Origin of the sequence: Microbacterium sp. NPDC059771 (assembly GCF_042732495.1) — a bacterium.
Taxonomy (GTDB): Bacteria; Actinomycetota; Actinomycetes; order Actinomycetales; family Microbacteriaceae; genus Microbacterium; species Microbacterium sufflavum.
The window spans coordinates 1183126-1293578 of sequence record NZ_JBHWHK010000001.1; the positions used below are offsets into that span (position 1 = coordinate 1183126).

At 72.3% G+C, this 110453-nt stretch carries 118 protein-coding genes (1 of these 118 running past the window's edge); 62 read left to right on the forward strand and 56 right to left on the reverse strand.

All coding sequences use genetic code 11. The annotated features are described in order from the left end of the window. Together ACFV3I_RS05655 and ACFV3I_RS05660 are read right to left on the reverse strand one after the other, a co-directional pair. Positions 1 to 1680 (reverse strand): MDR family MFS transporter (locus ACFV3I_RS05655; RefSeq protein ID WP_378822519.1); only part of this gene is annotated, 1680 nt, incomplete at its 3' end. Next, positions 1681 to 2292 carry a TetR/AcrR family transcriptional regulator gene (locus ACFV3I_RS05660; protein WP_247638399.1) on the reverse strand — a complete coding sequence of 204 codons (612 nt, stop codon included), beginning with the start codon at positions 2290 to 2292 and terminating at the stop codon, positions 1681 to 1683. A 175-nt stretch (positions 2293 to 2467) separates the two neighbouring features. Between ACFV3I_RS05660 and ACFV3I_RS05665 the strand changes: the two genes are divergently transcribed. From ACFV3I_RS05665 to ACFV3I_RS05705, 9 genes are all read left to right on the forward strand, one after another. Next, complete coding sequence (locus tag ACFV3I_RS05665; protein WP_240744574.1) at positions 2468 to 2908, forward strand: Asp23/Gls24 family envelope stress response protein; 441 nt, start codon at positions 2468 to 2470, stop codon at positions 2906 to 2908. After that, positions 2905 to 3096 carry a DUF2273 domain-containing protein gene (locus ACFV3I_RS05670; RefSeq protein ID WP_136031662.1) on the forward strand — a complete coding sequence of 64 codons (192 nt, stop codon included), beginning with the start codon at positions 2905 to 2907 and terminating at the stop codon, positions 3094 to 3096. The genes ACFV3I_RS05665 and ACFV3I_RS05670 overlap by 4 nt, the downstream gene beginning before the upstream one ends. Next, positions 3093 to 3434: a hypothetical protein gene (locus ACFV3I_RS05675; protein ID WP_378822520.1), complete on the forward strand. Its 342-nt coding sequence runs from the start codon at positions 3093 to 3095 to the stop codon at positions 3432 to 3434. The genes ACFV3I_RS05670 and ACFV3I_RS05675 overlap by 4 nt, the downstream gene beginning before the upstream one ends. Further along, the gene (locus ACFV3I_RS05680) at positions 3431 to 3994 is read left to right on the forward strand and encodes a hypothetical protein (protein ID WP_378822521.1); all 564 of its coding nucleotides are present in this window, start codon (positions 3431 to 3433) and stop codon (positions 3992 to 3994) included. The genes ACFV3I_RS05675 and ACFV3I_RS05680 overlap by 4 nt, the downstream gene beginning before the upstream one ends. Further along, on the forward strand, positions 3991 to 4689 hold the full coding sequence (locus ACFV3I_RS05685) for a hypothetical protein (RefSeq protein ID WP_378822522.1): 699 nt from the start codon (positions 3991 to 3993) through the stop codon (positions 4687 to 4689). The genes ACFV3I_RS05680 and ACFV3I_RS05685 overlap by 4 nt, the downstream gene beginning before the upstream one ends. 14 nt (positions 4690 to 4703) lie before the next feature. Beyond that, the gene (locus tag ACFV3I_RS05690; RefSeq protein WP_136031698.1) at positions 4704 to 4877 is read left to right on the forward strand and encodes a CsbD family protein; all 174 of its coding nucleotides are present in this window, start codon (positions 4704 to 4706) and stop codon (positions 4875 to 4877) included. Positions 4878 to 5000: 123 nt separating this feature from the next. After that, on the forward strand, positions 5001 to 5567 hold the full coding sequence (locus tag ACFV3I_RS05695) for an RNA polymerase sigma factor (RefSeq protein ID WP_136035291.1): 567 nt from the start codon (positions 5001 to 5003) through the stop codon (positions 5565 to 5567). Then, positions 5564 to 6166: a hypothetical protein gene (locus ACFV3I_RS05700; RefSeq protein ID WP_378822523.1), complete on the forward strand. Its 603-nt coding sequence runs from the start codon at positions 5564 to 5566 to the stop codon at positions 6164 to 6166. Before ACFV3I_RS05695 ends, ACFV3I_RS05700 begins: the two co-directional genes overlap by 4 nt. Further along, a complete protein-coding gene (locus tag ACFV3I_RS05705) occupies positions 6166 to 6558 on the forward strand; it encodes a hypothetical protein (RefSeq protein ID WP_378822524.1) in 393 nt (130 codons plus the stop codon). The genes ACFV3I_RS05700 and ACFV3I_RS05705 overlap by 1 nt, the downstream gene beginning before the upstream one ends. 28 nt (positions 6559 to 6586) lie before the next feature. On the opposite strand, the gene ACFV3I_RS05710 is transcribed toward ACFV3I_RS05705, so the two are convergent. Next, entirely contained in the window at positions 6587 to 7432 is an 846-nt protein-coding gene (locus ACFV3I_RS05710) for an SDR family oxidoreductase (RefSeq protein ID WP_378822525.1), read from the reverse strand. 97 nt (positions 7433 to 7529) lie between these two features. Here ACFV3I_RS05710 and ACFV3I_RS05715 point away from each other — a divergent pair, with 97 nt between their 5' ends. From ACFV3I_RS05715 to glmM, 7 genes are all read left to right on the forward strand, one after another. Next, positions 7530 to 7895, forward strand: coding sequence for a helix-turn-helix domain-containing protein (locus ACFV3I_RS05715; RefSeq protein WP_136031678.1), 366 nt, complete (start codon positions 7530 to 7532; stop codon positions 7893 to 7895). A 98-nt stretch (positions 7896 to 7993) separates the two neighbouring features. Beyond that, a complete protein-coding gene (locus tag ACFV3I_RS05720; protein ID WP_136036437.1) occupies positions 7994 to 9532 on the forward strand; it encodes an APC family permease in 1539 nt (512 codons plus the stop codon). A 38-nt stretch (positions 9533 to 9570) separates the two neighbouring features. Further along, positions 9571 to 10419 (forward strand): tRNA pseudouridine(38-40) synthase TruA, encoded by an 849-nt coding sequence (gene truA / locus ACFV3I_RS05725; protein WP_136036436.1) that lies wholly within the window; start codon positions 9571 to 9573, stop codon positions 10417 to 10419. A 52-nt stretch (positions 10420 to 10471) separates the two neighbouring features. Then, a complete protein-coding gene (locus tag ACFV3I_RS05730) occupies positions 10472 to 11140 on the forward strand; it encodes an endonuclease/exonuclease/phosphatase family protein (protein ID WP_378822526.1) in 669 nt (222 codons plus the stop codon). A 196-nt stretch (positions 11141 to 11336) separates the two neighbouring features. Next, positions 11337 to 11783 (forward strand): 50S ribosomal protein L13, encoded by a 447-nt coding sequence (rplM, locus tag ACFV3I_RS05735; protein WP_136031685.1) that lies wholly within the window; start codon positions 11337 to 11339, stop codon positions 11781 to 11783. 26 nt (positions 11784 to 11809) lie between these two features. After that, a complete protein-coding gene (gene rpsI / locus ACFV3I_RS05740; RefSeq protein WP_136031687.1) occupies positions 11810 to 12295 on the forward strand; it encodes a 30S ribosomal protein S9 in 486 nt (161 codons plus the stop codon). 14 nt (positions 12296 to 12309) lie between these two features. Further along, positions 12310 to 13668, forward strand: coding sequence for a phosphoglucosamine mutase (glmM, locus tag ACFV3I_RS05745; RefSeq protein ID WP_136031689.1), 1359 nt, complete (start codon positions 12310 to 12312; stop codon positions 13666 to 13668). A gap of 64 nt (positions 13669 to 13732) precedes the next feature. Here glmM and ACFV3I_RS05750 read toward each other — a convergent pair whose 3' ends face one another. Both ACFV3I_RS05750 and ACFV3I_RS05755 read right to left on the reverse strand, forming a co-directional pair. Then, complete coding sequence (locus ACFV3I_RS05750) at positions 13733 to 15184, reverse strand: hypothetical protein (protein WP_378822527.1); 1452 nt, start codon at positions 15182 to 15184, stop codon at positions 13733 to 13735. Beyond that, positions 15181 to 15966: a glycosyltransferase family 2 protein gene (locus tag ACFV3I_RS05755; protein ID WP_136028761.1), complete on the reverse strand. Its 786-nt coding sequence runs from the start codon at positions 15964 to 15966 to the stop codon at positions 15181 to 15183. The genes ACFV3I_RS05750 and ACFV3I_RS05755 overlap by 4 nt, the downstream gene beginning before the upstream one ends. A 60-nt stretch (positions 15967 to 16026) precedes the next feature. Here ACFV3I_RS05755 and ACFV3I_RS05760 point away from each other — a divergent pair, with 60 nt between their 5' ends. Next, positions 16027 to 16470 carry a GtrA family protein gene (locus ACFV3I_RS05760; protein WP_136028760.1) on the forward strand — a complete coding sequence of 148 codons (444 nt, stop codon included), beginning with the start codon at positions 16027 to 16029 and terminating at the stop codon, positions 16468 to 16470. A 17-nt stretch (positions 16471 to 16487) separates the two neighbouring features. On the opposite strand, the gene ACFV3I_RS05765 is transcribed toward ACFV3I_RS05760, so the two are convergent. Continuing rightward, complete coding sequence (locus ACFV3I_RS05765; protein WP_136028759.1) at positions 16488 to 17951, reverse strand: polysaccharide biosynthesis tyrosine autokinase; 1464 nt, start codon at positions 17949 to 17951, stop codon at positions 16488 to 16490. Between the two features lie 103 nt (positions 17952 to 18054). Then, on the reverse strand, positions 18055 to 19419 hold the full coding sequence (locus ACFV3I_RS05770) for a polysaccharide biosynthesis tyrosine autokinase (protein ID WP_378822529.1): 1365 nt from the start codon (positions 19417 to 19419) through the stop codon (positions 18055 to 18057). Positions 19420 to 19490: 71 nt separating this feature from the next. Between ACFV3I_RS05770 and ACFV3I_RS05775 the strand changes: the two genes are divergently transcribed. The 9 genes from ACFV3I_RS05775 (at position 19491) to wecB (ending at position 29511) form a co-directional block, all read left to right on the forward strand. Beyond that, a complete protein-coding gene (locus tag ACFV3I_RS05775) occupies positions 19491 to 20657 on the forward strand; it encodes a hypothetical protein (RefSeq protein ID WP_378822530.1) in 1167 nt (388 codons plus the stop codon). A gap of 88 nt (positions 20658 to 20745) precedes the next feature. Next, on the forward strand, positions 20746 to 22620 hold the full coding sequence (locus tag ACFV3I_RS05780; protein ID WP_206251697.1) for a nucleoside-diphosphate sugar epimerase/dehydratase: 1875 nt from the start codon (positions 20746 to 20748) through the stop codon (positions 22618 to 22620). Further along, positions 22617 to 23747 carry a DegT/DnrJ/EryC1/StrS aminotransferase family protein gene (locus ACFV3I_RS05785; protein WP_205814426.1) on the forward strand — a complete coding sequence of 377 codons (1131 nt, stop codon included), beginning with the start codon at positions 22617 to 22619 and terminating at the stop codon, positions 23745 to 23747. The genes ACFV3I_RS05780 and ACFV3I_RS05785 overlap by 4 nt, the downstream gene beginning before the upstream one ends. Then, positions 23744 to 24364, forward strand: a complete 621-nt coding sequence (locus ACFV3I_RS05790) for a sugar transferase (protein WP_378822531.1) — start codon at positions 23744 to 23746, stop codon at positions 24362 to 24364. The genes ACFV3I_RS05785 and ACFV3I_RS05790 overlap by 4 nt, the downstream gene beginning before the upstream one ends. Further along, entirely contained in the window at positions 24357 to 25022 is a 666-nt protein-coding gene (locus tag ACFV3I_RS05795) for a NeuD/PglB/VioB family sugar acetyltransferase (protein WP_378803430.1), read from the forward strand. The genes ACFV3I_RS05790 and ACFV3I_RS05795 overlap by 8 nt, the downstream gene beginning before the upstream one ends. Continuing rightward, positions 25019 to 26239 carry a glycosyltransferase family 4 protein gene (locus ACFV3I_RS05800; protein WP_378822532.1) on the forward strand — a complete coding sequence of 407 codons (1221 nt, stop codon included), beginning with the start codon at positions 25019 to 25021 and terminating at the stop codon, positions 26237 to 26239. Before ACFV3I_RS05795 ends, ACFV3I_RS05800 begins: the two co-directional genes overlap by 4 nt. Beyond that, the gene (locus ACFV3I_RS05805) at positions 26236 to 27288 is read left to right on the forward strand and encodes an SDR family NAD(P)-dependent oxidoreductase (RefSeq protein WP_136028753.1); all 1053 of its coding nucleotides are present in this window, start codon (positions 26236 to 26238) and stop codon (positions 27286 to 27288) included. The genes ACFV3I_RS05800 and ACFV3I_RS05805 overlap by 4 nt, the downstream gene beginning before the upstream one ends. Further along, positions 27285 to 28379 (forward strand): NAD-dependent epimerase/dehydratase family protein, encoded by a 1095-nt coding sequence (locus ACFV3I_RS05810; protein ID WP_378803433.1) that lies wholly within the window; start codon positions 27285 to 27287, stop codon positions 28377 to 28379. The genes ACFV3I_RS05805 and ACFV3I_RS05810 overlap by 4 nt, the downstream gene beginning before the upstream one ends. Before the next feature lies 1 nt (position 28380). After that, positions 28381 to 29511, forward strand: coding sequence for a non-hydrolyzing UDP-N-acetylglucosamine 2-epimerase (gene wecB / locus ACFV3I_RS05815; protein ID WP_136028751.1), 1131 nt, complete (start codon positions 28381 to 28383; stop codon positions 29509 to 29511). An 11-nt stretch (positions 29512 to 29522) separates the two neighbouring features. Here the strand turns inward: wecB and ACFV3I_RS05820 are convergent, their stop codons facing one another. Genes ACFV3I_RS05820 through gmd form a run of 4 tightly spaced genes read right to left on the reverse strand, consistent with a single transcriptional unit; the run spans position 29523 to position 34062 of the window. Then, the gene (locus ACFV3I_RS05820) at positions 29523 to 30746 is read right to left on the reverse strand and encodes a hypothetical protein (protein ID WP_378822533.1); all 1224 of its coding nucleotides are present in this window, start codon (positions 30744 to 30746) and stop codon (positions 29523 to 29525) included. Between the two features lie 6 nt (positions 30747 to 30752). Continuing rightward, positions 30753 to 31868, reverse strand: coding sequence for a DegT/DnrJ/EryC1/StrS family aminotransferase (locus ACFV3I_RS05825; protein ID WP_378822534.1), 1116 nt, complete (start codon positions 31866 to 31868; stop codon positions 30753 to 30755). Continuing rightward, positions 31865 to 33049 carry a glycosyltransferase gene (locus ACFV3I_RS05830; RefSeq protein ID WP_378822535.1) on the reverse strand — a complete coding sequence of 395 codons (1185 nt, stop codon included), beginning with the start codon at positions 33047 to 33049 and terminating at the stop codon, positions 31865 to 31867. Before ACFV3I_RS05830 ends, ACFV3I_RS05825 begins: the two co-directional genes overlap by 4 nt. 2 nt (positions 33050 to 33051) lie before the next feature. Further along, positions 33052 to 34062, reverse strand: coding sequence for a GDP-mannose 4,6-dehydratase (gene gmd / locus ACFV3I_RS05835; protein ID WP_136028747.1), 1011 nt, complete (start codon positions 34060 to 34062; stop codon positions 33052 to 33054). Between the two features lie 174 nt (positions 34063 to 34236). Between gmd and ACFV3I_RS05840 the strand changes: the two genes are divergently transcribed. Both ACFV3I_RS05840 and ACFV3I_RS05845 read left to right on the forward strand, forming a co-directional pair. Continuing rightward, complete coding sequence (locus ACFV3I_RS05840) at positions 34237 to 35565, forward strand: hypothetical protein (protein WP_378822536.1); 1329 nt, start codon at positions 34237 to 34239, stop codon at positions 35563 to 35565. Next, entirely contained in the window at positions 35562 to 36713 is a 1152-nt protein-coding gene (locus ACFV3I_RS05845; protein WP_136028745.1) for a glycosyltransferase family 4 protein, read from the forward strand. The genes ACFV3I_RS05840 and ACFV3I_RS05845 overlap by 4 nt, the downstream gene beginning before the upstream one ends. 22 nt (positions 36714 to 36735) lie before the next feature. Here ACFV3I_RS05845 and ACFV3I_RS05850 read toward each other — a convergent pair whose 3' ends face one another. Beyond that, entirely contained in the window at positions 36736 to 38016 is a 1281-nt protein-coding gene (locus tag ACFV3I_RS05850; protein ID WP_136028744.1) for a nucleotide sugar dehydrogenase, read from the reverse strand. A 152-nt stretch (positions 38017 to 38168) separates the two neighbouring features. Here ACFV3I_RS05850 and ACFV3I_RS05855 point away from each other — a divergent pair, with 152 nt between their 5' ends. The 3 genes from ACFV3I_RS05855 (at position 38169) to ACFV3I_RS05865 (ending at position 42382) form a co-directional block, all read left to right on the forward strand. Continuing rightward, a complete protein-coding gene (locus ACFV3I_RS05855; RefSeq protein WP_378822537.1) occupies positions 38169 to 39485 on the forward strand; it encodes a PqqD family peptide modification chaperone in 1317 nt (438 codons plus the stop codon). A gap of 49 nt (positions 39486 to 39534) precedes the next feature. Next, positions 39535 to 40464 carry a nucleotidyltransferase family protein gene (locus ACFV3I_RS05860; protein ID WP_378822538.1) on the forward strand — a complete coding sequence of 310 codons (930 nt, stop codon included), beginning with the start codon at positions 39535 to 39537 and terminating at the stop codon, positions 40462 to 40464. A 61-nt stretch (positions 40465 to 40525) separates the two neighbouring features. After that, positions 40526 to 42382 (forward strand): DUF4012 domain-containing protein, encoded by a 1857-nt coding sequence (locus ACFV3I_RS05865; RefSeq protein ID WP_136028741.1) that lies wholly within the window; start codon positions 40526 to 40528, stop codon positions 42380 to 42382. A 15-nt stretch (positions 42383 to 42397) separates the two neighbouring features. On the opposite strand, the gene lepB is transcribed toward ACFV3I_RS05865, so the two are convergent. Continuing rightward, positions 42398 to 43075, reverse strand: a complete 678-nt coding sequence (gene lepB / locus ACFV3I_RS05870; RefSeq protein WP_378822540.1) for a signal peptidase I — start codon at positions 43073 to 43075, stop codon at positions 42398 to 42400. 47 nt (positions 43076 to 43122) lie between these two features. On the opposite strand from lepB, the gene ACFV3I_RS05875 reads away from it, so the two are divergent. After that, complete coding sequence (locus ACFV3I_RS05875) at positions 43123 to 44187, forward strand: acyltransferase family protein (protein WP_136028739.1); 1065 nt, start codon at positions 43123 to 43125, stop codon at positions 44185 to 44187. A 56-nt stretch (positions 44188 to 44243) separates the two neighbouring features. Here ACFV3I_RS05875 and ACFV3I_RS05880 read toward each other — a convergent pair whose 3' ends face one another. The 3 genes from ACFV3I_RS05880 to ACFV3I_RS05890 form a co-directional block, all read right to left on the reverse strand. Then, positions 44244 to 44792: a hypothetical protein gene (locus ACFV3I_RS05880; protein WP_378803442.1), complete on the reverse strand. Its 549-nt coding sequence runs from the start codon at positions 44790 to 44792 to the stop codon at positions 44244 to 44246. Positions 44793 to 44989: 197 nt separating this feature from the next. Beyond that, a complete protein-coding gene (locus ACFV3I_RS05885) occupies positions 44990 to 45886 on the reverse strand; it encodes a helix-turn-helix domain-containing protein (protein ID WP_136028737.1) in 897 nt (298 codons plus the stop codon). Positions 45887 to 46037: 151 nt separating this feature from the next. Continuing rightward, positions 46038 to 46682 carry a hypothetical protein gene (locus tag ACFV3I_RS05890; protein WP_378822541.1) on the reverse strand — a complete coding sequence of 215 codons (645 nt, stop codon included), beginning with the start codon at positions 46680 to 46682 and terminating at the stop codon, positions 46038 to 46040. Between the two features lie 255 nt (positions 46683 to 46937). Between ACFV3I_RS05890 and ACFV3I_RS05895 the strand changes: the two genes are divergently transcribed. After that, on the forward strand, positions 46938 to 48077 hold the full coding sequence (locus ACFV3I_RS05895; protein WP_378822542.1) for a hypothetical protein: 1140 nt from the start codon (positions 46938 to 46940) through the stop codon (positions 48075 to 48077). Here ACFV3I_RS05895 and ACFV3I_RS05900 read toward each other — a convergent pair. From ACFV3I_RS05900 to ACFV3I_RS05915, 4 genes are all read right to left on the reverse strand, one after another. After that, the gene (locus tag ACFV3I_RS05900) at positions 48068 to 49537 is read right to left on the reverse strand and encodes a polysaccharide biosynthesis tyrosine autokinase (RefSeq protein WP_168442791.1); all 1470 of its coding nucleotides are present in this window, start codon (positions 49535 to 49537) and stop codon (positions 48068 to 48070) included. The genes ACFV3I_RS05895 and ACFV3I_RS05900 overlap by 10 nt on opposite strands. Before the next feature lie 89 nt (positions 49538 to 49626). Beyond that, entirely contained in the window at positions 49627 to 50424 is a 798-nt protein-coding gene (locus ACFV3I_RS05905) for a low molecular weight phosphatase family protein (protein WP_378822543.1), read from the reverse strand. Then, entirely contained in the window at positions 50421 to 50897 is a 477-nt protein-coding gene (locus ACFV3I_RS05910) for a VanZ family protein (RefSeq protein ID WP_136036910.1), read from the reverse strand. Before ACFV3I_RS05910 ends, ACFV3I_RS05905 begins: the two co-directional genes overlap by 4 nt. Positions 50898 to 50932: 35 nt before the next feature. Next, positions 50933 to 51871 carry a Ppx/GppA phosphatase family protein gene (locus ACFV3I_RS05915; RefSeq protein WP_378822544.1) on the reverse strand — a complete coding sequence of 313 codons (939 nt, stop codon included), beginning with the start codon at positions 51869 to 51871 and terminating at the stop codon, positions 50933 to 50935. A 28-nt stretch (positions 51872 to 51899) separates the two neighbouring features. On the opposite strand from ACFV3I_RS05915, the gene coaA reads away from it, so the two are divergent. The 8 genes from coaA to ACFV3I_RS05955 all read left to right on the forward strand — a co-directional run bounded on the left by coaA (position 51900) and on the right by ACFV3I_RS05955 (position 60519). Then, the gene (gene coaA, locus ACFV3I_RS05920) at positions 51900 to 52850 is read left to right on the forward strand and encodes a type I pantothenate kinase (RefSeq protein WP_136029683.1); all 951 of its coding nucleotides are present in this window, start codon (positions 51900 to 51902) and stop codon (positions 52848 to 52850) included. A gap of 64 nt (positions 52851 to 52914) precedes the next feature. Continuing rightward, positions 52915 to 54762 carry a glutamine--fructose-6-phosphate transaminase (isomerizing) gene (gene glmS, locus ACFV3I_RS05925; RefSeq protein ID WP_136029681.1) on the forward strand — a complete coding sequence of 616 codons (1848 nt, stop codon included), beginning with the start codon at positions 52915 to 52917 and terminating at the stop codon, positions 54760 to 54762. A 72-nt stretch (positions 54763 to 54834) separates the two neighbouring features. Continuing rightward, positions 54835 to 55194 carry a holo-ACP synthase gene (locus ACFV3I_RS05930; RefSeq protein ID WP_378822545.1) on the forward strand — a complete coding sequence of 120 codons (360 nt, stop codon included), beginning with the start codon at positions 54835 to 54837 and terminating at the stop codon, positions 55192 to 55194. Further along, complete coding sequence (gene alr / locus ACFV3I_RS05935) at positions 55191 to 56297, forward strand: alanine racemase (protein WP_378822546.1); 1107 nt, start codon at positions 55191 to 55193, stop codon at positions 56295 to 56297. Before ACFV3I_RS05930 ends, alr begins: the two co-directional genes overlap by 4 nt. Then, positions 56294 to 56788: a tRNA (adenosine(37)-N6)-threonylcarbamoyltransferase complex ATPase subunit type 1 TsaE gene (gene tsaE, locus ACFV3I_RS05940; protein ID WP_372490575.1), complete on the forward strand. Its 495-nt coding sequence runs from the start codon at positions 56294 to 56296 to the stop codon at positions 56786 to 56788. The genes alr and tsaE overlap by 4 nt, the downstream gene beginning before the upstream one ends. Next, positions 56785 to 57585, forward strand: coding sequence for a response regulator transcription factor (locus ACFV3I_RS05945; protein WP_136029675.1), 801 nt, complete (start codon positions 56785 to 56787; stop codon positions 57583 to 57585). Before tsaE ends, ACFV3I_RS05945 begins: the two co-directional genes overlap by 4 nt. Before the next feature lie 208 nt (positions 57586 to 57793). Further along, a complete protein-coding gene (locus ACFV3I_RS05950; protein WP_378822547.1) occupies positions 57794 to 59386 on the forward strand; it encodes a sensor histidine kinase in 1593 nt (530 codons plus the stop codon). Continuing rightward, positions 59383 to 60519: a hypothetical protein gene (locus tag ACFV3I_RS05955; RefSeq protein ID WP_136029660.1), complete on the forward strand. Its 1137-nt coding sequence runs from the start codon at positions 59383 to 59385 to the stop codon at positions 60517 to 60519. The genes ACFV3I_RS05950 and ACFV3I_RS05955 overlap by 4 nt, the downstream gene beginning before the upstream one ends. 4 nt (positions 60520 to 60523) lie before the next feature. Here ACFV3I_RS05955 and csrA read toward each other — a convergent pair whose 3' ends face one another. The 12 genes from csrA to ACFV3I_RS06015 are packed head-to-tail and all read right to left on the reverse strand — an operon-like array spanning position 60524 to position 69842. Continuing rightward, the gene (gene csrA / locus ACFV3I_RS05960) at positions 60524 to 60775 is read right to left on the reverse strand and encodes a carbon storage regulator CsrA (protein ID WP_136029658.1); all 252 of its coding nucleotides are present in this window, start codon (positions 60773 to 60775) and stop codon (positions 60524 to 60526) included. Positions 60776 to 60779: 4 nt separating this feature from the next. Then, entirely contained in the window at positions 60780 to 62843 is a 2064-nt protein-coding gene (locus ACFV3I_RS05965; RefSeq protein ID WP_136029655.1) for a flagellar biosynthesis protein FlhA, read from the reverse strand. Next, on the reverse strand, positions 62840 to 63931 hold the full coding sequence (locus ACFV3I_RS05970; RefSeq protein WP_136029653.1) for an EscU/YscU/HrcU family type III secretion system export apparatus switch protein: 1092 nt from the start codon (positions 63929 to 63931) through the stop codon (positions 62840 to 62842). Before ACFV3I_RS05970 ends, ACFV3I_RS05965 begins: the two co-directional genes overlap by 4 nt. Next, positions 63928 to 64689 (reverse strand): flagellar biosynthetic protein FliR, encoded by a 762-nt coding sequence (locus tag ACFV3I_RS05975; protein WP_136046146.1) that lies wholly within the window; start codon positions 64687 to 64689, stop codon positions 63928 to 63930. The genes ACFV3I_RS05970 and ACFV3I_RS05975 overlap by 4 nt, the downstream gene beginning before the upstream one ends. Before the next feature lie 4 nt (positions 64690 to 64693). Next, positions 64694 to 64966 carry a flagellar biosynthesis protein FliQ gene (gene fliQ, locus ACFV3I_RS05980; RefSeq protein ID WP_136029649.1) on the reverse strand — a complete coding sequence of 91 codons (273 nt, stop codon included), beginning with the start codon at positions 64964 to 64966 and terminating at the stop codon, positions 64694 to 64696. After that, entirely contained in the window at positions 64963 to 65778 is an 816-nt protein-coding gene (fliP, locus tag ACFV3I_RS05985) for a flagellar type III secretion system pore protein FliP (RefSeq protein ID WP_206251678.1), read from the reverse strand. Before fliP ends, fliQ begins: the two co-directional genes overlap by 4 nt. Then, entirely contained in the window at positions 65775 to 66272 is a 498-nt protein-coding gene (locus tag ACFV3I_RS05990) for a flagellar biosynthetic protein FliO (RefSeq protein ID WP_378822548.1), read from the reverse strand. The genes fliP and ACFV3I_RS05990 overlap by 4 nt, the downstream gene beginning before the upstream one ends. Before the next feature lie 50 nt (positions 66273 to 66322). Continuing rightward, positions 66323 to 66982, reverse strand: coding sequence for a flagellar motor switch protein FliN (gene fliN, locus ACFV3I_RS05995; RefSeq protein ID WP_378822549.1), 660 nt, complete (start codon positions 66980 to 66982; stop codon positions 66323 to 66325). Next, entirely contained in the window at positions 66979 to 67914 is a 936-nt protein-coding gene (locus tag ACFV3I_RS06000; protein ID WP_205814364.1) for a flagellar motor switch protein FliM, read from the reverse strand. Before ACFV3I_RS06000 ends, fliN begins: the two co-directional genes overlap by 4 nt. Before the next feature lie 43 nt (positions 67915 to 67957). Continuing rightward, positions 67958 to 68767 carry a flagellar motor protein MotB gene (locus tag ACFV3I_RS06005; protein WP_136031172.1) on the reverse strand — a complete coding sequence of 270 codons (810 nt, stop codon included), beginning with the start codon at positions 68765 to 68767 and terminating at the stop codon, positions 67958 to 67960. Next, entirely contained in the window at positions 68764 to 69576 is an 813-nt protein-coding gene (locus ACFV3I_RS06010; RefSeq protein WP_136031174.1) for a motility protein A, read from the reverse strand. Before ACFV3I_RS06010 ends, ACFV3I_RS06005 begins: the two co-directional genes overlap by 4 nt. Beyond that, positions 69576 to 69842, reverse strand: a complete 267-nt coding sequence (locus ACFV3I_RS06015; protein ID WP_378822551.1) for a flagellar FlbD family protein — start codon at positions 69840 to 69842, stop codon at positions 69576 to 69578. Before ACFV3I_RS06015 ends, ACFV3I_RS06010 begins: the two co-directional genes overlap by 1 nt. A 262-nt stretch (positions 69843 to 70104) precedes the next feature. Here ACFV3I_RS06015 and ACFV3I_RS06020 point away from each other — a divergent pair, with 262 nt between their 5' ends. Then, positions 70105 to 71463 carry a M23 family metallopeptidase gene (locus ACFV3I_RS06020; RefSeq protein ID WP_378803452.1) on the forward strand — a complete coding sequence of 453 codons (1359 nt, stop codon included), beginning with the start codon at positions 70105 to 70107 and terminating at the stop codon, positions 71461 to 71463. Positions 71464 to 71649: 186 nt separating this feature from the next. Here ACFV3I_RS06020 and ACFV3I_RS06025 read toward each other — a convergent pair whose 3' ends face one another. Further along, positions 71650 to 72954, reverse strand: a complete 1305-nt coding sequence (locus tag ACFV3I_RS06025; RefSeq protein ID WP_378822552.1) for an FAD-dependent oxidoreductase — start codon at positions 72952 to 72954, stop codon at positions 71650 to 71652. A gap of 84 nt (positions 72955 to 73038) precedes the next feature. Between ACFV3I_RS06025 and ACFV3I_RS06030 the strand changes: the two genes are divergently transcribed. Beyond that, a complete protein-coding gene (locus ACFV3I_RS06030) occupies positions 73039 to 73380 on the forward strand; it encodes a helix-turn-helix transcriptional regulator (protein ID WP_136037091.1) in 342 nt (113 codons plus the stop codon). Positions 73381 to 73460: 80 nt separating this feature from the next. On the opposite strand, the gene ACFV3I_RS06035 is transcribed toward ACFV3I_RS06030, so the two are convergent. From ACFV3I_RS06035 to ACFV3I_RS06110, 16 genes are all read right to left on the reverse strand, one after another. After that, positions 73461 to 74621, reverse strand: coding sequence for a flagellar hook protein FlgE (locus ACFV3I_RS06035; protein WP_136034174.1), 1161 nt, complete (start codon positions 74619 to 74621; stop codon positions 73461 to 73463). A 25-nt stretch (positions 74622 to 74646) separates the two neighbouring features. Beyond that, positions 74647 to 75105 (reverse strand): flagellar hook capping FlgD N-terminal domain-containing protein, encoded by a 459-nt coding sequence (locus ACFV3I_RS06040; RefSeq protein WP_136037090.1) that lies wholly within the window; start codon positions 75103 to 75105, stop codon positions 74647 to 74649. A gap of 14 nt (positions 75106 to 75119) precedes the next feature. Beyond that, positions 75120 to 76622, reverse strand: a complete 1503-nt coding sequence (locus ACFV3I_RS06045) for a flagellar hook-length control protein FliK (RefSeq protein ID WP_378822553.1) — start codon at positions 76620 to 76622, stop codon at positions 75120 to 75122. Continuing rightward, positions 76619 to 77041: a hypothetical protein gene (locus ACFV3I_RS06050; protein ID WP_206251671.1), complete on the reverse strand. Its 423-nt coding sequence runs from the start codon at positions 77039 to 77041 to the stop codon at positions 76619 to 76621. Before ACFV3I_RS06050 ends, ACFV3I_RS06045 begins: the two co-directional genes overlap by 4 nt. Further along, positions 77038 to 78330: a FliI/YscN family ATPase gene (locus tag ACFV3I_RS06055; RefSeq protein ID WP_136031071.1), complete on the reverse strand. Its 1293-nt coding sequence runs from the start codon at positions 78328 to 78330 to the stop codon at positions 77038 to 77040. The genes ACFV3I_RS06050 and ACFV3I_RS06055 overlap by 4 nt, the downstream gene beginning before the upstream one ends. Beyond that, on the reverse strand, positions 78327 to 78935 hold the full coding sequence (locus tag ACFV3I_RS06060; protein WP_378803457.1) for a FliH/SctL family protein: 609 nt from the start codon (positions 78933 to 78935) through the stop codon (positions 78327 to 78329). Before ACFV3I_RS06060 ends, ACFV3I_RS06055 begins: the two co-directional genes overlap by 4 nt. After that, entirely contained in the window at positions 78925 to 79929 is a 1005-nt protein-coding gene (gene fliG, locus ACFV3I_RS06065; RefSeq protein WP_136031068.1) for a flagellar motor switch protein FliG, read from the reverse strand. Before fliG ends, ACFV3I_RS06060 begins: the two co-directional genes overlap by 11 nt. Further along, a complete protein-coding gene (gene fliF, locus ACFV3I_RS06070) occupies positions 79926 to 81551 on the reverse strand; it encodes a flagellar basal-body MS-ring/collar protein FliF (RefSeq protein ID WP_206251669.1) in 1626 nt (541 codons plus the stop codon). The genes fliG and fliF overlap by 4 nt, the downstream gene beginning before the upstream one ends. Beyond that, positions 81551 to 81856 carry a flagellar hook-basal body complex protein FliE gene (gene fliE, locus ACFV3I_RS06075; RefSeq protein ID WP_136031064.1) on the reverse strand — a complete coding sequence of 102 codons (306 nt, stop codon included), beginning with the start codon at positions 81854 to 81856 and terminating at the stop codon, positions 81551 to 81553. The genes fliF and fliE overlap by 1 nt, the downstream gene beginning before the upstream one ends. Then, positions 81853 to 82248 carry a flagellar basal body rod protein FlgC gene (locus ACFV3I_RS06080; RefSeq protein ID WP_136031062.1) on the reverse strand — a complete coding sequence of 132 codons (396 nt, stop codon included), beginning with the start codon at positions 82246 to 82248 and terminating at the stop codon, positions 81853 to 81855. Before ACFV3I_RS06080 ends, fliE begins: the two co-directional genes overlap by 4 nt. Further along, positions 82245 to 82586 carry a flagellar basal body protein gene (locus ACFV3I_RS06085; protein WP_136031061.1) on the reverse strand — a complete coding sequence of 114 codons (342 nt, stop codon included), beginning with the start codon at positions 82584 to 82586 and terminating at the stop codon, positions 82245 to 82247. The genes ACFV3I_RS06080 and ACFV3I_RS06085 overlap by 4 nt, the downstream gene beginning before the upstream one ends. 110 nt (positions 82587 to 82696) lie before the next feature. Beyond that, on the reverse strand, positions 82697 to 82993 hold the full coding sequence (locus ACFV3I_RS06090; protein WP_136031059.1) for a hypothetical protein: 297 nt from the start codon (positions 82991 to 82993) through the stop codon (positions 82697 to 82699). After that, the gene (gene fliS, locus ACFV3I_RS06095) at positions 82990 to 83376 is read right to left on the reverse strand and encodes a flagellar export chaperone FliS (RefSeq protein WP_136031073.1); all 387 of its coding nucleotides are present in this window, start codon (positions 83374 to 83376) and stop codon (positions 82990 to 82992) included. The genes ACFV3I_RS06090 and fliS overlap by 4 nt, the downstream gene beginning before the upstream one ends. Positions 83377 to 83378: 2 nt before the next feature. Next, positions 83379 to 84767, reverse strand: a complete 1389-nt coding sequence (fliD, locus tag ACFV3I_RS06100; RefSeq protein WP_136035470.1) for a flagellar filament capping protein FliD — start codon at positions 84765 to 84767, stop codon at positions 83379 to 83381. A gap of 88 nt (positions 84768 to 84855) precedes the next feature. After that, positions 84856 to 85686: a flagellin gene (locus ACFV3I_RS06105; RefSeq protein ID WP_136031054.1), complete on the reverse strand. Its 831-nt coding sequence runs from the start codon at positions 85684 to 85686 to the stop codon at positions 84856 to 84858. A 98-nt stretch (positions 85687 to 85784) separates the two neighbouring features. Beyond that, the gene (locus tag ACFV3I_RS06110) at positions 85785 to 86588 is read right to left on the reverse strand and encodes a sigma-70 family RNA polymerase sigma factor (RefSeq protein WP_136031052.1); all 804 of its coding nucleotides are present in this window, start codon (positions 86586 to 86588) and stop codon (positions 85785 to 85787) included. Between the two features lie 220 nt (positions 86589 to 86808). On the opposite strand from ACFV3I_RS06110, the gene flgN reads away from it, so the two are divergent. From flgN to ACFV3I_RS06160, 10 genes are read left to right on the forward strand one after another with little or no spacing between them, the layout of a single operon-like run. Further along, positions 86809 to 87291: a flagellar export chaperone FlgN gene (flgN, locus tag ACFV3I_RS06115; RefSeq protein ID WP_136031050.1), complete on the forward strand. Its 483-nt coding sequence runs from the start codon at positions 86809 to 86811 to the stop codon at positions 87289 to 87291. 13 nt (positions 87292 to 87304) lie between these two features. Beyond that, on the forward strand, positions 87305 to 88714 hold the full coding sequence (gene flgK, locus ACFV3I_RS06120) for a flagellar hook-associated protein FlgK (RefSeq protein ID WP_378803458.1): 1410 nt from the start codon (positions 87305 to 87307) through the stop codon (positions 88712 to 88714). A gap of 13 nt (positions 88715 to 88727) precedes the next feature. Further along, on the forward strand, positions 88728 to 89609 hold the full coding sequence (gene flgL / locus ACFV3I_RS06125; RefSeq protein ID WP_378803459.1) for a flagellar hook-associated protein FlgL: 882 nt from the start codon (positions 88728 to 88730) through the stop codon (positions 89607 to 89609). Continuing rightward, positions 89606 to 89977: a flagellar assembly protein FliW gene (locus tag ACFV3I_RS06130; RefSeq protein ID WP_136035474.1), complete on the forward strand. Its 372-nt coding sequence runs from the start codon at positions 89606 to 89608 to the stop codon at positions 89975 to 89977. Before flgL ends, ACFV3I_RS06130 begins: the two co-directional genes overlap by 4 nt. Before the next feature lie 55 nt (positions 89978 to 90032). Beyond that, positions 90033 to 90650, forward strand: a complete 618-nt coding sequence (gene tsaB / locus ACFV3I_RS06135; RefSeq protein WP_247638451.1) for a tRNA (adenosine(37)-N6)-threonylcarbamoyltransferase complex dimerization subunit type 1 TsaB — start codon at positions 90033 to 90035, stop codon at positions 90648 to 90650. Then, complete coding sequence (gene rimI, locus ACFV3I_RS06140) at positions 90647 to 91135, forward strand: ribosomal protein S18-alanine N-acetyltransferase (protein WP_378803460.1); 489 nt, start codon at positions 90647 to 90649, stop codon at positions 91133 to 91135. Before tsaB ends, rimI begins: the two co-directional genes overlap by 4 nt. Further along, a complete protein-coding gene (gene tsaD, locus ACFV3I_RS06145) occupies positions 91132 to 92220 on the forward strand; it encodes a tRNA (adenosine(37)-N6)-threonylcarbamoyltransferase complex transferase subunit TsaD (protein WP_136031037.1) in 1089 nt (362 codons plus the stop codon). Before rimI ends, tsaD begins: the two co-directional genes overlap by 4 nt. Next, entirely contained in the window at positions 92217 to 92702 is a 486-nt protein-coding gene (locus tag ACFV3I_RS06150) for a hypothetical protein (protein ID WP_136031035.1), read from the forward strand. Before tsaD ends, ACFV3I_RS06150 begins: the two co-directional genes overlap by 4 nt. 2 nt (positions 92703 to 92704) lie before the next feature. After that, positions 92705 to 93844, forward strand: coding sequence for a hypothetical protein (locus ACFV3I_RS06155; RefSeq protein ID WP_378822554.1), 1140 nt, complete (start codon positions 92705 to 92707; stop codon positions 93842 to 93844). Beyond that, a complete protein-coding gene (locus tag ACFV3I_RS06160; RefSeq protein ID WP_378803462.1) occupies positions 93828 to 95096 on the forward strand; it encodes a hypothetical protein in 1269 nt (422 codons plus the stop codon). Before ACFV3I_RS06155 ends, ACFV3I_RS06160 begins: the two co-directional genes overlap by 17 nt. A 4-nt stretch (positions 95097 to 95100) precedes the next feature. Here ACFV3I_RS06160 and ACFV3I_RS06165 read toward each other — a convergent pair whose 3' ends face one another. Next, positions 95101 to 96306, reverse strand: coding sequence for an SAM-dependent methyltransferase (locus tag ACFV3I_RS06165; protein WP_378803463.1), 1206 nt, complete (start codon positions 96304 to 96306; stop codon positions 95101 to 95103). Between the two features lie 151 nt (positions 96307 to 96457). Here ACFV3I_RS06165 and groES point away from each other — a divergent pair, with 151 nt between their 5' ends. The 3 genes from groES (at position 96458) to ACFV3I_RS06180 (ending at position 99260) form a co-directional block, all read left to right on the forward strand. Then, entirely contained in the window at positions 96458 to 96754 is a 297-nt protein-coding gene (groES, locus tag ACFV3I_RS06170) for a co-chaperone GroES (RefSeq protein ID WP_017203655.1), read from the forward strand. A gap of 174 nt (positions 96755 to 96928) precedes the next feature. Then, positions 96929 to 97858 carry an EamA family transporter RarD gene (gene rarD, locus ACFV3I_RS06175; RefSeq protein ID WP_136035192.1) on the forward strand — a complete coding sequence of 310 codons (930 nt, stop codon included), beginning with the start codon at positions 96929 to 96931 and terminating at the stop codon, positions 97856 to 97858. A 145-nt stretch (positions 97859 to 98003) separates the two neighbouring features. Next, entirely contained in the window at positions 98004 to 99260 is a 1257-nt protein-coding gene (locus ACFV3I_RS06180; RefSeq protein WP_136035191.1) for an ABC transporter substrate-binding protein, read from the forward strand. 128 nt (positions 99261 to 99388) lie between these two features. On the opposite strand, the gene ACFV3I_RS06185 is transcribed toward ACFV3I_RS06180, so the two are convergent. From ACFV3I_RS06185 to ACFV3I_RS06200, 4 genes are read right to left on the reverse strand one after another with little or no spacing between them, the layout of a single operon-like run. Next, positions 99389 to 100156, reverse strand: coding sequence for an ABC transporter ATP-binding protein (locus ACFV3I_RS06185; protein WP_136035190.1), 768 nt, complete (start codon positions 100154 to 100156; stop codon positions 99389 to 99391). Then, positions 100153 to 101148: an ABC transporter ATP-binding protein gene (locus ACFV3I_RS06190; protein WP_168387197.1), complete on the reverse strand. Its 996-nt coding sequence runs from the start codon at positions 101146 to 101148 to the stop codon at positions 100153 to 100155. Before ACFV3I_RS06190 ends, ACFV3I_RS06185 begins: the two co-directional genes overlap by 4 nt. After that, on the reverse strand, positions 101138 to 102115 hold the full coding sequence (locus tag ACFV3I_RS06195) for a branched-chain amino acid ABC transporter permease (RefSeq protein WP_136035189.1): 978 nt from the start codon (positions 102113 to 102115) through the stop codon (positions 101138 to 101140). Before ACFV3I_RS06195 ends, ACFV3I_RS06190 begins: the two co-directional genes overlap by 11 nt. 3 nt (positions 102116 to 102118) lie before the next feature. Further along, positions 102119 to 103405: a branched-chain amino acid ABC transporter permease gene (locus ACFV3I_RS06200; protein WP_378803465.1), complete on the reverse strand. Its 1287-nt coding sequence runs from the start codon at positions 103403 to 103405 to the stop codon at positions 102119 to 102121. Positions 103406 to 103720: 315 nt separating this feature from the next. Here ACFV3I_RS06200 and guaB point away from each other — a divergent pair, with 315 nt between their 5' ends. Next, positions 103721 to 105223: an IMP dehydrogenase gene (gene guaB / locus ACFV3I_RS06205; RefSeq protein ID WP_136035187.1), complete on the forward strand. Its 1503-nt coding sequence runs from the start codon at positions 103721 to 103723 to the stop codon at positions 105221 to 105223. Between the two features lie 78 nt (positions 105224 to 105301). Here the strand turns inward: guaB and ACFV3I_RS06210 are convergent, their stop codons facing one another. Then, entirely contained in the window at positions 105302 to 105730 is a 429-nt protein-coding gene (locus tag ACFV3I_RS06210; protein ID WP_136035186.1) for a DUF4190 domain-containing protein, read from the reverse strand. A gap of 72 nt (positions 105731 to 105802) precedes the next feature. Beyond that, on the reverse strand, positions 105803 to 106249 hold the full coding sequence (locus ACFV3I_RS06215; protein ID WP_378803466.1) for an HTH domain-containing protein: 447 nt from the start codon (positions 106247 to 106249) through the stop codon (positions 105803 to 105805). A gap of 167 nt (positions 106250 to 106416) precedes the next feature. Between ACFV3I_RS06215 and ACFV3I_RS06220 the strand changes: the two genes are divergently transcribed. From ACFV3I_RS06220 to ACFV3I_RS06240, 5 genes are all read left to right on the forward strand, one after another. Next, on the forward strand, positions 106417 to 106731 hold the full coding sequence (locus ACFV3I_RS06220; RefSeq protein ID WP_136035184.1) for a DUF2277 domain-containing protein: 315 nt from the start codon (positions 106417 to 106419) through the stop codon (positions 106729 to 106731). 141 nt (positions 106732 to 106872) lie between these two features. Next, positions 106873 to 107919: a response regulator gene (locus tag ACFV3I_RS06225; RefSeq protein ID WP_378822555.1), complete on the forward strand. Its 1047-nt coding sequence runs from the start codon at positions 106873 to 106875 to the stop codon at positions 107917 to 107919. Further along, positions 107920 to 108909 (forward strand): ATP-grasp domain-containing protein, encoded by a 990-nt coding sequence (locus ACFV3I_RS06230; RefSeq protein WP_136035182.1) that lies wholly within the window; start codon positions 107920 to 107922, stop codon positions 108907 to 108909. It begins immediately after the preceding gene. Next, the gene (locus ACFV3I_RS06235; RefSeq protein ID WP_378822556.1) at positions 108906 to 109622 is read left to right on the forward strand and encodes a PHP domain-containing protein; all 717 of its coding nucleotides are present in this window, start codon (positions 108906 to 108908) and stop codon (positions 109620 to 109622) included. Before ACFV3I_RS06230 ends, ACFV3I_RS06235 begins: the two co-directional genes overlap by 4 nt. Then, positions 109622 to 110453: the 5' portion of a glycosyltransferase family 2 protein gene (locus ACFV3I_RS06240; RefSeq protein WP_378822558.1), read on the forward strand. It continues 656 nt past the right edge of the window; only the first 832 of its 1488 coding nucleotides appear in the window; its start codon is at positions 109622 to 109624; its stop codon lies off the right edge, out of view. The genes ACFV3I_RS06235 and ACFV3I_RS06240 overlap by 1 nt, the downstream gene beginning before the upstream one ends.

Here is a 110453-nt window from a genome sequence, read left to right on the forward strand (position 1 = left end):
CTGTCCTCCCTGGCTGTTCCTTTGTCCCGTGGTAGGGGGTGGCGCCCCCTCTGTCCTGTCACCCGCGGTGGTCGTCCGTCCGCCGGCGCGCTGAGCGGCCTCCAGCCGCTCCGCCTCCTCGCCGCTGATGGCTTCGCCGCGTGCCACGAGTCCCGCCTGGTCGGACAGGGGGATCTGCTTGAGGAACAGCGACAGCAGCAGCGCGAGCGCCACGAACGGCACCAGATACCAGAACACCGGGGCGAGCGCATCGGCGTACGCGGTCACGATCCCGTCGCGCACCTCGTCGGGCAGCGCGCTGAGCGTTGCGGGGTCGATGGTCGACGCGGCCTGCGACGCCTGATCCGGCGAGGCACCGGCTCCGGCGAACACGCCGAGCAGGTTCTCCGTCAGCCGCGTCGTGAAGATCGTGCCGAAGACGGCCACTCCGAGGGATGCCCCCACCTCCCGGAAGTAGTTGTTGGTGCTCGTCGCGGTGCCGATCTCGCCCGCGGGCACGGCGTTCTGGACCACCAGCACCACGACCTGCATGATGAGCCCGAGGCCCGCGCCGAACACGAACAGGAAGACGCAGATCAGCCAGATGGGCGTCTCGGCCGACAGCGTGGTCATCGCGACCATCGAGAGGCCCGTCACGATCGTGCCGACGATCGGGTAGACCTTGTACTTCCCGGTCTTCGAGATCGCGATGCCCGAGAAGATGGACGTGCCCATCAGGCCCACCATCATCGGGATCATCAGCAGCCCGGAGGCCGCGGCCGACGTGCCGGACGACATCTGCAGGAACGTGGGCACGAAGCCGATCGCCGCGAACATGCCGATCCCGAGCACCAGTCCGATGGCCGTCGCGTTCACGAAGATCGGGTTGCGGAACAGGCTCAGCGGGATGATCGGGTCCTGCGCCCTGGACTCGGTGATGACGAACGCGGTCGCGGCGACCACGAGGCCGGCGCCCCACGCCCAGGTCGCCAGCGAATCCCACCCGAACTCCTTGTCGCCGCCGAAGTCGGTGAAGAAGATCAGGCACGTCGTCGCGAGGGAGAGGAAGATCACGCCGAGCACGTCGATGCGCTTCTCGGCCTTCTTGCTGGGCAGCTGCAGCGCGACCAGCGCGATCACGAACGCCGCGATCCCGACCGGGATGTTGATGTAGAAGGCCCACTGCCATGTCATGTGGTCGACAAAGAACCCGCCGAGCAGCGGACCGGCCACGGCGGAGAGCCCGAACACGGCACCGAGCGGACCCATGTACTTGCCGCGCTCGTTGGCGGGCACGATGTCGGCGATGATCGCCTGCGACAGGATCATCAGTCCGCCGCCGCCGAGGCCCTGCAGCGCCCGGAACACGACGAACATCCAGAAGTCGGTCGCCAGGGCGCAGCCCACCGACGCGAGCGTGAAGAGCGCGATCGCGACGAGGAACAGGCTGCGACGACCGAGCACGTCGCCGAACTTGCCGTAGATCGGCATCACGATGGTGGTGGCCAGCAGGTACGCGGTCGTGATCCACACCTGGTGGTCGACGCCGCCGAGCTGGCCCACGATGGTCGGCATCGCGGTCGACACGATGGTCTGATCGAGGCTCGCGAGCAGCATGCCGGCGATCAGGGCGCTGAAGATGATCCAGATGCGACGCTTCGTGAGCAGGAAGGGCGCGTCGGCGGTGGCGGTGGCGGACATTCAGTGGGCTTTCTGTGCGGGGGAGTACAGGTCGCGCGCGAGCCGGAGACGGCGTCGGATCAGCTCGGCGAACGGCTCGGTGGAGTGGTGGTGCAGGAGCTGTTCCATGCACAGGCGCACGAGGGCACCGACGGACTGCACGAGCACCTGCGCGCGCAGCTCGGCGTCCTCGACACCCTCGAGCCGGCGGGTGATCAGGGCGACGTCGCGCCGCTCGTGCTTCTCCTGCTGCTCGAACGCGGCCTTGAGCAGTCGCGGTTCGTGCTCGATCACGGCGAACAGCTCGGCGGCATGCTCGACGGGGTCGAACAGGGAGAAGCGGGCGACGGTGAGCTCGACGAAGTCGTCGAGCAGGTCGCCGTCGGCGGTCGCGAAAGCGTCCTCCAGCTCCTCCTGGCGGGAGTCGATCACGGTGATGCCGAAGACCGCGTTCTCCTTGCTCTCGAAGTAGTTGAAGAACGTGCGGCGAGACACCCCGGCCTCGGTGCACAGCTCCTCGATCGTGAAGCCGGCGAAGCCCCGTTCGACCGTCCAGCGCCGCGCCACCGAGGTGAGCGCGCGAGACGTCTCGCGCTTGCGCTGCTCCCTCGTCGATTCTGCACTCGCATCCATAGAGTGCAACTTTGCACCCTCAACCTTGGAGTGCACTGTGAGAGTGCGTTTCGCTACCCGTCCGGAAAAACCGTCGGCGAATTCGTGACATCCGAGGTGCCTCATGCGTCTTAGTGGTGTCGTAAGAACACGGCCCGCGCCCCACGGTGCGGACACACGGATGAAGGAGCTCGAGATGGCGAACGTGACGGGGGGCAGCCAGCCCAAGGCTCAGGTCGTACCGACGGCGCAGGCCGCAGCGGTGGGGAAGACCACGATCGAGGACGCGGTCGTCGCGAAGATCGCGGGCATCGCGGCCCGTGAGGTCAGCGGCGTCTATGCGCTCGGCGGCGGGGCGGCCCGCATGATGGGCGCGATCCGAGACGTGCTGAACACGACCGACCTCTCGCAGGGCGTGAGCGTGGAGGTCGGCGAGACGCAGGTGGCCGTCGACGTCACGATCGTCGCGGAGTACCCGGTGTCGCTGCAGAAGGTGGCCGACGACGTGCGCACGGCCATCCACCGGGCCATGGTCGACCTGGTCGGCATGGACGTCGCCGAGATCAACGTGAGCGTCAACGACGTGCACATCCCCTCGGACGACGACGCCGACGCCGAGGAGGCGCGAGTCCAGTGAACGCCTCGGTGATCGGCGGAGCTGCGGCCGCGGTCCTCGCACTGACCTGGATCGTGCTGGGCTTCTGGGCGTTCCTGCTCGTGCTCCTCGCGATGCTCGTCGGCGCGGCGGCCGGGCGCATCGCCGACGGTCGCCTGGACGTCCGGGCGCTCGCCGAGGTGGTCCGCGGACGGCGGTCGTCCTCGTGAGCGTCGAGCGGGCAGGGGCGTCGTCGGGTGTGGCGGGGGCCACGTCCGTCGAGGCCCGCGCCCTGCACCGGATCGCCCTCGGCATCGCCAGGGATGCCGCGGGCGTGGGGCTCGACGACATCGCGGTGGAGCTGGGCGACCAGCGCGGCGACCTGCGCGTCACGGTGGTCGTGCCCGTCGTGCTGGCGCGCTCCGACGGCACGACCCTCGCCGACCGCGGCGAGGTGCTGCGCGAGACCCTCGTGCGTCGGCTCGGGGAGCTGGCGTCGCGACGGGTGGGCGCGGTCGACGTGCGGTTCACCGGCGTGCGGCGTGCGCTCGAGCGGAGGGTCGCATGAGCGCGCCCGCCGCCACGCGCCGACTGCTGCGCCGGGAGACACGGGCATCGCGGACCGCTCCGGCGACCGTGCTCGCCGCTCTCCTGGCGATCGTGCTGCTCGGGCTCCTGGGGTGCGGGGTCGCCGCGGCCCTCGACCCCGGGTTCCGCGCGGATGCGGCGGCGCTGCTGGCGGGCGTCGCCCAGGCGCTGTCCGCCCCTGGTGTCGCGATCGGTGCGGGCATCGCGCTGGTCGCGCTCGCCCTGGTGCTGCTGGCGCTGGCGGTCGTCCCGGGGCGTCGCGCCCGACGCGCCCGTCTGACCGGGCGCACCGCGCTCGTGGTGGACGACGGCGTGCTCGCGGACGCGATCGCCGACGGGGTGGCCAGGAGCACGGGCGTTCCGCGACCGCGCGTCGTGGTCACGGTGGGGCGCAGAGCCGCCACGGTCCGCCTGACCCCGACCAGCGGGGTGCCCGTGGACCGTGACGCGGCGCGGACCGCTGTGGTGCGCGTGCTGGACGAGGTGGGCTTCGCCCTGACGCCGCGTGTGCTCGTGGCGACGGAAGGAGTGGTCGGATGAGGCTCTCGGGATCCGTGGGGAACCGGGTGGTGCTGCTCGGCGGCGGCCTCGTGCTGCTCGCGGCGGGCGCGGCACTCGTGGCGACCGGGCTGGAGTCGGCGCGGCTGCTGCCCGCGGAGGCGGCGGGGGCCGTCTCGGCGGTCGAGCGGGCGTCCGCCGATGCATCGGCCGCGACGGTCGACCTCGGGAGCATCGGGGAGTTCCCGCTCGCGGCCGTGTCAGCCGCGGCCGCGGCCCTGGTCGTGGTCGTCCTGCTGATCGCGTTCCTGCTCACGCGGGGCCGCGGTCGCGTGCGCGAGGTGCTCGCGGTGCCGGGTCCTCGGGGGACGACCCGGGTGGACCGCGGTGTGGCCGACGGCGTGCTGGCGGAGACGCTCGCGGCTCGGGCCGACGTGGTGTCGGCGCGGACGGTCGCGCGTCGGGCGGGCCGTCGCACCGCCCTCGGGCTCGTCGTGACGCCGCGGAAGGGGGCGGCTCTGGGGGCCGTCGTCGCCGCGGCCGAGGCGGCCGTCGCGGAGTGGGACCGGTTGCTGGGCGTGGAGGTGCCGGTGGTCGTGCACGTCGCGGACCGCGGGTGGCGCGAGCTGTTCCGGTCGAGGCAGAGGATGCGCCGGTCGCTGGCCGGCGCGGGCGAGGCGGGGCACCGGTCCCGCACCGCCCGGACGTCGTCGACCCCGAGAGCCGGGGTCGCGTGAGGAAAGGAGCCGCCATGAGCGGAGAGAACAAGATCAAGGCCGCCGCCGAGAAGATCGCCGGCAAGGCGAAGGAGGTCGTCGGCGAGGTCACCGACAACGACCGGCTCGTCGCCGAGGGCAAGGCCGAGCAGGCGAAGGGCGATGTGCGGAACGCCGCCGAGGATGTCAAGGACGCGTTCAAGAAGTGATCCCGCTCGCGCAGGGGGCGCCCCCGGTCGGGGCGCTCCCTGCGGCCGAGCCGTGCGCACGGATCCGATCCGTCGCCGCACGCGCTCCGAACCTGCAGGGGAAGCGGAACGAAGGGTGGGGGAATGGCAGCGGATGGCTCTCGCGGCCCGCTGGAACAGGCCGGGGATCACATCGTCGCGGGTCGCGCCATGGACGGCGACGTCGAGGCGTTCGCGGTGCTGGTGCGGAGGTACACGCCGATGATGCGCGCGTACACGCAGCGCATGCTGAACGGCTCGGCCGAAGTGGACGACACCGTGCAGGAGGCGTTCGTGACCGCGTGGCAGCGGTTCGGCGAGCTCGACGACCCCGGCAAGGTCAAGAGCTGGCTGATGCGCATCGTGAGTCGCAAGGCCGTGGACCGGCTCCGGCGCCACCGCCCGGCGGTCGATGTGACCGAGATCGACCGGCCGGCACCCCTGCATGCCTCGCCGTCGGCGGTGGTGGAGGTGCGCGAGGGCGTCGCGGCACTGGGAGCCGCGCTGCGGGAGCTCCCGGAGGCGCAGCGCGAATGCTGGGTGCTGCGCGAGATGGGCGGGTACAGCTACGACGAGATCGCCGCGGAGCTCGGCGTCCCCGTCAGCACGGTGCGCGGGCTGCTGGCCCGTGCGCGCGGATTCCTGATCACCCGGATGGAGGCGTGGCGATGAACGACGACCACGAGAACCCGGACCTGCGCGGTCTCGGACTGGAGCCCGACGACCTCGACGGGCACACGATCGAGGAGCTCGGCGACTACCTCGAGGCGGGGCGTCAGCCGCGCGTGGCCTCGATCGAGGAATCGCCGGGGTGCCAGCTCGCCCTCGACGCGCTCGAGCGGCTGCACGGACTGGGCGACGCGCTGATGGCGGCCGACACCGCGGCGGAGCCCGCGGTCGAGGAGGGGTGGATCGACCGGATCCTGAGCGGGATCGCGATGGACGCCAGGGCGGGACGCCGCATCCCGTTCGCCTCGGACGACCCTGCGGTGGAGCTGGCGATCACCGAGGGTGCGGTGCGCGGTCTCGTGCGGGCGGCCGAGGAGGCGGTCCCCGGCGTGCTCGTCGGGCGATGCCGCCTGGAGGGCGACGTCACGACGCCGGGTGCTCCGGTGCGCGTGGCGATCGACGCGAGCGTGCTGCACGGCGAGCCGATCCGCGGGCTGGCCGACCGGCTCCGTACCGAGGTGGACGCGCGGCTGCGTCGGCACACCGAGCTCACCATCGCCGCGATCGACGTGACCGTCAAGGACATCAGGGAGGTGTCGTGATGACGCAGGACCCGACGATCGACGGCGAGGGTCGTCGTGAGCTGGCCGCCCGGATCGAACAGGTCCTGCGCGCGCAGGACGGGGTCCGCGGCGTCTACCGCTCCGGCTCGCTCATCTCGAATCTGCTCAGGGCGGGGGCCGCGGCGCTGGGCGCGACGCGCGACGCCGAGCCGATCGTGTCGGTGGCCGCGGGGGCGCGCGGGGCCGCGGTCGAGGCGTCGATCGGGGTGGACGCGGGCGCGGCGTCCGGAGAGGTCCTCCGGGAGGCGCGGGCCGCGGTGGAGGCCGTGCTCGCGGAGCAGGGGTACCAGCGCGAGAGCATCACGCTCGTGGTGGCCTACGTGCAGGTCGCCCGTGCCGCGGGGGAGCCCGTCGAGGCGGAGCCCCGCTGACCGTGGGGTCGGCGGGGCTCCGGCCGGCTCACGCGATCGCGCGCAGTCCCTCGACGAGCGGCGTGGTCGGACGGCCGATCAGCTGCGCGAGCGTGCCGTCGGTCTCGGCCAGTGCGCCCCCGCGGATGCCGGCGTCGAGGGCGACGACGAAGCCCGCGGTGCCCTCGTCGAGTCCGGCCTCGCGCAGCGCCGCGAGCTGCTGGTCGGCCGTGAGCGACACGAAGGTCACCTCGCGTCCGGTGACCTCGGCGATCGCGGCGGCCAGCTCCGTGTAGTCCCACGCGACGTCGCCGCCGAGCTCGTACACGGCGCCCGTGTGACCGTCGTCGAGCGCGACCACGGCGGCGGCCTCGGCGTAGTCGGCGCGGCTGGCGGAGGCGACGCGACCCTCGCCGGTGCCGGAGGCGAGCACGCCCGTCTCGGCTGCGCGCGCGAGGTCGGCGGCGTAGTTCTCCGTGTACCAGTTGTTGCGCAGGATCACGGCCGGGACGCCGGAGGCCGCGATCAGCTCCTCCGTGGCCTTGTGCTCCGGCGCGAGCACCAGGTCGCTCGTGGTGGCCTTCGGGGCGCTGGTGTAGACGAGCTTCGAGACGCCGGCGGCTGCGGCCGCGTCGATCACCGCCCGGTGCTGCTCGACGCGGCGGCCGACCTCGGAGCCGGACACGAGCACGACCGTGTCGATGCCGTCGAGGGCCGCGGCGACGGAGGCCGGGTCGTCGTAGTCGAGCGGCACGACGCGCACGCCGAGGTCGGCCGCCCTGGCCACGTCGCGCGCTCCGGCGACGATCGACTGGGGGTCGGCGCCGCGGGCGAGGAGGGCGGCGATGATGAGGCGGCCGAGGTGTCCGGTGGCTCCGGTGACGAGGATGGTCATGAGGGCGGTCCTTCCGTTGGTGAACACCTGCCCCAACCGGCGCGAGGCACCCGCGCATTCCATCCGACCGGTACCCACTTTGACGTAAGGTACCTACATGTCGGTGAGTTTTGCGGAAATCCGGGAGTCTTCGCCCACGGTGTTCGACCAGGGCTGCGGCACGCGCGTGGTGCTGGACCACATCATGAGCAAGTGGGGCGTGCTGGTGCTGTCGTGCCTGTCGGACGGCACGCGGCGCTGGGGCGAGCTGCGGCGGGAGGTCGACGGCATCAGCGAGAAGATGCTCGCGACCACGCTGCGCACGCTGTCGGCGGATGGGCTGGTGCACCGGGAATCCCTGCCCACGGTGCCCCCGCACGTGGAGTACAGCCTCACCCCGCTGGGGCGTGACCTGATGGAGCGGATGCTGCCGCTGATGGAGTGGGTCGCCACGCACGCCGACGGGATGCTCGGTCGCGAATGAATCCACGGATTCCGTCGTGAGATGAAGTTGTGTGAGTGGAATCCGTTGCTCGAAGAAAAGGATTGACGGTATACCGCAGCTCGTCGTACTGTCTGAGCATGGCAACGACGCCCATCCACCTGGAACGACCCGACGGCAAGGGGCTGGCCGCTGGCACCCTCGGCCTGTGGGGATCCACCGTCATCGGTCTCGCCTCCACGGCGCCGGTCTACTCCCTCGTCGCGACGCTCGGCTTCGTCGTGCTCGCGGTCGGGGCGCAGGCACCGATCGCGTTCGTGATCGCCTTCGTCCCGATGCTCCTGATCGCCTTCGCCTACCGCGAGCTCAACAACGCCGTGCCCGACTGCGGCACCACCTTCACCTGGGGCACGAAAGCGTTCGGCCCCTGGGTGGGCTGGATGGGCGGCTGGGGTGTCGCGGTGGCCGGGATGGTCGTGCTCGCGAACCTCGCCCAGATCGCCTCGGTGTACTTCTGGTCCCTGATCGGGTTCGACCTGGAGAACAACGACTGGCGGATCATCCTCGTCGCGGTGCTCTTCATCGCCGCGATGACCTGGGTCAGCTGGCGCGGCGTCGAGATCGGCGAGCGCATCCAGAACATCCTGCTGGCCGTGCAGTACCTGGCCCTTGCGATCTTCGTGGTGGCCGCGCTGTGGCAGTTCTTCACCGGCGACGCCCCCGACGCCACGCCGTTCTCGTGGGAGTGGCTGAACCCCTTCGGCTTCACGGACTGGTCGGGCTTCACCGAGGCCATCCTGCTCGCCCTCTTCATCTACTGGGGCTGGGACACGTGCCTCGCGCTGAACGAGGAGACCAAGGACCCCAAGCGCATTCCCGGGCGGGCGGCCGTGCTGACCTGCGTGATCCTGCTGGTGACCTACGTCGCCGTCACGATCGCGGCGATGATGTACGCGGGTCTCGGCGAGGACGGCACGGGGCTCGGCAACGAGGCCAACGCCGACGACTTCTTCCTCGCGATCAAGGACGGCCTGCTGGGCCCGTTCGGCTGGGTGCTGGTGGTCTCCGTCATCATCTCGGCGATCTCGTCGACGCAGACGACGATCCTGCCCACCGCGCGCGGCACGCTCGCGATGGGCGTGTACCGCGCGCTCCCCGCGAAGTTCAAGGAGGTGCACCCGGTCTACAAGACCCCGTCGTTCTCGACCATCGTGATGGGCGTGGTCGCCTCCGCGTACTACGTGGGCATGACGCTCATCAGCGACAACATCCTGCAGGACTCGATCCTGTCGCTGGGCCTCGCCATCGCGTTCTACTACGCCATCACCGGGTTCGCCTGCGTCTGGTACTTCCGCGCCGACCTGCGCACCTCGGCACGCGACCTCTTCTTCAAGGGGATCTTCCCGCTCGTCGGGGCGCTGCTGCTCACCGGCGCGTTCGTGCAGTCCGCGATCGACATGTGGGACGTGGACTACGGCTACACGGTGCTGTTCGGCATCGGCGGCACGTTCGTGATCGGCATCGGCTCGCTCGCGATCGGCCTGGTGCTGATGCTCCTGTGGTACCTGTTCCCGCGGTCGAAGCGCTTCTTCCGCGGCGAGAGCCTGAACCGCGACACCGAGGTGATGGTGCCGGACGAGCCCGGCGTCTCCATCCGCTCGGTCGACGGCGGCATCTGAGGCGGCGGGTGCGCGCGGGGCTGTCCTAGGCTGGCCTCGTGCGCATCCGGCTCGACATCGCCTACGACGGCACCCACTTCCGCGGCTGGGCGACACAGCCCACGCTCCGCACCGTTCAGGGCACGCTGGAGGCGGCGCTCGCCCGCATCGTGGGCTCCGACGTGCGGTTCGTGGTCGCCGGCCGCACTGACGCCGGCGTGCACGCGAGCGGACAGGTCGCACACGTCGATCTCGACGAGCGGCAGTGGTCGCGCATCGAGGCCAGGCACGGACGGGCGGCGCAGGATCCGGCGGGCTCGATCGCGGGACGCATGCGGGGCGTGCTCGGCGCCTACTCCGACGTCACCGTCACCCGGTCGACCGCGGCGCCCGAGGGTTTCGACGCGCGCTTCTCGGCCGTGTGGCGCCGCTACCGGTACCGTCTCGCCGACGGTCTGGCCGGCTACGACCCGCTGCGTCGCGCCGACACCACGAGCATCCGCGGACGCCTGGACGAGCGCGCGATGGACGAGGCTGCGCGCACGCTGATCGGCCTGCACGACTTCGCGGCGTACTGCAAGCCCCGCGAGGAGGCCACCACCATCCGCACCCTGCTCGACTACCGGTGGGAGCGCGACGCGGACGGCGTGCTGGTGGCCGAGGTGAAGGCGGACGCGTTCTGCCACAGCATGGTGCGCGCACTCGTCGGCGCATGCGCGGCCGTGGGGGAGGGTCGCCTGGACGTGTCCGACCTGGTGGTGCTGCGCGACGCCCTCACCAGGACCAGCGAGTTCAAGGTGCTCGCGGCCCGGGGACTGACGCTGACCGAGGTCGGGTATCCGGCGGACGAGCTGCTCGCCGCACGGGCCGAACAGACCAGGGCCCGCCGCGACCGCGAGTCGGACTGATCGCCGGATACGGATCCCGGGCACAGCAGGGGCGGGTAGCGTGGGCACGGTCATGAAGGTCATCTCGTACAACCTGCGCAAACACCGGGCGGCCGGGGAGCTCGCGACACTCGTCGCCGAACACGACCCCGACATCCTCTGCCTGCAGGAGTGCGACGTGCCGGCGCTGCCCGACCGGATCGGGGGCCTCGTGCTCGCCGACGCCACCCAGGGCAACCGCCTCGGACTCGCGCTGTTCTACCGCGCGAGCACCTACCACCTGCAGGGCATCCGCACCCTCGGGCTGAAGAAGTCGCTGCACGACCGCATCGCGAAGCCCGCGCACGAGCGGGTGCTCGGCGCACGGCTGCGCGACATCGACGACGGCGACGAGTTCATCGTCGCGTCGTTCCACGCCGCACCGCTGACGGCGCTGAACTCGCTGCGGCGCCACCAGATCCGCGCGGCCCTGACCGAGCTCGCGAGCCTCGGAGACGGCCTTCCGCAGCTCATGGTCGGCGACTACAACTACCCCGTGTTCAAGGAGAACCTGGGGCAGGCCGTGCGCGACCACGGCTATGCGCTGTCGCTCAGCGACGACCACACCTACACGCGCTACCGCGTCTTCCGCGGTCACTACGACTTCGCCACCTCGACCGGATTCGAGATCGAGCGCATCACGACCCTGCCGCAGCGGTCGAGCGACCACCGTCCGATCCTGGTGACGGTGAAGACCGACTGACCGGGCGCGGGCCCGCGGCTGGTTTGGTCGGAGGGGGTCGGGTGGCGTATGCTGACTCTTTGGTGCCCTTCCCGTACTGCGAGGAAGACGCACATCCGAACGTGAGCCCTCCACTGGCGTGTTCGTCCCTGTCGGGAGGAACCACCCCGGAGTGGGATTCACGAACACCTCCGTTCGACAAGAAAGCAGCACTATCGTGACGCGCACTTACACCCCCAAGGCTGGCGAAGTCCAGCGCGACTGGGTCGTCATCGACGCCACCGACGTCGTTCTCGGCCGCCTGGCCTCGCACGCGGCGACGCTCCTGCGTGGCAAGCACAAGCCGACCTTCGCCAACCACATCGACTCGGGTGACTTCGTCATCATCGTGAACGCCGACAAGGTCGCGCTCACCGGTCAGAAGCTCCAGAAGAAGATCGCCTACCGTCACTCGGGCTACCCGGGTGGTCTGAAGGCCGTCAGCTACTCCGAGCTGCTCGAGAAGAACCCGGTCCGCGCCGTGGAGAAGGCCATCCGCGGCATGCTCCCGAAGAACAGCCTGGGCCGCCAGCAGCTGTCGAAGCTGAAGGTGTACGTCGGTGCCGAGCACCCGCACGCCGCGCAGCAGCCCCAGCCGTACACCCTCGACCAGGTCGCCCAGTAAGCGCCGTAACGACTAAGGACATACTCGTGGCTGACATCCAGGACACCACCGAAAACCTCCAGAACTTCTCGACGTCGACCCCCGAGACCGAGGCAGTCGAGGCGGCTCCCCGCCCCGTGCTCAGCGTCCCGGGCGCCGCTGTCGGCCGTCGCAAGCAGGCCATCGCCCGCGTGCGTCTGGTCCCCGGCTCGGGCACCATCACGGTCAACGGCCGCACGCTCGAGGACTACTTCCCGAACAAGCTGCACCAGCAGCTGATCAACGACCCGTTCACCGCGCTGAACCTCGCCGGTGCCTACGACGTGATCGCCCGCATCTCGGGTGGTGGCGACTCCGGCCAGGCCGGCGCGCTGCGTCTCGGCATCGCTCGTGCCCTCAACGGCATCGACGCGGAGAACAACCGTCCGACCCTGAAGAAGGCCGGCTTCCTCTCGCGCGACGCTCGCGTCAAGGAGCGCAAGAAGGCCGGACTCAAGAAGGCCCGTAAGGCGCCTCAGTACTCGAAGCGTTAAGGTCCACTGCTCCGATGCCGATCTTTGGCACGGACGGCGTGCGAGGACTCGCCAATGGCATCCTCACCGCCGACCTGGCGCTCACCCTGGCCCAGGCGACTGCTGTCGTCCTGGGCCAGGGCCGTACGGCGGAGGCTCGCAAGGCCGAAGGCAAGCGACTCACCGCCGTGGTCGCCCGTGACCCCCGGGTCTCGGGGCACTTCCTCACCGCCGCCGTCTCCGCGGGCCTCGCGTCCTCCGGCGTCGACGTGCTCGAGGCCGGGGTCATCCCGACCCCCGCACTCGCGTTCCTCGTGGCCGACCGCGACGCCGACTTCGGCGTGATGATCTCGGCGTCGCACAACGCGGCGCCCGACAACGGCATCAAGATCTTCGCCCGCGGCGGCCGCAAGCTCCCCGACATCGTCGAGCAGCGCATCGAAGAGGCCATGCACGGCGAGAAGCTGCGCCCCACCGGCGCAGGCGTCGGTCGCATCGACCGCTTCTCCGACGCCGAAGACCGCTACGTCGTGCACCTGCTCGGCTCGCTGCCGCACCGCCTGGAGGGCATCCACGTGGTGCTCGACTGCGCGCACGGCGCCGCCTCCGGCGTGTCGCCCGAGACGTTCCGCGACGCGGGGGCCGAGGTGACCGTCATCGGCGCCGACCCCGACGGCTGGAACATCAATGACGGCGTCGGCTCGACGCACCTCGAGAACCTCGCTGAGGCCGTGGTGCGGCTCGGCGCCGACGTGGGCATCGCGCACGACGGGGACGCCGACCGGTGCCTCGCGGTCGACGCGAACGGCACCATCGTCGACGGCGACCAGATCATGGCGATCCTCGCGCTGTCGATGAAGGAGCGCGGCGTCCTCACCGACGACACGCTCGTCGCCACGGTCATGAGCAACCTCGGCCTGCACGTCGCGATGCGCGAGCACGGCGTGACCGTGCGCCAGACCGCGGTCGGCGACCGCTACGTGCTCGAGGACATGAACGAGGGCGGCTACGCGCTCGGCGGCGAGCAGTCCGGCCACGTGATCATGAGCGAGTTCGCCACCACCGGCGACGGCCTGCTCACGGGTCTGCACCTGGTGTCCGAGATGGCGCGACAGGGGAAGTCCCTCGCCGAGCTCGCCTCCGTGATGACGGTCTACCCGCAGGTGCTGATCAACGTGCGCGACGTCGACAAGGATCGTGTCGCCGACGACGAGGTCGTGCAGCAGGCGGTGCGCGACGTCGAAGCCGAGCTGGGCGACACCGGGCGCGTGCTGCTGCGCAAGTCCGGGACGGAGCCGCTCGTGCGGGTCATGGTCGAGGCGGCCGACTCGGAGTCGGCCCGCGCCTACGCGGAGCGCCTCGCCGCCGTGGTGCAGGAGCGCCTCGCGCTCTGACGCTCTCCCGTGAGACGGCCGGTCGCTTCTGCGGCCGGCCGTTCGCGTCTCCGCCCCGGCGGGGTCAGGGCGCGGCGCAGATGCGGAAGTAGCCGCTGTCGGCGAGCGTCTCCGTGGCGCAGGCTCCGCCCGTGAGGCGCAGCTCGTGCGCCATCGCCGGAGCGTCGGCGAGCCCGAGGTGCGCGCCCGTGAGCACGATCGGCGCGACCGCCGCCCCCCACGGGTCGGCGGCGAGCCACCGCACGTCGTTGTCGGACACCCAGGTGGCGAGCGGGGCGACCGCGGCCCGCTGGCCCTCCAGGGTCACATCGCGGGGCGTGAAGCACGACACCACGTGCACGACCGCTCCCGCCGCGACGACCGCGGCGAGTACCGCCGCGCCCACGGGGCCGCCCGCGCGGACGAGCCCGCGGCGCGGCAGCCGCGGCACCGCCCACAGTGCGACAGCCGCGAGCACCGGGAAGAACGCGAACACGCCCGGCGCGGGGTGACGCACCCACAGCGGCAGCCGCGACGCGGTCGCCCACCAGCCCACGAAGGCGAGCGCCCCCACCAGAGCCGCGAGGGCGTAGGCGATCACGATCCGCTCCTCCGCGGTGGCCGAGCGCCAGCGCCGCACCACCCCCGCCACCACGAGCACGAGGGCGAGCACGGCGGCGACCACGGCCAGCACCCCGGGCAGCGACCACGAGTCGGCCAGCGTGCCGAGCTTCTGCAGGACGGAGGTCGCCGCGTCGCCCTGTCCGCCGCTGCGCACGAACCGCACGAGCGCCCGCAGGTGCTCGACGAACCCGGCCGGCCCGAGCGACAGCAGTGCCGCGAGCTCCACGAGCGCGGTCGGCACCGCGACCAGCAGCAGCGGAAGCCACGCGCGGCGCAGCGTGTCGCGCAGCCGCGCCCAGCCCGTGCCGTCCGACAGCACCCACAGCGCGACCGCGAACGCCGGCAGCACCAGCAGCGCGATGAGCTTCGCCTGCACCGCGAGCCCCACCAGGAGCCCGGCCAGCCAGGCGCGGCGGGGAAGCACGACCAGGGCCCACACGATCAGGGCGGCCGCGGGGATCTCGCCCAGCAGATCGGCCGGCCCCTGGATGGGGGAGACACCGGCGCTCGCGGTGAACGCCAGCGGCACGGTCATGGCGACCAGAGCCGCCCACCGTCCGGCGATCCGCCAGCCCAGCACGCCCAGCCCCGCCAGCAGCAGGACCCAGAACGCGAGCGGCACGAGTCGCGCGGCCAGCACCGGGTCCATCCCGGTCGCGAGGGTCGCGGCGACCGGGAGCAGCACGACGGGGCCGGTGGAGATCCGCGGGTCGAACGGCGTGATCGTCGAGCCGGACAGCGCGCCGTCGCTGGCGTAGCCGAGCCCGGCGAGCAGATTGCGCGGCACGGTCAGGTTGAACGCCTCGTCCTCCCAGAACCGCCACACCGTGAGACTGTGCCAGGCGAGGATCGCATGTCCCGCCAGCAGGGCGACCGCGGCCGCCCAGAACAGGATCGTGCGCGCCCGCGTCATCGGGCGACGGGCTCCGGGCGTCGCACGGCACGCAGCGGGGCGGACGGCCGCAGCGACAGCTCCCACGCTTCACCGAGCGCGGCGCGCACGAACAGGCGCAGGCGCTTGGGCGGCAGGGTCACGCCGGCGCCGCGACCCCACATGGTGCCCGAGGCGGACTCGCCGCGGCGCGGGATGCTGGCGACGCGGAGGTAGCGCACGCGGAAGCCCGCCCTGGCCTCGGCCAGCGAGAAGTGCACGTGCGGCACGGTCGCCTCGGCCGGGACCGCGTCGAGCAGCACGCGCAGGGCATCGGGGCGGTAGGCGCGCAGCGGTGTGTTCACGTCGGGGATGCGGCGTCCGGCGGCGAGGGCGATCAGCAGGCCGACCGCGCCGGTGAGGCTCTTGCGGTACCAGGGGTCGGTGCGGCCGTCGCGCACGCCGTGCACGACGTCGGCCTGCTCGGCCAGGAGCGCGCCGATCAGCCGCGGGAAGTCGCTGCCGAGGAACTGCCCGTCCCCGTCGACGTGCACCAGCACCTCGGGGTCGGCGGCGAGGCCGGCGCGGTAGGCGGCCAGGGCGGTCGGGCCGTGGCCGCGGTTCGCCGCCTGCACCTCGACCGTGGTGTCGGCGACACCGTCGAACACGGCCGCCGTGGTGTCGGTCGACCGGTCGTCGGCGATGTGGAACGAGACGGTGTCGGCGAGCGGGGCCACGGACGCGCGGATCTCGTCGACGAAGCCCTCGATGCCCTCCGCCTCGTTGTAGGCGGGCATGACGATGGCGAGATGGCGGAGAGTCACGGGGTCCTCGGATGGGGGTGGCGGGGCGCGGAGGCGTTCAGGAAGTAGCCTAGTTGAGCCATGAATCCTCCCTCACGACTGCGCCGCCTCGCCGGCGTCGGCAGCCGGTTCCTCGTCGTCGGTGCCGTCAGCACCCTGATCGAGGTCGGCGTCTTCAATCTTCTCGTCTACGTGTGGGGGTGGGACGTCGTCGCGGCCAAGATCGTCGCGTCCCTCGTCGCGCTGATCAACGCCTACATCGGCAACCGCGAATGGACGTTCCGGCACCGGGACCGCCGCGGCCGGGTCTCCGAGGTGATCCTGTTCCTGGCGGTGAACGCCGCGTGCACCGCCCTGGGCGCCGCCCTGGTATGGGTGGGGGTGGAGGCCGTGGCCGGCATCCTCGGTCGTACCCCCGGCGCCATCGCCGTCAACGCCGTGAACCTCACGAGCATCGTGATCGTCGTGGTGCTGCGCTTCCTGCTCTACCACGGCGTGGTGTTCCGGGTCGCTCCGAAGAACTGACCCGCCGGCGCCTGCGCTCAGGCCCGCACCCTCGCGGGCTTCCCGGTGCGCGAGGTGCGGGTGCGGCCGCGCTTGGACGCATGCCGTCCGGCATGCACCGGGGTGCCGTCGGACTCGTGCGTCGCACCGTACGTGTAGGCGCCGTAGCCGTAGCTGTCCGGACCCTTGGTCGGGAGCATGGTCACCACGATGCCGAGCAGGGCGACACCGGCGGTCTCCAGCGCGCGGACCGCGCCGGACAGCTCCTGCTTCCTGGTTTTGCCCGACGCGGCGGCGAGGATGACCCCGCGCGTCTTGGCGCCGACCACCGCGGCATCGGTCACGAGCAGCAGCGGGGGCGCGTCGATCAGCACGTAGTCGAAGTACTCGCCCAGAGACGCGAGCACCTGGTCCATGGCGGCCGATCCGAGCAGCTCGCTCGGGTTCGGCGGCACCTGGCCGCTGGGCAGCAGGTAGAGGTCGCTGGTGCCCCACTTCTGCAGCGCATCGGCCACATCCATGCGACCGATCAGCACGTCGGTCAGGCCCGCACCGCCCTCGATGCCCATGTAGTCCGCGACGCGGGGGAGGCGCAGGTCGCCGTCGACGAGCGCGACCCTGGCTCCGGTCTCCGCGAGCGCGATGGCCAGGTTGGCGGTGGTGGTGGACTTGCCCTCGCCGGGCCCGGCGCTGGAGACCACGAAGATGCGCGGACCGGCGTCGAGGTTCAGGAACTGGAGGTTCGTGCGGAGGCTGCGGAAGGACTCGGCGCGCGGGCTGCGCGGGTCGGCGTGCACGATCAGCGGACGCTTGGTCGCCTCCGGGTCGTACGCGATGCCGCCGAGCACGGGCCGCTCGGTGAGGGCCTCGATGTCGTGGAGCGTGTGGATGCGGTTGTCGAGCACGGTGCGCAGCATGGCCACCGCCACACCCAGGGCCAGTCCGATGATGCCGCCGAGGATGACCAGCAGCCGCACGTTCGGGCTGGTGGGGGCCGTCGGCACCTCGGCCGGCTCGGTCACGGTGATGCGCACGGGGCTCACGGCGTCTTCCACCGCCGGCTGCTCGAGCGTGTTCTGCACCGCGTCTTGGAAGCTCACGGCGACCGCGTTGGCGATCTCGGCCGCGCGCTCCGGGTCGCCGTCGGTCGCGCTCACGTCGATCAGCACCGTGTTCAGCGGGGTCGTGGCGGTGATGCGGCCGCTCAGCTCGGCGACGCTGTCGTCCAGGCCCAGCTCCTCGATCACGGGCTCGAGCACGAGCGCGGTGCCCACCACGTCGACGTAGCTGGTCACCATCTGGCGCGCGAACGTCGTCCCCTGCACGAGGTCACCGGTCGCAGCGCCCTCGGTGCGCACCGACACGTACAGCTGCGTCGAAGCGACGTACTTGGGCTGCTGGAGAGCCGCGTACCCGGCACCGCCCGCGAGGCCGAGGAGGAGCAGGACCAGGATGAGGATCCAGTTCCGGTGCAGGATGCGCACATAGTCGCGAAGTTCCACGCGGCAGATTCCTTCTGTTGCTGGGCGGCTCCCGGACGACGGTGAACCGCAGAGTCAAATCCCGTCATTCTCCCACAGCGCGGGCGCCGTGCCGGACGGAGCGTCAGCGTGGCGCCGCGGCGGCGTACGAGGTCTGGGCGTTGTGCTCCCTGCGACCGAGCGGGGCCTTGGTGAGCACGGTGCCGAGCACCCGGGCGTCGACGGCCTCGATGCTCTTCGCGGCGGCGGCGAGTCGTCCGGCCTGCGTCGCCCCGGCCGCCGCGATCAGGATCGCCCCGGTGGTCACCCGGGCGATCACGGCGGCGTCGGTCACGAGCAGCAGCGGAGGGGCGTCGATCACGACCACGTCGAACGCCTCGCCCGCCGCGTCGACGAGCTGCTGCATGGCGGGGGAGCCGAGCAGCTCCGCGGGGTTCGGCGGCAGGGAGCCGGCGGGCAGCAGGAACAGCGAGCTGCGGCCCCAGCGCTGCACCACGTCGTTCAGGCGCACGCGACCGGCGAGCACGTCGCTCAGTCCGATGCCGCCCTCGATCCCGAAGTAGTCGGCGACGCGCGGCAGCCGCAGGTCGGCGTCGATCAGGGCGACGCGGTGCCCGGCGTCGGCGAACGCGAGCGCAAGGTTGGCGGCGGTGGTCGACTTGCCCTCGCCCGGCCCGGAGCTGGTGACCACGAACACGCCCCTGCCGTCCTCGAACAGGAAGCGCACGTTGGTGCGGAGGCTGCGGTACGCCTCGGCGCGTGCGCTCTGCGGAACTGAGCTGACGGCCAGCGGGCGGTCGGCGGTGTCGGGGTCGAGCGGGATCCGCCCGAGGAGCGGGACGGGGAGGGCCGCCTGCACGTCGGCATCGGTGCGCACCCGCTGATCGAGCAGCGAGCGCAGCAGGGCGACCGCCAGGCCCGCCGCGAGACCGACGAGCCCGCCGACCACGAGCATCAGCTGCGTGTTGGGCGCGACCGGTGTGGTGGGCACCTGGGCGGCCTGCAGCGTCACGATGTGGATGGTGTAGGAGGTCTCCTGCTCCCGCAGTTCGAGCGTGTCGGAGACCACGGCGGAGAAGCTCTCGGCGATGCCGTTCGCGATCCGTGCGGCCTGACCGGGGTTGGTGTCGCTGACCCGGATCGAGAGGATCGCGCTGTTGAGCTGGGCGGAGGCGTCGGCGGCGGCCGCGAGCTCGGCCCGGTCCACGTCGAGGCCGAGGTCGTCGATCACACGGTCGAGCACGATCGAGCTCGTCACGACGTCGCGGTAGGTCTGCACGACCTGGTTGGCGTAGCTCGTGGCGAGCGCGCGCTCGGTGGGGCTCGCGGTCTCGCCCAGCTGCACGGTGACCATGACCTCGGTGGTGGCCTGGTAGCGCTGCGGCGTGAGCATGGCGATCAGGGCGCCGACCGACACTCCGATCACGGCACCGGCCAGGATGATGACGAGCTGGCGGCGCAGGATCCGGAGATAGTCCTGGAACTGCATGGTTCTCCCGTGCTCGGTCGTGCGGATCGGGGGTATCGTCTCCTGAGACTACCCACTCCCCGAAGGGCAGCATGACGGCACTCCGCGATCTCTTCCCCGATGGTCCGCGCTCGGATCACCGCGCGGACGTCGTGCTCGACGACACCCACACCCGGTGGCGTCTGCGCGAGATGATCGGCGAACCGCGCCGCTCCGAGCCCGCACGGGCGCCGCTCGCGGACACCAGGGAGCTCGCGCGTATGGCGGAGGCCGCCGCGCGCACGGCGGTGCCGTTCACGGCGGAGTCGCCCCGATCGGCGCGCGAACCCCGGCGGCAGCGCCGTCGCCCTGATCTGCTGACCACGGCCGCCGCCGCCCTCGCCGTGCTCGCGGTCGCCGCGGCCGCGACCGTCGGCGGGATCCAGGCAGCGACCGCGAGCCCGGCGGCGAGCGCCCTCGAATCCCTCCAGGCGGACGAGGCCTCCATCCAGAACGCGCACCAGGCGTTGACGTCGGCCCGCGACACCCTCGTCGCCGACATCGGGACCCAGACGGCGGAGGCGACCGCGCTGCGCACCGCCATCGTCGACACCGCCACGGTGCCCGATCCCGCGTCGTCGTCGGACGACGACGTCATCGCGATGGCCGATCCGGCCCTGGAGGAGGCGGCCGTCGCGGCCCTCGACGGGTACCTCGCCGCGCTCGCCGCGGTGACCGTGCCCGAGCTGCCCGCCGAGTATCGCCGCGCCGAGATCGACGAGAACTCGCTCGTCGACGTGGGGCAGGCGATCGACGACGCGCAGGGCGACCTCGACGCGCTCGACCAGGCGACCGCGGAGATGCGCACGATCCGCACGGCGTTCGACGCGCTCCGCCCCGCCGCCACCCCGGCCGTGACCGCGTACCTCGCGTCGTCCGTGCCGGCGGCGGCCGAGGCGACGGCGGATCGGCAGCGGGCGGAGGAGTCGTTCCGCACCGCCGTGACCGACGCCGCCGCGCAGGTCGCCGCGTCCGACCCGTGGACGCCCGGCGGGCAGGCCGCGCTCGTGGCGTACCGCGACGCGTTCGCCGCGCTGCTCGACGACCAGTTCCGCGCGGAGGTCGAGCAGGAGCGCGCCGACACGCAGCGCCGTCAGGGCGGGCAGTCCGGCGGGCAGCAGGATCAGCCGTCGGACGGCTCCACTCCGCCGCCGCCGACCGATCCGGGGACGGGCGGAGACACGCCGCCGGGAGACGGTACCGACGACCCCGTCGGCTGAACGACGGCACTAACGCACGGACCTGCTCGTTGCCTGTGAGACCATATCTCCAGGGGAGTGAAGAAAGTCCGGAGGGGGCGACACACTCGTGAGCAAGAAGGACGCGGCGGGCGACGTGTCCACCGGCGAGATCGCGATCCTGTCGGAGGGCTCGGTCACGCAGCGCCGACGACGCCGGTTCGCCGCGATCGTCGACGGTCTGGCGTGGAGCTTCGGCGTCGTCATCGCGATCGCCCTGCGGTTCGAGCTGCAGATGGACGCGGACTCGTGGATCGCCGCCGTCGTGCTGGCGCTCGTGGCCGGAGCCATCCAGATCGTGGTCGGGTACGCTACGGCCCTCTACCGCGGACGCTTCACCTACGGATCCTTCGACGAGGTCAGGACGCTCGCGCTGATCGTCGTGATCGAGGCGCTGCTGCTCTCGGTGGTCCTCATCCCGGTCGGCCCCCTGGTCGGCATCCCGCGCGGCACCCTCATGCTCGCGTTCCCGTTCGTCCTGCTGCTGATGTTCGGGGTGCGCTACGCCGCGCGCCTGGTGATCGAGCGCTCCCGCAAGCCGGGCGCCGACGCCGAACCCGCGCTCATCATCGGTGCCGGCTTCATCGGCGACAAGCTGCTCGCCAACATGACCACCGACCCGAACTCGCCGATCCGCCCCGTCGGGCTGCTCGACGACGACCCCGACAAGCGCAACCTGCGGCTGCGGGGCGTCGCGGTCGTCGGTACCACGCGCGAGCTCGCCGACGCGGCGCAGCGCACCGGCGCCAAGCTCGCCGTGATCGCGATCGCCCGCGCCGACAGCACCCTGCTGCGCACGCTCGCCGACCGGGCCGAGGCGGCCGGCCTGCGCGTGGCCGTCACGCCGACGCTGGAGATGATGACCTCCGGCGAGAAGGCGCTCACCGACGTGCGCGACATCAGCATCGAAGACCTCATCGGCCGGCACCCCGTCGACACCAACGTGGAGCTGATCGCCGGATACATCACCGGACGGCGCGTGCTGGTGACCGGGGCGGGCGGTTCGATCGGCTCCGAGCTGTGCCGCCAGATCGCCAAGTACGGCCCGCGCGAGCTGATCATGGTCGACCGCGACGAGACCGGACTGCAGGTCGCGCAGCTCGGCACCGCGGGGCACGGCCTGCTCGACACGAACGACGTGGTGCTGGCCGACATCCGCGACACCGACACGCTCGACCGCATCTTCCTGGAGCGGGAGCCGGAGGTGGTGTTCCACGCCGCGGCGCTCAAGCACCTGCCGATGCTGGAGCAGTACCCCGACGAGGCGTGGAAGACCAACGTCCTCGGCACGCTGAACGTGATCAACGCGTCCCGCCGGGTCGGCGTCTCGACGTTCATCAACATCTCCACCGACAAGGCCGCCAACCCCACGAGCGTGCTCGGGCACTCCAAGCGCGTGGCCGAGAAGCTCACGGCGTGGGCGGGGGAGGACACCGGCATGCGGTACCTCTCCGTGCGGTTCGGGAACGTGATCGGCAGCCGCGGATCGATGCTGCCCACGTTCCAGCGCCTGATCGCCGAGGGGCGGCCGATCACGGTCACGCACCCGCAGGCCACGCGGTACTTCATGACGATCCCCGAGGCGTGCCAGCTGGTCGTGCAGGCGGGCGGCATCGGCCGGGCGGGCGAGGTGCTGATCCTCGACATGGGGGAGCCGGTGTCGATCCTCGAGGTCGCCAAGCGCATGATCGCGATGTCGGGCAAGAACATCGAGATCGTGTTCACGGGGCTGCGTCCCGGCGAGAAGCTGCACGAGGAGCTGGTGGGTTCGCGCGAGAACCTCGAGCGCCCCTTCCACCCCAAGGTGTCGCACACGCGCGTCGACACCATCACGCCCGAGCGGCTCGACAAGGAAGGGTGGATGCGGCGGATGTTCTCGAGCCCCCGCGTCAACGACACCGTGACGATCGAGCCCGTACGCATCGGAAAGGCACCCCAGGAGTGAGTGAGCGGATCTACATGTCGTCGCCGGACGTCGGCGAGGCGGAGGAGCAGGCCGTCGTCGCGGCCATGCGATCCGGGTGGATCGCTCCGCTCGGCCCCGACGTCGACGCGTTCGAACGGGAGCTCGCCGACCGCGTCGGGGTGGCGCACGGCGTCGCGCTCAGCTCCGGCACGGCCGCCCTGCACCTCGGGCTGCTGGCGATGGGCGTGCAGCCGGGCGATGTCGTGCTCACGTCGTCGATGACGTTCGCCGCGACCGCCAACGCGATCGTCTACACGGGTGCGGAGCCCTACTTCATCGACGCGGATCCGCGCACGGGCAACATGGACGCGGCGCTGCTGCGCGAGGCCCTCGCCGAGCTCCGCGCCGCCGGGGAGCGGGTCGCGGCGATCGTGCCGGTCGACCTGCTGGGCAAGGCCGTGGACTACACCGCGATCCTGGCGGCCGCGGAGGAGTACGGCGTGCCCGTGCTGTCCGACGCCGCCGAGTCGCTGGGCGCGAGCCACGCGGGTCGCGCGACCGGCAGCTTCGGCCGCGCCTCGGTCGTGTCGTTCAACGGCAACAAGATCATGACCACCTCGGGCGGCGGGATGCTGCTGACCGACGACGGCGAGCTCGCCCAGCACGTGCGCTACCTCGCGACGCAGGCCCGGCAGCCGGTGGTGCACTACGAGCACACCGACATCGGCTACAACTACCGCATGAGCAACCTGCTCGCGGCGCTCGGACGCGCCCAGCTCGCCCGGCTCGACGCGATGATCGCGCGCCGCCGGGAGATGCGGGAGCTGTACAAGGAGCTGTTCGCCGACGTGGACGGCGTCGAGGTGTTCGGTGCCGATGGTGACGAGCACGACAACGTGTGGCTCACGTCGATCCTGGTCGACCCCGACGTCACGGGCTGGGAGCCGTCCGAGCTGGCCGCCGCCCTGACCGCCGACAGCATCGAGAGCCGTCCGCTGTGGAAGCCGATGCACGCGCAGCCCGTGTTCGCCGACGCCAGGCGCAAGAGCAGCGGCGCGTCGGAGCGGCTGTTCGCCCGCGGTCTCACGCTGCCCAGCGGCTCGGCGCTCACCGACGCCCAGCGCGAGCGCGTGGTCACGGCCATCCGCGGCTTCCTGGACCGATGAGCGCGCGGTTCCGCCCGTACGACGCGGTCAAGCGCGCGCTCGACGTCGTGGTCTCCGCGGTCGCCCTGGTGCTGCTGTCGCCGGTGATCGTGGCGACGGCCGTGCTCGTGGCGGTGCGACTCGGGCGGCCCGTGGTGTTCGCGCAGCCGCGACCGGGGCGCGACGGCCGCCTCTTCACGCTCTACAAGTTCCGCTCGATGCGCCCGGTCGACCCGGCGCGCGGGTGGGTGACCGACGCCGAGCGCCTCACGCCGTTCGGGGCCCGGCTGCGCTCGACGAGCCTGGACGAGCTGCCCAGCCTGTGGAACGTGCTGCGCGGGGACATGAGCATCGTCGGCCCGCGGCCGCTGCTGGTCGAGTACCTCGACCGGTACACGCCGGAGCAGGCACGGCGGCACGACGTGCGCCCCGGCATCACCGGGCTCGCGCAGGTGACGGGACGCAACGCGGTCACGTGGGAGAGCCGGTTCGCGCAGGATGTGCGGTACGTCGACCGGCGCAGTGTCGGGCTCGACCTGCGGATCGTCGTCGCGACGGTCGGCTCTGTCGTGCGCCGGGACGGCATCTCGGCCGACGGGCACGTGACCATGAGCAGGTTCGGAGAGACGCATGACTGAGCGGATCGTGGTGCTGGGAGCGGGCGGCTTCGGTCGCGAGACGCTCGACGTGCTGGAGGCGATGATCGCGGCCGGCGCGGACCTCGAGCTGGTCGGCGTGGTCGATGCGGGACCGCGGGCCGTGGAGCTGGAGCGCCTCGCCGCGCGCGGGGTGCGCTTCCTCGGCGGGGAGGACGAGTGGCTGCCCGCTGCGGACGGCGACGAGCGGTTCGTGGTCGCGATCGGCGCGCCGGAGATCCGCCGCCGGGTCGCGGAGCGGCTGCGGGCGTCGGGGCTGCGCGCCGCCACGCTGATCCATCCGAGCGCCGTGATCGGCACGCAGGCGCAGGTCGGGGAGGGCGTGGTGATCACGGCCGGCGTGCAGGTGTCGACCAACGTGACCCTCGGCGACCACGTGCACCTCAACCCCGCGTGCATCATCGGACACGACGCGGTGCTCGCCGAGCACGTGTCGGTCAACCCCGGCGCGATCGTGTCGGGCAACGTCACCGTCGAGACCGGCACGCTGCTCGGCGCCGGTTCCGTGGTGCTGCAGGGGCTCACGGTGGGCGCGGGTGCCACGGTCGGCGCCGCGGCCTGCGTCACCAGGGACGTCGCCGCGGGGACCACGGTCGTCGGGGTCCCGGCGCGCGTGCAGGCGAAGGACACCGACGCGTGAGGGTCCTGATCGTCTCGCAGTACTATCCGCCGGAGGCTGTGCCGCTGCCCGCCGACCTCGCGCACGGCCTCGCCGGGCGCGGGCACCGGGTGAAGGTGCTCACGGGATTCCCGAACTACCCCACCGGAACCGTGTTCCCCGGGTACCGCCAGCGGTGGCGCACCATCGAGCGCGACGGAGACGTGCAGGTGTGGCGGGTGCCGCTGTACGCGGACCACTCGCAGAGCGCCGTGCGCCGGCTGCTCAACTACGCGTCGTTCGCGCTCAGCTCGGCGACCGCGCGACGCCTCTCCCGCGGGGCCGACGTCGTGTACGTGTACGCCACGCAGATGACGGCCGGCTTCGGGCCGTGGCTGTGGCGCGTCACCGGCGGCCGCCCCTACGTGCTGCACGTGCAGGACCTGTGGCCCGACTCGATCGTGGGCTCGTCGATGGTGACGGGCGGCACCAAGGCCAGGGTCGTGTCGGGAGCCCTGGGGCCGTGGCTGCGCAGCGCCTACCGCCGGGCGGGTGCCGTGATCGGGATCGCGCCGACCATGGTGAGCACGCTCGTGTCGCGCGGGGCTCCGGCCGCGCGCACGCACCTCGTGTACAACTGGGCCGACGCGGGCGAGCCGGTGACCTCCGCGCTCCCGCCCGCCGACGAGCACCGCGCCGCCGTGGTGTATGCGGGCAACGTGGGCGACATGCAGGACCTCGCGACCGCGGTGCGCGCCGCCCACGCCGCCGCCGACGCCGGGGTCGTCCTGACCATCGTCGGTGACGGCGTTCTCAAGCCCGAGCTGCGGGCGCTCGCGGACGAGCTGGGTGCCGACAACGTGCGCTTCCTCGACCCGGTGCCGCGCGAGCGCATGGCGGAGGTGTACGCGGCCGCCGACTACGCGCTCGTGTCGCTCAAGGACATGCCGGTCTTCCGCGGCACGATCCCGTCCAAGCTGCAGGCCGTGCTGTCGGCCGGGCTCCCGGTCATCACGACCGTGCAGGGCGATGTGCGCGCGCTCGTGGAGGGTGCGGCGGCCGGGCTGACCGCCGAGGCCGAGGACGTAGGCTCGATGGCGGACGCCTTCCGCGCCGCCGCCGCCCTTCCCGCCGAGGAGCGGGCCGCGATGGGCCGCCGCGGCCGCGACCTGTACGACACCAGCTTCTCCCGCGAATCCGGGATATCCACGATCGAACGGCTGCTCACGGCAGCGGCGAAGGGAACGGGCACACGATGAGCGACTCCTACAACGGCGCGCGGGTCCTGGTCACGGGCGGCACCGGCTCGTTCGGGCACACCGTGGCGCGCAAGCTGCTCGAGCGCGACGTCGCCGAGATCCGCATCTTCAGCCGCGACGAGGCCAAGCAGGACCTGATGCGGCACGAGGTGCGCGATTCCCGGCTGCGGTTCTACGTGGGCGACGTGCGCGACTACGACAGCGTGGAGCGGGCGACCCGCGACGTGGACTTCATCTTCCACGCGGCCGCGCTCAAGCAGGTGCCCTCGTGCGAGTTCTTCCCGATGGAGGCCGTGCGCACCAACGTGCACGGCAGCGAGAACGTGGTGCGGGCCGCCGACCGCAACGGCGTCTCCTCGGTCGTGGCGCTCAGCACCGACAAGGCCGTGTACCCGGTGAACGCGATGGGCATGTCGAAGGCGCTGATGGAGAAGGTGGCGCAGTCGCACGGGCTCAACAACCCCAACACCGCCACCACCGTGTCGTGCGTGCGCTACGGCAACGTGATGTACTCGCGCGGCTCCGTGATCCCGCTGTTCATCCGCCAGCTCCAGTCGGGCGGGAACATCACGGTCACGAACCCCGACATGACCCGGTTCATGATGTCGCTCGCGCACTCGGTCGACCTGGTCGAGTTCGCGTTCCGCAACGCGCAGCAGGGCGACCTGTTCGTGCGCAAGGCGAAGGCCACCTCGATCGGGAACCTCGCCCAGGCCGTGCTCAACCTGTTCCGCTCCGACGCGAAGGTCGAGGTGATCGGGACCCGTCATGCGGAGAAGCTGTCGGAGGCGCTCGCCACGCGCGAGGAGCTGTCGCGCGCGCGGGACATGGGCGACTACTTCCGCGTGGTGGCCGACAACCGCGACCTCAACTACAGCGTGTACTTCGAGGAGGGCGACGTCGCCCAGAGCCGCTTCGAGGACTACGACTCGCACACGGTCGAGCAGATGTCGGTGGGCGAGGTCGAGGAGCTGCTGCTGACGCTGCCCGAGGTGCGCGCTGAGCTGCGGGCCGCCGGACTGCCGGAGACCCGCGGGACGCAGGCGTGACCCGGTTCGCGGTCACCGGGGCCGGCGGGTTCCTGGGCTGGCACCTGCGCGGCGCGCTGCTCGAGGCGGGCGTCGAGGTGGCGCCGATCGCCCTCGGTGCGGGCGTCGATGCGGCCGCCGCGATCACGGCGGTCGACGGTGCCGACCGGGTGATCCACATCGCCGGGGTCAACCGGGGCACCGACGAGGAGGTCGGCGACGGCAACCTCGCGTTCGCCGAGCAGGTGGCCTCCGCTCTCCGGGCCGCCGCGAACCCGCCACCCGTGGTCGTGTTCGCGAACTCGATCCAGGCGGGCAACGGCTCGGTGTACGGGGAGGCGAAGGCCCGCGCGGCCGGGGTGCTCTCCGCGGCGGCGGCCGAGATCGGCGCGGAGTTCGTCGACGTGCGGCTGCCCAACCTCTTCGGCGAGCACGGCCGTCCGTTCTACAACGCCGTCACCGCGACGTTCAGCCATCTGGTCGCCGCGGGGGAGAGCCCGGTGGTCGAGCAGGACAGGGAGCTCACGCTGCTGCACGCGCAGGACGCGGCCGACGTGCTGCGCGGTGCGGTGCCGGTGGCGGGGATGGCCGGGCGCGAGCGCCACGAGACCGTGTCCGGGCTGCTCGCGCGGCTGCAGGGATACGCGGAGCTGTACCGCCGCGGCGAGATCCCGAGCGTCGCGGACGACTTCGACCGCGACCTGTTCAACACGTACCGCTCGTACACGTTCCCGGCGCAGTCGCCGATCGACCTCACGCGGCACGCCGACGCCCGCGGCTCGTTCTTCGAGATCATCCGGTCGCACGGGGGGCCCGGACAGTCGTCGTTTTCCACCACCGTGCCCGGCGTGACCCGCGGCGACCACTTCCACCGCCGCAAGATCGAGCGCTTCACGGTGCTGCAGGGGCGGGCCCGCATCTCGCTGCGCCGCCTGTACTCTGAGGAGGTCGTGTCGTTCGAGGTCTCGGGCGAGGCGCCGGGCGCGGTCGACATGCCGACCCTCTGGGCGCACAACATCACCAACATCGGGGACGACGTGCTCTACACCTCGTTCTGGACGAACGACATCTTCGACCCCGCGAACCCCGACACGATTGCCGAGGCAGTGTGACATGGCCGACAAGCTCAAGGTGATGACCGTGGTCGGCACCCGACCCGAGATCATCCGCCTCTCCGCCACGATCAAGATGCTCGACGAGCACACCGACCAGGTGCTCGTGCACACCGGGCAGAACTACGACTACGAGCTCAACGAGGTGTTCTTCGAAGACCTCGGCCTGCGCCGGCCCGACCATTTCCTGGAGGCGGACACGTCGTCGCTCGGGGCGGCGCTCGGCTCCATCCTCGCGAAGACCGAGGAGGTGCTGCGCACCGAGAAGCCCGACGCGTTCGTGGTGCTGGGAGACACCAACAGCTGCATCTCGGCGGTCATCGCCAAGCGGCTGAAGGTCCCGGTGTTCCACATGGAGGCCGGCAACCGCTCCTTCGACGAGAACGTGCCGGAGGAGACCAACCGCCGTCTGGTCGACCACGTCGCCGACTACAACCTCGTCTACACAGAGCACGCGCGGCGCAACCTGCTCGCGGAGGGGCTGCATCCCTCGCGCATCCTGCTGACCGGCTCGCCCATGCGCGAGGTGCTGGCGCAGAACAGGGAGCAGATCGACGCGAGCGACGCCGTGACCCGTGCGGGCCTGGAGCCGGGGGAGTACTTCCTGGTGAGCCTGCACCGCGAGGAGAACGTCGACAACCCGGAGCGCCTGCGCGCCGCCGTCGACGCGCTGCACGCCCTGAGCGCCGAGTACGGGCTGCCCGTGCTGGTGTCGACCCACCCCCGCACGCGCAAGCGCCTGGAGGCCCTGGGCATCGCCGAGAGCGACGACGTGCGCTTCCACCCGCCGTTCGGCTTCCACGACTACGTCAAGCTGCAGCAGGACGCGAAGCTCGTCCTGTCGGACAGCGGCACGATCAGCGAGGAGTCGAGCCTGCTCGGCTTCCCCGCCGTCACGCTGCGCGACTTCATCGAGCGGCCGGAGGCGATCGACACCGGGGCCATCGTCACCGCGGGCATCGAGCCCGAGCGCGTGCTCGCCGCCGTGCGGGTCGTGCTGGACAGGGCGCGCCGCCCGGAGACCCCGGCCGACTACCGGATCGAGGACACGGCGCAGCGCGTGGTGAGCTTCATCCACGGCACGGTGCCCTCGCACCGGCGCCGCCTGGGACTGCTGCCCGCCGACGCCTGAGCCGTGCCGCGCTAGGCGACGGGCGGCGCCTCGGGGCGCGGCCGCCGCGACAGGTGGTAGTAGCTCGCCCACCACACCACGGCGTTGAGCGCGGAGATCGCCGCCATCGACCACGTCGCACCGGGGATGCCCCACACCTGCGCGCACGCGAGCACCACGAACGGCCGGGGGATGCCCACCGCGAGCCGCAGTGCCAGGCTGCGACCCCCGGCGAAGGCCACCCGGTGCCCGGAGTTGGCGACCGCGCCGATCAGGGCGAAGACCGCCTCCAGGCTCAGCGGCAGCAGGGCCAGGCTCGCGAGCTGCCACGTGTCGCCGAGCAGCTGCTCGCCCCACGCGTCCGGCAGGAACTGCAGCGCGACCAGGAACGGCGCGAGCACCGCCACCTGCAGCAGCGCGACCCGCAGCGCCGCGCGGATCTGCCGGCCCTGCACGTCGTCGCGGCGCGACAGGAACGGCAGCAGCAGGGAGCGGACGGTCGTCGCGATCAGGTTCAGCGGGCCGAGCAGCGTGCCCGCACCGCGCACCGCGCCCAGCACCCGTCCGTCGGACACGAGGCCCAGCAGTCCGGTGGTGAACAGCGCGCCGCCCGAGCCGACGGCGTAGTCGAGCGCGAACAGCCCGCTCACCCTGGTGTCGGCGGGGTGCCGCGACCAGCCGGGGAGGACGGGGGTGCGCGCGACCGCCATCAGGACGTAGCCGGCCAGCGCCCCGCTCGCGGCCCACACCACGAACACGACACCGGCGTCGAGATGCCCGGCGATCGACAGCACCGCGGCCGCGATCGTCAGCACCGACCACGCGGTCGTGGCCACCATCGCCCGACCCGCGGCCCCGGCGGCGGAGTCGAACGTGCGCAGGAAGTCGAACACGATGAGGCCGTGGAACGCGACCCCCAGCACCACCAGGAACGTGTTCGCCGTCACGAGGCCCCACACCACCACGACCGCGGCCCCGGCCAGCGCGACGAGCGAGGCCCGCCGGAAGCTGCGGTCGAACGTGTCGCGGTCGGCCGGACGGGACAGGGCCGAGTCGGTGAGCGCGGACCGGATGAGCCCCGACCCGAACAGGTACGCGACCATCGCGAGCGAGAACGCCGCGAACACCGGGACCGACGACGCCCGGGCGACCGTGATCGACAGCGCCAGGCTCGCCAGACTGACCATGCCGTTGCCGCCGACCGCGAAGATCAGGCGGCGGCTGCCGGGCAGGCCGGGGAGCAGGCGTGCGGCCACGGGTGCCTAGCCGTCGGTGCGCAGGGCGGTCAGCGCGTCCTGCAGGGCCGTGCAGACCTCGGCGACGGCCGCATCGTCGAGCCGCGGGAAGGTCGGCAGGCTGATGCCCTCGCGCGAGATCGCCGCCCCGATCGGGGTCTGCGCGCGCTGCGCCTCGGGCACGAACGGCATGTCCTGCACGAGCGGGAAGACCGGTCGCGACTCGATGCCGCGGTCCGCGAGCGCCGCGATCACCGCGTCGCGCTCGGCCGCGGAGCGTCCCACCAGGCGCACGGAGTAGATCCACGGCGTCGGCGAGGCCCCGGGGGCGGTGTCCTGCGCGCGCACGCGGTCGTCGCCGCCCAGCAGGCGCTCGTACTCGGCGACCACGCGGCGGCGCTGCGCGATGAGCTCGGGGGCGCGCTCCAGCTGGGCGGTGAGGATGGCCGCGGCGACGTTGGTCATGCGGTAGTTGTAGCCGACCATGTCGTGGAAGTAGCGCCGCGTCGGGTGGTTGCCCTGGTTGCGCAGCTGGAGGACCGCGGCGTGGAAGTCGGCACGGGGCGTGGTGACCGCACCGCCCTCGCCGCTGGTGATGACCTTGTTGCCGAAGAACGAGAACGTGCTGATGTCGGCCAGGGACCCTGCCGCCCTGCCGCCCCACGTCGCCCCGAGCGATTCGGCCGCGTCGGCGATGAGCACGAGGTCGTGCGCATCGGCGATCCGGCGCAGCGCGTCGTAGTCGGCGGTCTGCCCGTACAGGTCGACCGCCAGGATCGCCCGGGTGCGCGGGGTGATCGCGCGCTCCACGGCCTCCGGGTCGATGCACCAGGTGTCGTCGCGCACGTCGACCACGACCGGCGTGGCCCGCACGTAGTAGACGGCGTTGAGCGTGGCCACGTAGGTGAGCCCGGGGATGACGACCTCGTCGCCCTCGCCGATGCCCGCGGCGAGCAGCGCGAGGTGCAGCGCGGTCGTGCCGTTGTTGCACACGGCCGCGTGCGGGGCGCCGGTGAGCTGCGACAGCAGTTCCTCCGCGCGCTCGACGTACGCGCCGCGGGACGAGATCCAGCCGCTGTCGAACGCGTCGAGCAGGTACCGGCGCTCGAGGTCGCCGAGGTCGGGTTCCGAAACGGGGATCATGCGTGGTCGCCTCTCGTCAGGTGCTGCGGCTTGTCGCCGCGCCCGCCCGCCCAGGCGAACACCTGGTCGTACTCCTGCGCCATCTGCCGCCAGGTGCGCGCGCGCAGCTCCGCGCTGAGCGGACGGAGCCGGTCGACGAACGCCGCGTGGTCCGCGGTCGCCTCCCGGATCGCCACGACCAGCTCGTCCGGGGCATCCGGATCGAACGTGGGGGCGGGAAGGCCGAGCGTCGCGAGCTGGGCGGTGATCGGGGGGATGCGGCTCGCCACGAACGGCAGCCCGCGCACGATCGCCTCGAACACCGGGCCGCTCGCCGCCTCCCACCGCGTGGGCATCACGAGCAGGTCGGCGGCGGCGTACTCCGCCTCCAGGCGCTCGGCGTCGACGAAGCCGAGCCACTCGATGCGGTCGGCGACGCCCAGCTCGGTGGCCAGCGCGCGCAGCTGATCGCCCTGCGTGCCGTCCTCCGCGCCCGTGAACACCGCGACGGCGCCCGGGAGCTGCGGGAGCGCGCGCACCAGCACCTCGTGGTTCTTGTGCGGCGTGACGAAGCCGGGCAGCAGCAGCCGCAGGGCGCCGCCGTCCGGCAGGGCGCGATCGGTCCAGGGTCCGCTGTTGAGCACCGGCAGCGGGATGAGGAAGGTCTTGTCCGCCGCGGCGGGGAACCGCTCGATCAGGCTGCCGTACGGGTGCGCCCAGCTGCAGATCACGGCCGCTGCGCGCTCGACGTTGCGCGCGATGATCTCCTGGTCCATGGGCGAGGCCAGCCCCGGCTCGAACACCCGCAGGTCGTGCACCGTCACCACGGTGCGTGCGCCGCCCAAGGGGACGCGGTGGAACGGCTGCCACACCAGGCCGTCGCCCAGGGCGCTGGAGGTGGAGCGCGCCCGGACGGCACGCACCCGCCCGATCAGCAGCTGCGCGAGCCTCGACGACCGCGGCACCAGGCGTCGCAGCGCCTGCTGCCACCGGCTGGTCGCGCTCAGCGCCACCGTCACCGGGACGATGGCCGAGGTCAGCGAGGGGAGGCGTTCGGCCCAGGCGTCGGCGGCCTCGGCGTTCACCAGACAGCGGAAGCGGACGTCGGCGGCCTCGAGGCCTTCCGCGACCCCCGCCGCCACCACGCCGACGCCGCCCGAGCTCGGGCTGACCGAGGTGAAGTCGAGGGTGAGGTCGGGCACGCTCAGATGTCCACCCGCACGTGCTTGCCGGCCTTCTCGTCGCGCACCTGCTCCAGATCGCCGTCGACCATGCGCTGCACGAGACCGGCGAACGTCGTGGTCGGCTTCCAGCCCAGCTGCCGCTCCGCCTTGGAGTAGTCGCCGATCAGCGCGTCGACCTCGGAGGGGCGCTCGTACCGCGGGTCGGTGCTGACGTAGTCCTCCCAGTTCAGGTTCACGTGCTCGAACGCCGCCTGCACGAACTCGCGCACCGTGTGGGCCTCACCCGTGGCGACCACGTAGTCGTCCGGCGTGTCCTGCTGCAGCATGAGCCACATGGCCTCGACGTACTCGGGCGCGTAGCCCCAGTCGCGGACCGCGTCGAGGTTGCCGAGCACCAGGCGGTCCTGCACGCCCTCGACGATGCGCGCGACCGCCCTGGTGATCTTGCGCGTGACGAAGGTCTCGCCGCGGCGGGGGCTCTCGTGGTTGAACAGGATGCCGTTCGAGGCGTGCAGCCCGTAGGCCTCGCGGTAGTTCACGGTGGCCCAGTAGCTGAACACCTTCGCCACGCCGTACGGGCTGCGCGGGTGGAACGGGGTCTCCTCGTTCTGGGGCGGCGGGGTCGAGCCGAACATCTCCGACGACGACGCCTGGTAGAAGCGCGAGTCGACGCCGCTCGCGCGGATGGCCTCGAGGAGGCGGATGGTGGAGACGCCGGTCACGTCGGCCGTGTACTCGGGGATCTCGAACGACACCGCCACGTGGCTCTGGGCGCCGAGGTTGTAGATCTCGTCGGGCTGCACGTCGCGGATGAGGTTCGTCAGCGAGCCGGAGTCGGACAGATCGGCGTAGTGCAGGATCAGGTCGGACGGCCGGTGGCCCTCGGCCCTGGCCACCTCCTCCAGCCGGGAGGTGTTGAAGGAGGACGAGCGGCGCTTGGTGCCGTGGACCTCGTATCCCTTGCTGAGCAGGAGTTCGACGAGGTAGCTGCCGTCCTGTCCGGTCGTACCTGTAACGAGCGCCTTCTTCATCTCTGCCCTTTGTGCGTGCTAGCTGCGATTTGTCTGCCGGCGGTTCCGGATCGTGACTATCCTAGGGCGTCGGGGGATTCGCCCGTTCTGCCCGCCCCGCGGCCGGACGGTCGTCGGCCTCGCCGGATCCCTCACCCCGGATCCGAACCGCACGAAGGGCGAGCTGGCTTCTCGATGGACACACTCTCCGGTGCACGGGAGGCGCACGCACCCTCGTCCGAGGACGACGACGCGACCGCCCCCGCCGGTCGTCCGCCGCGGTTCCAGCGGCTGTTCCGGTCGTTCCCGATCTCGGTCGCCCTGGCCCTGCCGTACGTCGTGCTGATCCTGCCGCAGGCGGTGTGGAACGACAACGAGCACCTCGGATTCATCGTCGGCGTGTTCGCGATCGCGCTCGCCGCCACGCTGTTCGTCGAGCTGCTGATCGCGATCGCCCGGTCGTCGCGGATCGACCGGCAGCGGGAGCGGGGCGAGCTCCGGCCCGACGCCACCCTCGCGCGCCTCAACGAGTACGGCCCCGCCCTCCGCCGGGTGGCCTTCGTCGTGACCGCGGTCGGGGTGGCGGTCGGTGTGCTGTCCGCCGCGGCCGGCGTGGGGTCCATCCAGTCGCAGATCGGGCTCGTGGCCGTGTCCGCGCCGCTCGCGATGGCCTCGGCGCTCGTCGGCGGGTGGCCCACGGTGGGCGTCGCGCTGCTGATCGCGGCCCGGCTCGCGGGGCAGCTGTCGGTGCGCACCTTCTGGATCTGGATCGGTGTCGTCGTGCTCGGGCAGGGGATCGAGGCGTACCTGACGGCGCTGACCGCCTCGCTCATGGCGTTCGCCACGAGCCTGATGATGATGCTGCTGCTGTTCGGCGTGATCCGCATCCGGTACGCCGTGATCGCCCTGCTGGTGGTGCTCGTCGCGTGGCCCCTCGCGTTCGACATCCGCAACGAGCTGCGCCAGTCGACCGGTGTCGCCGTGAGCACCCAGGTCGGCGCGTTCGACCGCCTGCGGTTCGACGAGCAGATCGCCCGTGCCACCGAGGTGACCGAGGTGCCGCTCGACCTCGGCCAGCCGGGACCCATCGAGATGCTGCGCTACGGCCTGGTGCCGCGCGCGCTCGACCCCGAGCGGCCGCCGATCTCGACCGGCATCAAGATCAACATGTACCTGGGCGGAAGCGCCACCTCCACCTACACGTTCCTCCCCGTCACGACCACCTACGTGCTGGGCGGCCCGGTGTACCTGCTGCTCTGGTACGCGTTCTGGGCGCTGATCGGTGCCGTGATCCTCCGCGGCGGACGCGACCTCAGCGTGCTGCGCATCGTGCTGATGGGGCTGGTCTTCAGCGGTCCGCTCGGGTGGTTCTCGACCTTCCCCGACCGCACGATCGGCGTGCTGCAGTTCTTCGTGTCCTTCCTGCCGGTGATGCTGTTCCTGCTGCTGGAGAAGACGGCGGTCAAGCGCCGCGCGGCCCGGCGCGAGGCGAAGGCGGCCGCGTCCGGCGAGGAGCCGTCGTGACCGCGGCCCGGCGGGTCGCCGTGCTCGCCCCGTACTACCCCCCGGCCTTCCGCGGCGGGGGACCCGTGCGGTCGATCGCCGCCCTGGTCGACAGCGCCCCCGACTCGTTCGCCCCGCTCGTGCTCACCGCCGACCGCGACCTCGGCGAGACCGTCCCGCTGCCGGTGCCCGCCGACCGGTGGACCCGCCGTGACGGCGCCGAGGTGTACTACGCCGCGCTCGGCTCGGTGGGCGGCTTCGTGCGCGGTCTCCGCGCCGTGCGCCGTCGCCGGCCGGAGCTGATCCACCTCAACAGCGTCATGAACCCCCGCCTGTCGATCGCGCCGCTCGTGCTGTGGCGGCTCGGGTTCTGGGGGCGTGCGCGGGTGCTGCTGGCCCCGCGCGGCGAGTTCGGCGACGGCGCGCTCTCCCGGCGCGGCCTCAAGAAGCGCGCCTACCTCGGGCTGTTCCGGCTGCTGGGCCTGCCGCGGCGTGTGGTGTGGCACTCCACGGCGCCGCACGAGACCGCCGACATCCGCCGCCTCTGGGGCGACCGGGTCGTGATCGTCGAGCGGGAGAACGACACCCTGCTGCCCGCGACCGCCACTGCACCGCGGCCGGTCGAGGGTCCGCTGCGCGCGGTGTTCCTCGGTCGCATCGTGGAGCACAAGGGGCTGCACCTCGCCCTGGAGGCCCTGGCATCGGTGACGGCCCCCGTGCACCTCGGCGTGTACGGCTCTCGGGAGGACGCCGCCTACTTCCGTCGCTGCGAGGAGATCGTGCGCGGCCTCCCCGACCACGTCACGGTGACGTTCCACGGCCCGGTGTCGCCCGACGACGTCGTTCCCACGCTCGCGTCGCACGAGCTGCTGGTCATGCCGACGGCCGGCGAGAACTTCGGCCACGTGATCGCGGAGGCCCTGTCGGCGTCGTGCGCGGTCGCCGTCACCCCGCACACGCCGTGGACCGACGTGCTCTCGGAGGGCGGTGGCGTGGTGGTCGAGCGGGCGGTGGCGCCGTGGACGCAGGCTCTGCAGGCGCAGGCGGCGGCGACCCCGCAGGAGCGGCTGGCCTCCCGCCGGGCGGCCGGGGAGACCTATGAGCGGTGGCGCGCACGACCGCGACCGCCGCACGTGTGGACGTCGGCGCTCGCCGCCGAGCTGCCCTGACCTCCGGCCGGCGCCGCGACGGTCAGAGGCGGTGCACGCTCGGGTTGCCGAGACGGTTGCGGGTGTCGAACACCGTCACGTCGCCCGCCTCCGCCTGGCGCTCGAGCAGCTCGAAGTCGAAGCGGTCGTGGTCGGTCACGAGGATCACCAGGTCGGCCTCGGCCACGGTCTCCGCGGTGAGCTCGCGGCGCTCGGCCGTCCGCGGCCACTGCGCCTCCACCACGTGCGGGTCGGCGGCCAGGACGGTCGCGCCGAAGTCGGCCAGCAGCTGGATGATCCGCAGCGCGGGGGACTCGCGGCTGTCGCCCGAGTTCTTCTTGTACGCCACCCCGGCGAGCAGCACCGTCGAGCCGTTCAGCGCCTTGCGGTCGGCGTTGAGCAGCTCGATCACGCGCTGCACCACATACGCCGGCATGTTCTCGTTCACGTCGTTCGCGAGCTCGACGAACCGGAAGCTCTTGCCGAGCGTGCGCCGCACCTGCCAGGACAGGTAGCTGGGGTCGACCGGCAGGCAGTGCCCGCCGACGCCCGGGCCCGGGGTGAACTTCATGAAGCCGAACGGCTTGGTCGCGGCGGCGTCGATCGACTCCCACACGTTCACGTCGAGCTCGTCGGCGAACACCGCGAGCTCGTTGACGAGGGCGATGTTCACGTGGCGGAACGTGTTCTCCAGCAGCTTGGTGAGCTCGGCCTCCTTCGGCGTGGACACCGGGACCGTGCGCTCGACGAGCGAGGAGTAGAACGCGTCGACGTGCGCGAGAGAATCGGCGTCGATGCCCGAGACGACCTTGGGCGTGTTCACGAAGTTCCATCGCGGGTTGCCCGGATCGATGCGCTCCGGGCTGTAGCCCACGAAGAAGTCGGTGCCGGCGGTGAGGCCGGAGCCCTTCTCCAGCAGCGGCACCATGAGCTCTTCCGTGGTGCCGGGGTACGTGGTGGACTCCAGCACCACGGTCGCGCCGGGGGTGACGAACGGGGCGAGCGACGCCGCGGCCGACTCGATGAACGACAGGTCGGGCAGCGTCTCCTTGAGCGGCGTCGGCACGGTGATGACCGCGACCCCGAAGTCGCGCGCGGTGTCGTAGTCGGCGCTGGCGCGGTAGCGGCCGGAGTCGAGCGCGGCACGCACGGTCGCGTCGGAGATGTCCTCCACGAACGACCGGCCGTCGCCGAGCGCGTCGATGCGCACCCGGTCGAGGTCGAGCCCCACCACCGTGTAGCCGACCTCCACGGCGCGCATCGCGAGCGGAAGCCCGACGTACCCCTGTCCGATGACGACGACGGGGCGGGAACGGTCGAGCATGGAGACTCCATTCGGACGGGGCGACGCGAGCACGCCGAGACGAACATAGTCTGTCATGCGGCATTCCGGCCGGTCGCGGACGGTCCCGGACGGTCGGGGACACGGCGTCGCGCGCGTCGCCGGGGCGCGGCTCCTGCGGTTGAATGAACCCGATGGACAGTGCGGGAGAAGGTTCGGCGTCGCCGCGGCGTCGCGTGCTCGACGTCGCCGGTGCGTTCATCGCGGTCGAGGTCGATCGTGGCGACGAGGACCGCGCGGCGTCGCTCCTGCGCGGCTGGGCCGACGCGGTCGCCCCGGAGGGCGCGGCGGTCGATCGCACGCTGTTCCTCGCCGAGCTCACCGGGGCCGATGCCGCCGATCTGCGCGCCGCCATGTTCACTGCGGCACGGCAGGTGCTCGCCGACCGCGACGTCTGGGCCCCCGAGGCGACGCTGCTGGTCGATGACACCGACGGCGGCGACCGCGCCGTGCTGGTCCTCGGCGGTGCCGCGGCGGCGTTCCCGCCCGGAGCGCACCACGGCGGTTTCGTGAGCCGGGGCCGCACGCTCGTGGCGGTCGATCCGCTCGGCACCCTCCGCCCGTGTGCGGCACCCGTCCCGACGGCCGACGGGCCCGTCGCGCCCTCCGCGGCCGATGAGCGGACGGAGGCCCCGGCCCGGCTGCGCCTCGCGGGCGTGCTGCTGCCTTCCACCCTGGCCGACGACGCGGTGCCGCCGGAGGATGCGACGCCGGTCGCGCTCGAACGGGTGCTCCCGGCCCTCGCCGCCGCGGCCCCGCCGTTCCCCGGTGCCCGCGACCCGCTGCGCTCGCTCGCCCGGCTGGTCGCGCACGCGGGGGTCGCCGAGCTGCGTTCACCGCACGACGACGACGCGCACGCCGCCCTCGCCGCACTGGCGCACGGTCCCCGCGGCCTCGGACATCGGTCCCTCCCGGTGGCCGAGCCGCTGACCGCCGCGTCCGGAGAGGCCCGGCTCCACCGCGCGGGCGTGACCGATGCGCTCGTGACCGAGGGCGGGCGCGTGGTCGCCCTCACCGCGCACGACGGCGGCACGGTCGTGGTGCCCGACGGCGGCACGGTCGTGGTGCTCGACGCCGCGGAGTCCGCCGTCTGGACCGGCGACGCGGACGCCGTCGCGAGCGCCGAGGTTCCGGCGGCTGTGGCCCGGCTCCTCGACCGCGGACTGCTGTCGGCCGACCCCGGCTGGCGGATCGCGGACCACGCGACCTGGGCCGACCACGGCGCCTCGACCGTGGCGCTCGACCTGTCGACACCGGCCGCTGCGCCCCTCGCCCTGCGCGACTCCGCCCAGTCGGTGTGGCACGTGCTGGTGCAGCGGCGTGCGGTCCAGCGGACGCGACTGCTGGACGAGCTCGCGGCACAGTACGGGGTGGAGCCCGCGGTGGTCGCGGACGACGTGGATGCGCTGCTGGCATCGCTCGAGCGGGCACGACTGGTCGTGCGACCGTGAGGCGCGCCGCAGGGACGGCCGCGGGGCGCCGCGAGCGGAGGGGAGCGCGATGACGGGGGAGCAGCACGCACCGCCCGCCGCGGCGGCGTCGAGCGCGCTGCCGATCGACGCCGCCGGTCGCCTGGCGCACGCCCTGGTCGCCTACACGGCCGCCGAGGCCGGGGTGCGGGCGCTGTCGCTCAAGGGGCCGTTCGCGGCCGAGTACGGGCTGCGCGACCGCCGCCCCTCCGCCGACGCCGATGTGCTCGTCGACCCCGCGGCGCTGCCCGCGCTGCGCGAGCGCCTGGAGCAGCGCGGCTGGCACACCCGCGCCGGCCGCATGCCGCCCACGTTCATCGACCTGCACTCCGTGACGCTGATCCACGACGACTGGCCGTGCGACATCGACCTGCACCGCTTCTTCCCCGGCTTCCTCGCCGCGCCCGAGGTCGTGTTCGAGCTGCTGTGGCAGGGCAGGGAGGTGCACCGCGCGGGCGGCGCCGCCGTGCTCACCCCGTCCCGCGCCGGCATGGCCGCCGTCGTGGCGCTGCACGCCGCCCGCGACCCGCACGTGTCCAAGAACCGCCGTGACGCGGAGTCGGTGCGCACGGCCGTCGCGACGCGCTTCACGGCTGCGGAGGTGCGCGAGTTCTGCGACATCGTGCGCGGCGGTCGCGCGCAGTGGGTGCTGCGCGAGCTGATCGCGGAGGCGGGGCTGCCGCTCACCGCCGACGACGCCACCGCGGACGAGAAGGCGCTGTGGCTCCGGAACCAGCAGCCGGCGCCGGCGAAGGCCGCATCGCTGTGGATCAGGGAGATCGCCGACGCCCCGCTGCGCCACAAGGTCAGGGTTCTGCTGCACGCGCTGTGGGTGCCCCGCGACGACATCCCCCGCAACGACCCGCACCGTCGGCCGAGCCGCCGCGAGGCCCTGGCCTTCCAGCGGCGGCGATGGGCCAGGGGCTTCCGGTCGCTGCGCGGGTACCTGCGCCGCCGCTGAGCCGCACGCCCGCGGGCGGCCACCGGCGTTCTCCCGGGGAACTGCGCTTGAATAGGACGCGATGTCCTCCTCCGCTCCCACCCGTGCCCAGCTGCGTGCCGACGCGCGTCGCGACGTCCCGCGTCGCGCCCCCTGGCGTCGCATCGTCTGGATCGCCCTCGGCGTCCTCGCCCTCGTGCTCGCGGTCGCCGCCGTGGTCGGGGGGATCGCGGTGTCCAAGGCGCTGACCGTGCGGGACGCCCTCACCCGGGCGATCCCGGTCGCGAGCGGTCTGCCGGCCAAGATCGTCGCCGGAGACACGGAGGGTGCGACCACCGACGCCGCCGCGCTGCAGAAGTCCGCGGCCGCCGCGGTCGCGGAGACCGAGGACGGCGTCTGGACGGCCGCGGAATGGATCCCGTTCCTCGGCCCGAACCTCGCCGCGATCCGCACCGCCGCGGAGGGGGTGGACGATCTCGCCGACTTCGCCGTCGAGGCCGTGCCGACGCTCGACCTCGCCGCGTTCCGCCCGGTCGACGGCGCCGTCGACCTGGCCGCGGTGCACAGCCTCGAGAAGGTCGTGTCGAGCGGCGCGGCGGTGTTCTCGTCGGTGAACCAGCGCATCGACGAGACGGACCGCTCCGTGCTGCTGCCGCAGGTCACCGGGGCGCTGGGCACGCTCGACGACGCGGTCTCGCGCGTGGACGACACGCTGGGCACGCTCGCCCCGATCCTGCGGGTGCTCCCCGCGGCGCTCGGCGAGGGCACCCCGCGCACGTACCTGCTCATGTTCCAGGGCAACTCCGAGCTGCGGGCCTCCGGCGGCAACCCCGCGGCGCTGGCCCTCGTCACCGCGACCGACGGCCGCATCGAGCTCACCACCCAGGCCACGAGCGTGCAGTTCGACAACGCGCGGCCGGAGAGCATCGCCCCGCTCGACCCCGAGACCCAGAACCTCTACTCCGACATCATCGGCCGCTGGATCCCGAACATGACCGCGACGCCGGACTTCCCGACCACGGTCGAGATCATGCGCGCGTGGTGGGCCGACGAGGGGCTCCCGCCGTTCGACGACGTGATCTCGACCGACCCGGTGGCGCTGAGCTACATGCTCAAGGCCACCGGCCCGATCCCGCTCGCGACCGGCGAGACCCTGACGAGCGACAACGCGGTGGCGATGCTGCTGAACGAGGTGTACTTCTCCTACGGCGAGTACGTGCCGGGCAAGGTGCTCGACGCCTCGGCCCAGGACGAGTTCTTCGCGGCGGCTGCTGCGCAGATCTTCTCCGCGCTCACCACCGGCATCCAGAGCCCGCTCGGGTTCCTCGACGCGCTGAGCCAGGCGTCCGACGAGGGCCGCATGAAGCTGTGGTCGTCGAACCCCGACATCGAGGCGATGCTCACCGGGAGCAAGGTCGCAGGCACGCTCCCCGCCTCCAACGCGGACCAGACGGTCGCCGGCGTGTACTTCAATGACACCACCGGCGCGAAGACCGACTACTACGCCGACGCGAGCGTGGTGTCGTCGAGCGACCAGTGCACCGCGACCGGCGCGCCGTCGTTCCGGCAGACCATCACGTTCGCCAACAACATCACGCCGGAGCAGGCCGACGCCCTGCCCTACTTCATCACCGGCCCGCACTTCCAGCCCGGCTACATCGCCACCGACGTGGTCGTCTACGCGCCCGTCGGTGCCACGATCAGCGGCTGGGGCGTGGAGGGCGCCGAGAGCTACACGCTGGTGTCGGAGGGCACCCACCTCGGGCGCACGGCCGTGCGCATCAACGTGGTCACACCGCCGCAGACCGCCGCGGTCATCACGGTCGACATGACGGGGGCGGAGGGAACCACCGGGGCCGACTACGGGCCCTACGACGTGTGGACCACGCCCATGGTGCGACAGACCCCGGTCACGCTCGAGACGCCCGGCTGCGGCTGATCCCGCGGCCGGGGGTCACGGGCCGCCCCACCGGTCGAACGGCCACAGGATCGGCCCCGCCCTGCCCACGACCTCGTCCCGCGTCATCCACCGGGCGCAGTCGCCGGCGTCGGGCCTACCGCGGCACGGGTAGACCGAGTCCGCCGAGTTCGCGCGGTTGTCGCCCAGCACCAGGTACGAGTCCTCCGGCACGGTGACCGCGGGGAAGCAGCGCGTCGAGGCCGGAGTCGTGTCGCAGTCGAGCTCTCCCGCCACGAAGGGCAGGTCGCGCGTGACGTAGGGTTCGTCGAGCGGTTCGCCGTCGACCAGGACCGCGCCCTCGGCGTCGCAGCACTCGACGGTCTGCCCCGGCCCCGCGATCACCCGCTTCACCAGCACGTACGGCCGGATCCCGGTCGCCTCGCCCGCCGCGTCGAGGGCGTCGCGCAGCGGGTTGCCGGTCGGCGCGGGGCGCTCCCACCCGCCGCCGGGACGGAACACCACGATGTCGCCCTGCTGCGGGTCCGCGGCGACGTACGCGAGGCGGTTCACGATGAGCCGGTCGCCGGGCTCGAGCGTCGGCGCCATCGAGTTCGACGACGGCTGCCCCACGAACGCGACGATCAGCAGCGCGAGCACCAGGGCGAGCGCGACGTGCACCCACACGCTCCCGCGCCGCCGGCGTCGCGGGCGGGACGGCTCGGTCGTCGTCATGGTCTCTCCGGTCGCGCGGTCGGTGGTGCACCCAATAGTGTCAGGGAATGCGAGGGGGAACCGAGGCCGACGTCGTGTCCACCGGAGTGTCGAGCGGCGTGCGCGCGACCGATCGGCTGCGCATCCCCGACGTGCTGCGCGGGATCGCGATCGTGGCGATGCTCGTCGCGCACGCCGCGGTGTTCCTGCCCGTGAAGCCCCTGCCGGTCACGTTCGTGAGCTCGATGCTGAACGAGCTGGCCTCTCCGCTGTTCGCTCTCGTGATGGGCATGTCCGCGCAGCTGCTGTGGACCAGGGGCCCGCGTGTGCCGCTCACGCTGCTGCAGCAGGTGGTGCGCGGACTGTTCCTGATCGCGCTCGGGGTGTGGATGTCGACGTGGGGGTCGTGGGTGGCGATCATCCTCGGGCATCTGGGCGTGCTCCTGATCGTCGGCGCCCCGCTGCTGCTCGCCCGCACGCCGTGGCTCATCGCGATCGCCGCGACGCTGCTGCTGCTCAGCGACCCGCTGGTGCGTCTGACCCGGGGGTGGCTGTGGGCGTACACGGCGCCCAGCCCGCTGCACGAGCTGCTGGAGTGGGTCGCGCTGAGTCCGTCGTACCGGCTGCTGAACCTGCTGCCGTTCTTCCTGGCGGGTGCCCTGCTGATCCGGCACGGGCTGCGCCGGGACGGGCTGCTGTGGGCGCTCGCGGGCGTCGCGGTCGTGGCCTACCTGTCGTGGGGCGTCGCGGCCTTCACGGAGTTCGGCGGAACGGACTCCGGGCTCCTGTTCGACACTCTGCGCGACATCGGCCTGGTGTCGGCCACGTACGTGCTGGTGGTGCTCGCGGCCACATCCCGCCGCGGCGCCCGGTTCTGGAACGCGCTGTTCACGCCGCTGGTGGCGTGCGGACAGGTGGCGCTGTCGCTCTACCTGCTGCATGTGGGTCTCATCGCGCTGTGGAACGGAGCGTACGGACGGCCGGCGGAGAACGCCTGGCTCGGATGGCTGGTGATCGTCCCCGGCATGATCCTGGTCGGCTGGCTGTGGTGGCGCTTCGTCGGCACCGGCCCGGTGGAGTGGGCGATGGGCTGGGTGACCGGGCGCCGCAAGCCGCTGCGACGCACGCGCTGACCCGCGGCACGCACGAGGGGTGCGGTGTCGGCACCGCACCCCTCGTGGCCGGCTCGTCAGAGGAGCGTGATGCCCACGTTCGAGGTGGTCGTGTTGTTGCCGGTCACGTCGTCGCCCGCGACGGTGGCCGTCATCGTCTGCTGCGGTCCGCCGAGCAGCCCGGTCACGATGCTCAGGTTCAGCAGCGAGTCGAGCGTTGTGCCCAGGTTGATCACGACGTTGCCGCCCGCCGGGATCGACGGGAGCGTGAGGGTGTAGTTGCCGTCGGAGCCGGCGACGGTGACACCGGCGACCGGGCCGATGTTCAGGGTCAGCAGCGACGGCGTGTACTGGATGGTGGTCGTGGCGCCGGCGGGGGAGGCGGCCGGGCCGTTGTTGGTGATCGTGAGCGTGTTGACCGTGGCGATGCTCGCGACGGCCAGGGGGCCCACGCCCAGGCTGAGCGTGATCGGCCCGCTCAGGGCGGGGACCAGGTCGCTATCGGTGAGCGATGCGGCGGCCAGCGGCGTCGCCACCGCGGCCGCGATGACGGGGACCGACCAGGCCGCGCCCTTGACGACCGTGCGGCGCGAGATGCCCTTGTTCTTCTGGATTTCCTCGGTCACGTGAGTGTCCTCCCTCGTAGATGCAGATGCGGTTTCCCGCGGTGTCGTGAAGAGGCGACACGTTGTCTGCATCCCCCAGGAGCCCCTCCGTGGACCTCAAGCTAGGGCGGCGGGGAAGGGCGTTCCGGGGCTTCCCGCGAAAGACGCGCGGGGTGCGCCGAACCTGCGCGGAGTGTGCTCTGGGAGGGGCGCGCGGGCTAGGCGCGGCGGGCCGAGCGGAGCGCGCGCGGGGTTGCGGAGTAGGACTCGTCGAGGGCGCGGCGCAGGCTCATCGGCGACTGGAAGCCGGCGCGCTGCGCGATCTGGTCGATGCTCAGCACGTCGTAGCGGCTGTCCATCAGCAGGGAGTGCGCCAGGCGGGCCCGCTGTCGCCGGATCTCGCCCGCCACGCTGTTGCTCACCTCGGAGAAAACCAGCTGCAGCTGGCGCAGCGACGACTGCACCTCGCGCGCCACCCTGGCCGGGTTCAGCGACGGGTCGCCGCACTGCTGGGCGATCACCGCGATCGCCCGCTCGCGCAGGACCTCGTGGGGCGTGCCCTGCCCGGTGACACCGCCCACGCGGTCGAGCACGAGGGCGCCGCTCATCTCCATCACCAGCTGCTCGATCGCGTACTGCTCGATGGCCGACGCGTGCGCGTCGGTGTCGAGCAGGCCGGCGATGAATCGCTGCAGCGATGCATCCAGCAGCCGCCGTTCGGGGTACACGCTCGCGTCGGGCGGGAGGGAGGGCACGAACGATGCGATGGCCGAGCGGGGGACCAGTGCCGCGACGCAGCGCCAGACCCCGGCCGCACGGAGCCGCCGGGTGATGCCGTGCGGTGCGATGACGAGGCCGCTCTCGGTCTCCACCCAGGGCTCGCCGTCGACGCGCGACCACAGGGCCTGCGCCTCCAGGAACGCGAACACCGAGTGGTCGGGGTAGGCGCTGACCGTGTCGACGGTGAGCTCGGACGTGGCGCCGCCCATTCCGAGCAGCAGCACCCCTCCGGAGCTGCGCACGCGCGAGCGGAGACCGGGGTGGTCCCCGACTCGACGGATCCCGTGCAGGGAGAGCTCGCGGTCGTCGATCGAGTGGGCGGCCTTGGTGTTCACGAGGTCCTCCTCAGAGGTTCCGTTCCGCGGGGGGATCCGGGCGGAGGTTCGCTCCGCCCCGATCGCTCGAGGGTTCGGGGCGCACCGCCGGTGGACGACACTGCCCGATTTGAACAAGTATTCAGTGGAGCACGCGGAAGTACAGAGGTGATCAGAGAATTCCCGCGCCGACGGGCACGGGGATGGTGGTGGTCGCCGTCGCGGCGGTCCCGCCGATGGTGACCGTGAGCGTCACGGGGAAGGTCGCGAGCGCGCTCACCGTGACGCCGGTCGACGCTCCGGCGAGCCCGACGACGACCGACAGGTCGACGGCGCCGTCCGGGGCGACCGTGACGGTGCGCGTGCCGGTCCACGTGGTGGCGGGGAACCCGGACTGCCCGACGATCGGCGCGGTCTCGTAGACCGCGGTGCGTTCGCCCGCCGTCGTCCTGACACCGTCGACGGACCAGACGCCGATGCCCCGCGCGCGGCCGAGCGAGAGGGTGAGGTCGGTGGGACGCCCGATCCCGATCGTGATCGTCGCCGGGGCGGCGGTGATCGGGCTCGGCCCGTTCACGATCGTGAAGCGGGTGGGCACCGTGACCACGTTCTGGCTGGTGAGGACGCCGCCGCCGTCGAGCAGGGGAAGGGCCACGAGTGAAGTGGTGGCGCCCGTCCAGGCCAGGCTGAAAGTGGTAGCGCTGGCGGCCGCGAGCGGTGCGGCGGCGGCCAGCGCCACCACCGGGACGCTCCAGGCGGCGGCGTGCAGGACGGCTCGTCGCGACGGTCGGGGCGGGGGACGGTCGTCGTCGATCATGGGGCTCTCTCCCGTGGGTGCAGAAGCGTGACGTGCGGTCGCGGAGCGGCGACACGAACCGTCTGCATCCCCCAGGAGCCCTCCGTGGAAGAGACGGTAGGGGCGGGCGGACGGGCGCGGGCGGCGCACCGGGGAAAAGCGCGCTGTGCGCGTTCTTTCTGCGCGGATTGTGCGTTCGACTCGGGGTGGGCGAAAGCGCCGCGGGCTCGGCCGCCGCCCCGGGGAGCTGCCGCGGTGCACGGATAGGCTGGCGCCATGTCCGACCGCATCCGGGTCGCCGCGATCGGCGCCGTCATCGACATCGACGCGTCGACCAGGGGTCCGGTGTTCGCGGATCGGGTGCGCGCCGCCTGGAGCGACGCGCTGACCGATGCCGACGGCCCGCTGTCCTCCGTCGTCCGCGTTCGGGAGGGCGGCGACGACGACGCGGCCCTCGCGCTCCTGTCGAGTGACGTGACCCTCGCAGCGCTGGCCCTGCGCCGCGGCGACGCCCTGTGGATGATGCACGCCGCGGGTCTCGCCGACGCCGACGGCCGGGTCGCGGTGCTCAGCGCGCCGTCGGGCACCGGCAAGACCACGGCCGCCCGCCGGCTGGCCCGTCGGTACGCGTACGTGAGCGACGAGACCGTCGGGGTCGCCGCGGACGGCACCATCGTCGCCTACCGGAAGCCGCTGTCCGTGATCGAGGCCGCCGCACCGCACAAGGTGCAGGTCGCGCCCTCGTCGCTGCACTCCGGGGTGCCGCTGTCCGGGGCACCGCGCGTCGCCGCCGTCGTGGTGCTGGACCGCCGCGTGGACGGACCGGACTCACCCGAGGTCGAGCGCCTCGACCTCGCCCAGGCGCTCGAGCTGCTCGCGCCGCAGACCAGCTACCTCAGCGACGCCCCGCGCCCGCTGCACCTGATCCGCGACGTGCTCGACCGCGTCGGCGGGGCCGTGCGCGTGCGCTACCGCGAGGCCGAGACGCTCGACGCCGTGGTGGCCGCGCTGCTCGCGGAGGCGCCGACGGGGTCGCGGTCGCGCGACGACGCCGACACCGCGTCCGAACCCATGCCCGAACCCGAACCCGCGCCCGAACCCGAACCCGCGCCCGGACCCGTGGCCGGGGGCGCGGTCGGCGCGCTCGTGCGCACGGCCATGGTCGACGCGCTCGACCTCGGCGACGGGCGCCTGGCCCTGCTGCGCCGCACCGACGACGGCAGCAGCGTGCACGTGCTCGACGGCATCGGACCGGCCGTGTGGCGCGCGGCCGACGGGCGCCCGCTCGACGACATCACGGCGGAGGTCGTGAGGATGCACGGCCGCCCGGAGGGCGCGGACGCCGGGGCCCTCGTCGCCGCGGCGGCGGAGACGCTGCGCGCGGACGGCCTGCTGCGGCGGGTGCCTCAGACCTGAGCCGTGCCCCGGCGGCGCACGCCCGGCGTCTGTCCGGCGTCGGAAGGCGGGTCGGCCGGTGCGTCGTCCGGCTCCGCGTACCGCTCGTACGCGCCGTAGTACTCGCGGCCGTAGTACGCCGACTCGGCGCCCTTGCGCGGCACGCGGTTCAGCACGACGCCGAGCACGCGGCCGGTGGTGCGCGTGATGTTGGCGATCGCGCGCTGCAGCATGTCGAACGTGGTCTTGCCGGACGACACGACGATCAGCACGCCGTCAGCGCCGGCGGCGAGCACCGCGGCATCGGTCACCGGCAGCACGGGCGGGGAGTCGAGGATCACGATGGCCGACGAGCTGATCTCGGCCAGGAAGTCGCGCATGCGCTTCGAGCCCAGCAGCTCGCTGGGGTTCGGCGGGATGCGCCCCGCCCCGACCACGGCCAGCGGCACGTCGCGCGAGGGGCGGTGCGCCACGTCCTGCAGCTCCGCCCGCCCGGCGAGCACGTCGGTCAGCCCGACGTCGCGGGACATGCCGAAGATGTCGGCGATGACGGGGCGCCGCAGATCGCAGTCGATCAGGATCGCCCACTGCCCGGCGGCCGCGAGGCTCGAGGCGAGGTTGACCGACACGGTCGACTTGCCGTCGCCCGGCACCGAGCTGGTCACGACGATCACCCGCGGCGGGTGATCGACGTCGATGAACTGCAGGTTCGTGCGCAGCTCGCGCATCGACTCGATCGTGTGGTGGGAGACGCCGTGCTGCGACTCGAGCGAGAAGTCGATCACCTGCCGCTCGTCGGACATCGACTTCTCCAGCGGCAGCGTCCCGATGACGGAGACGCCGGTCTCGCGCTCGATGTCGCGGGGGTGGCGGACCCTCCGGTCGACCGTGTGGCGCACGAACGCGTAGACCAGGCCCAGCGCGAGTCCGGCGAGCGCGCCGATGAGGACCGCGATGCGCGTGTTGGGGGAGGAGGGTTCGGTGGGCAGGCGCGCGGAGTCGCCCACCACGAGGGAGATCGCGGCCGGGGTCGACGAGGTGCCGCCCTCGAGCTTGTCGATCTCGATCGCCATGCCGTCGAGCCAGGCCTGCGCCAGCGCCTGTGCCTCCTGCGGCGTCGGTCCCTTCGCGGTGACCTGCAGGGCGGTCGTGTCGAGCGGATTGGTCACGGTCACCCGGTTCACGAGCACGTCGGGGGTCGTGTCCAGCCCGAGCTCGTCGATCGCGTGCTCGGCGACCGCCCGCCACGAGCCGATGTTGAGGTACGACTTCACCCTGCTCTGCGCGAGCTGATTGCCCACCAGGGCGGAGCCGCTCGAGCCGTCTCCGCCGGCCGCCGTGACGATGCCGGTGGTGTCGGCGGAGTACACGCGCGGCTGCAGGGCGGTCCATCCGAACGCGGCGGCGGCGCCGACCAGCGTGGCCACCACGATCACGATCCAGTGCGCGCGCACGATGCGCACGTAGTCTCTCAGTTCCACGGTTTCCGCCCCTCGCGCATCCCTCGGGGAGCACGGGATGCCTGCATGACCATGAGCATACGGTGATCGTCCGTGCGGACGGGTGCGTCTCAGCCGATGGCGTCGCGCACGACCCGCTCGACCTCGGCCAGCGCCGGGGTGAGCTGCGATGCCGAGAGCGCGTAGGTCTCGCGCGAGCGGCGGTACGGGTCGATCACGTCGTCGTCCTCCGGCTGCGAGGGGGTGAGTCCGCGCTGGTCGTTGAGCGCGCGCAGCACGGCGGCGAACCGGTCGGCAGGGGCGTCGCCTGCGGCATCGGCTGCCGCCCTCGCGTCCGCACTGGTCAGCGTGGACGCGAGCCGGGCGAACTCGCGCACCGTGAACGTGCGCCGCAGGATGCTCGGCAGCATCTTCACCGCGTGCGAGCGGTGCTCCCTGGCCATGGTCAGCACGAGGTCGGTGTCGGCGAGCAGCGGCTCGACCAGGTAGCGCGCCTGGTGGGCGGCGGCGATCGACGGCTCGACGCCCGCCGTGGCCGCGAGCTCGAGCGCCGGCTCCGGCATGCCGTGGCCGACCAGCGCGTGCGTCCCCGCGCTGTGCACGCGCACGCCCAGCGGCTCGAGCGAGTGGCGGAGCATCACCTCGGCCAGCGGCGAGCGGCAGATGTTGCCCGTGCAGACGGTGAGGATCGTGAGGCGGTGGCCGGGGTCGCCGCCCGCGTCCGGGCGCAGCAGCGCGTCGAGCGGGCCGGGCGCCGGGGCGTCCGCGTGCGCGTTCCCGGGTTCGGGGGAGGGGGAGGGGGAGGGGGAGGGGGAGGCGAAGGACGCGGCGGGCGTCGTCGCCCGGAGCTCGCGCCATTCCCTGCGGCTCATGCCGGCCGGAGGGCCGTCGGGGTGGGGCGTGGTCACGACACCAGCCTACGGCGGGCCGCCGCCGGACGATCACCCGCCACCAGCTGGAGCAGCACCAGGGCGAGCACCGCGCCGATCAGCGTGCCCGAGGTGTTGGCGATGATGTCGCTGAGGGCCGGGACGCGCGAGGGCATGAGCCCCTGGACCGCTTCGATGACCACGCTCATCAGACCGCCGCAGAGCACCACCTGCCACAGGCGCAGCCGCGGGAGGGCGAGCGCGAGCAGCAGGCCCACCGGCACGAACAGGGCGACGTTGGCGAGGATCTCCAGCACCACGGCGCTGCGCTCGTACGAGGCGATGCCCGCATCGGACACCCACGCGGCCATGACGCCCACCAGCCCCGTGACCTTGGCCGAGACCGAGGCGGGGAGCCAGACGGTGAAGCCGACGAACAGCAGGTAGCCGACGAGGGCGAGACGCGCCGTCACCGTGCCCGCGCGCGAGGGGGCGACGGCGGGGGAGGTCATGCGGTCATGCTAGCGGCGGGGGGTGTGCGCCCCTCTCAGGTTCGCGCGCCGCTGTGCTCCTCGATGTAGCGCAGCAGCACGCCCTCGCGCAGGGCCCACGGGGAGACCTCCAGCTCGTCCACCTGCAGGGCGCTCATCGCGGTGTGCAGAGCGACCGCGGCCGCCACGATCTGGAACGTGCGATCGGGGGTGATGCCGGGCAGCTCCTGTCTGGCCGAGGCGGGCAGGCGGGCGAGCCGCGGGATCCAGGAGCCGAGCGCCGCGCGGGGCAGCAGCATCCGGTCGCTGCCCGACCACCCGGGCGTCGGGTAGCCCACCAGACGCGCGAGCGAGCGGATGGCCTTGGACGATCCGACGACGTGGTCGGGGCGGGGCAGGGCGCGGAACCGGGGCAGCACCTCGGCGAGCGTCGTGTCGGCGTGCGCGCGCAACCGCTCGACGTCGGCTTCGCCGGGCGGGTCGTCGGGGAGGAACTGCACGGTCATGCGGCCGGCGCCCAGCGGGACGGAGGCGGCGGCGTCGGGCAGCTCCTCCGCCCCCGCGGCGATCTCCAGCGAGCCGCCGCCGATGTCGAGCAGCAGCAGCTGTCCGGCCGACCACCCGAACCACCGCCGCACCGCGAGGAACGTCAGCTCCGCCTCGGTCTCGCCGTCGAGCACCTGCAGCGGCTGCCCGAGCACGGCTTCGATGCGGGCGATGACCTCGGCGCCGTTGCGGGCGTCGCGCACGGCGCTCGTCGCGGTGGCGAGCAGCTCGTCGACCCGCTCCGCCTCGGCGACGCGGCGGGCCTGGGCCACGGCGGCCTCGAGCGCGGCGACGCCCTCCTCCGAGATGGCGCCGTCGGGGGTGAGGTAGCGCATGAGGCGCAGCACCGTCCGGTCGCTGGTCGTCGCGAGCGGGCGGCCGCCGGGACGCACGTCGGCCGCGAGCATGTGGACGGTGTTGGATCCGATGTCGAGGACTCCCAGGCGCACGGGAAGAGACTACTCGCGCGCCGTTACGATGGTGCACGTGACCCCCGACCCCACGCTGCCGTTGTCGCCGTACCGGGAGATCGGCCGAGCCGAGTGGGCGCGTCTGGCCGCGGGCCTCGACCAGCCGCTCACCGAGACCGAGGTCGTGGAGCTGCGCGGCATCGGCGACCGGCTCGACCTCACCGAGGTGCGCGAGGTGTACCTGCCGCTGAGCCGCCTGCTGAGCCTCTACGCCTCGGCGACCAAGCAGCTCGGCGCGGCGACCTCGACCTTCCTGCAGGAGGACGACAGCACGACGCCGTTCGTGGTCGGCGTCGCCGGATCGGTCGCGGTGGGCAAGTCCACGATCGCCCGGCTGCTGCGCGAGCTCATGAGCCGCTGGCCGGGCACGCCACGCGTCGAGCTGGTGACCACCGACGGCTTCCTCTATCCGAACGCCGAGCTGGAGCGCCGCGGGCTCATGGACCGCAAGGGCTTCCCCGAGTCGTACGACCGGCGCGCGCTGATCGAGTTCCTGACCGAGGTCAAGAGCGGCGCCCCCGAGGTGCGCGCGCCGTTCTACTCCCACATGCGCTACGACATCGTGCCCGACGCGCACGTCGTGGTGCGGCGACCCGACGTGGTGATCGTGGAGGGGCTGAACGTGCTGCAGCCGCCGCCCGCGCCCAACGACGTCGCGGTCAGCGACCTGTTCGACTTCTCGATCTTCGTCGACGCCGAGACGTCGCACATCGAGAAGTGGTACGTCGACCGCTTCCTCGCGCTGCGGCAGGGCGCGTTCAGCAATCCGTCGTCCTACTTCAACGTGTTCGCGCACCTCACCGACGAGGAGGCGATCACCACGGCGCTCGGGTACTGGAACGAGATCAACATGCCCAACCTGGTCGAGAACGTGATGCCCACCCGGCATCGCGCACGCCTGGTGCTGCGCAAGGGGCCGGACCACGACGTGGAGAGCGTGCTGCTGCGCAAGCTGTGACGCCGCGCCGTCGGCGCTCTATTGTTCGGACGACTCGCAAAAATCGCGTCTTACCCTGTATCTCATGTGTGGAATCGTCGGATACGTGGGCCCGCGGCCCAGCCAGGACATCCTTCTCGCCGGTCTCGCCCGGCTCGAGTACCGCGGCTATGACTCCGCGGGCATCGCCGTGATCGACGGCGACGGCGAGCTGGGGATGCGCAAGAAGGCCGGCAAGCTGGCCGTGCTGCGCGACTCGCTCGGCGACGCGCCGCTGCCCGACGGCACCACCGGCATCGGCCACACGCGCTGGGCCACCCACGGCGGACCCACCGACGGCAACGCCCACCCGCACCTCGCCGACGACGACAAGCTCGCCGTGATCCACAACGGCATCATCGAGAACTTCGCCGCGCTGCGCGACGAGCTGCTCGCCGACGGCGTCGTGTTCCGCAGCGAGACCGACACCGAGGTGGCCGCGGCCCTGCTCGGTCGCGAGTACGCCGGCAACGGCGGCGACCTCGAGCTCGCCTTCCGCTCGGTCGTGAACCGCCTCGAGGGCGCCTTCACCCTGCTCGCGATGCACCAGGACCACCCCGGCCTCGTCGTCGGCGCCCGCCGCAACTCCCCGCTCGTGATCGGCCTGGGCGAGGGCGAGAACTTCCTCGGCTCCGACGTCGCGGCCTTCGTCGAGCACACCCGCCAGGCGCTCGCGATCGGTCAGGACCAGATCGTGTCGATCACGCCCGACGCCGTGACCGTGATCGACTTCGCCGGCACCCCGGTCACCCCGGAGCCCTTCGACGTGTCGTGGGATGCCGCCGCCGCCGAGAAGGGCGGCTGGTCGAGCTTCATGGCCAAGGAGGTCGCCGAGCAGCCCGAGGCCGTGGCCAACACGATCCGCGGTCGCATCCAGGACGGGCAGGTCGTGATCCCCGAGCTCGACGGGCTCGACGAGCTGTTCACCGGCATCAACCGCGTCATCATCACCGCGTGCGGCACCGCGTCGTACGCCGCCCTCGTCGGCAAGTACGCCATCGAGCAGTGGGCGCGCGTCGCGGTCGACGTCGAGCTCGCGCACGAGTTCCGCTACCGCGACCCCGTGATCGGCGCCGACACCCTGGTCGTGTCGATCAGCCAGTCGGGCGAGACCATGGACACGCTCATGGCCGTCAAGTACGCCCGCGAGCGCGGCGCGCGCACCCTCTCGGTGTGCAACACGCAGGGCGCCACCATCCCGCGCGAGTCCGACGCGGTCGTCTACACGCACGCCGGACCGGAGGTCGCGGTCGCGTCGACCAAGGCGTTCTCGGCACAGATCACGGCGCTGCTGCTGCTCGGCCTGCACATGGGTCGCGTGCGCGGCACGGTCGCCGACGCGTCCACCGACGTCGCCGAGCTGCTGGCCCTGCCCGAGAAGGTCGCCGCGGTGCTGGAGAGCGAGCAGGAGCACGTCACGCAGCTCGCCGGCTGGATGGCCGACACCCGCTCCGTGCTGTTCCTCGGTCGCCACGTGGGCTACCCGATCGCGCTGGAGGGCGCGCTCAAGCTCAAGGAGATCTCCTACATCCACGCCGAGGGTTTCGCCGCCGGCGAGCTCAAGCACGGCCCGATCGCGCTGATCGAGCCGGGGCAGCCGGTGTTCGTGCTGGTGCCGTCGCCGCGCCACTCCGCGCTCGTGCACTCGAAGGTCGTCTCCAACATCCAGGAGATCCGCGCGCGCGGCGCCCGGGTCATCGTGGTGGCGGAGGAGGGCGATGCCGCGGTGCTGCCCTTCGCCGACGAGGTCATCCACATCCCGCTCGCCGGCCCCATGTTCGAGCCGCTGCTGGCCGTGGTGCCGCTGCAGATCTTCGCGATGGCGCTGGCCACCGCCAAGGGGCTCGATGTGGACCAGCCGCGCAACCTGGCCAAGTCCGTCACGGTGGAGTGACCCCGCCCGTCGTCCGCGAACGGCCTCGTCCCGCTCCGGGGCGGGGCCGTTCCGCGCGAGTAGGCTGAACGGGTGATCATCGGCACCGGCATCGACCTCGTGGACATCCCCCGGTTCGAGCGCACGATGACCCGCACGCCCAAGCTCCGCGAGCGGCTGTTCGCCCCCGCGGAACAGGCGCTCCGGCTGCCGTCCTTGGCCGCGCGCTACGCCGCCAAGGAGGCGCTCATCAAGGCGCTGGGCGGCTCGGACGGCGTGCACTGGACCGAGATCGAGATCGCCTCCGAGCCCTCGGGGCGGCCGTACTTCGTGCTCTCCGGCTCGACGGCGGCGGTCGTCGAGGAGCGCGGCATCGTGACCCTGCACCTCACCCTCACCCACGACGCGGGCCTGGCCGCCGCGTTCGTCGTCGCCGAAGGAGCACCGCTGTGACCGTCCCCTTCCGTGAGGCCACGATCGACCTCGACGCGATCGCCGACAACGTGCGGCACTTCCGTCGGCTCACCGGGGTCGAGGTGCTCGCGGTGGTGAAGGCCAACGCGTACGGCCACGGTGCCGCCGCGACCGCGGTGGCCGCGCTCTCGGCCGGTGCCACCCGGCTCGGGGTCGCCGAGATCCCGGAGGCGCTGGAGCTGCGTCGGCAGGGCGTGCACGCGCCGATCCTCGCCTGGCTGCACGCCCCGGGGGAGCGCTTCACCCAGGCGGCGGCCGAGAACATCGAGCTCGGGATCTCCTCGTTCGACCAGCTGGAGGCCGCGGCGGCCGCGGCGGCGGTCGACAGCCCGGTCGCGGTGCACCTGAAGTTCGAGACGGGGCTGTCGCGCAACGGCATCGCCCCGGGCGACTGGGGGCGGGTGCTGGCCGAGGCCGCGCGGCTCGAACGCATCGGGCGGCTGCGGGTGGTGGGCCTGTTCAGTCACCTGTCGAACACCTCACCCGCCGACGACAGGGCGGCGCTGGCGAAGTTCGAGGAGGGAGTGGCCGCGGCGGCGTCGTTCGGCATCCGCCCGGAGATCCGCCACATCGCCGCGACCGCCGCGGCGATCGACCTGCCGGAGACGCGGCTCGACGCGGTGCGGATCGGCATCGGCCTGTACGGGCAGTCGCCGTTCGACGACCGCTCCTCGGCCGAACTGGGCCTGCGCCCGGCCATGACGCTGCGCGGCGCGGTCGCGGCCGTGCGCCGGGTGCCGGCCGGCACCGGTGTCTCGTACGGCTACGACCATCGCACCGACCGCGACACCACGCTCGTCCTGGTGCCGCTGGGCTACGCCGACGGCGTGCCCCGCAGCGCCTCCGGGCGCCTTCCCGTGTCGATCGGCGGGCGCCGCTTCGTGAACGTCGGCCGCATCGCGATGGACCAGTTCGTGGTGGACGTGGGGGACACCCCCGTCTCGATCGGCGACGAGGTGGTGCTGTTCGGCGATCCGACCCTCGGCGTGCCGTCGGCGCGGGAGTGGGCGGACGCCGCGGGCACGATCGACTACGAGATCGTGACCCGCATCGGACACCGGGTGCCGCGGAGGGCGTCGTGAGCGTCGACCCGGCGTTCCTCGGCCGCCGGGAGATCGCCACCGCGGACGAGATGGAACAGCTCGGCCTGCGGATCGGCGAACAGCTGGAGGCGGGCGACCTGCTCATCCTCACGGGGCCGCTCGGGGCGGGCAAGACCACCTTCACGCGGGGGCTCGCGGAGGGGCTCGGCGTGCGCGGACCCGTGCAGAGCCCCACGTTCGTGATCGCGCGCACCCACCCGTCGCTCGTGGGCGGGGCGCCGCTCGTGCACGTCGACGCCTACCGGCTCGGCTCGGCCGCCGAGCTCGACGACCTCGACCTCGACCTGCAGCGCTCGGTGGTCGTGATCGAATGGGGGCGCGGCATGGCGGAGGAGCTCGCCGACGCGTGGTGGGACATCGAGCTGGAACGCCCGGTCGGCGCGGCCGGAGCCGACGACGACCTCGACCCGTCCGAGCTCGACGCGGACGCCCCGCGCGTGGTCACCATCGTCCGGGAGCAGCGGGCATGACCGCCCGCAGCGTCGGCGACCTGGTCGCGGTCATCATCGAGGACGACCCCGGCGTGCAGTCGCTGCTGGAGGAGGTGTTCCTCGCCGCGGGCTTCGAGGTCGCCGTCACCGGATCGGGGCCGGAGGGCCTCGCGGCGGTCGAACGGCACCAGCCCGTGATCACCACGCTCGACATCAACCTGCCCGGCATCGACGGGTTCGAGGTGGCCCGGCGCATCCGCCGGGTCAGCGACACGTTCATCATCATGCTGTCCGCGCTCGCGGAGGAGTCCGACGTGGTGCTCGGTCTTACCTCGGGCGCCGACGAGTACCTGGTCAAGCCGTTCCGTCCGCGCGAGCTGCGCGCGCGGATCGAGGCGCTCCTGCGGCGACCGCGGCTCCCGGTCGCCACGGCGACGCAGCGTCCGGTCGCGCCCGCGCCGCCGGCCGCCGCGACCGACACGACCGTGTCCACGTGGCGTGGTCGCGTGCATCGCGACCTCAGCCTCGACCTCGATACGCGGCTCGTGCTCGTGGCGCAGCGTCCGGTCGAGCTCACCCCCACGGAGTTCGACCTGCTCGCCGCGCTGCTGGAGTCGCGACGCCGCGTGTGCAGCAAGGCGGAGCTCGCACGGGGTCTGCGCGGCGCGCCGTCCGGCTCCGCCGACCCCGTCAGCGAGCCGGACAAGCGCGCCATCGAGACCCACATGGCCAACCTGCGCCGCAAGCTCGGCGACAGCCCCACCGAGCCGCGCTACATCGAGACCGTGCGCGGCGTCGGCTATCGGCTCACCCCAGCCGGCGATCAACCCGGCTGACAGGGGTTCGAGGCCGCGGCTCCCCCACCGCGGCCTCGGATGCCTGCGAATCCCCACTCGCGCGGCCCCAGCGTCTGCGAAATCCCCAGTCGCAGTGTCGGCCCCCACTCAGAATCGTAGGACGCCGATGTCGCCTGAAGAGCGCGTAGGCCCGATCTTTGAGTAATCTTGCGACAAAGCTGAGGATCGACCAGGAGGCGGGGGCTTCATGATCCGCACTGTGTCGATCTGGCGTTGGCAACTCGTGTTCGCGGGCAGCATCGTCGCCATCGTGGTGATGGTCGCGGGCTTCAAGCCGCACACGCTCACGATCCCGCTGTTCGTGGTCGGGATCGTCCTCGTGGTGGTCACCACGCTCGTCGCCCTGCTCGTGCCGTGGCGCCGGCTTCCGCGCACCGCCGTGACCGCGCTCCCGCTGCTGGACATCCTGGCCGTCGGCTTCACCACCAACGCCCCCGACCTGCGGCTCGGGTTCCTGTGGGTGTTCCCCGTGGTGTGGCTGGCGACCTACTTCTCGATGCCGTGGGTGTTCACCGGTGTCGCCTTCAGCAGTGGCTGTCTGGTGTTCTTCGCCGACCGCTCGGGGGAGCCGGCCGACGTGCTGCTGCGGGTGCTGACGGTCGTGGTGACCCTCAGCTTCCTCGGGGTCACGATGCGGATCGGCTCGCAGCGGTCGGGTGCCGCGCGACGGCTGCTGCAGCGGCGCTCCGAGCAGGTGAACAGGGCGGCGGAGCGGGCCGAGACCAACCAGCAGCGGGTGACGCAGATCATCGACGCGCTCGGTGTCGCCCTGGTCGTGGTCACCGCACAGGGGCGGATCCTGCAGATGAACGACGCCTACCGCGCGCTGTACGGCCGCGACCGCTACGGGGCCGCCCTTCCCTCCGCCTCGGTCGAATACGACGCGCGGCGCGGCACCGCCCTGAGCCCCGCGCGCACGACCCTGGCGCGGGCGGCCGCGGGGGAGGAGCTGCGCGCCGAACGGGTGTGGCTGTTCGACGGCGCGGGACAGTGGCGGGCGCTGGAGGTGACCACGCAGGCGATGGCCGGGGCCGGCGAGGGCGAGCACATCGCTCTGGTCGTGATCGACGACGTCACCGCGCTCCTGGAGGCCGCGGAGGAGCGCAGGGCCCTCACCGCGATCGTCTCGCACGAGCTGCGCAACCCGCTCACCGCGATCATCGGGCACGTGGAGCTGCTGCGCGAACGCGACGACCTGCCGGGCCGCGTGCCCGCGCAGGTCGAGGTGATCGCGAACGCGGGGGAGCGGATGCAGGACCTGCTCTCGAGCATGCAGGCGCAGACCCGCAGCTCGCCGGAGCCGTTCGAGCCGGTGGACCTGCGCGAGGTGGTGGAGGCGTCCGCGGCCTCGTTCGCGCCGCTGATCACCGCCGCCCGGCAGGAGCTGAGCCTCGACGGCGCGGACCGCCTGGTCATCACCGGCGACGCGTTCCGGCTGCGCCAGGTGCTCGACAACCTGATCGGCAACGCCGTGAAGTACACCCCGTCCGGCGGCCGCATCCAGGTGCGGGTCGGCGCGGACGATGCCAGGGCCGAGGTGAGCGTGGTCGACACCGGCATGGGCATCGCCCCCGACGAGCTGCCCCGTCTCTTCGAGCCGTACTTCCGCACCGACAGCGCCGTGCGGGGCGGGATCTCCGGCACCGGGCTCGGCATGGGCATCGCGCGGGACATCGTCGTCGCGCACGACGGGGAGATCCTCGTCGACAGCGAGGTGGGCGTCGGCACCACCGTCACCGTGCGCTTCCCGCGCCGTTCCCCGAGGAAGGATCCGGCATGACACCGCTCGTGCCCGTCAACGTCGACGTGACCACCAGCATGGTCGCCGTCGTGACCGTGCTGACCGCGATCGTGATCGGTCTCGCCACCCTGGCGCGCCCGACCAGGGCGACGATCGTGTGGGGCGTGGCCTTCGGGATCGGCATGCTGGGCGCGTACCTGTGGCTGGCCGGGCATCACACCGGCCTCCCGGTACTGCGGGCCGCCTCGTCGGCGCTGACGGTCGTGTTCATCCCCCTCGTCTGGATCGGCGTGCGGATCCACTTCGGGCGCTCGGCCCCCTGGCTGCCGGTGATCGTGGCGCTGATCGGCGTGCCGGTCGCCCTGGTGTCCACGGCGGGCACGGCCTGGTACCTGCTGGTCTTCCACCTCGTCTTCCTGTCGATGGGCGTGTTCGCCGGGCTCCTCGCGTGGGAGCTGCTGCGCGGGCAGCCTCCCGCGCGCGACGTCGTGATGCCCCTCGCGCTCGCCGCGTGCGGCTTCGCGGTCGTCTCCGTGGTCAGCGGGGCGTCGGCACTGGTGTCGGGGAGCGTGAGCACCGAGGCGCAGTTGAGCGCCCTGCGGGGCATGAACGCCGTCGGCGCGATCGTGGTGAGCACCTGCGCCGCCTTCACCCTCGTGCTGCTGGTGCGGGTGGAGAGTGCGGCGCGCGGTGACGTCGGGGCGGCCGACCGTGCCAGGGCCCGCCTGCGCAAGGCCGAGGCGCAGAACGACGGGGCGTGGTCGGTGCTGGACGTGCGGCTGGACGACCCCGCCGACCTGCGCGAGGCGTCGAGCAGCGGGGCCTTCCGCCGGATCGTCGACCGCTTCCACGCCGACGTCCAGGAGGCGCTGCCCACGACCGCCGACGCGGAACGGGTGAGCGACGACCGGGTCGTCGTGCTGATCCGCGGCAGCGACGAGGCCGTGCGCTTCCACCTGCGCGCGATCCTGTCCCGGATCTCGGTCATCGACACGGATGCGCCGGTGAGCGGCATCCGCTCCTCGGCCAGCATCGGCTGGGCCACCTCGAGCGTCGCCGGCTACGACTACGACGCGCTGCTGGCGGCGGCGGCCGCCGCCGCGGACCGGGCACGTGCGGCCGGCGGCGACCAGTGGAAGCGCGCCGTGTCCGCCGACCTCTCGCCGGTGTGAACGGCTAGGACCGGCGGTGCTCGCGGCCGCGGGCGAGCGCGGCGGCGATGGCCCCCTCGGCGGTGGCGTCGGTGTCGGCGGCGGCGGAGACGTTCTCGGCGCCGACGGCCTCGATGATCTCGGTGCGCTGGATGCGCGTCTCCCGCGGGGCCTTCACGCCGATCCGCACGCTGTCGCCCTTGATGTCGAGCAGCGTGACCTCGATCTCGCCGTCGATGCGCACGCTCTCACCGATCCGCCTCGTCAACACCAGCATTCGATCAGCCTACTGGTGCGACGGGGGCGGGCCCCAGCGACGCGGTCGAGGCGTCGCGCACCACGCCGATGGTCTCGATCGTCAGCGGCGCCGCGGTGGCCTCGCTGTACGACAGCACCGGCAGGCCGTCGGTCTGCGCCGACACCAGCCGTCGTACGGCCGGCCGCAGCGACGGCGCGCACACCAGCACCGGTTCCGGCCCGTCCGCCTGCGCGGCGACCGCCTGCTTGACCGAGGCGATCACGGCCTCCATGCGCTGCGGCTCGAACACGATCTGGGTGCCGTCGTCGCCCGGCCGCAGGCTCTCCAGCATCGCCTGCTCCAGCAGCGGGTTGATCATGACCACCCGCAGCACGCCGTTCTCCGCGAAGCGCGCGGCGATCGCCGGGCCGAGCGCGGCCCTGGCGGCCTCGATCAGCCCCTCCGGGTCGGTCGAGGTCTTGGCGCGCAGGGCCAGCGCCTCGTATATGCGGCCGAGGTCGTTGATCGGCACGCGCTCCGCGAGCAGCCCCTGCAGCACGCGCTGGACCTCGGCGAGCGAGAGCTGCGCGGGCGTGAGCTCCTCCACCGCCGACGGCGACACCTGCTTGAGCGCGTCGGTGAGCTGGCGCACGTCCTCCCGCGACAGCAGCCGCGCGGCGTGCGTCTGGATCACGCTCGACAGGTGCGTGACGATCACGCTGGCCCGGTCGATCACGGTCGCTCCGGCGAACTCGGCGCTGTGCCGCATCTCCATCGGGATCCACTTGCCCTCCAGCCCGAACACGGGGTCGAGGGCTGCGGCGCCGGGCAGCGACTCGAGCCCCGAGCCGAGCGCGAGCACCGATCCGCCCGGCGCGGTCCCGCGTCCGGTCTCCACCCCGGCGATGCGGATCACGTACGTGGCCTGCGGCAGCTCGATGCTGTCGCGCGTGCGGACGGGCGGGGTGACCAGGCCGAGGTCGAGCGCGATGCGCCGCCGCAGCGCCTTCACGCGCGCGAGCAGGTCGTCCGGGCCGCCGGTGACCAGGTCGACGATGTCGGGGGAGAGGAGGATCTCGAGCGGGTGCACGCGCATGCGCTCGATCAGCTCCTCCGGCTGCTCCGCAGGCGGCGTCACCGGTGCCTTCGCGGCTTCGGCCGCCTCCCGCTTCCTGGTGGCGGTGATGCGCTGGGCGACCAGGAGCAGCAGCGCCCCGATCGCGACGAACGGCAGCATCGGCATGTGCGGGATGAGCGACATGATGATGGCCGCGCACCCGGCGATCAGCAGCGCGTTGCGGGACTGCCCGAGCTGGGCCGATGCGGCCGTGCCCATCTCGGTCTCGGCGGTCGAACGGGTCACGATCATGCCGGTCGACACGGCCATGAGCAGAGCGGGAATCTGCGTGACCAGGCCGTCGCCGATCGTCAGGAGGCTGTACGTGCTCACGGCCTGGTCGATCGACATGCCGTGCTGCACGAGCCCGATCGCGATGCCGCCGACGATGTTGATGATGATGATGACGAGCCCGGCGATCGCGTCGCCCTTCACGAACTTCGAGGCACCGTCCATGGCGCCGTAGAAGTCGGCCTCCGCGGCCACCTCGGCGCGGCGCTGCCTGGCCTCCGTGTCGGTGATGAGTCCCGCGTTGAGATCGGCGTCGATGGCCATCTGCTTGCCGGGCATCGCGTCGAGCGTGAACCGGGCGCCGACCTCGGCCACGCGCTCGGCACCCTTCGTGACGACGACGAACTGGATGACCACGAGGATGAGGAACACGACCGCGCCGATGATGAGCGAGCCGCCGACGGCGATGGCCCCGAACGCCTCGATGACCTGCCCCGCGTACGCCTCGCCCAGCACGAGCCGGGTGGACGCGACGTTCAGGCCGAGACGGAACAGCGTCGCCACCAGCAGCAGCGAGGGGAACACCGAGAAGTCGAGCGGCTTCTTCACGAACATCGACGTCAGCAGGATCACCAGCGCGAACATGATGTTGAGGATGATGAGCACGTCGAGCAGGAACGGCGGCACCGGGACGACGAGCAGCATGATGATGCCGACCACCCCGATCGGCACCATCAGCGTGGTGAGCATCTTCTTCATGCGGTCCTCCGGTAGGGGAGCGAGTGGATGCCGCGGGCGGCGCCGCGACGCCGCAGGGCGTCGACGAACACGAGCACGCGCGCCACGGCGTTGTACAGGTCTTCGGGGATCTCGTGTCCCAGCTCGCACGCGGCGTGCAGGGATCGCGCGAGGGTGATGTCGCGCACGAGGGGCACCCCGGCCTCGAGCGCCTTCTCGCGGATGCGCTCGGCGATCACCCCGCTGCCCTTCGCGACCACGCGGGGCGCGGAGGTGCCGGCCTCGTAGCTCAGCGCGATCGCGATGTGGGTGGGGTTGACCACCACGACGTCGGAGTTCGCGACCGCCGCGATCATCCGGTTGCGGCTCACGGCGAGCTGGCGCGACCGGCGCTGCTGGCGGATCAGCGGGTCGCCCTCGGAGTTCTTGTTCTCGTCGCGCACTTCCTTCTTGGTCATGCGCGTGTGCTTGCGGTTGCGGCGCATCACCACGAACAGGTCGATCGCGGCGAGGACCAGGCCCACGCCGATCGCGGTCTGCAGGAGGGCGGCGGTGCCCTCGGCCGCGGTGCCCAGCAGACGGGAGATCGAGTGCGCGCCGCTCGCGGTCAGCACCGGCATAAGCCCGGCGATCACGAACCACAGCGCGAGCGCGATCGCTGCCGTCTTGAGCAGCGCCTTCGCGCCCTCCCAGAGCGCCTGCAGGCCGAACACCCGCCGCATGCCCGAGACGAGGTTGAACTGCTCGTAGCGTCCGGTGAGCTTGCGCAGGTGCACGCCGCCCTGCACCACCGCGCCGAGCAGGGTGACGACCGCGACGGCGGCCAGCAGCGCGCCGAGCGTGGGCAGGACCGACGCGAGCCCGCGGCCCAGCGCGCCGAGCGCGGCCTCGGGCGACGGCGTCCGCATGAGCGAGGTGAGCGAGATGAGCTGCTCGGTGCCCGCGGCGGTGCCCGCAGCGATCGCGGCGGGCATCATGACGGCCGCGGCGCCGATGCCGAGCCACGCCGTGAGGTCCTGGCTGCGGGCGAGGCGACCCTTCTGCCGGGCTTCGCGCAGGTGCTTGTCTGTCGCCTTCTCGCTGCGCTCCCCGCTGTCGGCGTCGCTCACGGCGTCACCCCCTGCATCAGCCGGAAGGCCTGGGAGGCGAGCGCGTCGATGATGCCGGGGAACGCCACGTACACGGCGCCGGCGAGCAGCAGGGTCAGCAGGATCTTCACCGGGAAGCCCATCGCGAAGGCGTTGAGCGCGGGCGCGACCCGGGTGATCAGGCCGAGGCCCACGTCGGCCAGGAACAGCACGAGCACGAGCGGGCCCGCGATCTGCACGGCCGCGAGCACCATCTGCGACACCCCGTCCACGAGCAGCTCGACGGGCCCGGCGACCGCGAAGACGCCGTCGACGGGCACCGCGTCGAAGCTGCGCGCGAGCCCCGCGAGGATCAGCTGGTAGCCGCCGGAGGCGAACAGCAGCGTCAGCGCCGTCAGGTGGAACAGGCGGGTGAACTGGGCGCCGTTGACCATCGCCGCCGGGTCGAACGCCTGGGCGAGCTGGAACCCGCCGAACACGTCGATCAGGCTGCCGGCGGCCTGCAGCGCCGCGAAGCACATCATCACCAGGAAACCCAGCAGCGCGCCGGTGAGCACCTGGAGCACGAGCGCGCCGAGGAACGCGCCGGTGTCCAGCGGCTCGTAGCCGGGGGCGACGGCCGCGCCCACCGCGAGGGACAGCCCGATCGACAGCATGGCCTTCACGCGCACCGGGATCGCGCCGTAGGAGAACGGCGGGGCGATCATGATGAACGCCGTGATGCGCACGGCCGCGAGCATCGTGGCCTCCAGCCACGCGAAGTCGATCGGGATGTACACGCGCTCACCCGCTCAGCAGTGCCGGGATCCGGGCGAACATCTCGTTCGTGAAGGCGATGATCTCCGCGATCATCCAGTTGCCGGCGATCAGCAGGGCGATGCCCACCGCGACGATCTTCGGCACGAACGACAGCGTCACCTCCTGCACCTGGGTGATGGACTGCAGCAGCGAGATCGCGAAGCCCACCACGAGCGCGGTCACGAGCATGGGCGCGGCGAGCTTGGCCGCGATGAGCAGCCCCTGCGCGCCGATGTCGAGCACGGCCTCCGGGCTCATCCCACACCTCCGTAGCTCTCCAGGAGGGCCTTGATGATGAGCCCCCAGCCGTCCACGAGGATGAACAGCAGGATCTTGAACGGCAGCGAGATCATGACCGGCGGGAGCATCATCATGCCCATCGACATCAGCGCGGCCGCCACGACCAGGTCGATCACCAGGAACGGCACGAAGATCACGAAGCCGATGATGAACGCGGCCCGCAGCTCGGAGATCATGAACGCGGGGATCAGCGTGTACATCGGCACGCTCGCCGCGTCGTCGGGGTTGTCCTGACCGGCCATGCGGGTCATGAGCGCGAGGTCCTCCTCGCGCGTGTAGTGCAGCATCCACTCGCGCAGCGGGCCCTGGCCGATGTCGACCGCCTGCGTGAACGTGAGGGCGCCGTCGATGTAGGGCTGCACCGCGAGCGTGTTGATCTCGGTGAGCACGGGCCACATGATGAACAGCGACAGGAACAGCGACAGGCCCGCCAGCACCTGGTTCGGCGGGATCGTCGGCAGCGACAGCGCGTTGCGGGTCATCGCCAGCACCACGAAGATCTTCGTGAACGACGACATCATCAGCAGCAGCGCCGGAGCGACCGACAGCAGCGTGATGCCGAGCAGCGTGAGGATGGAGCCGGACGGGCTGCCGTCGACGCCGTTGATGTCGATCGAGACGCCCTCGCCCTGGTCGTCGGGCAGCACCTCGGCGTGCGCGGGACCGCCGCTGCACAGCACGAGCACCGCGACCACGAGCAGCACCGCGGCCGCGACGGCGAGCAGCCGCCACGGCGCGCGACGAGGCTCGACGGCCCGGGCTGCGGTCATCGTGCGCGCCGGAGGGCCTCGGCGGTCTGCCGCCAGGTGTCGGGGGAGAGGATGGAGCCGCGCAGGGGGTCGTTGCGGTGCCGCACGCGCCGGCGCAGCTCGGTGCCGTCGCCCGGGGTGCGGTCGCCCGGGGTGCCGTCGCCCGGGGCGGCGGGGAGTGCGGGGGTCGCGGGCGTGCCGGACGTCGCGGGGGTGCCGGTGAGCGCGGCTGCGGCGAGGATGCGCTCGAACTCCGCGGCGTCGGCGGCGGCGTCGCGCGGTGCCGGCCCGGTGGGCGGGGCCGCGGGCTCCGTGCGCAGCGGAAGGCGGTCGACCACGCTCACGCCGTGCTCCGTGACACCCAGCACGTAGCGGGCGTCCTCGGTCTGCACCACCACGAGCTGCGCCTTCGCCCCGAGGCCCTGACGCCCCAGCACCGTGATCGGCTCGGCGTCGCGCTTGCGCGACTGGGTCTTCGCGACCCGGCGCTGCAGGAACCACAGCAGGCCGAGCACCGCCGCCAGGGAGAGCCCGACCCGCAGGGCGAGCAGCAGGTCGTCCAGGGTCAGGCCTCGACGTTCTCGAGGATGCGCGTGATCCGCACCGCGTAGTCCTGGTCGACCACCACGACCTCGCCGTGGGCGATCGTCCGGCCGTTCAGCTTCACGTCCGCAGGGGCGCCGGCCGAACGGTCCAGCTCCACGATGCGGCCGGGCTCCAGGCCGAGCACGTCGCGCACGGCCATGCGGGTGCGGCCGATCTCGACCGTCAGCTCCATCTCCACACCGGCGATGCGGTGCAGGCGGCCGTCGCCGCCGGCGGGTCGTGCCGGGCGGTGGGTGATGCGCACGGCGAGCCGGCCGATCGTGCGCTCACCCTCGTCGACCAGGTCGAACAGCTGCGCGTGCGGGTCGGCGAACAGCGCCGACGCATCGCCCGTGGCGGCCTCGCCCAGCACGCCGGGGCCCAGGGCGGTCACGGCCGCCTCCAGCGCGTCGAGCAGCCGGTCGGCGACGGGCCGTCCCGCCAGGCCGTCGATCAGCGCGTCGGGGTCGAGCAGCTGCACGGCGAGCTGGGCTCCGGCTTCGCCGACGAACTGCACGACGACCGCGTCGCCGGTGTCGCCGGAGGCCTGCGACGCCCGTGCGGTGACGGGCGCTGCCGCGGGGAGCCGGGCGGCGAAAGCGGCGGCGACGGCGGATTCGTAAGCGGTGGTGCTGGTCACGCGGACTCCTGGGCGGCGGGGGCGGATGCGGGGACGGTGGTGGTGACGACGCACGCGAGGCGCGCGCCGGAGCTGCCGACCGCGGCCGTCGCGACGGTCTGATCGCCGACCGTGAGCAGCAGCGGCCGGTCGGCGGAGTGGGGGAGGGCGAGGAGGTCGCCGACCGCGAGGTCGAGCACCTCGCGCGGCAGGACCGAGCGGGGCGCGAGGCGCAGCGCGACCTCGACGGGCGCGGCCTCGACCTGGCGGCGCACGAGGCCCGGGGTCTCCGCACGGTCGGTGAGGGCCTCGCGCACGGCGAACCCGGACAGCACGGACGCGGGCAGCATGATGCTCGCCGGCACCGTGCGCCCGCCATGCCGCATCGACAGTCGCGCCACGATCACCGGCTCCCCGGCGGCCGCGACCTGCGCGAACTGCGAGCTGTACTGGATCCCGGCGACGGTGACACCGGTGGGCAGCAGGCCGTCGAGCGCGGCCGCGAGGTGCTCCGTGGCCTCCGTCACGAGGGAGCGCAGCAGCGCCTGCTCGATCGGCGTGAAGGTGCGGTCGTCGACCGTCGCGGTCGAGCGCCCTCCCACCATCTGCACGATCCATGAGGTGGCGGTGGAGGTCGGCACCTGCAGGATCATCCGCTCGTCGGAGTCGGGCAGGGCGCACACGATCATGGTCGTGGTGGTCGGCAGCGACTGCGCGTACTCGCCGTAGGTGAGCATCCCGACGTGCTCGACCGCGATGGTCGCGCGCACGTGGATCCGGCCGGACAGCTGCGCCGACCACTGCCTGGCGAACGTCTCGAACGCGAGCTCGAGCGTGCGCGCGTGCTCGCGCGACAGCGTCGCCGCACGGCCGAAGTCGTACACCTCGACCTCGGCGGTCGCTGTCGCCGTGCGTGCGCGCACCGCGGAGCGCGCACCGTCATCCCTCACCACGTACCCGACTATCGGGCGGCGGAGGGCGTGCGTTAGGGAGGGGTCAGGGGGAGGTCTGCGCCGCGCCCGCGGCGGGGAGCAGCGCTCGCACCTCCTCGCTCGCATCGGAGAGGACCACGATGTCGACGCGGCGGTTCTCGGCCAGCTGCTCCGGGGTGCTGCCGGCGACCACGGGACGGGTGTCGCCGAAGCCCACCGACTTCAGGTGCGCGGGCGGCAGGCCGGCCGACTCCACCAGGTAGCGCAGCACCTGGGTCGAGCGCCCGGCCGACAGCTCCCAGTTCGTCGGGAACGGCGCGACGGAGCCCCGGGCGTCCGCGTGGCCCTCGACCGAGATCTCGTTGGGCGTCGTGACCAGCACCGATCCCAGCGCGTCGAGCACCTGCGTGGCGGCGGGGCTCAGCGCGGTGCTGTTGGTGGTGAAGAACGTCTCGGCGCTCACCAGGCCGATCGTGAGGCCGCGCTCGTCGATCGTGAAGGTCACGTCGGCTTCGAGGCCGCGCTCGGCGAGCACCTGCCGCAGCCGGTCGCGCAGCGCCGACAGCTCGTCGAACTCCTGCTGCGCCGCCGCGGCCTCGGTGTCGGCGAAGTCCTGGCCCTTCTCGTCCACCAGCTCGGGCGGCACCACGACACCGGTGACCGCGTCGATGTCCTCGGAGGGCTCCTGCCCGAAGCCGGTGGCGAGCGACGCGCTCAGCGCCTCGAACTTCTCCTGGTCGACGGTCGACATCGCGAACAGCACGATGAACATGCACATCAGCACCGTGACCATGTCGAGATACGACGCCATCCAGCGCTCGTCCGGTCCGCTGTGCTCGGACTCGGTCACGCGGCGGCGTGCGCGCACGCTCATGAGAACAGGTCCTCGGCGTCCTCCGCGGGTGCGGGCTGCTCGGTGCGACGCGAGCGTCCGCCGGACCGGTCGGACACCAGCGCACCCAGGCGCTCCCGCACCAGCTGCGGTGCGGCGCCCGCCTGGATCGCGAGCATGCCCTCCATCAGCACGGTCATGCGCTCCAGCTCCAGCTCGCCCAGGCGCTGCAGGCGTCCGCCGATCGGGAGCCAGATGAAGTTGGCCGACAGCAGGCCCCACAGCGTCGCGACGAACGCGGCCGCGATCATCGGGCCGAGCGTGTCGGGCTTGTCGAGCTTCTCCAGCACGTGCGTCAGCGACACGACCGTGCCGATGATGCCGACCGTGGGGGCGAAGCCGCCCAGCGTCATGTAGAAGCGCGAGGCCGTGCGGTTGCGGGCGGCGGTCGAGGTCAGCTCGTCCTCCAGCAGCACCCGAAGGTCTTCCGCGTCCGTGCCGTCGGCGATGCTCTGCAGTGCCTGCCGGAGGAACGGGTCCTTCTCCTCGTCGAGGCCCTGCTCGAGGGCGAGCAGCCCCTCCGACCTGGCCTTCTCGGCGTAGCCGACGACCGTGTCGATCATGCTCTGCGCGGTGCGGCGCTCGCCGCGGAAAGCTCGGGGGAGCGACTTCACGGCGTGCAGGGCGTCGCGCAGCGTGCCGCTGGCGAGACCCACGGCGATGGTCGCGCCGAACACGAGCACCATCGGGGCGGGCAGGAGCAGCGAGCCGATGGTCGCGCCCTCGAGGTTGATCATGGCGATCAGGGCCCCGAACGCGAGGACCAGACCGAGGATGAGCGACGGATCCATCAGGCCTCCGTCCCGGCGGCGGCCGTGTCGACGGTGTCCGTGTCGACGGTGTCCGTGGCGACGAGGGCGGCAGCGGTGGCGAGCACTCCCGCGCGGAAGCGGGTGGTGCGGGCGATCACGTCGTCCATCGTCTCCGTGACGACGAAGGTCGCGCCGTCGACCATGATCAGTGTCGTGTCGGGCGTGGCCTGCACACGTTCGATCAGGTCGGGGTTCACCGCGAACCGGGTGCGGTTCAGGCGCGTGAGGACGATCATGGGCTCCATCCTGGAAGGCTCGCTCCGTCCGGAGACGGAGAACAGACGGCCCGTCCTGGGCTGTCGGGAGGGACTGTCGGCCGTGCGGCGCGACGCGTTAGGGCGCGGGGTGCGCGACGCGCCGGCGACGCCCCGACCTGGCGCGTGCGCCGTGTCGCAGGCGGCCGGGCGCGTCGACCGGGGTCAGCATGGACGGGACCGGACCCGACCGAGAGCGCATCGACGTGCGCGCGGCGCCGGAGGCGGCCCGGAAGAGAAGGAGACGCACCCCGTGAAGCAGCGAACCCCGCAGACGGCGGCCGAGACGGCGGCGGAGGACTGCGGGTGCGCCCCGACCCCCGCCGAACGCGAGTCGCTGTGGCGGGTGAACGTCAGCCGCCGCGGCGCCTTCGGGCTCGGGGCGCTCGGCGTGGTCGCGCTCGCCGCGTTCGGCGTGGGCACCGGGGTGTCGGCCGCGTACGCCGCGACCTATCCGAGCTGGGACGACGTGCAGCGGGCCAAGAACAACGAGGCGGCCAAAGCGGCCGAGGTCTCGCGCATCGAGGGGCTGATCCAGTCGCTCACCCGCAAGGTCGCGGAGACGCAGGCGGCGGCGCAGGTCGCGTCGGACGAGTTCTACGCCGCCCAGCAGGCCTACTTCGCGGCGATCACCGAGGCGGACAACCTCCAGGCGGAGGCGGATGAGCAGTCCGCGCTCGCCGAGTCGTCCGCGAAGAAGGCCGGACAGATCGCGGCGCAGCTGTACCGCAGCGGTGGTGACGACACCTCGCTGCAGCTGTTCTTCGCCGGCTCCGGTGCGAGCGCCGACCAGCTGCTGTCACGGCTCGGCACGATGGACAAGTTCCTGCAGTACAACCAGTCGGTGTACGACAACGCCGTCGCGGCGCGCAACGCCGCCCAGTCGCTGAGCGACCAGGCCGCGGTCGCCCGTGATGAGCGCGACCGGCTGCAGCAGGTCGCCGAGCAGAAGATGGAGGCGGCACAGCAGGCCGCGGAGGCCGCGCAGGCCGCGCTCGACGAGCAGTCGGCGAACCTGGCGACCATGCAGGCGCAGCTCGCGGCCCTCAAGGACACCACGGCCACCACGGTCGCGCAGTACCAGGCGGGTGTCGCGGCGCGCGAGGCCGAGGAGAAGGCGCGACGCGAACGTGAGGCCGCCGCGGCGGCTGCGGCGGGCGGCGGCAACGGCGGCGGCGGAGGGTCGGCCGGTTCGGGCGGCTGGGTGCGGCCGCACGGCGGGGCCCGCAGCTCCAGCTACGGACCCCGCACATCGATCTGCGGCCCTCGGGGCTGCTCGTCGAGCTTCCACTACGGCGCCGACCTGGCGAACGGCTGCGGTGCCGCGATCTACGCCGCGAACTCCGGCACCGTGGACTACGCCGGATCCAACGGCAACTACGGCAACTACGTGCGCATCCAGCACGGCGGCGGCGTGAGCACGGGCTACGCGCACATCAAGAACGGCGGCATCATCGTGCGCCGCGGCCAGTGGGTCAACGCGGGCCAGGTCATCGCGTACGCCGGAGACACCGGCCGCTCGTTCGGCTGCCACCTGCACTTCGAGGTGTACATCAACGGCGGGTACACGAACCCCGTCCGCTTCATGGAGGACCGCGGCGTCTACGTCTGACCCCGCGGAGGCGCGGCGATCGACCCGGTGGGTGAGCCGTGTGCGCAGCCCGCCTGCCGCTCGGCTCAGCTCGACGGATACGACGGCGGAGTAGCGGCCGCGTTACTGAGGTTTATGGGTACTAAACCTCAGCAACGATCGCGTTACTGAGCTTTATGGATGCTAAACCTCAGTAACGCCCCCGCGTCAGCCCACGCTGACCGGGCGCGAGCCGAGCTGGAGCACGGTCGGCGCGCCGCAGCAGCCGCCTCCGGCTTCGGCGTCGAACCCGCCCGCACCGCCGCACACCCCGGTGGCGGGGAGCACGAGCTCATTGCGCGCGGCGGCCTCGTGGTCGCCCGCGAGGTGCGCGACCACGCTCCGGACCTGTTCGAAGCCGGTCAGTGCGAGGAACGTCGGCGCCCGGCCGTACGACTTGGCGCCGACGACGAACAGGTCCTGTTCGGGCTGGGCGAGCTGTCGCGCACCGGTGGCGGGCACGGAGCCGCACGAGTGGATGTTGGGGTCGATGTCGGCGGCGATGCCGGCGACGGCGTCGAGGGTGGGGTCGAGGGCGATGCGCACCTCGCGCAGGAAGCTCGTGTCGGGCCGGAACCCGGTGAGCGCGAACACCTGGGCGACCCCGGCGATCTCGCGGCCGTCCTCCGCGTGCAGCGAGAGCGTGTCGCCGTGGGAGGCGAGCTCGGCGACGCGGAACCCGGTGACGAGCTCGACCGTCCCGGCGTCGACCACCTCGCGCGCGCGGCGGCCGAGGGCGGCGCGCTCGGCGAGGTCGTCGGCGTCACCTCCGCCGAAGGTGTGCCCTGTGCTGCCGCGCCGCAGGAGCCAGGTGACGCGGGTGCCCGGTTCGCGGCGGGCCAGGTCGGCGAGGCGGAGAGCGGTGTGCGTCGCGGAGTGCCCGGCCCCCACGACCACGACGTGCCGCCCGGCGAACGCGGACACGTCGTCGGGGATCCGGTACGAGACCCGGTCGGCGGCTGCGGTCTCGCCCAGGGCGGGGAAGCCGTCGGCGCCCGCGGGGTTGGGAAGGCCCCAGGTGCCGCTCGCGTCGATGACCGCTCGGGCGACGATGCGGCCCTCCACGCCCTGGCGGTCTCGCGTGTGGACGAAGAACGGCTGCGCCGCCCGGCCGCTGTCCACGACCCGGTCTCGTCCCTGTCGGGCGATCCCGGTGACGGTGGTCGCATAGCGCACCCGCTCGCCCAGGCTCGCGGCGAGGGGTGCGAGGTAGCCCTCGACCCATTCGGCGCCGGTGGGGTACCCGCGGCTCGGCGCGACCCAGCCGGTGGGTTCGAGCAGGCGGCGCGCCGCCGCGTCGGTCAGCTCGGGCCACGCGGAGAACAGGCGCACGTGCCCCCATTCCGCCACGGCGGCCCCGGCGGCGTCGCCGCGTTCCACGACGATCGCGTCGAGACCGCGCTCGGTCAGGTGGGCGGCGGCGGCGAGGCCCTGCGGGCCGGCTCCGATGACGACGACGGGTAGTGCGGACATCCGATGCTCTTCGTATCGATGAATATCAATACGAGGAGCATCACGGATCTATCGAAGAATGTCAATACGTGAGAGACTGGACTGGTGAGTCTCCCCACCGTGATCGACCAGACCGCGTGCTGCGTGCCGCGGGTGACCTCCGCCCTCACGCCGCACGACGCCGAGCGGGCGGCGCGCGTGTTCAAGGCGATGGGCGATCCGACCCGGGTCCTGCTGCTGTCGCTCATCTCGGGCAGCCCGGAGGGGGAGGCGTGCATCTGCGACCTCACCCAGCCCGTCGGGCTGTCGCAGGCGACCGTGTCGCACCACATGAAGCTGCTCGCCGAGGCGGGACTGGTCACGCGTGAGCAGCGCGGGCGGTGGGCGTACTTCGCGGTGAACGACGAGGTGCTCCGCGCCGCCGCCGACGCGCTGCGCCCGGCCTGACGCTCCGCCCGCTCCACCAAGCCGTACGAGACGGGAGGGTCCCCGACGCGCGGTGGACCCTCCCGTGCGACCCCGCGGGATCAGCGCTTGAGGTTGGTCAGCTCCTGCAGCACCTCGTCGCTCGTGGTGATGATGCGTGCGTTCGCCTGGAAGCCGCGCTGGGCCACGATGAGGTTCGTGAACTCCTGCGACAGGTCGACGTTCGACATCTCCAGCGCGCCGCTGATGATGCCGCCCAGGCCCGCGGTCCCGGCCTGACCGAGCTCGGGCTGACCCGAGTTGCCGCTCGGACGGAACTGCGAGGAGCCGACCTTCTCGAGTCCGCCGGGGTTGACGAAGCCGGCGAGCGCGATGCGGGCGAGCACCTGGGTGTCGCCGTTGCTGAACGTGCCGACCAGGCTGCCGTCGTTGGTCAGCGCGTAGGAGGCGAGCGTGCCGGCCGGCTTGCCGTTCTGCTCCTTGAGGGCGAGATCGCTCACGTCGGCGAAGCCGGTCACGGCGGACAGGTCGACCGTGATGCCGCCCGACACGATGCTGCCCGCGCCGTTCTGCTTCCCGTCGGTGAAGGTGAGCGAGGTCGTGGCACCGGCACCGTCGGCCACGTCCCACCCGGTCGCGGTGCGGGTGAACGTGAGGCGCAGCGTGGTGGCGGCGCCGTCGGCGTCGTAGGTCTTGATGTCGCGGACGAGGGTCTCACCCACGGCGGCACCCGAGGGCAGGTTCCCGGTGGCGCGGGCGGTCGTGGTGGCCGCGGCGGGGCTCAGCGCTCCGACCGGGAGGGTGATGTCGCCGATGCCCTGGCCGGGAACGATCGCGCCGTTCTGCGCCGTCCAGCCCTGCACGAGCGCGCCGCCCGCGCCGACCAGGCGACCGGTCGCGTCGAACGTGAAGCCGCCGTTGCGGGTGTACAGGGTCTCGCCGCCCGACCGCACCACGAAGAAGCCGTCGCCCGAGATCATCAGGTCGGTGGGCACACCGGTCGGCTGCGGGGCACCGCCGGCGAAGTTGGTGCTGATGCCGGCGACCTGCACGCCGAGGCCCACCTGGGCGGGGTTCTGACCGCCCTGGGCCTGCTGCGGCAGCATCGAGTTGCGCAGCAGCTGCGACAGCGAGTCCTGGAACTGCACGGACGACGCCTTGAAGCCGGTCGTGTTGACGTTGGCGATGTTGTTGCCCGTCACGTCGAGCATGGTCTGGTGCGAGCGGAGGCCGGAGATTCCGGAGAAGAGCGAGCGGAGCATGGTGATGCCTTTCTGGGGAGAGGGGTCAGGCAGCGGAGCCGGGAGCGAGGGAGACGCCGGAGACGGCGTCGAGGGGGATGGAGACGTCGCCGATCATGACGAGCGGCACCGCCCCCTTGTAGGACACCGCGGTGACGATGCCCTTCTTGGTGGTGCCGTCGGCGTCGACGTACTGCGCCTCGCGCCCGATCAGCGCGGCGGCGGTCTGGCGCATGCTGAGCGCGAAGTTCTCGGTGGTGGTCGTCGACAGCGCGGTGAGCTGCTCCATCGAGGCCAGCTGCGTGGTCTGCGAGATCATCTCGTTGGTGTTCATGGGCGAGCTGGGGTCCTGATTGGTCAGCTGTGTCACGAGCAGCTTCAGGAACACCTCGGAGTCGAGGGTCTTCTTGCGCTCGGACGCGGGGGTGGTGCTGCCCGTCTGCACGCCGGACGCGGGCGTGCTGCCCGGGGGGATCGTGCCGGGGATGGAGTCGACCGTGGTCATGGGGTCCTCTCTGATCAGGCGTAGACGTCGATGCCGCCGTGCGGCGGGGCGGTCGGGACGGGCGGCGGTGGTGCGGGCGAGGTCGACGGCAGGGGCCGCGCGGCCGCGGGCTGCCGGTCGGTGCCCTGGCCCCCGGTGGTGCCCTGGCCTCCGGCGGAGGGGCCCTGCGGGGTGGACGAGCCGGGGCCGTCCGACGACGAGGCGAGACTCAGGGTGGCCTGGGGCGCGGCGACGGCGAGGTCGCGGCGGAGGTCGGCGAGGATCGCCCGCAGCGCCTCGCGGCCGAGCTCACCGGGCGCCTGCAGCTCGATGCGGATCGCGGCGCCGGAGATGTGGGCGCGCACGGTCACCGGTCCCAGGTTCTCGGGCGACACCGTGAGCGTGATCCGGTGGTCGCCGTCGGACGCGCGGGCGAGCGAGACCACGGGCGCCGACAGCTGCGGCAGGAGCGGGGTCCGTGCCGCGGCGGCGGGCGCGGCGGCGGGTGGAGCGGCGGCGGAGGCCGGGCTGCTCGGGGCGACGGCGGCCACGGGGGCTGCGCCCTCCGACGCCGGGGACGGACCGGCGGCGGGGCTCGCGGTCGCGGCGGTGGCGGGTGCGGATGCGGGGGTCGTCGCGGCGTCGGTGGCGGCGTCGGGGGCGGAGCCGGTGTCGCCTGGCACGAGGCGCAGGGGCGGTGCGGTGTCGGTCGTCGCGGTGGCGGGCGCGGGGGCGGACGACGTGGTGGAGGGCACGGGAGTCGCAGCCGCGGCGGGCGCGGGGGCGGCTGCGGCGGCCGCGGGGGAGGACGCGGCGGGCGCGTGCGCGGGGGAGGCAGCTGCGGGGGAGGCGGCTGCGGGGGAAGCGGCTGCGGGGGAAGCGGCTGCGGGGGAGGCGGTCGTGGCCCCCGCCGGGGAGGCCGCCCCGTCCGCCGCGGTCGCCCCGAGCGCGGAACCGACGGCACCCGGGAGCGGCGCGGGAGCCGTCGCCGGAGCGAGGGCTGCCGCCGCGGTCGCGGAGGGTGCGGGCGCCGCGCGGACGGGGAGGGCGTCGGCGTCGGCGCGGAGTGCGCGTAGCGTGTCGACGCCCGGGGCCATGCCACCGGAGGCGGTGTCACCCGCGGGCGTCGCGACCTCGGGCACGCCGGGTGCCGCGGGCCCGGTGCCACCCGCGAGCGTGCCGTCGGCCGGGGCAGCGGGGGTCGCCGCAGCGGGGGGTGCGGGCGGCGCCGTGGTGGGGGCGGGGTCGAGGTCTCCGGCGCCGGCGCCGGTGGGGTCGGCCGGCGCCGGGCGCGGCTCGGTCGGGGCGGCCGTCCCGGGGGCGGACTCCGCGGACGGAACCGGGGTCTCGGCGGCATCCGCGGATGCCGTCGCGCTGCGACCGCGATCCTCGGCGGCGTTGCGGCGCTGGGCCGAGCGCTCGGCATCGCGCACCGCGTCGGCGAACGCCGCGGCCCCCGCCGACGGCGCGGCCGCCGGGCCGCCGGAGGGGCGGGGTGCGCGCGCGCCGAGCGCGCCGAGGAGGTCGATCGGGGTCACCGGGGGTCCTCCGTCCGCGTGCGCGTGCCGATCTCGTCGAGCTCCGCCTGCTCCGCGTGCAGGTCGGTGGCACGGAGCTCGGCCGCGTGGGCGTCGGCCAGGCGCTCCAGGCCGCGCAGCGTGCGGCGGGCGTCCGCGTGCTCCGCGCGCGCCTCGGCGACGGTCTCGTGCTGCAGTTCCGACAGCGTGCGCAGGTCGGCGAGCAGCGCGCGGCCAGCCACCCGGGCGGCGGCGAGCGCGGCGAGCGAGCGCACGTCGACGGCCTCGGTGTCGGCGCCGGACAGGTGCGCGCGCAGGGCCCGGTCGCGCGCCTCGGTGTGCTGCGCGTCGATCACGGCCCGCGACAGCCGCTGCGCCGCGGCACGCTCCTGGATCTCCCGCACGCGCAGGAGACCGGCCAGCGAGAACGAACGACTCATGCGACCCCCTCGAAGGCGCCGACCAGGGCGTCCAGCCGGCGCCACGACTCCTCGATGTCGCAGGTCTCGTCGAGCGACTGCGTGAGGAAGGCGGAGATCTCCCGCTCGTGCGCGATGGCGGCGTCGATCCGCGGATCCGCTCCCGCGTGATACGCGCCGATGTCGATCAGGTCGGTGGCGCGACGGCGCGCGGCGAGCACGGCCCGCAGCGTCGCGGCGTGCGCCCGGCGCTCGGCCCCGGTGATCTTGCCCGCGACGCGCGACACCGAGCCGAGCACGTCGATCGCGGGGTGGTGGCCGGACAGCGCCAGGGCACGGTCGAGCACCACGTGGCCGTCGAGGATCGAGCGCACGGCGTCGGCGATCGGCTCGTTGTGGTCGTCGCCGTCGACGAGCACGGTGTAGATGCCGGTGATCGACCCGGTGCGGTCGGTGCCGGCGCGCTCCAGCAGCCCGGCGAGGATCGAGAACGTCGACGGCGGGTAGCCGCGCGTGGCCGGGGGCTCGCCCGCCGACAGCCCGATCTCGCGCTGGGCCATCGCCACGCGCGTGAGCGAGTCCATCATGAGGATCGCGTGGGCGCCGTCGTCGCGGAACGCCTCGGCGATGCGCGTGGCCGTGAACGCCGCCCGGATGCGGGCCATGGCCGGCTGGTCCGAGGTCGACACCACCACGACCGACCGGGCGAGGCCGGCAGGTCCGAGGTCATCCTCGATGAACTCGCGCACCTCGCGTCCGCGTTCGCCGACCAGCGCGATCACGGTGACCTCGGCCTCCGTGCCGCGCGCGATCATCGACAGCAGCGACGACTTGCCCACCCCGGAGCCCGCGAACAGGCCGACGCGCTGACCGCGGCCGACGCTCACGAGCGTGTCCAGGGCGCGCACGCCCAGGGGGAGCGGGGCGGTGATGCGGTCGCGCTCCAGGAGGGAGGGCGTGGCGTGGTCGAGGCTCACGGTGGGGGCGACGAGCGGGCCCTTGCCGTCGATCGGGCGGCCGAGCCCGTCGAGGATCCGCCCGAGGAGCGCTCGTCCGGTGGGCACCCGCACCGGACCGCCGCTGCCGCGGACGGGCGCGCCGACCGTGAGCCCGGCGACCGGGGCGAGCGGCATGCACCGCAGCCCGTCCTCACCCGTGGCCACGACCTCGGCGTCGATGCCGTCGAGCGTCACGACGTCACCCACCGCGCCGTCGAGTCCGCGCACGTGCACGCTGAGCCCGCGTACCCGGGTGACCTCGCCGATGCGCTCGGGTCGTACGGCGTCGCGCACCGCGCCCCAGGCCGTCATGTCGCGCTCCCGTCGAGCGCGCGGCGGGCACGGTCGAGCGCGGCGGAGACCCGGGCGTCGACCACCCCGTGCTCCGGCACCGCGACGGCGTCTCCGCGGTCGAGCGTGGCGTCGGCCACGAGGGTGAAGCCGTGGCCGGCCGTCTCGGGGTCGCGCTCCAGCACGCGCAGGTCGTCGGGGTGCACCCGGACGGTGCGGGCGGCCGCGGCCTCCGGGGCGGCGAGCACGCGGCGCAGTGCGGCGGCGGCGGAGGCCCCCGGTTCGCTCAGCTCGGCGGCGAGGATCAGCTCGGCCAGCTCGATCGCATGACGCAGCACCTGCTCGTGGGCGACCGCGGCGAGCTCCTGCTCGCGCGCTGCGATCGATGCGGTGGCCGCGTGGAGGGCGGCCACCGCGGCGGCGGTCTCGTGCGCCCTGGCGGCCTCACGCTGCGCCCGCTGCTCCTCGGCCGCCCTGGCCTCGGTCTCCGCCTGGGCGGCACCCGCGCGGTACCCCTCGGCGTGGCCCTCCGCGTAGCCGCGACGGCGTGCACGCTCCTGCTCGGCGCGGTGGTCGGGGCCGCCGAGCCGCGGGAAGGCCGCGGGGGCGAAGGCGTCAGTAGACATATTCGTCCTCGTCGGCGCGCTGCACCGTGATGTCGCCCGCCGCCTCCAGGGCTCGGATCGTGCGGACGATCTCGGCGCGTGCCTCCTCGACCTGCGACATGCGGACGGGGCCGAGCGTGCGGGCCTCCTCGTCGAGGTTCTCCCTGTTGCGCTCGGAGACGTTGCGGCGGATGAGGTCGACGATGGGCTGCGGGGCTCCCTTGAGGGCCAGCGCGAGCGAGCGGATGTCCATGCCGCGCAGCACGCGCTGCGTGTCCCGGTCGTCGAGCTTGACGATGTCGACGAACGTGAACATGCGCGAGCGGATGTCCTCCGCGAGGGCGCTGTCGCGGTCTTCGATGCTCGCCAGAAGCGCCTTCTCGATCGTCGCCCCGGAGCGGCCGATGATCTCCACGAGCGGCTCGACACCGCCCAGCACCTCCGGGGCGTCGCGCGACGCGAAGCTGCCGGTGCGCGACTTGAGGGCGTCGGCGACGATCGCGATGGCCTCCTGCGACGCGGTACCCATGGTCGCGATGGCCTGGGCGACGTCGGTGCGAGCGGGGTCGGGGAACGCGGCGAGCACCGCGGCGGCCTGATCCGCGGAGAGGTGGGCGAGCACGAGCGCGACGGTCTGCGGCAGCTCGCCGTCCAGCAGGGTGGCCAGTTGCGCGGGGTCGGCCGAGGTGAGGAACTCGAACGAGGCGCTCATCGAGGTCGAGCCGACGCGGCCCAGCACGGCCGCCGCCCGTTCGGCGCCGAACGACGCCTCCAGCAGTCCGGCCGCGATGTCGCGTCCGCCGCGTGCGGGCGGCAGGTGCCCGGCGGCGATGCGGTGGAACTGTCCGAGTGCCTGCGCCGTCGTGGCGGCGTCGAGGTCCTGCAGCCCGATGATCTCCGCGGCCACCGCCTCCGCCTCGGCCTCGGACAGGTGCTTCATCACCTCCACCGCCTGGGCGCGGTCGAGGTTCATGAGCACGACCGCGGCGGTCTGCCGGTCGGTCAGCCCGGTCACGCGTGCGACCGATCGTCGATGAGGGTGCGCAGCAGCTCGGCCGTGCGCTGCGGATCCTGCCGGGTGAGGGCGCCGATCTCGGCGCGGCGGCGCTCGAGGCTGACCTGGGCGGGCTCCGGGTCGGGCTCGGGCTCCGGGTCGAGGTCGGGCGCCGGCTCCAGGAACGCCAGCGGGGTGGTCGGGGCCTCCAGCACGGCGGTGGGTGCGTCGGCGGACAGCGCCGACAGGGCGGGCGGCCGGTCGCCGAACAGCTGATCGAACTCCTCCACGCGTCCGGCCCGACGGCGGGCGCGGATGATGAACGCGGCGATCGCGGCGATCAGGGGGATCGCGATGGCCGCGGCGATGATGACGGTGTTGAGCAGGGCGGCCTGTCGTTCCGCGTTCTCGGCGTCCTTCGCGGCCTGCAGCGCCGCCTGCGCGGACTCGGCGTCGGTCTTGCTGAACGCGACCAGCTCGACGGTGAGGTCGTCACCGCGGGCGCGGTCGATGCCGGCGGCCGTGGACACCAGGTCGCTGAGCTGTGCGGAGCTGAGGTCGCCGCCCGCCCCGGCGTCGACGGCGACCGACACCGACTGCCGCAGCAGCGTGCCGGCCGGGGTCGAGGTGCTCTCGGTGGCCTTGTTGACCGCGTTGGTGCGGCTCTGCTCGGTCGCCGACGACGTGCCGCCGTTCTCGCTGGGCACGGCGATGTTGTCGGGGCCGAGCACGCCGGCCTCCGAGCTCGCGCCGTTCTGCGTCTGGCTGCGGGTCTCCTCGGTCAGAGGCGGGGCGCCCTCGGCCGGGGTGTAGGTCTCCTCGATGCGCTCGTTCACCGACCGGTCGATCTCGGCGACCACCGTGACGGTCGCGTTGCCGGGGCCGACCACCGTGTCGAGCATCTGCTGCACGCTCGCCGTGACGCGTGCCTCGTAGTCGCCCGCCTGCTGGTCGAGGCCGCCCGTCGAGCCGACGCCGACGGCCGACAGCGTGCGCCCGGTCTGGTCGACCACGGCGACGTTCTCCGGCTTCATGCCGCTGACCGCCGCGGAGGTGAGGTGCACGATCGCCTCGACCTGCTTCTGGTCGAGGGTGCTGTTGCCCGCGGTCTCCACGAACACGGAGGCGGTCGCGTCGACGGTCTCCGACACGAACACGCTCTCCTCGGGGATCGCGAGCTGCACGGAGGCGGCGGAGACCCCGTCGATCGCGGAGATCGTGGCGGCGAGCTCGCCCTCGATGGCGCGCTTGTACGTCACCGACTGCTGGAACTCGGAGGTGGTGACGCCCATGTCGTCGAGCAGTGAGTAGCCGGCGCTGTTGGCGCTGGGCAGTCCGGCGGATGCGGCGGCGAGGCGCTGGTCGTACACGTCCTTCTCCGGCACGAGGACGGTGGCGCCGCCATCGGCGAGCTCGTACGGCACCGACGCGGAGCGGAGCTGCTCGACCACGGCGTTGGCGTCGGTCGCGCTCAGCCCGGAGAACAGCGGGGTGTAGGTGGGGCGGGTGAGCCAGCTCGACAGGGCGATGATGCCGAGGGCGAGCACGGCGACACCGATGATGGCGATGGTGCGCTGGGCGAGCGAGAACCCCGCGATGACACGGCGGATGCGCTGGAACGCACCGGCGACGGCCGGGGGCATCAGGCCTGCATCCGCATGATCTCGTTGAACGCGTCGACGCCCTTGTTGCGCACGGCGGCGACGAGCTCGAGCGTCACGGCCGCGCGCGACGACGCGATCATGGCCGCGTGGATGTCGTCGAGGTCGCCCGTGACCGCGGCGACCTTGAGCGCGTCGGAGTCGGACTGCAGCGAGCGCAGCTCGTCGATCGCGCCCGTGACGCTGTTCGCGAAGGCGGAGCCGTCGGTCGTCTTCGCCCCGGTGACGGGGGAGGTGGTGAGGCCGAGGGACGAGGCGACGGCCTCGATTCCGGAGACCGCGCTCATGCGTTGCGTCCGATCTGCAGGGCCGACTCGTAGGTCGTGCGGGCTCGGTCGACGATCGCCGCGCTGGCCTGGTAGCCGCGCTGCGCGAGGATGAGCTGGCTCATCTGGTCGCCGAGGTCGATGTCGGGGTAGCGCACGTAGCCGTTCGCGTCGGCGAGGGGGTGGTCGGGCTGGTGCACGAGGCGGCCCTCGGCGCTGCCCTGCACGGTGCCGGCGACGTAGACGCCCGGCGACTGGGCGCTGGTCTGCGCGAGCACGTAGCGCGCACGGAACGCGGCGCCGTCGGTCGAGCGCACCGTGTTGATGTTGGAGATGTTGTCGCTGATGGCGTCGAGCCACTTGCGGTGCACGGTCAGTCCGGTGCCGGCGATGCCGATCGCGTCGAAGGTCATGAGGTCCTCATCGCGGTGCGCATGGAGGAGAACGAGCCGTTCACGGCCTGCGTCGCGAACTGGTAGCGCAGCATGGTGTCGATGCTGGAGAGGGTCTCGGTGTCGAGGTTGACGTTGTTCCCGTTGAGCCTGGTCGGCTCCAGCGAGGTGCCGACCGTCGCCGACACGCGTCCGTCGCCGCGGGCGATCGAGTCCGCGAGGGCCTCCTCGAACCGCACGCGCTTGGCGTGGTAGTCGGGGGTGTTGATGTTGGCGATGTTGTCGGCGATGGCCCGCTGGCGCAGCGAGAGCCCATCGAGCGCACTCGTGAGTGCGGTGATGGTGACAGAGTCGAACACGAACCGGCTCCCCGTGTGTGGTGGAAATGGCCGATCCCTGGCCGAGTCTTGCGAGCCATCCGTGCTCACGGTGCACTGTCGGCAGGCAGGCCGGGTGCGTTAGGCGGCCGTCAGCCGTCCACGTCGAGGTAGGCCGGTGCGTCGGGTTCGCGCGGTGCCGGTACGCGCCCCACGGCGCCGAGGTGCTGGCGGACGCCGTCGATCTCGTGGCGTACGCGGTCCATGGCCGCGCGCTGGCGGTCGATCACGCGGCGGGCGCGGTCGGCGAGGTGCGCGGGCAGCGGCGCGGGCGGCGGCGTCCAGGGCGGCAGCTCGTGCGTCTCGACGGCTCCGTCGGGTGCGGCGAGGATGCGCTCGGCCTCCTGCTCCAGCCGGTCCAGCAGCTCCTCCCAGGCGTCGGCGCTCACGCGCGGCTCTCCGCGAGCGACCGGGACGCCTCGTGCCAGGCGTCGCGCAGCGGGGCGACGATGCCGTGGCAGGCCCTGGTGCGTTCGGGGTCGCGGCCGATGTTCGCGCCGATGAGCGTCTGACTGAGGAAGACGTAGAGCGAGCGGAGGCCGGCGCTGCCGTTCCACTCGTCGGTGAGCGAAGACGACAGTTCGGCGACGATGGCCTGCGCGTGCTGCAGCTGCGCGTTCGCCTCGGCCCAGTCGCCCGCGCGCTGGGCGGTCTCGCCGCGTTCGATGTCGAGCAGCAGGCGGTCGTAGAGCATGGTGACCAGTCGCTCCGGCGGCGCGGAGAGGATGGCGTCCTCGCGGTAGCGCTGCTGGGCGCGCAGGGCGGCGTTCATGCTCACGAGTCCGATCCGGAGCGGCTGCTGGGGAGCGAGTTGATCTGCGACGCCAGGTACGACGATTGCGACTGCATCTGCGACAGCATCACCTCGAGCCGGGCGTAGGTGCGCTCGAGGGTGGCCTTGCGCTGCGCGAGGCGCACGTCCCAGCGCTCCATCTGCTCGCCGAGGCTCTTGACCTCGCTCTCCTGCCCGGTGATGCGGGTGGTGAGCAGTCCGTCGTACTTGTCGGAGAACGACGTCGCGGTCTCCTCGATGCGCGCGGCGACCGCGGAGAAGAGCGCGCCGACCGCATCCGGGTCCTTCGCGAGCTCCTCGGCGAATTTGTCCTCGTCGAACGTGAGCTTGCCGTACATGTCGGTCGAGATGCCGATGGTGGAGGGCGAGACGCCGTCGACCGGGTGCTGCACGGCGTCGGCGAGGGCGGTGCGCATGCCGCGGATGGTGCTGTCGCCGGTGAACACGCCGAGGGTGGTCTTGCCGCCCTGACCGGTGGGGACGGTCGCCTTCGAGCCGTTGTCGATGCGGGTGAAGATGTCGGTCACGAGGGCGATGAACTCGCCGGAGGCCTTGGTGCGGGCGGCCGTGTCGACGGCGACGGTCACGGTGACCGGGGTGGTGGAGGGGGTGGAGACGGTGACGTCGACGCCCTCGAACAGGTCGGTGAAGGTGTTGCTGGTCGAGGTGAGCACCTGCTCGGCGCCGGTTCCTGCCCACAGGCGCACCTGCGCGTCGGTGCCGGTGGCGATCACGGCCGCGCCGGTCTCGGTGGCGACGTCGGTCGCGGTTCCGTTCTGCACGGCGGCGATATCGCCGCGGTACACGCGGAAGCGCCCGGCCTCGCCGGAGTCCTCGGCGCGCAGCTGCAGGCGGTGCAGCGGGTTGCCGTCGGCGTCGCGCCCGGCGGGCACGGCGGTGGCCACGATCCCCGTGTCGGCGTCGTTGATCGCCTGCGCGATGTCCTGGATCGACGCGGAGTCGGCCTGCACCTGCACGCGCTCGCCCGCGGCGTTCTCCAGGGTGAGCACGGGCGGGTCGACGGCCCAGCCGCGCGAGGCGGCGGTGACGACGGTGTGGGTCTGGGCGACGCGGTCGACGACGATGTCGGTGGTGAGCGGGACGGCTCCGGCCCGTAGCGCGACCTTCACGGTGTCGGACGACGAGGTGCCGGTGAAGCGGTCGAGACCACCGGGGGCTGCGGCCTTCTCGGCGGCGGTCGCGAGGTTCTGCACGGCGGTGTTGAGGGTGCGCAGCTGCGTCATGACGGCGTTCTTGTCGTCGATCTTCGCCTTGAGCAGCGTGCGCGGGATCGCGTGCACGTCCATCAGCGCCTTGATGATGTCGGTGGTCTTCAGGCCGGACACGAGGCCGTCGAGCGAGAGCGACATGCGCGATCCCTTCCGTGTGGGGGAGGGTCCGGGTGGCGGACGGCGCCGTCCCCCCGACCCCCCGTGCGATTCCGTGCTGCGGTGCGGATCAGCGCAGCAGCTGGAGCACGCCCTGGTTGGCCTGGTTGGCCTGTGCGAGCATCGCCGTTCCCGCCTGCGACAGGATGTTCGCCGACGTGAACTTGACCATCTCGGACGCCATGTCGGTGTCGCGGATGCGGCTCTCGGCGGCGGCGAGGTTCTCGGCCGACACGTTGAGGCTGTTGATGGTCGACTCGAAGCGGTTCTGCAGCGCACCGTAGCCGGCACGTGCGGTCGAGACCGCCTGGATCTGCGTGTCGATGCCCGCCAGAGCAGCGCCGTACGATGCCGCGTCCGTCATGCCCGTCGCGAGCGTCTTGATGTCGGCACCGAGCGTGGCGAAGTTGGTCAGGTTCACCGAGATCTGGTCTTCGGCGGCGACCGCTCCCGCGCCCACCTGGAACGTCAGCGTCGTGCCGCCCGAGAGCAGCTTGATGCCGTTGAAGTTGGTGCTCGCCGCGATCCGGGTGAGCTCGTCGCCCAGGGCGGAGATCTCGGTCTGGATGGCGTTGCGCGACTTCGCGTTGTTCGAGTCGTTCGCGCCCTGGTTGGTCAGGTCGCGAACGCGCTGCAGGATGGAGTGCACTTCGGTCAGGGCGCCTTCTGCGGTCTGGATGACCGAGATGCCGTCCTGGGCGTTGCGGGCCGCGACGTTCAGGCCGTTGACCTGCGAGCGCAGGCCCTCGGAGATCGCGAGACCGGCGGCGTCGTCCGCTGCGCGGTTGATGCGGAAACCGCTCGAGAGCTTCTCGAGCGACTTCGACACGTCGTTCTGCGTGTTGGACAGGTTGCGGTAGGCGTTGAGCGCCGACACGTTGGTGTTGATCTGCATACCCATGAGGGTTTCCTCCGTGATGTGTTGTACGGGGGACCGTCCGTGGTCTCCCGCTCACACCTATCGGCGGAGGAGGCGCGCGCGTTAGGGACGCGGCGTGGTCAGGCGGGGGCCGCGGTGCGGAACACCTCGCCGATGCGGGCGCCGGCGGCCTCGGCGATCCGGCCGAAGTAGGCGTCGCGGGCGGCGGGGGAGATGCGGGTGGAGGCGACGGGTTCCACCGTGCCCTCGGCGAAGTAGCGGTCGAGCGCGTCGCGCAGCAGCCGCACGGCCTCCGATCGCTGCTGCGAGACGGCGGAGTGGGTCACCCCCAGCTCTTCGGCGATCTCCTTCACGGGCCGTTCCTCGATGTACACGGCCAGCACGATGCGGCGCATGCGCTCGGGAAGGGCGGCGATCGCGTGCTCCAGCACCTCGCGGCGCTCCCCGACCAGGGCGGACTCCTCCGGCAGGGGCACGTCGGCGACCAGGTCGCGGGCGGCCGGGTCGTCGATGGTGGAGACGGTGCGCGCGGCGTCGGCGAGTGCTTCCGACACGGCCTCCCTGGGCGAGCCCATGGCCGTCGCGACCTCGGTCACGGTGGCCGTGCGGCCGAGGGCGGCGGTGAGGGTGTCGCGCACGGCGACGGTCTCTTTGATGCGCTTGCGGATGCCGCGGGACGCCCAGTCCATGGAGCGCATCTCGTCGGCGAACGCACCGAGGATGCGGCGCCGGGCGTAGGCGCCGAAGGGGACGCCGAGCGCGGGGTCGTAGGCGTCGGCGGCGGTCACGAGGGCGAGCGCGCCGACGGCGGCGAGCTCTTCGCGGGGGATGTGGGTTGCCCGAGCATGGGTGTCCGCAGCGAGATAGCCGACCAGGGGAAGGTTGGCCTCGACGAGGCGGTTGCGCTCAGCGCGCGACGACATGGGGGATGATCCACCTCTCTGGATGCACTCCGGAAGCTCCATGGCGAGGGGTAGATGCGCATATCACATAATTCGCGATATGTACATGGGGAGAACTAACCACCGCCGTTCCACATAGTAACCTTATGGGCGCGGCGGCCGATAGGGATTAATGAACCGTTAACAGGCGGGTCGATCGCACCGGCGTTGGGGCGGGGGATCGCTGGGGAACAAGGGGATCATGGGAGCCAACGAACTATCGATGCAGCTCTGGCGCGAGCGCGAGCTGCTCGAGATGCTGCTTTTCAAGCTCGACGAGCAGCAACTGCTGCTCGCGGCTGGCCGATCGCACTGGATACAGTTTGCGGCACGCGAGATCGATCAGGTACTCGATCGTCTGCGCAGTGCAGGACTGTCCAGGGCCGTCGAGGTCGCCGGAGTCGCGCAGGAGTGGGGCGCCTCGGACGAGGCGACCATCACGGAGCTCATCGAGCACGCGCCGGAGGGGGCGTGGGCCGACGTGCTCACCGACCACCTGCGCGCGCTCGTGCGGCTGACGGCGGAGGTCGAGCAGATGCGCGACTCCACCGCCGAGCAGCTCAGCGGCGTGCTCCGCGCGACGCAGGAGACCATCGCCGCACTCGGCCTCGAGAGCGGCGAGTACACCACCCGTGGAGACCGCGCCCGCGAGGACTCCGCCCGCATCATCGACACAGAGATGTGACCGAGAGGGGACCATGTCGACCTTCAGTGGACTGAACACCGCCGCGAGCGGACTCGCCGCGGCACGCCGCGGCATGGACGTCGTCGGACAGAACATCGCCAACCAGAAGACCGAGGGGTACACGCGGCAGCGGGTCGAGACCTCGTCGATCGCCGCCGTCGCCCAGACGGGCCGCTTCAGCATGGGGGCGCTCCCCGGCCACGGCGTGTCGATCGACGGCGTCGCCCGGCTCGGTGACGCCCTGCTCGACGCGCGGGTGCGCGACACCCTCGGCACCTCGGGCTACTGGTCGGCGCGCGCCCTCGCCGCGACCACGGCCGAGGCTGCTCTGGGCGAGCCGACCGACAAGGGCCTCGCCAACCGCCTCACCTCCTTCTGGGCGGGGTGGCAGGAGCTCGCGAACACGCCCGACTCCGGCGCCGCCGCGGCGAGCGTCCTGGAGTCCGCGAAGGAGCTCGCCGCGCACGTGGCCGGCGGCTACCGCACGGTGGCAGCGCAGTGGACGGCCGCACGCGAGTCGGCGGGTCGCGCGGTCGATCAGGCGAATGCGGCCGCCGAGCAGATCGCCGTGCTCAACAGCGAGATCCGCGACGCGCTCGCCGCCGGGCGTTCCGCGAACGAGCTGATGGATCGCCGGACCGTGCTCGCGGAGGATGTCGCCCGCCTCACGGGCGGCACCGGGACCCTGGAGAGCGACGGCACGCTCACGCTGCGCCTCGGCGGCAACGCCCTGGTCTCCGGCGGTGACGCCCGCCGTCTCGCCCTCACCGGGCCGACCGCGATCGAGGCGGGGCAGCGCGTCGGAGTGATCTGGGAGTCGGCACCCGACCTTCCGGTCTCGGTCGACGGCGGCGAGCTGGGCGGCACGCTGTCGGTGCTGGCGCCGGCCGCCGACGGGGGCATGCTCGCGCAGCTCGCCTCGACCTACGACCGTGTGGCGACCGCGCTGGCCGAGTCGCTCAACGCGCAGCACCGGGCCGGTGTCACGGCCTCCGGTCAGCCGGGCGGCGACTTCTTCACCCTCCCGGCGACGGGTTCCGCGGCCCTCGGGCTGCGCGTGGCCGTGACGAGCGCCGACCAGCTGGCCCTGGCGGCTCCGGGCGCGGGGGCGAAGGATGCGAGCAACGCCGATCTCATCTCGCAGATCGGACGGCGCGCCACCTCGCCCGATGCGCTGTGGACCGACCAGGTCACCCGCTTCGGCGTCTCGACCGCGGCCGACGTGCAGCGCGCGAAGGTGTCGGAGTCGGCGGCGGCGGGGGCCATCGGCGCCCAGCAGTCCGTCGCGGCCGTCGACGGCGACGAGGAGACGATCAGCCTCCTCACCTACCAGACCGCGTATCAGGCGGCCGCCCGCGTGCTCACCGCCGTGGACGAGGCCCTCGACGTCCTGATCAACCGCACGGGCGTCGTCGGACGCTGATCGGAGGAGCACCGTGATCTCTCGCGTGACGCAGTCCACCATGACCCAGACGGCCATGCGCCAGTTGCAGGCCAACCTGTCCGAGCTCGCGCGGCTGCAGGACCAGGCGACCTCGCAGAAGGCGTTCGCGTCACCGTCGGACGACCCGACCGCCGCGGCCGCGACCCTGGCGCTGCACGCCGAGCAGCGCCGCACCGAGCAGTACGCCCGCAACATCGACGACGGGCTGGCGTGGGTGACCGCGGCCGACAGCGCCATCACCGCCAGCACCTCGCTGCTGTCCCGTGTGCGCGACCTCACGGCGCAGGGCGCCAACGACGGCGCGCTCGACGCGACCGCCAAGGAGGCCCTGGCGGTGGAGCTGGAGGGCATCAGGGGCGAGCTGCTCGCGCAGGCGAACACCCGTCTGCTCGGCCGCTCCGTGTTCGCCGGCACGTCGGACACCGCGGCCTTCGCGGCCGACTACTCGTACAGCGGCGTCGCGGGCTCCGAGGTCACGCGCCGCGTGTCCGACGCCGCCTCGGTCCGCGTCGACACCGACGGCGCGGCCGTGTTCGGCACGGGGGACGACTCCGTGTTCGCGCTGGTCGACCGCATCGTGGCGGATCTCCGCTCCGGCACCAACGTCGGGCCGCGGCTCGGCGAGATCGACGACCGCCGCACCGCGATGCTCGGGGTGCAGGGCTCGGTCGGCACCCGTCAGTCCCAGATCGAACGCGCCAAGGAGGCGGCCGTGCAGAATTCCGTGTCCCTCGAGTCCCGCCGCGCGGCGGTCGAGGACGTCGACTCCGTGGAGGTCCTCATCCGCCTCCAAGCCCAGGAGCTCGTCTACCGGTCGGCGCTCGCGGTGAACGCCCGCGTGCTGCAGCCCTCGCTGATGGACTTCCTGCGATGACCGCGGCGCTCACCTTCACCGCCCCGCCTCCCGGGCTCGCCCCGCACGTCGACTTCTCGCTCGCGCCGATCGACGGCGCCGACGGGCTGTTCGCGCTGCGGGCCGTGGCCGACGAGGCGCTGCGGCTGTACCTGGTCGACCCGAGCACCGTGCTCGGGGAGTATGCGCCGACGCTGAGCGACGCCCAGGTGGACGACCTGGCACTGCGCTCGCCCGACGATGCCCTGGTGCTCGTGGTCGCGCACCCCTCGGCGGATGGCGTGAGCGTGAACCTCCTGGCGCCCGTGGTCGTGAACCGGACGACGGGCGCGGCCGCCCAGGTCATCCTGGAGGATCAGGACTACCCGGTCAGGGCGCCCCTGGGCTGAGCGGGCGGCCCCTCCTGCACGGCGCCGGAGGGCCCGTGACGACTACCCTGGAGGGGTGATCCTCGCCGTCGACACGTCCCTTGGCACCGCCGTCGCTCTCATCGACCCCGACGGGACGCCGCGGGCCGAGGCGGGCACCGCCGATCCGCTCGGTCATGCGGAGGTGATCGGCGATCTGCTCGCCGGGGTGCTCCGCGACGGAGGCTCCGACGGCATCACCCACGTCGTGTCCGGCATGGGTCCTGGACCGTTCACCGGGCTGCGCATCGGGATCGCCGCCGCCCGCGCGTTCGCCCTCGGCCGCGGCCTGCCCGTGCTGCCGGTCCCGAGCCACACCGCGGCGGCGCTCACGGCCCTGCCGACGCAGTCCGGCCCGTTCGCGATCGTCACCGACGCACGCCGCCGCGAGGTCGCGGTCACGGTGTTCGACGGGCTCGACGACGACGGACTGCCGGTGGTCGTGGCCGACACGGTGCTGGTGCGGGCCGTCGATGCGGACACCCACCTCGACGGCATCCCGCGCGTCGACACGACTGTGCTCTCCGCGGTCGACCTGGCCAGGGCGGGCGCGCGGGCGCTGGCCGCGGGCCGCACGCTCGCCGACGCCGAGCCGCTGTACCTCCGTCACCCCGATGTGACCCTGCCCGGAGCGCCGAAGAAGGTGGGTTCGTGACGCTGCGGGAGGCGGTGCCGGGCGACCTCGACGCGATCATGGCGATCGAGGAGCGGTCGTTCCCCACCGACGCCTGGAGCCGCGAGACCATGGCGAGCGAGCTGTCGAGTCCGCACGGCCGCTATCTGGTCGACGAGGTCGACGGCGAGATCGTGGGGTACGGCGGGGTCAGGGCTCTGCAGGGCGGCGCCGACGCCGACATCCAGACCATCGCCCTGCTCGCGGAGCACCGCGGCCGGGGCCGGGGGCGTGCGCTGCTGCACGCTCTGCTCCGGGCGGCGGCCGCCCGGGGACCCAGGGAGATGTTCCTCGAGGTGCGGGCCGACAACCCGCCGGCGGAGGGGCTGTACCGGGCCGAGGGCTTCGAGGAGATCGGCAGACGCCCCCGCTACTATCAGCCCGACGACGTCGACGCGATCGTGATGCGTCTGGACCTGCGCCGCCACCCCGCGGTCGCCGATACGCCGGAGGAGGCGAACGCATGAGCGAGCCCCTGGTGCTCGGCATCGAGACGAGCTGCGACGAGACCGGTATCGGGATCGTGCGCGGCCGCACGCTGCTGTCCAACACGATCGCGTCGAGCATGGATGAGCACGCCCGTTACGGCGGCGTCGTGCCGGAGGTCGCGGCTCGTGCGCACCTGGAGGCGCTGCAGCCGGCGATCGACGCCGCGCTCGCCGAGGCCGGGGTGCGCCTGGACCAGCTCGACGCGGTCGCCGTCACGAGCGGTCCGGGACTGGCGGGCGCGCTCATGGTGGGTGTCGGCGCGGCGAAGGGGCTCGCGGTGTCGCTCGACAAGCCGCTGTACGCCGTCAACCACCTGGTCGGTCACATCGCCGCCGACATCCTGACGCCGGAGTCGGAGCCGCTCGAGTACCCGACGATCGCGCTGCTGGTGTCGGGCGGGCACACGTCGCTGCTGCACGTGCGCGACCTCACGACCGATGTCGAGCTGCTGGGCGAGACGGTCGACGATGCGGCGGGCGAGGCGTTCGACAAGGTCGCGCGGCTGCTGTCGCTGCCGTACCCCGGAGGCCCCGAGATCGACAGGGCCGCGGTGGGCGGGGATCCCGAGGCGATCCGGTTCCCGCGCGGGCTGTCCCGGGCGTCCGACCTCGCGAAGCACCGGTACGACTTCTCGTTCTCCGGGCTCAAGACCGCCGTCGCGCGGTGGGTGGAGCGGTTCGAGGCGGAGGCCGCGGCGGCGGGCGACGAGGCCCCGGCGCTGCCCATCGCCGATGTCGCCGCGAGCTTCCGCGAGGCTGTGGTCGATGTGCTCGTCACGAAGGCGCTGGCCGCCTGCGCCGACCTGGGAGTCCCGCGGCTCCTGCTCGGCGGCGGCGTGATCGCGAACCGGCGGCTGCGCGAGGTCGCCCTGGCGCGCGCCGCGGAGGCGGGCGTCACGGTCCGCATCCCGCCGCTGTCGCTGTGCACCGACAACGGCGCGATGATCGCGGCGCTCGCCGCCGAGCTGATCTCGTCTGGTCGTCCGCCGTCGACGCTCGCGTTCGGCGCCGACTCGACCCTGCCGGTGACCGAGATCCAGGTCGCGGAGGCGGTGGCGGTATGAGCGACGTGCCGCGACCGGCGGGAGACGCGACCCCGACGCCCCCTGCGCGACTCGAGCGGGCGAGCGAACAGGTGGACCGTTCGGCGGCGACGGCGCGGATCCCCGGCGCGCGGCGCGACGGATACAGCAAGCTGCCCACGGGTCCGGTCGGCATCGAGCCCGTGGTGGTGAGCGGCCCGGACATCGACCGTCACGAGGATGCGGAGTGGGAGCCGTCGGTCACCGAGCCGGCGCCCGTCGACGACACGCGGCTCGCGCCCTGGGCCCTGCTGGCGGCGATCGTGGCGCTGGGCGCGTCGTTCTTCGTCGGCTGGGGGATCCCGGTCGCGGTGGTCGCGGTGATCGCGGCGATCATGTCGCTGCGGCGTCCGATGGAGAACCGCGCGATCGCGCGCTGGGCGCTCGCTCTCGGCCTGTGCGCGACCGTGTACAGCCTGGCCTGGCTGGTGTGGGCCGGTATGCAGTTCGAGAGGCTCGGCTAGCGATGCCGTCGGCGGGGGGCGACGACGAGCTGCGGGCGCTGCAGCGGAAGGCCTACGCCCGCGATGGCGCCCTCACGGCCGCCGAGGCCGCCCGGCTGGCCGCTCTCGAAGAGCTCCGGCGTGCGGGGCGTGCGGACGCCTCCGGGGTGCCGGCTCGCGATGCCGCGGCATGCGACACCGGCCCGGCTTCCGATGCCAACACGGCCTCGGCATCGGGCGCGGACGCGGTGTCCGGTGGCGGCCCGGGCGACGCGTCGCCGGAGAGTGCAGACGGCTCGGATCCGGGTGCCGGCGTCGACAGCGAGTCTTCGGGGCGCACCGACGCGACGGGCGTCCTCGGGTCGCTGCGGAACCGTCGTCCCCTCGTCCTCGCGCTCGCCGCGGTGCTCCTGGTCGCGGTCGGCGTGGGCATCGGCTGGGCGGCGTTCGGCCGATCCGCGGCGCCGGCGGTCGCGCTGACGGCCGAGCAACAGGTGTGGCACAACGACCTCGTCGCCTCAGGCGTCTACGACCCCGGGTCGGTGCGGGCGCTCGCGGTGGAGGACGACGTGGTCATCTGGACGGCGACCCAGGAGCAGCGCGCGCGCATCTGCCTCGTCCTGGGGTCGGGCAAGAGCACCATGCCCAGTTGCGGTCCTGCCGAGCAGGTCGAGAACACCGGGCTGTACGGCTCGCTGACCCTCGGCGCCGACGAGGAGCGGCAGAGGCAGGTCAGCGCGCAGCTGCTGCTGACCGCGAGCGGCGAGGCCGCGGTCGCCGCCGCCTCCTCCGACTACTCGAGCACCGTGACCGGCATCGAGTACGCGAACGACGAGGAGACCGCCACCGCCGAGCGCTTGGCGGAGGACGGGTTCGATCCGAACTCGATCTGGGTGGCCGGGTACGACGGCGATGTTCCGCTGTGGGTGGCCTCGCGGATCGGCGAGGGACGGCAGTGCCTGATCTACGACGGCTCGACCGCGGAGGCGCCGATGACGTGCGAGGCCGCCGAGACGTTCGGCGAGTACGGACGCGGGCTCACGCTGGAGGTCGCCGATGTGGCCTCGGGCGCGATGACGCGCTACGAGCTGCCGATGGATGCGGGGCCCATGTTCCTGGTGATCACGCGCGAGGGGGGTGTCGCCGGTGCCGGAGGGGACTGAGACGCCCGACGCCGCAGCGACGCCCGGCACCGAGGGGTCGTGGACCGACGCGGCGGAGCGTGAGCTGCGCGAGCTGGAGCGTCGCGCCTACGGCCGCGGCCCCGGGCTCGACGACGTGCAGGCGCGCCGCCTCCGCACGCTGCACGACGCCCGCCGCGCCTCCGCCTCCGCCTCCGGTGTGTCCGGCCCCGGTGCGTCCGGCCCCGCCTCCGCCTCCGCCTTCGCGCGGCACGAGAGCGCGGCGTCCGGGCCGCGCGAGGCCGCCCCGGAGGCCGCCGCCGGGCACAACGTCGACCCCTCGTCCGAGGGGGACGCTGTCCCGAAGCCCCACGGCACCGCGGCGGAGGACGCGCCGTCGCTGCCGCTCGCGCGGCGTCGCCGGGCGTCGATCGTCGTCGCCGCGGCCCTCGCACTGGTGGCGGTCGGGGTGGGAGCGGGCTGGGCGTTGTTCGCCCCGCGCGACGCCGCGCTGCCCTTGACCGCCGCGCAGGAGCAGCGCCGCGCCGAGCTCGCGGCCGAGGACTACGACCAGGGATCGGTGCGGGCGGTGGCGCAGAGCGACGACGCGCTCGCGTGGTTCGCGACGCAGGACGACGCCCGGCGACTGTGCCTGGTGCTCGATGTGGGCGACCGCTCGCAGTCGACCTGTCTGCCCGCGGACGACGCCGCGGACGGCATGAACGTCACGGTCCCTGTCCCGATCGACCCGCCGGGCGACGAGGGCGGGGCCGCGGTCGAGAACGTCGTGGCGACGCTGCTGCTGTCGGTCGACGACGAGCCGATGGTGAGCATCCAGCGCTGGAGCATGAACTCGTCGGTGCTGTCGCAGTTCGAGGGCGAGCAGCGCACCAGGGCCGAGGAGCTCCTAGCGGACGGCTACGAGCTCGGGCTGTCGCTGGTGGGGTTCTTCCACGGCGAACCGGTGTGGCTGGCCGACCGTCCGTCGGACACCGGTGTGTCCCTGCGGTGTCTGATCGTGGATGCCGACGCCTCGCGCCAGTGCGCCCCGATCAGCGAGGCCCTGGAGTCCGGGCTGGGGGTGCAGGTGGTCGACGTCGATCAGGAGTCGGGAGACGTGATCGCGGTCTCGGTGGTCCAGGTGGAGTTCACGCGCTGGCAGGCCCCGTACCTGTCGGTCACGACCGGGGCGGTGTTCTCCGAGGCGCCGTCCGGAGACTCGTATCTGGTGACGACGGGTCCGCCCGGCGATCCGATCCGGGTGGAGATCCCCGATCGCGACCCGGACGGCTGAGCGATCAGTCGGCCGCGGACACCCGGTCGGCGAGGATCGCGCGGCGCCGGTCGCCGATCCGCACGAGGATCAGGGTCGCCTCGGCGTCGCCCTTCAGCGTGAGCGTGCGCCGGAACGCCGCGGGATCCACGTCCACCCCGCGCTTCTTGATCTCCAGCCGCCCGATGCCGTTCGCCTTCAACGCCGCGTTGATGCCCTTGGTGTTCATCGGCAGCACGTCCCGCACGCGGAAGCTCTGCACGAACGGGCTCGTCAGGGCGGTGTCCGACGTGAGGTAGGCGATGCGGGGGTCGAGCATGCCCGCGTCGAGGCTGCGCGCGACATCCCCGATCAGGCGGGCGCGGATCACGGCGCCGTCCGGCTCGTGGAGGAACGCGCCGAGGTCGCGCACCGGGGCGTCCTCCGCATCCGCCGCGGCGGTGAGCTCGTGGGACCGGTCGCCGCGGACGAGCAGCGCCGAGCGGCGCACACCGTCTCGCGCGAGCTCGCGCGTCCACACCACGAGCTCGACCACGCTCCCGTCGGCGCTGATCCACTGCGTCTCGGCGTCGTCGGGCAGGGCGTCGCGGTCGTGCGCGGGGCCGAGCTTGATCCCTGTGGGCTGCCGCGCGGCGACCCCGAAGGCCCAGTCGAGCGAGGGGGAGTAGTCGTCCGCGGCGACGCGGCGGGTCTCACTGTGCCCAGAGGTGCGGCGGGCGGGGTCCATCCATACGGCGCGGCCGGGTCGTGGCTCCCCGAGTGCGTCCTCCGCGGTGTCGTGCCGCACGGTGACGCTGTCGCCGAAGGGCGCGAGGTTGTAGGCGGCGATCGCGGCGGTGACCTCATCGGCGTCGACCGCCAGCACGTCGAGTCCGGCGCCCGCGAACGCGAGCGCATCACCGCCGATGCCGCAGCCGAGGTCGGCCACGGCCGTCATCCCCGCGCTGCGCAGGCGCTGCGCGTGCCGGGCGGCGACACCCAGGCGCGTGGCCTGTTCGAGGCCGGCCCTGGTGAACAGCATGCGGGCCGCGAAGGGGCCGAACTTCGCGGCGGCCTTCGCCCGCAGGTGCGCCTGGCCGACCACGGCGGAGACGAGGTCGGGGGAGTGCCCGGCCGCGCGCAGACGCGACACCGCGGCGGCGGCCTCTGCGGTCGAGCCCACCTCGCCGGTGCCGTCGAGCAGTTCGAGGCCGGCGGGGGTCAGCAGGGCACGCAGCTCGGACATCTCCACGCCTTCAGCCTAGGCGCGCGGGGGCGGACGTTCCCGGGCTGGCACTCGCATTGCATGAGTGCCAGCCGACCGCCTACACTGGCATTAGCACTCTCGGGTTGAGAGTGCGAACGAGTCTTTCGTGTCAGCGTCAAGAAAGAAGAGGTAGACCGTGTCGGTTTCCATCAAGCCGCTCGAGGACCGCATCGTCATCAAGCAGGTCGAGGCCGAGCAGACCACCGCGAGTGGCCTGGTCATCCCCGACACCGCCAAGGAGAAGCCCCAGGAGGGCGAGGTCGTGGCGGTCGGCCCCGGCCGCATCGACGACAACGGCAACCGCGTTCCGCTCGACGTCGCCGTCGGCGACCGCGTGCTCTACAGCAAGTACGGCGGCACCGAGGTGAAGTTCGGCGCCGACGAGTTCCTCGTCCTGTCGGCTCGCGACGTCCTCGCGGTCGTCGTCCGCTGATCAGCTGAATCCCGTCCCCGCCGCGCGCGGGGCCACGGATCCGAAGGGGTCCGGATGCCACGGCATCCGGACCCCTTCTGCGTTTCCGCCAATCGTCGGTCACTTCCCGCCGATCTTCCCGAGCGGCCCGGTGACCGGCGCGGTGGGGTCGCGCCGCGGGCATAGGGTTGTGCGGTGACCCCCGAGACCGCCCGCGCCACCCCGACCGCGGGCGTCGTCTACGCCGCGTCCGCCTACGTCCTGTGGGGGGTCCTGCCGCTGTACTTCCTGCTCCTGGCGCCGACGGGCCCGTGGGAGGTCGTCGCGTGGCGCGTGGTGCTGTCCTTCGTGTTCTGCCTGCTGCTGCTCACGGTCACGCGCGGGTGGGCGGCCATCCGCGTGATCCTCCGCACGCCCCGGCTGCTCGGGTGGACGGCACTGGCCGGTCTGCTCATCTACATCAACTGGCAGGTGTTCCTGCTGGGCACGCTCAGCGGCAACGTGGTCGAGACGGCGCTGGGCTACTTCATCAACCCGATCACGACCGTGCTGCTCGGGGTGTTCGTGCTCAAGGAGCGCATCCGCCGCCTGCAGTGGGTCGCGGTGGGCATCGCCGCGATCGCGGTGGTCGTGATCATCGTGGCGTACCGCTCCTTCCCGTGGATCGCGCTGTCGCTCACCGCCTCGTTCGGTGTGTACGGGCTCATCAAGAAGAAGATCGGTCCGGCGGTCGACGCGGTCAGCGGGCTCACGCTGGAGTCGTTCTGGCTGCTGCCGATCGCGGTGGTGCAGCTGGTGGTGGTGGCGCAGACCTCCGGCCTCACGATGGGCGCGAACGGTGTGGTGCACGCGCTGCTGCTGGGTTTCGCGGGCGTCGCGACGGCGGTGCCGCTGCTGTTGTTCGCGGCGGGGACGCGCCGCGTGAACCTGGCCGTGATCGGCATGATCCAGTTCCTCACGCCGATCATGCAGTTCCTGATCGGCGTGGTGGTGCTGCACGAGCCGATGCCGCCGGAGCGATGGATCGGGTTCGTGCTCGTGTGGATCGCGATCGCGGTGTTCGTCGCCGACCTGCTGCTGGCCGGGCGGCGGGGACGCCGGATCGCGCGCGCCGCCCTGCTCTGATCCCCGGGCTCGACCGCGGCGACACCCGGTGTCGGATCGTTAACGCACCGAGATACTTGCACCCCCTGCGCGCTGACCTCACGCCCTAGTGTTAGAGCACCCGCCTGTGGTCACAATCCACGTTCAGTCACGCAAGGGAGCATCCATGAACGCACTGAAGGGCTCGCGCACCGCGAAGGTCTTCGCCGGGATCGCGCTGGTCAGCGCATCCGCCATCGTCATCGCCGGCTGCAGCAGCACGCCGAACGCCGAGCCGTCGGAGGGTGGCGGCGACAAGCCGGCCGCCGACCTGACGCTCAAGCTCGGCTCGCTGCTGCCCGCCACCGGATCGCTCGCCTTCCTCGGCGCTCCCATGGAAGCCGGCGTGCAGCTCGCCGTGCAGCAGATCAACGAGGCCGACGCCGGTGTCACGATCGACCTGACCACCGCCGACGAGGGCGACCTCGACAACAAGGCCTACGAGACGTCGATCACCAACCTGCAGAACGCGGGCATCACCGCGATGATCGGTGCCGCGTCGTCGAGCGTCACCAAGCTGATCCTCGACAGCAACGCCGGTGCGGGCATCCTCACCGTCTCGCCGTCGAACACGTCGCCCGACTTCACGGGCATCAACCCGCTGTACTTCCGCACGGCGCCGAGCGACAACCTGCAGGGCGAGGTGCTGGGCAACCAGATCGCCGAGGATGGCCACAAGACGCTGGGCATCATCTACCAGAACGACCCGTACGGCACCGGCCTGTTCGAGGCCATCAAGGCCACGTTCGAGGGCACCGGCGGCGAGGTCGTCGCCGACGCGTCGTACAACCAGGGTGACGGCCAGTTCAACGCCCAGGTGTCGGAGATCGCGGCCGCCAAGCCCGACGCGGTCGCCGTGGTCTCGTACGACCAGTTCGCGACCATCGCGCCGCTGCTCGCCAACGCGGGCATCGACACCGGCTCGCTCTACCTGGTCGACGGAAACCTGAAGGACTGGGGCTCCGACATCCCGGTGAGCCTCGAGGGTTCGAAGGGCACGCGCGCCGGCGCCGAGCTGCCGCAGGACTTCCTCGACCAGCTCAACGAGGTCTGGACGGCCGACGGCAACGACCCGATCGACGCCGTGACCTACTCGGCCGAGGCCTACGACGCCGTGATCCTGATCGCCCTGGCGGCCCTGAAGGCCGGCTCGGTCGAGGGTGCCGACATCGCCGAGCAGATGATCACCGTCTCGGGTGGCGAGGGCGACGGCGAGAAGTGCAAGGACTTCGCCGAGTGCGCCGCGATCATCAACGACGGAGGCACGCCGGACTACGACGGCCTCTCCGGTGAGATCACGTTCGACGAGAACAACGACCCGAAGGGCGCCGCGATCGGCGTCTACGAGTTCGGCGCAGACAACACCACCACGCGGATCAAGTAAGCCGCATAGCGAAGGCCCCGGGCTCCGGCTCGGGGCCTTCGTCGTGTCCCACGGCGGGCACGGCGCGACGCGTTCCGCACGCAGAAGGGCCCGGCATCCAGCGGATGCCGGGCCCTTCGCGGCGCGTGTCAGGCGGCGTCGGTGCCGAGCGTTCCCAGGTAGAGGCCGATGACCTTGGGGTCGTTCAGCAGCTCGCGGCCCGTGCCCTCGTAGGCGTCGCGGCCCTGATCGAGCACGTAGCCGCGGTCGCAGATCTGCAGGCAGCGGCGCGCGTTCTGCTCGACCATGATCGTGGTCACGCCCGCCTTGTTGATGTCGGAGACGCGGATGAACGCGTCGTCCTGCCGCACGGGGGAGAGGCCGGCCGACGGCTCGTCGAGCAGCAGCACCGACGGGTCCATCATGAGCGCGCGCGACATGGCCACCATCTGGCGCTCGCCGCCGGACAGCGATCCGGCACGCTGCTTGAGGCGCTTGCCGAGTTCGCCGAAGATGCTGGAGACGAACTCCAGCCGCTCCGCGAAGATCTTCGGGTTCTGGTAGAGCCCCATCTCGAGGTTCTCCTGGATCGTGAGCGACGGGAACACGTTGTTCGTCTGCGGGACGAACGCGACACCGCGCGCCACGAGCTTGTCCGCCTTGAGGCCGACGATGCTCTCGCCCTTGACCGTGATGTCGCCGTCGCGCACGTTCACCATGCCGAAGATGGCCTTCAGCAGCGTCGACTTGCCGGCGCCGTTGGGGCCGATGATGCCGATCAGCTCGCCCTTGTGGGCCACGAGGTTCGCGCCGTTGAGGATGTTCACCCCGGGGAGGTACCCGGCGTGCACGTTGGTGAGCTCGACGACCACGTCGTCGTTCTTGATCTCGTTCCGCTCGACGGGCGCGTCGGTCATGGCTTCTCCTCCTCGGCCTCTTCGGCCTCGACCTCGGCTTCGACCTCGGTCTCGATCTGCTCGCGGATGCGCTCCGCGTCGGCGTCCGAGATCACGGGCAGACGTCCGGTCACGGCACCCAGGTCCACGTCCTGATGCGCGCCCAGGTAGGCGTCGACGACCGCGGGGTCCTCCATCACGGTGTCCGGCGGCCCCTCGGCCACGACGCGTCCCTCGGCCATCACGACCACCCAGTCGGCGATGTGACGCACCATGTGCATGTCGTGCTCCACGAACAGCACCGTCATGCCCAGGTCCTTGAGGTCGAGGATGTGGTCGAGCAGCGACTGCGTCAGCGCCGGGTTCACGCCGGCCATGGGCTCGTCGAGCATCACCAGTGTCGGGTTGCTCATCAGTGCGCGCGCCATCTCCAGCAGCTTGCGCTGGCCTCCGGAGAGCGACGCCGCGAAGTCCTGCTCCTTGGCGTCGAGCTTGAACCGCGTCAGCAGCTCGTGGGCGCGCTGTTCGATCTCCTGGTCCTGCTTGCGCCAGAGGAAGGGGAAGAGCCCGGCCCAGAAGCCCTCGCCGCGCTGGTCCTTCGCGCCGAGCTTCATGTTCTCCAGCACGGTCAGCAGCGACAGCGACTTGGTGAGCTGGAACGTGCGCACCTGCCCCATGCGGGCGACCTTGAAGGAGGGGATGCCGGAGAGGTTGGTGCCGTCGAACGACCAGGTGCCGCTGTTGGGCTTGTCGAAGCCGCACAGCAGGTTGAACAGCGTCGTCTTGCCGGCGCCGTTCGGGCCGATCAGGGCCGTGATGGCGCCGCGCGGGATCTCCAGGTGGTCGACGTCGACGGCCGTGAGGCCGCCGAAGCGCCGCTGCACGGCGTCCACGACGAGGATCGGGTCGACCTTCTTGACGCCGGGCACCGCGGGGCCGGCGGTGAGGCCGGTCGTCTTGGCGCGCGGGGTGCTCTTCGCGGGCGTGACCGCCGCGTCGTTCTCACTTGACAAAGGTCATCTCCCTCTTGTTTCCGAGGATGCCCTGCGGGCGGAAGATCACGATCAGCATCAGCACGATGCCGATGAGGATGTACCGCACGACATCGGCCTGCGCGCCCGACATGGGCAGGTAACCGGCGTTCGCCATGGCGGGCAGCAGCGCGCCGAGGAACGCGAACACGATCCAGAACAGCACGGCGCCCAGCGTGGGCCCGAGCACCGTCGCGGCGCCGCCGAGCAGCAGGATCGTCCACAGGAAGAACGTCAGCGACGTGGAGTAGCTGCCGGGGATCACGGCCGACGGCAGGATGAACACGATGCCGCCGAGCGCGCCGATGATGCCACCGACCACGAGCGCCTGCATCTTGTACGCGAAGACGTTCTTGCCGAGCGAGCGCACCGCGTCCTCGTCCTCGCGGATGCCCTTGAGCACGCGACCCCACGGGCTGCGCATGAGCGCCCACACCACCAGCACCGCGAGGGCCAGGGCGATCAGGCCGACCACGCGCACCCACAGGTCGGTCGCGTTGTAGGTCCAGGGACCGAAGCCGTACGTGCCGGTGGGGAAGGGGTTCGCGTCGCGGAAGCTCTGGTGGTAGCCGGAGAGTCCGCCAGCGGAGTTGGTCCAGTCCTTGAACAGCTCCGTCACGAACATGAGCCGCACGACCTCCGCGGCCGCGATGGTCGCGATGGCGAGGTAGTCGGCGCGCAGGCGCAGCGTGGGGATGCCGAGCAGCAGGGCGAACAGGGCCCCACCCAGCACGCCGACCAGCACGCCGGCCCACCACGGGAAGCCGAAGGTGAGGATCGAGATCGCGTAGCCGTAGCCGCCGATCGCCATGAACGCGGCCATGCCGAAGTTGAGCAGACCCGTGTAGCCGAAGTGCACCGCGAGGCCGGTCGCCGCGAGCGCGTACGCGATCGTCGTCGGGCTGAACAGATAGGAGGCGGTGTTGCCGAAGATGCTTCCGAAGTCCATGTGTCAGCCCAACCTTTCCTTGCGTCCGAGGATGCCCTGCGGTCGCACGAGCAGGATGATGATCAGCGCGACCAGGGCGCTGGCGTACTTGAGGTCGGAGGGGACGCCCAGCAGCGTGGACACCTCCACCGCGAGCCCGACGATGATCGAGCCGATCAGGGCGCCGATCGCCGAACCCAGGCCGCCGAGGGTGATGGCGCAGAACATCAGCAGCAGCATCTGCATGCCCATGTCCCACTTCACTCCCGGGCGGAAGTACGCCCAGAGGATGCCCGAGATGGCGGCGAGCGTGCCGGCGAGGATCCATACGATGCGGATGACCTTGTCGACGTCGATGCCGGAGGCGGCCGCGAGCTGCGGGTTGTCCGAGATCGCCCTCGTCGCCTTGCCCGTCCGGGTGCGGGTGAGGAAGAACGCCACGCCGAGGATGACGATGATGCTGGTGGCCATGCCGATCATGTCGATGTACGACAGCGAGATCGGCCCGAGGCGGATCGGCTCGGGGCTCGCGCCGGGGAGCTGGTAGGTGTTGCCGCCGATGATGTACTGCAGCGTGTACCGCAGCGCGAGCGAGAGGCCGATGCTCACGATCATGAGCTGCACCACCCCGAGGCCCTTGCGGCGCAGCGGCTTCCAGATGCCGGCGTCGAGCGCCCAGCCCAGGGCCGCGCCGCCGATCACCGCCGCGATGATGCCCGCCCACAGCGGCAGCTGCCAGAAGGTCGTGAACACGAGGGTGATCACGGCGCCCCAGGTCACCATCTCGCCGTGCGCGAAGTTCGACAGCCGTGTGGTGCCGTAGATGAGTGCCGCCCCCATCGACGCGAGGCCGAGCAGGAGCCCGAAGTTCAGGCCGCCGACGATGCGCGACAGCAGCTGATCGAGGAACGACACCGTGACCCGCTCGCCCGCGCCGAGGAAGAGGTTGACGATCTTGGTGCCGGTGAGCCCGAACTCGAGCTCGAACGAGGCCGTCGTGCCCGACACCGGCTGGATGCCCTCCGGCAGCTGCGAGGCGTCGACGATCACGCCGTCGGGGAGCGTGGACTCGTCCACCGTCAGGGTGTACGTCTCCTTCTCCGGCACGTACAGACGCCACTTGCCCTCGGCGTCGGTCTCGGTCTCGGCCTCGAAGCCGTTGCCCTCGATCGTCATGACGACACCCTGGACGGGCTCATCGGCGTTGGTCACCACACCCGCGAAGTAGAAGTCGGTGACCTCTTGACCGTCGTCGGTGGTGTCGGCGGAGGCCGCCGAGGGAGGGAGCAGCAGTGAGGCCGCGAGCGCCATGAGGATTCCCAAGAAGACGAAAGCCCAGGGGCGCTTCCGCGGTCCGGCGAGTGCTGTGGGTCCCACGCAACCTCCACTGTGAGTGCTGTCTCCGCGGACTCGGGTCGAACCGCGGGGATGGACGACGCACTTGAGCGTAATGGGCGATCCGCGAATCACCTACCTCCCCGGCCAACGGTCCGGTAACGACGGGGCGCTGGGAATGTTCTCGGGCGTGTCTCGCTTAGAATCTGCATACGGGCTCAGCCCCGCCCCGGCCGATGTCGACCACCCACTCGCACCCGGACCCGCGCCACGCGCGCAGGAGGAGATTCCATGGACCAGCACGATCCCTTCGGCTTCGTCGGACTGACCTACGATGACGTTCTGCTCCTGCCGGGGCATACCGACGTCATCCCCAGTGAGGCCGACACATCGTCGCGGATCACGCGTCGCATCTCCGTCGCGACGCCTCTGCTGTCCAGCGCCATGGACACCGTCACCGAGTCGCGCATGGCCATCGCCATGGCGCGCGAGGGTGGCATCGGCATCCTGCACCGCAACCTGTCGATCGCGGATCAGGCCGCGCACGTCGACCGGGTCAAGCGCAGCGAGTCGGGCATGATCACCGACCCCATCACCACGACCGCCGACGCGACGGTGGAGGAGGTAGACGCGCTGTGCGCCAAGTACCGCATCTCCGGCCTTCCCGTGGTCGACGCCGAGGGCCGCCTGGTGGGCATCATCACGAACCGCGACATGCGGTTCGTCTCGGGTTTCGAGCGTCAGACCACGTTCGTGAAAGACGTCATGACGAGCGAGAACCTCGTCACCGCACCGGTGGGCGTCGCGGCGGGCGAGGTCATCGCCCTGTTCGCGAAGCACCGCGTGGAGAAGCTGCCGCTGATCGACGAGGACGGCAAGCTCGCCGGGCTCATCACCATCAAGGACTTCGACAAGAGCGAGAAGTACCCGCTCGCGACCAAGGACGACCAGGGCCGCCTGCGCGTCGGTGCGGCGATCGGCTTCTTCGGCGACGCGTGGGAGCGGGCCGAGGCGCTGCGTGACGCGGGCGTCGACGTGCTCGTGGTCGACACCGCCAACGGCCAGTCGCAGGGCGTGATCGACCTGGTCAAGCGCCTCAAGGCCGACGAGTCCTTCGCCCACATCGATGTGATCGGCGGCAACGTCGCGACGCGTGAGGGCGCACAGGCGCTGGTCGACGCGGGCGTCGACGCGGTCAAGGTCGGCGTCGGCCCCGGCTCCATCTGCACCACGCGCGTGGTCGCGGGCGTCGGCGTGCCGCAGGTGACCGCCGTGTACGAGGCGTCGCTCGCCGCCCGTCCGGCCGGCATCCCCGTGATCGCCGACGGTGGCCTGCAGTACTCGGGCGACATCGCGAAGGCCCTCGTCGCGGGCGCCGACGCGGTCATGCTCGGTTCGCTGCTCGCCGGTACCGACGAGTCGCCGGGCGAGATCGTGTTCCAGTCGGGCAAGCAGTTCAAGCAGTATCGCGGCATGGGCTCGCTCGGGGCGATGCAGACCCGCGGCAAGCAGACCTCCTACTCCAAGGACCGCTACTTCCAGGCCGACGTGCCCAGCGACGACAAGCTGATCCCCGAGGGCATCGAGGGGCAGGTGCCGTACCGCGGCCCGCTCTCCGCCGTCGCCTACCAGCTCGTCGGCGGGCTGCGGCAGTCGATGTTCTACGTGGGCGCCCGCACGATCGAGGAGCTCAAGGCCCGCGGCAAGTTCGTGCGCATCACCTCGGCCGGGCTCAAGGAGTCGCACCCGCACGACGTGCAGATCGTGGTCGAGGCGCCCAACTACAAGAAGTGAACAGCGCCCCGCACCGGGGCGACGACGAGGGGCCGGATGCGCGCAGCATCCGGCCCCTCGTGCGTGTGTGTTGCGGGTTCAGCCGCAGCGGTAGGTGACGCCGCCGACCTCCCACACGCCGGGGCCGAGCTCGGCGCACATCCCGAAGATGCCCGCGAACACGGTCACCAGCAGGATGATTCCGATGATCTCCAGGATGGTCAGCACCGCGCCGACGATGATGCCGGCGATCGCGAGGCCCTTCGGCGCGTGCGCCTTCCCCAGCTGCACCGCGGCGATGATGCTGAGGATGAGGCCGATCGGCGGCAGCAGGAACGCCAGCACGAGTCCGACGATCGACAGCACGCGTCCGGGAGGCGAGGCCGGCGCGGTCTGGCCGTAGGCGCCGGGAGCCGCGGGACCGGGCGGCGGCGGGTACGCGGCGGCCGGGTCGTTCGCGGGGGTGCTGTTCCAGGCGGGGGGAGGGGTGTCGGGCTGCGACGCCTCGGGGGGCGGGGGGTTCGTCATGATCTCTCCTCGGTTGAGCGTGCGTAGCCCAGAGCGTAGCGACGGCGCCGTCGGCGTGCCATCCCCTGGGCGTCAGCGCGGTCGTGCGAGGTTCGCCGCGTTCACGAGGTACGAGCACCGGATGGCGACGACATACTTCTCGCTACTCGACAGCGGGCGGTCACCGGCGAGCACGGTCTGGACGACCTCCGTGGAGAGACCGGTCAATCGCGCGATGTTCCCCGGGGTGAGGTGCAGTGCTCCGGTGAGGGACTCGAGGGTCGCGCGGAGCCGATCATCGTCGCCGATCCCGCTGGCTTCCGTGAGTTGGGCCACGAGCGCGGAGAGACGAGCCGCTTCGTGCCCGGTGAGCACAGCCGGTGACGAGTCCATTCCGACGGCCGCCGGTGCTACGACGAGGACCTTCCGCAGCCTCACGTGATCGATACCCGTCATCGCCTCGAGCGCCTTCATCGTGATGGCACCTTCTTCGAGGAGGCGAGCCAGTTCACGGGAAACGTCGAAGCTGGTCGATGACATGCTCACTCCGGGTCAGGGGTAGATGTACAAGGTGTTGTTCGGTACGACATGAGCCACGATAACCTCGGCGAAATCCGCGGTTCCGGTGAGCGTGCCCCAATGCCTGTGATTGTGGCGGGTGCTCGTCTGTGCTTCCGCGGGGGAGGGGCGGGGCGTAGCGTGCGGGTATGTGCCGGAACATCGTGCCCCTGAACAACCTGGCCCCCGCGGCGACCGATGAGGAGTGCCACGACGCGGCGCTCCAGTTCGTCCGCAAGATCTCCGGGGCGACGGCGCCCTCGCGCGTCAACAGGGACGTGTTCGATCGCGCCGTCGAGGAGATCGCTGCGGCCACGCGACGGCTGCTGGACGACCTCGTGACGACCGCGCCGCCCAAGAACCGGGAGGCGGAGGCGGCCAAGCGCCAGGCCCGCTCGGCCGAGCGGTACGAAGCCATCCGGGTGTACCAGCAGGAGAAGCGGGCGGCGCGGGCGGCGACCTGACGCCGCTGCGCGGCCGGGTCTGCCCGCCTGTGCCAGAATCGACGTACCCCGCTCGACTTTCCCCGCGGATCCGGTGATGAAGGCACCGGGATCGCGACGCCGGCCCCCACCGGCAGGGAAGCTCCCCAAGGAGAGCCGTACATGTCTGAGGACGCCCCCCGCATTCTCGTCGTCGACGACGACCACGATGTCGCCCTGCTGGTGAAGAGCGTGCTGGAGCGCCGTGCCGGCTGCATCGTCGACCTCGCGGAAGACGGGCGCTCCGCGATCGACCGCGTCGCCGAGGTGCGCCCCGACGTGGTCGTCACAGACATCGAGATGCCGGGTCTCAGCGGCCTCGAGCTGCTCGCCGAGCTGCGCCGCACGATCCCCACCGTGCCGGTGATCGTGATGACCGCGCACGTCTCGGTCGAATACGCCGTGTCCGCCTTGCGCGCGCAGGCCGACGAGTTCCTCACCAAGCCGCTCGACAACGCCCGGCTCGTGGAAGCCGTGACCCGCCTGGTGGAGGAGGGCCGACGGCGACGCGAGGAGGCGAGGACGACCGAGGTGGTGCTCGCGATCGGCGCCCACCCCGACGACGTCGAGATCGGGGTCGGCGGCATCCTCGCGGCCCACGCCGCCGCGGGAGACGCGATCACGATCCTCACCCTGTCCCGCGGAGCCAGGGGCGGAGACGCCGACAGCCGCCAGAACGAGTCGCTCGCCGCGGCCGAGCGGATCGGCGCCCGCCTGTTCCTGAAAGACCTCGTCGACACGGAGATCTCCGGCGGCGGCTCCACCGTGCGGCTGATCGAAGAGGTCGTGCGCGAGATCCATCCGACCATCGTCTACACGCACTCCCCGCACGATCGGCACCAGGACCATCGCGCCGTGAGCGAGGCCACGATCGTCGCGACCCGTCGTGTCGGCACGGTCGCGTGCTACCAGAGCCCCTCCTCGACGATCGACTACCGACCGACGCGCTTCGTGCGCATCGACCGCTTCCTCGACGAGAAGCTGCGTCTGCTGGAGTGCTTCCAGTCGCAGGCCGCCGCGAGCCGTGACTACCTCGCCCCCGAGTTCGTCACCGCGACCGCGCGGTACTGGTCGCGATTCGGCGGGGGCGACGCGGTGGAGCCGCTGGAAGTGGTGCGCGAGACGGCGGAGTTCGTCGGCGCACACGAACTCACACGACGGGAGAGCTGAATGACGCAGCGCGTGCTGGTGACCGGGGCGGGCGGACCGGCCGGGGTGGCGGTGATCCGCTCCCTGCTCCGTCGCTCCGACCTGACGGTGTTCGCCGCCGACATGGACGGCTGGGCGAGCGGGATCTACCTGGTGCCGCCGGAGCAGCGTCGCCTGGTGCCGCCCGGACGCGACGACGACTTCGTGCCCGCGATCGCGCGACTCGTGGCCGAGGACGACCTCGACCTCGTGATCTCCACCGTCGACGTGGAGCTCATCGCGCTCGCGGACCGCCGAGACGAGCTGGCTCCCGCGGTGCTGGCCGCGCCGTCGTCGGACACGCTGCACACGGCCCTCGACAAGCTCGCCCTCGCGGAGCGCTGCGCCCCGACCGGACGCACCCCGCGCACCGTGCTCGCCGGTCCCGACGCGGCCGCGGTCGACTGGGAGTTCCCGGTGTTCGCCAAGCCGCGCCAGGGAGCGGGCAGCCGGGGCATCCGCCTCGTGCCCGACCGCGCCGCGCTCGACGCCCTGCCGACCGACGAGGGCCTCATCGTGCAGGACTTCCTGCCCGGCGAGGAGTACTCGGTCGACGTGATCTCCGACGCCTCCGGTGCGGTCGTCGCCGCGGTGCCGCGCACCAGGGCCAGGGTCGACTCGGGCGTCGCGATCGCCGGACGCACCCTGCGCGACCCCGAGCTGGAGGAGACCGCGTCCGCGATCGCCCGGGCGATCGGCCTGGTGGGCGTCGCCAACGTGCAGCTGCGCCGCGACCGCGACGGCCGTGCCGTGCTGCTCGAGGTCAACCCGCGCTTCCCCGGCGCGCTCCCGCTGACGATCGCCGCCGGCGTGGACATCCCGTCGCTGGTCGCCGACCTGTTCCTGGGCCGCGAGCTGCCCGTGCAGGTGCCGTTCCGCGAGGTCGCGTCGGTGCGGTTCCTGGAAGACGTGATCGTCGAGGTCGACGACGTGCTCGTCTCGGAGCACGCCGGTCATCAGGAGGACGTATGAGTCACGCGGTGCTCCGGGGGGACCATCACGTGCACTCCACCTTCTCCGACGACGCGGTCTCCACACTCGAGGAGAACGTGGCGGCCGCGGTCGCCGCGGGGCTCGACACCGTGCGCCTGGTGGATCACGTGCGCCAGAGCACGACCTGGGTGCCGGAGTACCTCGCCGCCGTCCGCGCCCTGCGGGTGCCGGACGGGCTCACGGTGCTGACGGGCGTGGAGGCCAAGATCCTCGACGCGTCCGGAGCGCTCGACATCCCCGCGCTCCCCGCCGGCATCGACCGCATCCTGATCGCCGACCACCAGTTCCCGGGCGAGGACGGGCCGCTCGGCCCCACCGCCGTCCGCGAACGCATCGCCGCGGGCTGGGCGGCCGACGACGCGCTCGACCACTTCGTGGGGGCCGTCGTGGCGACCATGCACCGCCACCCCGGCAACCAGCTCGCGCACTGCTTCTCGATCCTGCCCAAGATCGGCCTGTCCGAGGAGCAGCTGGGCGCCGAACGGCTGCGCGAGTGGGCACGCGCCGCCGCGGCCACCGGCACGCTCGTCGAGGTGAACGAGAAGTGGGCGTGCCCCGGGCCCGACGCACTGGCCGCCCTGCGTGACGCGGGCGCCGAGGTCGTGGCGTCGACCGACAGTCACGTGGCCACCGACGTCGGCCGCTACTCCCGCATCCTTCCGTTGCTCGACGGCGTGGAGGTGACCGGCTGATGCCCGACCTCGCCTGGTACGAGACCGTGATCGTGGTCGTCCTGCTGCTGTGCGTGCTCGTGGGCACGCTGCCCGTCATCAACACGGGCCTGCAGTTCTTGGCGCTCCCGCTGCACGCGTTCCGGAACCACTACCCGAAGGCCGCCCCGTACCATCCGAACGTCGCGGTGGTGATCCCGGCGTGGAACGAGGGCATGGTGATCGGCCCCGCGATCGAGAGGCTGCTGCAGCTGGAGTACCCGGCGGAGCGGCTGCGCGTGTTCGTGGTCGACGACGCCTCCACCGACGACACCCCCGAGATCGTGGCGCAGAAGGCCGCGGCATACCCCGGACGGGTCGTGCATCTGCGGCGCGAGCAGGGCGGCCAGGGCAAGGCGCACACGCTCAACCACGGGCTCGACGTGGTGCTCGCGGACGACTGGACCGAGGCCGTGCTCATCATGGACGCCGACGTGATCTTCGCGCGCGACTCGCTGCGCAAGGTCACGCGTCACCTCGCCGACGAGAAGGTCGGCGCGGTCACGGCGTACATCGCGGAGGGCAGCCGCGACCGCAACTACCTGACGCGCTTCATCGCGATCGAGTACGTGATCGGACAGCTCTCGGCCCGCCGCGTGCAGAACGTCGGCGGCGCCATCGCGTGCCTCGCGGGCGGCGCCCAGCTGCACTCCCGCGCGAACCTGGAGGCCATCGGCGGTCGCATCCCGACGGGGACCCTCGCCGAGGACACGATGACCACGTTCGAGAGCCAGCTCCACGGACGCCGGATGGTGTTCGAGCCGCACGCCGTGGTGCTCGCGGAGGAGCCGCGCACGATCGACAGCCTGTGGA

What these genes read in the sequence shown, in the direction of transcription:
- ACFV3I_RS05795 (WP_378803430.1), top strand. Translation starts at nt 24,357, where the DNA reads ATGACTGAGCGGATCGTGGTGCTGGGAGCGGGCGGCTTCGGTCGCGAG.
- ACFV3I_RS06180 (WP_136035191.1), top strand. Translation starts at nt 98,004, where the DNA reads ATGAACGCACTGAAGGGCTCGCGCACCGCGAAGGTCTTCGCCGGGATC.
- fliS (WP_136031073.1), bottom strand. Translation starts at nt 83,376, where the DNA reads ATGAACGCCGCCCTGCGCGCCCAGCAGCGCTACCGCGAGGACGCCATC.
- flgN (WP_136031050.1), top strand. Translation starts at nt 86,809, where the DNA reads ATGGGAGCCAACGAACTATCGATGCAGCTCTGGCGCGAGCGCGAGCTG.
- fliE (WP_136031064.1), bottom strand. Translation starts at nt 81,856, where the DNA reads ATGAGCGCGGTCTCCGGAATCGAGGCCGTCGCCTCGTCCCTCGGCCTC.
- flgK (WP_378803458.1), top strand. Translation starts at nt 87,305, where the DNA reads ATGTCGACCTTCAGTGGACTGAACACCGCCGCGAGCGGACTCGCCGCG.
- ACFV3I_RS06220 (WP_136035184.1), top strand. Translation starts at nt 106,417, where the DNA reads ATGTGCCGGAACATCGTGCCCCTGAACAACCTGGCCCCCGCGGCGACC.
- ACFV3I_RS06035 (WP_136034174.1), bottom strand. Translation starts at nt 74,621, where the DNA reads ATGCTCCGCTCGCTCTTCTCCGGAATCTCCGGCCTCCGCTCGCACCAG.
- ACFV3I_RS06025 (WP_378822552.1), bottom strand. Translation starts at nt 72,954, where the DNA reads ATGTCCGCACTACCCGTCGTCGTCATCGGAGCCGGCCCGCAGGGCCTC.
- ACFV3I_RS05955 (WP_136029660.1), top strand. Translation starts at nt 59,383, where the DNA reads ATGACACCGCTCGTGCCCGTCAACGTCGACGTGACCACCAGCATGGTC.
- ACFV3I_RS06200 (WP_378803465.1), bottom strand. Translation starts at nt 103,405, where the DNA reads ATGGCGCTCGCGGCCTCACTGCTGCTCCCTCCCTCGGCGGCCTCCGCC.
- ACFV3I_RS06195 (WP_136035189.1), bottom strand. Translation starts at nt 102,115, where the DNA reads ATGGACTTCGGAAGCATCTTCGGCAACACCGCCTCCTATCTGTTCAGC.
- ACFV3I_RS06230 (WP_136035182.1), top strand. Translation starts at nt 107,920, where the DNA reads ATGACGCAGCGCGTGCTGGTGACCGGGGCGGGCGGACCGGCCGGGGTG.
- ACFV3I_RS05850 (WP_136028744.1), bottom strand. Translation starts at nt 38,016, where the DNA reads ATGCTCGACCGTTCCCGCCCCGTCGTCGTCATCGGACAGGGGTACGTC.
- ACFV3I_RS05775 (WP_378822530.1), top strand. Translation starts at nt 19,491, where the DNA reads ATGACGGCACTCCGCGATCTCTTCCCCGATGGTCCGCGCTCGGATCAC.
- ACFV3I_RS05700 (WP_378822523.1), top strand. Translation starts at nt 5,564, where the DNA reads ATGAACGACGACCACGAGAACCCGGACCTGCGCGGTCTCGGACTGGAG.
- ACFV3I_RS05720 (WP_136036437.1), top strand. Translation starts at nt 7,994, where the DNA reads ATGGCAACGACGCCCATCCACCTGGAACGACCCGACGGCAAGGGGCTG.
- ACFV3I_RS06010 (WP_136031174.1), bottom strand. Translation starts at nt 69,576, where the DNA reads ATGGATCCGTCGCTCATCCTCGGTCTGGTCCTCGCGTTCGGGGCCCTG.
- ACFV3I_RS06015 (WP_378822551.1), bottom strand. Translation starts at nt 69,842, where the DNA reads ATGGAGCCCATGATCGTCCTCACGCGCCTGAACCGCACCCGGTTCGCG.
- ACFV3I_RS05805 (WP_136028753.1), top strand. Translation starts at nt 26,236, where the DNA reads ATGAGCGACTCCTACAACGGCGCGCGGGTCCTGGTCACGGGCGGCACC.
- ACFV3I_RS06185 (WP_136035190.1), bottom strand. Translation starts at nt 100,156, where the DNA reads ATGACCGACGCGCCCGTCGAGCGGAACGAGATCAAGAACGACGACGTG.
- ACFV3I_RS06155 (WP_378822554.1), top strand. Translation starts at nt 92,705, where the DNA reads ATGCCGTCGGCGGGGGGCGACGACGAGCTGCGGGCGCTGCAGCGGAAG.
- ACFV3I_RS06040 (WP_136037090.1), bottom strand. Translation starts at nt 75,105, where the DNA reads ATGACCACGGTCGACTCCATCCCCGGCACGATCCCCCCGGGCAGCACG.
- wecB (WP_136028751.1), top strand. Translation starts at nt 28,381, where the DNA reads ATGGCCGACAAGCTCAAGGTGATGACCGTGGTCGGCACCCGACCCGAG.
- ACFV3I_RS05660 (WP_247638399.1), bottom strand. Translation starts at nt 2,292, where the DNA reads ATGGATGCGAGTGCAGAATCGACGAGGGAGCAGCGCAAGCGCGAGACG.
- glmM (WP_136031689.1), top strand. Translation starts at nt 12,310, where the DNA reads ATGCCGATCTTTGGCACGGACGGCGTGCGAGGACTCGCCAATGGCATC.
- ACFV3I_RS05715 (WP_136031678.1), top strand. Translation starts at nt 7,530, where the DNA reads ATGTCGGTGAGTTTTGCGGAAATCCGGGAGTCTTCGCCCACGGTGTTC.
- ACFV3I_RS05705 (WP_378822524.1), top strand. Translation starts at nt 6,166, where the DNA reads ATGACGCAGGACCCGACGATCGACGGCGAGGGTCGTCGTGAGCTGGCC.
- ACFV3I_RS05710 (WP_378822525.1), bottom strand. Translation starts at nt 7,432, where the DNA reads ATGACCATCCTCGTCACCGGAGCCACCGGACACCTCGGCCGCCTCATC.
- lepB (WP_378822540.1), bottom strand. Translation starts at nt 43,075, where the DNA reads ATGACGACGACCGAGCCGTCCCGCCCGCGACGCCGGCGGCGCGGGAGC.
- ACFV3I_RS06050 (WP_206251671.1), bottom strand. Translation starts at nt 77,041, where the DNA reads ATGAGTCGTTCGTTCTCGCTGGCCGGTCTCCTGCGCGTGCGGGAGATC.
- fliF (WP_206251669.1), bottom strand. Translation starts at nt 81,551, where the DNA reads ATGCCCCCGGCCGTCGCCGGTGCGTTCCAGCGCATCCGCCGTGTCATC.
- ACFV3I_RS05910 (WP_136036910.1), bottom strand. Translation starts at nt 50,897, where the DNA reads ATGACCTCCCCCGCCGTCGCCCCCTCGCGCGCGGGCACGGTGACGGCG.
- coaA (WP_136029683.1), top strand. Translation starts at nt 51,900, where the DNA reads ATGGTGCACGTGACCCCCGACCCCACGCTGCCGTTGTCGCCGTACCGG.
- ACFV3I_RS06105 (WP_136031054.1), bottom strand. Translation starts at nt 85,686, where the DNA reads ATGGGTATGCAGATCAACACCAACGTGTCGGCGCTCAACGCCTACCGC.
- fliQ (WP_136029649.1), bottom strand. Translation starts at nt 64,966, where the DNA reads ATGAGCCCGGAGGCCGTGCTCGACATCGGCGCGCAGGGGCTGCTCATC.
- ACFV3I_RS05730 (WP_378822526.1), top strand. Translation starts at nt 10,472, where the DNA reads ATGAAGGTCATCTCGTACAACCTGCGCAAACACCGGGCGGCCGGGGAG.
- ACFV3I_RS05945 (WP_136029675.1), top strand. Translation starts at nt 56,785, where the DNA reads ATGACCGCCCGCAGCGTCGGCGACCTGGTCGCGGTCATCATCGAGGAC.
- ACFV3I_RS06110 (WP_136031052.1), bottom strand. Translation starts at nt 86,588, where the DNA reads ATGTCGTCGCGCGCTGAGCGCAACCGCCTCGTCGAGGCCAACCTTCCC.
- ACFV3I_RS05860 (WP_378822538.1), top strand. Translation starts at nt 39,535, where the DNA reads ATGACGGGGGAGCAGCACGCACCGCCCGCCGCGGCGGCGTCGAGCGCG.
- ACFV3I_RS06210 (WP_136035186.1), bottom strand. Translation starts at nt 105,730, where the DNA reads ATGACGAACCCCCCGCCCCCCGAGGCGTCGCAGCCCGACACCCCTCCC.
- ACFV3I_RS05770 (WP_378822529.1), bottom strand. Translation starts at nt 19,419, where the DNA reads ATGCAGTTCCAGGACTATCTCCGGATCCTGCGCCGCCAGCTCGTCATC.
- ACFV3I_RS06060 (WP_378803457.1), bottom strand. Translation starts at nt 78,935, where the DNA reads ATGTCTACTGACGCCTTCGCCCCCGCGGCCTTCCCGCGGCTCGGCGGC.
- csrA (WP_136029658.1), bottom strand. Translation starts at nt 60,775, where the DNA reads ATGCTGGTGTTGACGAGGCGGATCGGTGAGAGCGTGCGCATCGACGGC.
- ACFV3I_RS06005 (WP_136031172.1), bottom strand. Translation starts at nt 68,767, where the DNA reads ATGAGCGTGCGCGCACGCCGCCGCGTGACCGAGTCCGAGCACAGCGGA.
- ACFV3I_RS06150 (WP_136031035.1), top strand. Translation starts at nt 92,217, where the DNA reads ATGAGCGACGTGCCGCGACCGGCGGGAGACGCGACCCCGACGCCCCCT.
- glmS (WP_136029681.1), top strand. Translation starts at nt 52,915, where the DNA reads ATGTGTGGAATCGTCGGATACGTGGGCCCGCGGCCCAGCCAGGACATC.
- ACFV3I_RS06055 (WP_136031071.1), bottom strand. Translation starts at nt 78,330, where the DNA reads ATGACGGCCTGGGGCGCGGTGCGCGACGCCGTACGACCCGAGCGCATC.
- ACFV3I_RS06225 (WP_378822555.1), top strand. Translation starts at nt 106,873, where the DNA reads ATGTCTGAGGACGCCCCCCGCATTCTCGTCGTCGACGACGACCACGAT.
- ACFV3I_RS05875 (WP_136028739.1), top strand. Translation starts at nt 43,123, where the DNA reads ATGCGAGGGGGAACCGAGGCCGACGTCGTGTCCACCGGAGTGTCGAGC.
- ACFV3I_RS05840 (WP_378822536.1), top strand. Translation starts at nt 34,237, where the DNA reads ATGGACACACTCTCCGGTGCACGGGAGGCGCACGCACCCTCGTCCGAG.
- ACFV3I_RS05895 (WP_378822542.1), top strand. Translation starts at nt 46,938, where the DNA reads ATGTCCGACCGCATCCGGGTCGCCGCGATCGGCGCCGTCATCGACATC.
- ACFV3I_RS05825 (WP_378822534.1), bottom strand. Translation starts at nt 31,868, where the DNA reads ATGATCCCCGTTTCGGAACCCGACCTCGGCGACCTCGAGCGCCGGTAC.
- ACFV3I_RS05680 (WP_378822521.1), top strand. Translation starts at nt 3,431, where the DNA reads ATGAGCGCGCCCGCCGCCACGCGCCGACTGCTGCGCCGGGAGACACGG.
- ACFV3I_RS05890 (WP_378822541.1), bottom strand. Translation starts at nt 46,682, where the DNA reads ATGATCGACGACGACCGTCCCCCGCCCCGACCGTCGCGACGAGCCGTC.
- ACFV3I_RS05950 (WP_378822547.1), top strand. Translation starts at nt 57,794, where the DNA reads ATGATCCGCACTGTGTCGATCTGGCGTTGGCAACTCGTGTTCGCGGGC.
- ACFV3I_RS05965 (WP_136029655.1), bottom strand. Translation starts at nt 62,843, where the DNA reads ATGAAGAAGATGCTCACCACGCTGATGGTGCCGATCGGGGTGGTCGGC.
- ACFV3I_RS05790 (WP_378822531.1), top strand. Translation starts at nt 23,744, where the DNA reads ATGAGCGCGCGGTTCCGCCCGTACGACGCGGTCAAGCGCGCGCTCGAC.
- ACFV3I_RS05855 (WP_378822537.1), top strand. Translation starts at nt 38,169, where the DNA reads ATGGACAGTGCGGGAGAAGGTTCGGCGTCGCCGCGGCGTCGCGTGCTC.
- ACFV3I_RS05750 (WP_378822527.1), bottom strand. Translation starts at nt 15,184, where the DNA reads ATGACGCGGGCGCGCACGATCCTGTTCTGGGCGGCCGCGGTCGCCCTG.
- ACFV3I_RS05865 (WP_136028741.1), top strand. Translation starts at nt 40,526, where the DNA reads ATGTCCTCCTCCGCTCCCACCCGTGCCCAGCTGCGTGCCGACGCGCGT.
- ACFV3I_RS05665 (WP_240744574.1), top strand. Translation starts at nt 2,468, where the DNA reads ATGGCGAACGTGACGGGGGGCAGCCAGCCCAAGGCTCAGGTCGTACCG.
- ACFV3I_RS05690 (WP_136031698.1), top strand. Translation starts at nt 4,704, where the DNA reads ATGAGCGGAGAGAACAAGATCAAGGCCGCCGCCGAGAAGATCGCCGGC.
- fliD (WP_136035470.1), bottom strand. Translation starts at nt 84,767, where the DNA reads ATGTCGCTCTCGCTCGACGGCCTCGTGTCCGGCCTGAAGACCACCGAC.
- tsaD (WP_136031037.1), top strand. Translation starts at nt 91,132, where the DNA reads ATGAGCGAGCCCCTGGTGCTCGGCATCGAGACGAGCTGCGACGAGACC.
- ACFV3I_RS06215 (WP_378803466.1), bottom strand. Translation starts at nt 106,249, where the DNA reads ATGTCATCGACCAGCTTCGACGTTTCCCGTGAACTGGCTCGCCTCCTC.
- ACFV3I_RS05760 (WP_136028760.1), top strand. Translation starts at nt 16,027, where the DNA reads ATGAATCCTCCCTCACGACTGCGCCGCCTCGCCGGCGTCGGCAGCCGG.
- ACFV3I_RS06130 (WP_136035474.1), top strand. Translation starts at nt 89,606, where the DNA reads ATGACCGCGGCGCTCACCTTCACCGCCCCGCCTCCCGGGCTCGCCCCG.
- ACFV3I_RS05685 (WP_378822522.1), top strand. Translation starts at nt 3,991, where the DNA reads ATGAGGCTCTCGGGATCCGTGGGGAACCGGGTGGTGCTGCTCGGCGGC.
- ACFV3I_RS06080 (WP_136031062.1), bottom strand. Translation starts at nt 82,248, where the DNA reads ATGACCTTCGACGCGATCGGCATCGCCGGCACCGGACTGACCGTGCAC.
- ACFV3I_RS05695 (WP_136035291.1), top strand. Translation starts at nt 5,001, where the DNA reads ATGGCAGCGGATGGCTCTCGCGGCCCGCTGGAACAGGCCGGGGATCAC.
- fliP (WP_206251678.1), bottom strand. Translation starts at nt 65,778, where the DNA reads ATGACCGCAGCCCGGGCCGTCGAGCCTCGTCGCGCGCCGTGGCGGCTG.
- guaB (WP_136035187.1), top strand. Translation starts at nt 103,721, where the DNA reads ATGGACCAGCACGATCCCTTCGGCTTCGTCGGACTGACCTACGATGAC.
- gmd (WP_136028747.1), bottom strand. Translation starts at nt 34,062, where the DNA reads ATGAAGAAGGCGCTCGTTACAGGTACGACCGGACAGGACGGCAGCTAC.
- ACFV3I_RS06235 (WP_378822556.1), top strand. Translation starts at nt 108,906, where the DNA reads ATGAGTCACGCGGTGCTCCGGGGGGACCATCACGTGCACTCCACCTTC.